Annotated in this window: 118 protein-coding genes, 3 pseudogenes and 4 other annotated features (2 of these 125 running past the window's edge); of the genes and pseudogenes, 24 read left to right on the top strand and 97 right to left on the bottom strand. The window is 37.0% G+C overall.

The window, feature by feature from the left end; translation table 11 throughout:
• From QUF93_RS22690 to gpr, 17 genes are all read right to left on the bottom strand, one after another.
• On the bottom strand, positions 1-950 hold the 5' portion of the coding sequence (locus QUF93_RS22690) for a PhoH family protein (protein ID WP_002015189.1). Its footprint begins 10 nt before the window's first position; 950 of the gene's 960 nt are visible here — the first part of the coding sequence; the start codon lies at positions 948-950; its stop codon lies beyond the left edge, outside the window.
• A 3-nt stretch (positions 951-953) separates the two neighbouring features.
• Positions 954-2,153 (bottom strand): sporulation protein YqfD, encoded by a 1,200-nt coding sequence (gene yqfD, locus QUF93_RS22695; protein ID WP_002122590.1) that lies wholly within the window; start codon positions 2,151-2,153, stop codon positions 954-956.
• Positions 2,154-2,402: 249 nt separating this feature from the next.
• The gene (gene yqfC, locus QUF93_RS22700; RefSeq protein WP_002088680.1) at positions 2,403-2,696 is read right to left on the bottom strand and encodes a sporulation protein YqfC; all 294 of its coding nucleotides are present in this window, start codon (positions 2,694-2,696) and stop codon (positions 2,403-2,405) included.
• A 107-nt stretch (positions 2,697-2,803) separates the two neighbouring features.
• Positions 2,804-3,247 (bottom strand): GatB/YqeY domain-containing protein, encoded by a 444-nt coding sequence (locus QUF93_RS22705; RefSeq protein WP_000054578.1) that lies wholly within the window; start codon positions 3,245-3,247, stop codon positions 2,804-2,806.
• Positions 3,248-3,262: 15 nt separating this feature from the next.
• Positions 3,263-3,436 (bottom strand): 30S ribosomal protein S21, encoded by a 174-nt coding sequence (gene rpsU / locus QUF93_RS22710; protein ID WP_000048061.1) that lies wholly within the window; start codon positions 3,434-3,436, stop codon positions 3,263-3,265.
• A gap of 219 nt (positions 3,437-3,655) precedes the next feature.
• The gene (gene mtaB / locus QUF93_RS22715) at positions 3,656-5,008 is read right to left on the bottom strand and encodes a tRNA (N(6)-L-threonylcarbamoyladenosine(37)-C(2))-methylthiotransferase MtaB (RefSeq protein WP_002122591.1); all 1,353 of its coding nucleotides are present in this window, start codon (positions 5,006-5,008) and stop codon (positions 3,656-3,658) included.
• 6 nt (positions 5,009-5,014) lie between these two features.
• On the bottom strand, positions 5,015-5,764 hold the full coding sequence (locus tag QUF93_RS22720) for a 16S rRNA (uracil(1498)-N(3))-methyltransferase (protein ID WP_002111902.1): 750 nt from the start codon (positions 5,762-5,764) through the stop codon (positions 5,015-5,017).
• Between the two features lie 146 nt (positions 5,765-5,910).
• Positions 5,911-6,849 carry a 50S ribosomal protein L11 methyltransferase gene (gene prmA / locus QUF93_RS22725; protein WP_144504826.1) on the bottom strand — a complete coding sequence of 313 codons (939 nt, stop codon included), beginning with the start codon at positions 6,847-6,849 and terminating at the stop codon, positions 5,911-5,913.
• Positions 6,850-6,877: 28 nt separating this feature from the next.
• Positions 6,878-7,984 carry a molecular chaperone DnaJ gene (dnaJ, locus tag QUF93_RS22730; RefSeq protein ID WP_088060032.1) on the bottom strand — a complete coding sequence of 369 codons (1,107 nt, stop codon included), beginning with the start codon at positions 7,982-7,984 and terminating at the stop codon, positions 6,878-6,880.
• Positions 7,985-8,186: 202 nt separating this feature from the next.
• Positions 8,187-10,022 carry a chaperone protein DnaK gene (dnaK, locus tag QUF93_RS22735; RefSeq protein WP_002122595.1) on the bottom strand — a complete coding sequence of 612 codons (1,836 nt, stop codon included), beginning with the start codon at positions 10,020-10,022 and terminating at the stop codon, positions 8,187-8,189.
• Between the two features lie 26 nt (positions 10,023-10,048).
• Positions 10,049-10,615, bottom strand: a complete 567-nt coding sequence (gene grpE, locus QUF93_RS22740) for a nucleotide exchange factor GrpE (RefSeq protein ID WP_002122597.1) — start codon at positions 10,613-10,615, stop codon at positions 10,049-10,051.
• A 114-nt stretch (positions 10,616-10,729) separates the two neighbouring features.
• Positions 10,730-11,746 carry a heat-inducible transcriptional repressor HrcA gene (gene hrcA / locus QUF93_RS22745; protein WP_289360264.1) on the bottom strand — a complete coding sequence of 339 codons (1,017 nt, stop codon included), beginning with the start codon at positions 11,744-11,746 and terminating at the stop codon, positions 10,730-10,732.
• Positions 11,747-11,879: 133 nt separating this feature from the next.
• Positions 11,880-13,019, bottom strand: a complete 1,140-nt coding sequence (gene hemW, locus QUF93_RS22750; protein WP_002122601.1) for a radical SAM family heme chaperone HemW — start codon at positions 13,017-13,019, stop codon at positions 11,880-11,882.
• A 57-nt stretch (positions 13,020-13,076) separates the two neighbouring features.
• Positions 13,077-13,445 (bottom strand): winged helix-turn-helix transcriptional regulator, encoded by a 369-nt coding sequence (locus QUF93_RS22755; RefSeq protein WP_002122602.1) that lies wholly within the window; start codon positions 13,443-13,445, stop codon positions 13,077-13,079.
• A 133-nt stretch (positions 13,446-13,578) separates the two neighbouring features.
• On the bottom strand, positions 13,579-15,402 hold the full coding sequence (lepA, locus tag QUF93_RS22760; RefSeq protein ID WP_289360265.1) for an elongation factor 4: 1,824 nt from the start codon (positions 15,400-15,402) through the stop codon (positions 13,579-13,581).
• Between the two features lie 208 nt (positions 15,403-15,610).
• Entirely contained in the window at positions 15,611-15,973 is a 363-nt protein-coding gene (locus QUF93_RS22765; RefSeq protein ID WP_033712016.1) for a YqxA family protein, read from the bottom strand.
• On the bottom strand, positions 15,973-17,076 hold the full coding sequence (gene gpr / locus QUF93_RS22770) for a GPR endopeptidase (protein ID WP_289360266.1): 1,104 nt from the start codon (positions 17,074-17,076) through the stop codon (positions 15,973-15,975). The genes QUF93_RS22765 and gpr overlap by 1 nt, the downstream gene beginning before the upstream one ends.
• A 180-nt stretch (positions 17,077-17,256) precedes the next feature.
• Here gpr and rpsT point away from each other — a divergent pair, with 180 nt between their 5' ends.
• Positions 17,257-17,514, top strand: coding sequence for a 30S ribosomal protein S20 (gene rpsT / locus QUF93_RS22775; protein WP_001274013.1), 258 nt, complete (start codon positions 17,257-17,259; stop codon positions 17,512-17,514).
• Positions 17,515-17,598: 84 nt separating this feature from the next.
• Here the strand turns inward: rpsT and holA are convergent, their stop codons facing one another.
• The gene (holA, locus tag QUF93_RS22780; protein ID WP_002122609.1) at positions 17,599-18,609 is read right to left on the bottom strand and encodes a DNA polymerase III subunit delta; all 1,011 of its coding nucleotides are present in this window, start codon (positions 18,607-18,609) and stop codon (positions 17,599-17,601) included.
• A 348-nt stretch (positions 18,610-18,957) separates the two neighbouring features.
• On the opposite strand from holA, the gene QUF93_RS22785 reads away from it, so the two are divergent.
• Positions 18,958-19,092, top strand: coding sequence for a YqzM family protein (locus tag QUF93_RS22785; protein ID WP_000997609.1), 135 nt, complete (start codon positions 18,958-18,960; stop codon positions 19,090-19,092).
• Between the two features lie 31 nt (positions 19,093-19,123).
• Here the strand turns inward: QUF93_RS22785 and QUF93_RS22790 are convergent, their stop codons facing one another.
• The 3 genes from QUF93_RS22790 to QUF93_RS22800 form a co-directional block, all read right to left on the bottom strand.
• Positions 19,124-21,445, bottom strand: coding sequence for a DNA internalization-related competence protein ComEC/Rec2 (locus tag QUF93_RS22790; protein ID WP_289360267.1), 2,322 nt, complete (start codon positions 21,443-21,445; stop codon positions 19,124-19,126).
• Between the two features lie 14 nt (positions 21,446-21,459).
• On the bottom strand, positions 21,460-22,017 hold the full coding sequence (locus tag QUF93_RS22795; RefSeq protein WP_002122612.1) for a ComE operon protein 2: 558 nt from the start codon (positions 22,015-22,017) through the stop codon (positions 21,460-21,462).
• Between the two features lie 63 nt (positions 22,018-22,080).
• A complete protein-coding gene (locus QUF93_RS22800; protein WP_289360268.1) occupies positions 22,081-22,680 on the bottom strand; it encodes a helix-hairpin-helix domain-containing protein in 600 nt (199 codons plus the stop codon).
• 77 nt (positions 22,681-22,757) lie between these two features.
• Here QUF93_RS22800 and comER point away from each other — a divergent pair, with 77 nt between their 5' ends.
• Positions 22,758-23,585, top strand: a complete 828-nt coding sequence (gene comER, locus QUF93_RS22805) for a late competence protein ComER (RefSeq protein ID WP_289360269.1) — start codon at positions 22,758-22,760, stop codon at positions 23,583-23,585.
• Between the two features lie 172 nt (positions 23,586-23,757).
• On the opposite strand, the gene QUF93_RS22810 is transcribed toward comER, so the two are convergent.
• The 8 genes from QUF93_RS22810 to QUF93_RS22845 all read right to left on the bottom strand — a co-directional run bounded on the left by QUF93_RS22810 (position 23,758) and on the right by QUF93_RS22845 (position 29,010).
• Complete coding sequence (locus QUF93_RS22810; RefSeq protein ID WP_002122620.1) at positions 23,758-24,507, bottom strand: class I SAM-dependent DNA methyltransferase; 750 nt, start codon at positions 24,505-24,507, stop codon at positions 23,758-23,760.
• Complete coding sequence (rsfS, locus tag QUF93_RS22815; protein ID WP_289360271.1) at positions 24,504-24,860, bottom strand: ribosome silencing factor; 357 nt, start codon at positions 24,858-24,860, stop codon at positions 24,504-24,506. Before rsfS ends, QUF93_RS22810 begins: the two co-directional genes overlap by 4 nt.
• Positions 24,857-25,426: a bis(5'-nucleosyl)-tetraphosphatase (symmetrical) YqeK gene (gene yqeK, locus QUF93_RS22820; protein WP_289360272.1), complete on the bottom strand. Its 570-nt coding sequence runs from the start codon at positions 25,424-25,426 to the stop codon at positions 24,857-24,859. Before yqeK ends, rsfS begins: the two co-directional genes overlap by 4 nt.
• Positions 25,416-25,985 carry a nicotinate-nucleotide adenylyltransferase gene (locus QUF93_RS22825; RefSeq protein WP_001226028.1) on the bottom strand — a complete coding sequence of 190 codons (570 nt, stop codon included), beginning with the start codon at positions 25,983-25,985 and terminating at the stop codon, positions 25,416-25,418. Before QUF93_RS22825 ends, yqeK begins: the two co-directional genes overlap by 11 nt.
• A gap of 255 nt (positions 25,986-26,240) precedes the next feature.
• Positions 26,241-26,534 carry a ribosome assembly RNA-binding protein YhbY gene (gene yhbY / locus QUF93_RS22830; protein WP_000955223.1) on the bottom strand — a complete coding sequence of 98 codons (294 nt, stop codon included), beginning with the start codon at positions 26,532-26,534 and terminating at the stop codon, positions 26,241-26,243.
• A gap of 4 nt (positions 26,535-26,538) precedes the next feature.
• Positions 26,539-27,372, bottom strand: coding sequence for a shikimate dehydrogenase (gene aroE, locus QUF93_RS22835; protein ID WP_289360273.1), 834 nt, complete (start codon positions 27,370-27,372; stop codon positions 26,539-26,541).
• 15 nt (positions 27,373-27,387) lie between these two features.
• On the bottom strand, positions 27,388-28,494 hold the full coding sequence (gene yqeH / locus QUF93_RS22840; protein ID WP_002122628.1) for a ribosome biogenesis GTPase YqeH: 1,107 nt from the start codon (positions 28,492-28,494) through the stop codon (positions 27,388-27,390).
• Positions 28,495-28,497: 3 nt separating this feature from the next.
• Positions 28,498-29,010, bottom strand: a complete 513-nt coding sequence (locus QUF93_RS22845) for a YqeG family HAD IIIA-type phosphatase (protein WP_002122630.1) — start codon at positions 29,008-29,010, stop codon at positions 28,498-28,500.
• Between the two features lie 246 nt (positions 29,011-29,256).
• On the opposite strand from QUF93_RS22845, the gene QUF93_RS22850 reads away from it, so the two are divergent.
• Complete coding sequence (locus QUF93_RS22850) at positions 29,257-29,412, top strand: sporulation histidine kinase inhibitor Sda (RefSeq protein WP_002015226.1); 156 nt, start codon at positions 29,257-29,259, stop codon at positions 29,410-29,412.
• 152 nt (positions 29,413-29,564) lie between these two features.
• Here the strand turns inward: QUF93_RS22850 and QUF93_RS22855 are convergent, their stop codons facing one another.
• Positions 29,565-30,353, bottom strand: a complete 789-nt coding sequence (locus QUF93_RS22855) for a phosphatidylserine decarboxylase (protein WP_002145683.1) — start codon at positions 30,351-30,353, stop codon at positions 29,565-29,567.
• 291 nt (positions 30,354-30,644) lie between these two features.
• Entirely contained in the window at positions 30,645-31,358 is a 714-nt protein-coding gene (sigK, locus tag QUF93_RS22860) for an RNA polymerase sporulation sigma factor SigK (RefSeq protein WP_000051382.1), read from the bottom strand.
• Positions 31,359-31,545: 187 nt separating this feature from the next.
• Here sigK and QUF93_RS22865 point away from each other — a divergent pair, with 187 nt between their 5' ends.
• Positions 31,546-32,340, top strand: a complete 795-nt coding sequence (locus QUF93_RS22865) for a hypothetical protein (protein ID WP_289360274.1) — start codon at positions 31,546-31,548, stop codon at positions 32,338-32,340.
• A gap of 55 nt (positions 32,341-32,395) precedes the next feature.
• On the opposite strand, the pseudogene QUF93_RS22870 reads toward QUF93_RS22865, so the two are convergent.
• Positions 32,396-32,746: pseudogene (locus QUF93_RS22870) on the bottom strand (YcdB/YcdC domain-containing protein); the annotation flags it as partial.
• Between the two features lie 242 nt (positions 32,747-32,988).
• On the opposite strand from QUF93_RS22870, the gene QUF93_RS22875 reads away from it, so the two are divergent.
• Entirely contained in the window at positions 32,989-33,639 is a 651-nt protein-coding gene (locus tag QUF93_RS22875; RefSeq protein WP_088060045.1) for a GTP pyrophosphokinase, read from the top strand.
• Positions 33,640-33,666: 27 nt separating this feature from the next.
• Here QUF93_RS22875 and QUF93_RS22880 read toward each other — a convergent pair whose 3' ends face one another.
• Together QUF93_RS22880 and QUF93_RS22885 are read right to left on the bottom strand one after the other, a co-directional pair.
• Positions 33,667-34,134: a hypothetical protein gene (locus QUF93_RS22880; RefSeq protein ID WP_289360276.1), complete on the bottom strand. Its 468-nt coding sequence runs from the start codon at positions 34,132-34,134 to the stop codon at positions 33,667-33,669.
• A 55-nt stretch (positions 34,135-34,189) separates the two neighbouring features.
• The gene (locus QUF93_RS22885; RefSeq protein WP_289360278.1) at positions 34,190-35,575 is read right to left on the bottom strand and encodes an alkaline phosphatase; all 1,386 of its coding nucleotides are present in this window, start codon (positions 35,573-35,575) and stop codon (positions 34,190-34,192) included.
• A 269-nt stretch (positions 35,576-35,844) separates the two neighbouring features.
• On the opposite strand from QUF93_RS22885, the gene QUF93_RS22890 reads away from it, so the two are divergent.
• On the top strand, positions 35,845-36,684 hold the full coding sequence (locus QUF93_RS22890) for a GNAT family N-acetyltransferase (protein ID WP_002122639.1): 840 nt from the start codon (positions 35,845-35,847) through the stop codon (positions 36,682-36,684).
• A 15-nt stretch (positions 36,685-36,699) separates the two neighbouring features.
• On the top strand, positions 36,700-37,584 hold the full coding sequence (locus tag QUF93_RS22895) for an alpha/beta fold hydrolase (RefSeq protein ID WP_088060049.1): 885 nt from the start codon (positions 36,700-36,702) through the stop codon (positions 37,582-37,584).
• A 36-nt stretch (positions 37,585-37,620) separates the two neighbouring features.
• On the opposite strand, the gene QUF93_RS22900 is transcribed toward QUF93_RS22895, so the two are convergent.
• From QUF93_RS22900 to QUF93_RS22910, 3 genes and pseudogenes are all read right to left on the bottom strand, one after another.
• Complete coding sequence (locus QUF93_RS22900) at positions 37,621-38,121, bottom strand: DoxX family protein (RefSeq protein ID WP_289360280.1); 501 nt, start codon at positions 38,119-38,121, stop codon at positions 37,621-37,623.
• A gap of 216 nt (positions 38,122-38,337) precedes the next feature.
• Positions 38,338-38,721 (bottom strand): annotated as a pseudogene (locus tag QUF93_RS22905) (hypothetical protein); the annotation flags it as partial.
• Positions 38,722-38,730: 9 nt separating this feature from the next.
• The gene (locus tag QUF93_RS22910) at positions 38,731-39,306 is read right to left on the bottom strand and encodes a histidine phosphatase family protein (protein WP_289360284.1); all 576 of its coding nucleotides are present in this window, start codon (positions 39,304-39,306) and stop codon (positions 38,731-38,733) included.
• Positions 39,307-39,474: 168 nt separating this feature from the next.
• Between QUF93_RS22910 and QUF93_RS22915 the strand changes: the two genes are divergently transcribed.
• A complete protein-coding gene (locus QUF93_RS22915) occupies positions 39,475-39,813 on the top strand; it encodes a hypothetical protein (RefSeq protein ID WP_000871134.1) in 339 nt (112 codons plus the stop codon).
• A 72-nt stretch (positions 39,814-39,885) separates the two neighbouring features.
• A complete protein-coding gene (locus QUF93_RS22920) occupies positions 39,886-40,008 on the top strand; it encodes a DUF4023 domain-containing protein (RefSeq protein ID WP_000071861.1) in 123 nt (40 codons plus the stop codon).
• Between the two features lie 42 nt (positions 40,009-40,050).
• On the opposite strand, the gene QUF93_RS22925 is transcribed toward QUF93_RS22920, so the two are convergent.
• Entirely contained in the window at positions 40,051-41,289 is a 1,239-nt protein-coding gene (locus QUF93_RS22925) for a TolB family protein (RefSeq protein WP_289360290.1), read from the bottom strand.
• Positions 41,290-41,486: 197 nt separating this feature from the next.
• Positions 41,487-41,715: a binding site (T-box leader), on the top strand.
• Positions 41,716-41,767: 52 nt separating this feature from the next.
• Positions 41,768-41,995 (top strand) — a binding site (T-box leader).
• Between the two features lie 162 nt (positions 41,996-42,157).
• Between QUF93_RS22925 and QUF93_RS22930 the strand changes: the two genes are divergently transcribed.
• Positions 42,158-43,912, top strand: a complete 1,755-nt coding sequence (locus QUF93_RS22930; RefSeq protein WP_289360292.1) for an aromatic amino acid hydroxylase — start codon at positions 42,158-42,160, stop codon at positions 43,910-43,912.
• Positions 43,893-44,207 (top strand): 4a-hydroxytetrahydrobiopterin dehydratase, encoded by a 315-nt coding sequence (locus tag QUF93_RS22935; RefSeq protein WP_016086202.1) that lies wholly within the window; start codon positions 43,893-43,895, stop codon positions 44,205-44,207. The genes QUF93_RS22930 and QUF93_RS22935 overlap by 20 nt, the downstream gene beginning before the upstream one ends.
• Before the next feature lie 16 nt (positions 44,208-44,223).
• On the opposite strand, the gene QUF93_RS22940 is transcribed toward QUF93_RS22935, so the two are convergent.
• Together QUF93_RS22940 and QUF93_RS22945 are read right to left on the bottom strand one after the other, a co-directional pair.
• Positions 44,224-45,081, bottom strand: a complete 858-nt coding sequence (locus QUF93_RS22940; RefSeq protein ID WP_289360297.1) for a VOC family protein — start codon at positions 45,079-45,081, stop codon at positions 44,224-44,226.
• A 21-nt stretch (positions 45,082-45,102) separates the two neighbouring features.
• Complete coding sequence (locus QUF93_RS22945) at positions 45,103-45,507, bottom strand: DoxX family protein (protein WP_001071557.1); 405 nt, start codon at positions 45,505-45,507, stop codon at positions 45,103-45,105.
• Positions 45,508-45,664: 157 nt separating this feature from the next.
• Here QUF93_RS22945 and QUF93_RS22950 point away from each other — a divergent pair, with 157 nt between their 5' ends.
• A complete protein-coding gene (locus tag QUF93_RS22950; RefSeq protein ID WP_289375820.1) occupies positions 45,665-46,210 on the top strand; it encodes a helix-turn-helix domain-containing protein in 546 nt (181 codons plus the stop codon).
• A 39-nt stretch (positions 46,211-46,249) separates the two neighbouring features.
• On the opposite strand, the gene QUF93_RS22955 is transcribed toward QUF93_RS22950, so the two are convergent.
• From QUF93_RS22955 to QUF93_RS23015, 13 genes are all read right to left on the bottom strand, one after another.
• A complete protein-coding gene (locus tag QUF93_RS22955; RefSeq protein ID WP_088060057.1) occupies positions 46,250-46,627 on the bottom strand; it encodes a hotdog family protein in 378 nt (125 codons plus the stop codon).
• Positions 46,628-46,738: 111 nt separating this feature from the next.
• On the bottom strand, positions 46,739-47,197 hold the full coding sequence (locus QUF93_RS22960) for a GNAT family N-acetyltransferase (protein ID WP_002111948.1): 459 nt from the start codon (positions 47,195-47,197) through the stop codon (positions 46,739-46,741).
• Positions 47,198-47,254: 57 nt separating this feature from the next.
• Positions 47,255-47,782, bottom strand: coding sequence for a GNAT family N-acetyltransferase (locus QUF93_RS22965; RefSeq protein WP_080018471.1), 528 nt, complete (start codon positions 47,780-47,782; stop codon positions 47,255-47,257).
• Between the two features lie 283 nt (positions 47,783-48,065).
• Positions 48,066-48,461 (bottom strand): ankyrin repeat domain-containing protein, encoded by a 396-nt coding sequence (locus tag QUF93_RS22970; RefSeq protein ID WP_289360299.1) that lies wholly within the window; start codon positions 48,459-48,461, stop codon positions 48,066-48,068.
• Positions 48,428-49,246: a petrobactin ABC transporter ATP-binding protein FpuC gene (locus QUF93_RS22975; protein ID WP_289360300.1), complete on the bottom strand. Its 819-nt coding sequence runs from the start codon at positions 49,244-49,246 to the stop codon at positions 48,428-48,430. Before QUF93_RS22975 ends, QUF93_RS22970 begins: the two co-directional genes overlap by 34 nt.
• Entirely contained in the window at positions 49,233-50,261 is a 1,029-nt protein-coding gene (locus tag QUF93_RS22980; protein WP_289360301.1) for a FecCD family ABC transporter permease, read from the bottom strand. The genes QUF93_RS22975 and QUF93_RS22980 overlap by 14 nt, the downstream gene beginning before the upstream one ends.
• A 5-nt stretch (positions 50,262-50,266) precedes the next feature.
• Complete coding sequence (locus QUF93_RS22985; RefSeq protein ID WP_289360302.1) at positions 50,267-51,214, bottom strand: helical backbone metal receptor; 948 nt, start codon at positions 51,212-51,214, stop codon at positions 50,267-50,269.
• A gap of 148 nt (positions 51,215-51,362) precedes the next feature.
• On the bottom strand, positions 51,363-51,599 hold the full coding sequence (locus QUF93_RS22990; protein ID WP_088060069.1) for a YrhC family protein: 237 nt from the start codon (positions 51,597-51,599) through the stop codon (positions 51,363-51,365).
• Between the two features lie 126 nt (positions 51,600-51,725).
• Positions 51,726-54,329, bottom strand: a complete 2,604-nt coding sequence (adhE, locus tag QUF93_RS22995) for a bifunctional acetaldehyde-CoA/alcohol dehydrogenase (RefSeq protein ID WP_289360303.1) — start codon at positions 54,327-54,329, stop codon at positions 51,726-51,728.
• Positions 54,330-54,568: 239 nt separating this feature from the next.
• The gene (locus QUF93_RS23000; protein ID WP_289360304.1) at positions 54,569-55,702 is read right to left on the bottom strand and encodes a bifunctional cystathionine gamma-lyase/homocysteine desulfhydrase; all 1,134 of its coding nucleotides are present in this window, start codon (positions 55,700-55,702) and stop codon (positions 54,569-54,571) included.
• A gap of 3 nt (positions 55,703-55,705) precedes the next feature.
• Entirely contained in the window at positions 55,706-56,629 is a 924-nt protein-coding gene (locus tag QUF93_RS23005) for an O-acetylserine dependent cystathionine beta-synthase (RefSeq protein ID WP_289360306.1), read from the bottom strand.
• Between the two features lie 82 nt (positions 56,630-56,711).
• Positions 56,712-57,407: a 5'-methylthioadenosine/S-adenosylhomocysteine nucleosidase gene (gene mtnN, locus QUF93_RS23010; protein WP_002015266.1), complete on the bottom strand. Its 696-nt coding sequence runs from the start codon at positions 57,405-57,407 to the stop codon at positions 56,712-56,714.
• 14 nt (positions 57,408-57,421) lie between these two features.
• Complete coding sequence (locus tag QUF93_RS23015) at positions 57,422-58,060, bottom strand: class I SAM-dependent methyltransferase (protein ID WP_289360307.1); 639 nt, start codon at positions 58,058-58,060, stop codon at positions 57,422-57,424.
• A gap of 136 nt (positions 58,061-58,196) precedes the next feature.
• Between QUF93_RS23015 and QUF93_RS23020 the strand changes: the two genes are divergently transcribed.
• A complete protein-coding gene (locus QUF93_RS23020) occupies positions 58,197-58,412 on the top strand; it encodes a YrzA family protein (RefSeq protein ID WP_002160402.1) in 216 nt (71 codons plus the stop codon).
• 35 nt (positions 58,413-58,447) lie between these two features.
• Here QUF93_RS23020 and QUF93_RS23025 read toward each other — a convergent pair whose 3' ends face one another.
• The 12 genes from QUF93_RS23025 to alaS all read right to left on the bottom strand — a co-directional run bounded on the left by QUF93_RS23025 (position 58,448) and on the right by alaS (position 70,569).
• Positions 58,448-59,098, bottom strand: coding sequence for a YrrS family protein (locus QUF93_RS23025; protein WP_289360308.1), 651 nt, complete (start codon positions 59,096-59,098; stop codon positions 58,448-58,450).
• Between the two features lie 116 nt (positions 59,099-59,214).
• Complete coding sequence (locus QUF93_RS23030; protein ID WP_289360310.1) at positions 59,215-60,966, bottom strand: peptidoglycan D,D-transpeptidase FtsI family protein; 1,752 nt, start codon at positions 60,964-60,966, stop codon at positions 59,215-59,217.
• 91 nt (positions 60,967-61,057) lie between these two features.
• Positions 61,058-61,534: a transcription elongation factor GreA gene (gene greA / locus QUF93_RS23035; protein ID WP_002173560.1), complete on the bottom strand. Its 477-nt coding sequence runs from the start codon at positions 61,532-61,534 to the stop codon at positions 61,058-61,060.
• A gap of 278 nt (positions 61,535-61,812) precedes the next feature.
• Positions 61,813-62,451, bottom strand: coding sequence for a uridine kinase (gene udk / locus QUF93_RS23040; protein ID WP_002015274.1), 639 nt, complete (start codon positions 62,449-62,451; stop codon positions 61,813-61,815).
• Between the two features lie 17 nt (positions 62,452-62,468).
• Complete coding sequence (locus QUF93_RS23045) at positions 62,469-63,749, bottom strand: peptidase U32 family protein (RefSeq protein WP_002111968.1); 1,281 nt, start codon at positions 63,747-63,749, stop codon at positions 62,469-62,471.
• Between the two features lie 18 nt (positions 63,750-63,767).
• Positions 63,768-64,697 carry a peptidase U32 family protein gene (locus tag QUF93_RS23050; RefSeq protein WP_002122685.1) on the bottom strand — a complete coding sequence of 310 codons (930 nt, stop codon included), beginning with the start codon at positions 64,695-64,697 and terminating at the stop codon, positions 63,768-63,770.
• A gap of 7 nt (positions 64,698-64,704) precedes the next feature.
• The gene (locus QUF93_RS23055) at positions 64,705-65,346 is read right to left on the bottom strand and encodes an O-methyltransferase (protein WP_002122686.1); all 642 of its coding nucleotides are present in this window, start codon (positions 65,344-65,346) and stop codon (positions 64,705-64,707) included.
• A gap of 215 nt (positions 65,347-65,561) precedes the next feature.
• Positions 65,562-66,632 carry an endolytic transglycosylase MltG gene (gene mltG, locus QUF93_RS23060; RefSeq protein WP_002122687.1) on the bottom strand — a complete coding sequence of 357 codons (1,071 nt, stop codon included), beginning with the start codon at positions 66,630-66,632 and terminating at the stop codon, positions 65,562-65,564.
• A gap of 241 nt (positions 66,633-66,873) precedes the next feature.
• Positions 66,874-67,152, bottom strand: a complete 279-nt coding sequence (locus QUF93_RS23065; RefSeq protein ID WP_002122689.1) for a DUF1292 domain-containing protein — start codon at positions 67,150-67,152, stop codon at positions 66,874-66,876.
• Positions 67,153-67,164: 12 nt separating this feature from the next.
• The gene (ruvX, locus tag QUF93_RS23070; RefSeq protein ID WP_289360311.1) at positions 67,165-67,578 is read right to left on the bottom strand and encodes a Holliday junction resolvase RuvX; all 414 of its coding nucleotides are present in this window, start codon (positions 67,576-67,578) and stop codon (positions 67,165-67,167) included.
• Between the two features lie 3 nt (positions 67,579-67,581).
• On the bottom strand, positions 67,582-67,848 hold the full coding sequence (locus tag QUF93_RS23075; protein WP_000348590.1) for an IreB family regulatory phosphoprotein: 267 nt from the start codon (positions 67,846-67,848) through the stop codon (positions 67,582-67,584).
• A 78-nt stretch (positions 67,849-67,926) separates the two neighbouring features.
• Positions 67,927-70,569, bottom strand: coding sequence for an alanine--tRNA ligase (gene alaS / locus QUF93_RS23080; protein WP_289360312.1), 2,643 nt, complete (start codon positions 70,567-70,569; stop codon positions 67,927-67,929).
• Between the two features lie 40 nt (positions 70,570-70,609).
• Positions 70,610-70,828, bottom strand: a binding site (T-box leader).
• 389 nt (positions 70,829-71,217) lie between these two features.
• Between alaS and QUF93_RS23085 the strand changes: the two genes are divergently transcribed.
• Positions 71,218-71,562, top strand: coding sequence for a PH domain-containing protein (locus tag QUF93_RS23085; protein ID WP_289360313.1), 345 nt, complete (start codon positions 71,218-71,220; stop codon positions 71,560-71,562).
• A 40-nt stretch (positions 71,563-71,602) separates the two neighbouring features.
• Here QUF93_RS23085 and QUF93_RS23090 read toward each other — a convergent pair whose 3' ends face one another.
• Complete coding sequence (locus QUF93_RS23090; RefSeq protein ID WP_289360314.1) at positions 71,603-72,670, bottom strand: AI-2E family transporter; 1,068 nt, start codon at positions 72,668-72,670, stop codon at positions 71,603-71,605.
• A 177-nt stretch (positions 72,671-72,847) separates the two neighbouring features.
• Between QUF93_RS23090 and QUF93_RS23095 the strand changes: the two genes are divergently transcribed.
• Positions 72,848-73,060, top strand: coding sequence for a hypothetical protein (locus QUF93_RS23095; RefSeq protein WP_070144955.1), 213 nt, complete (start codon positions 72,848-72,850; stop codon positions 73,058-73,060).
• A 47-nt stretch (positions 73,061-73,107) separates the two neighbouring features.
• On the opposite strand, the gene QUF93_RS23100 is transcribed toward QUF93_RS23095, so the two are convergent.
• The 7 genes from QUF93_RS23100 to cymR form a co-directional block, all read right to left on the bottom strand.
• A complete protein-coding gene (locus QUF93_RS23100) occupies positions 73,108-73,236 on the bottom strand; it encodes a YrzQ family protein (protein WP_002015286.1) in 129 nt (42 codons plus the stop codon).
• Between the two features lie 18 nt (positions 73,237-73,254).
• The gene (locus QUF93_RS23105) at positions 73,255-73,443 is read right to left on the bottom strand and encodes a YrzR-like zinc ribbon domain (protein WP_000490499.1); all 189 of its coding nucleotides are present in this window, start codon (positions 73,441-73,443) and stop codon (positions 73,255-73,257) included.
• Between the two features lie 127 nt (positions 73,444-73,570).
• Positions 73,571-75,907 carry an SF1B family DNA helicase RecD2 gene (gene recD2 / locus QUF93_RS23110; RefSeq protein WP_289360315.1) on the bottom strand — a complete coding sequence of 779 codons (2,337 nt, stop codon included), beginning with the start codon at positions 75,905-75,907 and terminating at the stop codon, positions 73,571-73,573.
• A 97-nt stretch (positions 75,908-76,004) separates the two neighbouring features.
• Positions 76,005-76,664 (bottom strand): tetratricopeptide repeat protein, encoded by a 660-nt coding sequence (locus QUF93_RS23115; RefSeq protein ID WP_289360316.1) that lies wholly within the window; start codon positions 76,662-76,664, stop codon positions 76,005-76,007.
• Between the two features lie 110 nt (positions 76,665-76,774).
• Complete coding sequence (gene mnmA, locus QUF93_RS23120; protein ID WP_193645223.1) at positions 76,775-77,890, bottom strand: tRNA 2-thiouridine(34) synthase MnmA; 1,116 nt, start codon at positions 77,888-77,890, stop codon at positions 76,775-76,777.
• A 16-nt stretch (positions 77,891-77,906) separates the two neighbouring features.
• Entirely contained in the window at positions 77,907-79,052 is a 1,146-nt protein-coding gene (locus tag QUF93_RS23125; RefSeq protein ID WP_289360317.1) for a cysteine desulfurase family protein, read from the bottom strand.
• Positions 79,053-79,087: 35 nt separating this feature from the next.
• Entirely contained in the window at positions 79,088-79,504 is a 417-nt protein-coding gene (gene cymR, locus QUF93_RS23130) for a cysteine metabolism transcriptional regulator CymR (protein ID WP_000704117.1), read from the bottom strand.
• A gap of 292 nt (positions 79,505-79,796) precedes the next feature.
• Here cymR and QUF93_RS23135 point away from each other — a divergent pair, with 292 nt between their 5' ends.
• Positions 79,797-81,083 (top strand): replication-associated recombination protein A, encoded by a 1,287-nt coding sequence (locus tag QUF93_RS23135; protein ID WP_289360318.1) that lies wholly within the window; start codon positions 79,797-79,799, stop codon positions 81,081-81,083.
• Positions 81,084-81,120: 37 nt separating this feature from the next.
• Positions 81,121-81,762, top strand: a complete 642-nt coding sequence (locus tag QUF93_RS23140) for an RsfA family transcriptional regulator (protein ID WP_289360319.1) — start codon at positions 81,121-81,123, stop codon at positions 81,760-81,762.
• Between the two features lie 425 nt (positions 81,763-82,187).
• On the opposite strand, the gene QUF93_RS23145 is transcribed toward QUF93_RS23140, so the two are convergent.
• The 11 genes from QUF93_RS23145 to QUF93_RS23195 form a co-directional block, all read right to left on the bottom strand.
• Positions 82,188-82,955 carry a tRNA threonylcarbamoyladenosine dehydratase gene (locus QUF93_RS23145; RefSeq protein WP_000903182.1) on the bottom strand — a complete coding sequence of 256 codons (768 nt, stop codon included), beginning with the start codon at positions 82,953-82,955 and terminating at the stop codon, positions 82,188-82,190.
• A gap of 656 nt (positions 82,956-83,611) precedes the next feature.
• A complete protein-coding gene (gene aspS / locus QUF93_RS23150) occupies positions 83,612-85,387 on the bottom strand; it encodes an aspartate--tRNA ligase (protein WP_289360320.1) in 1,776 nt (591 codons plus the stop codon).
• 12 nt (positions 85,388-85,399) lie between these two features.
• Complete coding sequence (gene hisS / locus QUF93_RS23155; protein ID WP_289360321.1) at positions 85,400-86,671, bottom strand: histidine--tRNA ligase; 1,272 nt, start codon at positions 86,669-86,671, stop codon at positions 85,400-85,402.
• Positions 86,672-86,740: 69 nt separating this feature from the next.
• Positions 86,741-86,972, bottom strand: a binding site (T-box leader).
• 54 nt (positions 86,973-87,026) lie between these two features.
• On the bottom strand, positions 87,027-87,203 hold the full coding sequence (locus QUF93_RS23160) for a hypothetical protein (RefSeq protein WP_048531368.1): 177 nt from the start codon (positions 87,201-87,203) through the stop codon (positions 87,027-87,029).
• A 221-nt stretch (positions 87,204-87,424) separates the two neighbouring features.
• Entirely contained in the window at positions 87,425-87,865 is a 441-nt protein-coding gene (locus tag QUF93_RS23165) for a D-tyrosyl-tRNA(Tyr) deacylase (protein ID WP_002122709.1), read from the bottom strand.
• Positions 87,866-87,882: 17 nt separating this feature from the next.
• Positions 87,883-90,066, bottom strand: coding sequence for a GTP diphosphokinase (relA, locus tag QUF93_RS23170; protein ID WP_128280864.1), 2,184 nt, complete (start codon positions 90,064-90,066; stop codon positions 87,883-87,885).
• A gap of 208 nt (positions 90,067-90,274) precedes the next feature.
• Entirely contained in the window at positions 90,275-90,787 is a 513-nt protein-coding gene (locus QUF93_RS23175; protein ID WP_000346222.1) for an adenine phosphoribosyltransferase, read from the bottom strand.
• Positions 90,788-90,834: 47 nt separating this feature from the next.
• Positions 90,835-93,174: a single-stranded-DNA-specific exonuclease RecJ gene (recJ, locus tag QUF93_RS23180; RefSeq protein ID WP_002122712.1), complete on the bottom strand. Its 2,340-nt coding sequence runs from the start codon at positions 93,172-93,174 to the stop codon at positions 90,835-90,837.
• 101 nt (positions 93,175-93,275) lie between these two features.
• On the bottom strand, positions 93,276-94,169 hold the full coding sequence (locus tag QUF93_RS23185) for a cation diffusion facilitator family transporter (RefSeq protein WP_289360322.1): 894 nt from the start codon (positions 94,167-94,169) through the stop codon (positions 93,276-93,278).
• Positions 94,170-94,324: 155 nt separating this feature from the next.
• Entirely contained in the window at positions 94,325-96,589 is a 2,265-nt protein-coding gene (gene secDF / locus QUF93_RS23190; RefSeq protein WP_289360323.1) for a protein translocase subunit SecDF, read from the bottom strand.
• A gap of 281 nt (positions 96,590-96,870) precedes the next feature.
• The gene (locus tag QUF93_RS23195) at positions 96,871-97,155 is read right to left on the bottom strand and encodes a post-transcriptional regulator (protein WP_002173586.1); all 285 of its coding nucleotides are present in this window, start codon (positions 97,153-97,155) and stop codon (positions 96,871-96,873) included.
• A 186-nt stretch (positions 97,156-97,341) separates the two neighbouring features.
• On the opposite strand from QUF93_RS23195, the gene spoVB reads away from it, so the two are divergent.
• A complete protein-coding gene (gene spoVB, locus QUF93_RS23200) occupies positions 97,342-98,901 on the top strand; it encodes a stage V sporulation protein B (protein ID WP_289360324.1) in 1,560 nt (519 codons plus the stop codon).
• 29 nt (positions 98,902-98,930) lie between these two features.
• On the opposite strand, the gene QUF93_RS23205 is transcribed toward spoVB, so the two are convergent.
• Positions 98,931-99,578: a DUF421 domain-containing protein gene (locus QUF93_RS23205; protein WP_289360325.1), complete on the bottom strand. Its 648-nt coding sequence runs from the start codon at positions 99,576-99,578 to the stop codon at positions 98,931-98,933.
• Positions 99,579-99,681: 103 nt separating this feature from the next.
• On the opposite strand from QUF93_RS23205, the gene QUF93_RS23210 reads away from it, so the two are divergent.
• On the top strand, positions 99,682-100,065 hold the full coding sequence (locus tag QUF93_RS23210; protein ID WP_289360326.1) for a TIGR04086 family membrane protein: 384 nt from the start codon (positions 99,682-99,684) through the stop codon (positions 100,063-100,065).
• A gap of 37 nt (positions 100,066-100,102) precedes the next feature.
• On the opposite strand, the gene yajC is transcribed toward QUF93_RS23210, so the two are convergent.
• The 6 genes from yajC to ruvA are packed head-to-tail and all read right to left on the bottom strand — an operon-like array spanning position 100,103 to position 104,436.
• Entirely contained in the window at positions 100,103-100,363 is a 261-nt protein-coding gene (gene yajC / locus QUF93_RS23215) for a preprotein translocase subunit YajC (RefSeq protein ID WP_002112007.1), read from the bottom strand.
• Positions 100,364-100,390: 27 nt separating this feature from the next.
• Positions 100,391-101,530, bottom strand: coding sequence for a tRNA guanosine(34) transglycosylase Tgt (gene tgt, locus QUF93_RS23220; RefSeq protein ID WP_000125359.1), 1,140 nt, complete (start codon positions 101,528-101,530; stop codon positions 100,391-100,393).
• A 12-nt stretch (positions 101,531-101,542) separates the two neighbouring features.
• Positions 101,543-102,595, bottom strand: a complete 1,053-nt coding sequence (gene queA / locus QUF93_RS23225; RefSeq protein ID WP_289360327.1) for a tRNA preQ1(34) S-adenosylmethionine ribosyltransferase-isomerase QueA — start codon at positions 102,593-102,595, stop codon at positions 101,543-101,545.
• A 19-nt stretch (positions 102,596-102,614) separates the two neighbouring features.
• Positions 102,615-102,815, bottom strand: a complete 201-nt coding sequence (locus QUF93_RS23230; RefSeq protein ID WP_000138161.1) for a DUF2905 domain-containing protein — start codon at positions 102,813-102,815, stop codon at positions 102,615-102,617.
• The gene (gene ruvB, locus QUF93_RS23235; protein WP_088060094.1) at positions 102,812-103,813 is read right to left on the bottom strand and encodes a Holliday junction branch migration DNA helicase RuvB; all 1,002 of its coding nucleotides are present in this window, start codon (positions 103,811-103,813) and stop codon (positions 102,812-102,814) included. The genes QUF93_RS23230 and ruvB overlap by 4 nt, the downstream gene beginning before the upstream one ends.
• Before the next feature lie 5 nt (positions 103,814-103,818).
• Positions 103,819-104,436, bottom strand: a complete 618-nt coding sequence (gene ruvA, locus QUF93_RS23240; RefSeq protein ID WP_002122732.1) for a Holliday junction DNA helicase RuvA — start codon at positions 104,434-104,436, stop codon at positions 103,819-103,821.
• Between the two features lie 189 nt (positions 104,437-104,625).
• Here ruvA and QUF93_RS23245 point away from each other — a divergent pair, with 189 nt between their 5' ends.
• The gene (locus QUF93_RS23245) at positions 104,626-105,570 is read left to right on the top strand and encodes an iron-hydroxamate ABC transporter substrate-binding protein (RefSeq protein ID WP_289361009.1); all 945 of its coding nucleotides are present in this window, start codon (positions 104,626-104,628) and stop codon (positions 105,568-105,570) included.
• 12 nt (positions 105,571-105,582) lie between these two features.
• On the opposite strand, the gene QUF93_RS23250 is transcribed toward QUF93_RS23245, so the two are convergent.
• Positions 105,583-106,113, bottom strand: a complete 531-nt coding sequence (locus tag QUF93_RS23250) for a BofC C-terminal domain-containing protein (protein ID WP_289360328.1) — start codon at positions 106,111-106,113, stop codon at positions 105,583-105,585.
• A 434-nt stretch (positions 106,114-106,547) separates the two neighbouring features.
• On the opposite strand from QUF93_RS23250, the gene QUF93_RS23255 reads away from it, so the two are divergent.
• Positions 106,548-106,982, top strand: a complete 435-nt coding sequence (locus QUF93_RS23255; RefSeq protein ID WP_289360329.1) for a branched-chain amino acid ABC transporter substrate-binding protein — start codon at positions 106,548-106,550, stop codon at positions 106,980-106,982.
• Between the two features lie 33 nt (positions 106,983-107,015).
• On the opposite strand, the gene QUF93_RS23260 is transcribed toward QUF93_RS23255, so the two are convergent.
• From QUF93_RS23260 to nadB, 5 genes and pseudogenes are all read right to left on the bottom strand, one after another.
• Positions 107,016-107,663, bottom strand: a complete 648-nt coding sequence (locus tag QUF93_RS23260) for a YhcN/YlaJ family sporulation lipoprotein (protein ID WP_289360330.1) — start codon at positions 107,661-107,663, stop codon at positions 107,016-107,018.
• Between the two features lie 2,152 nt (positions 107,664-109,815).
• Positions 109,816-109,978: pseudogene (gene safA, locus QUF93_RS29075) on the bottom strand (SafA/ExsA family spore coat assembly protein); the annotation flags it as partial.
• 340 nt (positions 109,979-110,318) lie between these two features.
• Entirely contained in the window at positions 110,319-111,425 is a 1,107-nt protein-coding gene (gene nadA / locus QUF93_RS23270) for a quinolinate synthase NadA (protein ID WP_289360332.1), read from the bottom strand.
• Between the two features lie 30 nt (positions 111,426-111,455).
• Positions 111,456-112,289: a carboxylating nicotinate-nucleotide diphosphorylase gene (gene nadC / locus QUF93_RS23275; RefSeq protein ID WP_289360333.1), complete on the bottom strand. Its 834-nt coding sequence runs from the start codon at positions 112,287-112,289 to the stop codon at positions 111,456-111,458.
• A gap of 19 nt (positions 112,290-112,308) precedes the next feature.
• Positions 112,309-113,838 carry an L-aspartate oxidase gene (gene nadB, locus QUF93_RS23280; protein ID WP_289360334.1) on the bottom strand — a complete coding sequence of 510 codons (1,530 nt, stop codon included), beginning with the start codon at positions 113,836-113,838 and terminating at the stop codon, positions 112,309-112,311.
• A 153-nt stretch (positions 113,839-113,991) separates the two neighbouring features.
• Between nadB and QUF93_RS23285 the strand changes: the two genes are divergently transcribed.
• Complete coding sequence (locus QUF93_RS23285; protein ID WP_289360335.1) at positions 113,992-115,134, top strand: IscS subfamily cysteine desulfurase; 1,143 nt, start codon at positions 113,992-113,994, stop codon at positions 115,132-115,134.
• A protein-coding gene (locus QUF93_RS23290) for a transcription repressor NadR (RefSeq protein ID WP_002122754.1) crosses the window boundary here: on the top strand, positions 115,134-115,343 show its 5' end (the start). 333 nt of this gene lie beyond the right edge of the window; 210 of the gene's 543 nt are visible here — the first part of the coding sequence; its start codon is at positions 115,134-115,136; the stop codon falls past the right edge of the window. Before QUF93_RS23285 ends, QUF93_RS23290 begins: the two co-directional genes overlap by 1 nt.

Consider the following 115,343-nt stretch of genomic DNA (forward strand, 5'->3'; position numbering starts at 1 on the left):
TTATCATATGCCTCAATAATACGTTGCACTAACGGGTGTCTCACAACGTCCGTTTGTTCCAATGTAATGAACGAAAGACCTGATACACCTGATAAAATATTAGCAGCAATAGAAAGACCTGACTTTACCCCTTTTGGCAAGTCTACCTGTGAGGGATCCCCCGTAATAACCATTTTAGAACTAAAACCTAATCGCGTTAAAAACATTTTTATTTGAACACCAGTTGTGTTTTGCGCCTCATCTAATATAACAAATGAATCATCAAGAGTACGCCCTCTCATGTAAGCAAGCGGTGCAATTTCAATTACACCACGTTCCATCATGCGTTGTGTATATTCTTGTCCAAGAATATCATGTAACGCATCATATAGTGGACGTAAATACGGATCTACTTTTTCTTTCAAATCACCTGGTAAAAACCCTAAGCTCTCTCCAGCTTCTACAGCAGGTCTTGTTAAAATAATTTTCTTTACATACCCTTGCTTTAAAGCTCTCACAGCCATTACTACGGCTAAGTATGTTTTCCCTGTCCCAGCAGGTCCTATCCCAAATACAATATCATTCTTTTTCATTGCATGAATATACCGTCTTTGCCCCATCGTTTTCACACGAATGGATTTACCTTTTGCCGTTTTAAAAATTTCCTCTTCATATAACTCTTCGAATTGAGCAATTTTCCCTTGTTGCCCAAGCTGAATCGCATACGCAACATCTCTTTCCGAAATTGATACACCTTTACGGATAACAACAAGTAACTGTTGTAAGATTTTTTCTACGAGCACCACAGTTTCATCTGCCCCAGATACACGAACAGATTCTCCCCTAGTCACAATCGATACACTAAGTTCTCGTTCAATTACTTTTAAATGAGCATCATTTACCCCAAAAAGAGCGATTGCTTCGTTGGGATTTTCCAATTGTTGGTTCATTTCTACTAATTGTTCTGCCATTACTCAGTCTCCTTGAATATCGGATTCAGATATTGGTTGTGGCTCTGCAATATTTTCAATCACTGTATAATGTAATGTGACCTTTAGGTGATCCGCCTCAACCTCTTTACTCAAAATGTTATCACTTACAATCATAGCATGTTCATCCAATTTTTTCTTCAGTTCTTTTTCTGCCATCTCTTTAGCTACTTTCATTGCTTGTTTTTCGGTATATTCTCGGTTCGCTTCTTCCTCTTCTCGTACAATATCTTTTTCATATGCAACTGGTAATGTGAATCCAAATAATTTCACATCATGTTTTACACTTTCAGTACGCGAGCGTTTATACTCATCCTGTTGAAATCCCCATATTTTTATTTTAGCACTCCCAAATTTAAGAAAATATTCATTGTATGAATTACCAGTATACACTTGAAATTGCGTCTTTAACGGAACATTCACCTCAGATTTGTACCACGTTTCTCCATATACAATCCCTTTAGCCGAAACAATTGTCGGATTCTCCTCATTACCATACATCCCCGAGACGAGAAGTTGCCCCTTTTCTACATGGTCATTTTTCATGACTACAGGCTTCCCAACTTCCACAAATGTTTTTGTAATAATCCCTTCTTTTTTTGCTACTAAGTTTTGTGGCTGTTGTTCACTTTCTTTTTTCGGTTCATTTTTTTCGACAATCTTAAAATGATATGTTGTCCCTCTTATTTCTAATCCCGCCCAAGTAATCGCATTAATATTGTCTGTCAAATGACGTTGAACATCTTCTACATTCGGCATTTGGAACTGTAATTTCCCTTTTTTTATACCCATTTTGTCCAATTCTTTCATCAAGATATATTCCGTTTCAGGTTTTGCTCCTGTAATTTCAATTTTCCACACCATATTTGACAATGCGATCATTCCGAAAAAAAATATTAAAAACCCAATTAAAAATCCACTATTTTTAATTAAACGCTTATTCCAAAACGGAAAACCGTAACGTCCAATAAAATATAATTTACATTCATTTTTTCTATAAATTGGTTTTATCTTTTTCACATCTCGTAATAATATACAAAAAACTAACGTTTCATCAGCTATCTTCTTTACATCCCAAACTAGTAATTTCCTCCGCACACACTCGTTAACAAAGCGTTCCGCTCCTCTACCTTCAATTCGCACCTTGACATACCCAAGCCATTTTATAAACCATTTATTTTTCATTGACTATCTCCACTACCTTTCTAAAAGTAGATACACTACTTTTCAATTCGATTATCAAACTAGCTCGTACTAAAATTTTAATTAGCAGATTCCTTGATCCTCACTAATTATTAACCTTCACGAGCCAGGTTTTTACGTGGGACTCACTTCCCACCTACCCTCTTTGTACGAACCGAATATTGAGGCCAGAACGTTATCACCTGTTAATACAAGGTAACGAAGAAAAACTTCACAAACGGAAGTTTCTCCTCACTCCTCTTTCTTTTCATTTTCTAAAAATGTCACTTGTTCAATAATCCCTTCAAGCAACAGTTCTTCTGGAAGGATTGTTTTAATAACAAAGGATTGACCTTTAATTAATAATTGACCATGTTTCAATAGCAATCTTACCTCTTTATCTGAAAACACTAATAATCCTCGATGATTTTCTATATAGATATGTACTTGCCCAACAAGCGTGATCCGAGGTAGATCCATTAGCACATCCACTGGTAGGTCTATTTGCTTCGTTAACCAATTCTTCATTTGTTCTAATTTTTTCATCTCAAAAGACCCCCTCTCATCCCATATGTATGAAAAAAGAGCTTGTAATATCACGTCCAAATTGAAAAAAGCATAAAAAAACGTCTCATACGAAATGAGACGCTTTTTTATGCTAATAGCTGTATAACCAGCTTATTCACTAGTGATCCGTCTGTTTTACCTTTGACTTTCGGCATAACAGCAGTCATCACTTTACCCATATCTGCTTTAGATGTAGCACCAACTTCAGAAATAACTTGCTTAATTATATCCGCTAGTTCTTCTTCTGTTAATTGCTCCGGCAAATATGCGCTTAAAATCTGAATTTCACTTTGCAGTTTATCAACAAGGTCTTCACGACCAGCTTTTTTAAATTCAAGGAGGGAGTCCTTATACTGTTTTACTTCACGAGCTAAAACTGTTAATTCCTCTTCTTCAGTAAGAGTATGTTGCAGTTTAATACCTTCATTTTGTAAAGCAGCCTTAACCATACGAATAACGGTTAATTTTTCTTTTTGTTTATTCTTCATCGCTTGTTTCATATCATCGTTTAAACGACCGAGAAGACTCATAACTTACACCCTCTCTTAGAACTTACGCTTTCTTGCCGCTTCAGATTTCTTCTTACGTTTTACACTTGGCTTTTCATAAAACTCGCGCTTTCTTGCTTCAGCAAGTGTACCAGTTTTAGAAACCGATCTTTTAAAACGGCGAAGTGCATCCTCCAAAGACTCGTTTTTACGAACGACTGTTTTTGACATTCTCTTTCCCTCCCTCCGAAACATCACACTTACATACTAACTTCAGCATGCAAAAAGAAACACTTCTTCAGCATGTCTTTTACGATTATAATACATTTTATCACTTCAGGTCAACTATTTGGCAGAATAAAAGAAGAATTGATGCTCTTCTTTTTTCAATACTTAACTTCTCCACGAACGAAAAAAGCATGCAAACCCTTGTCGTTTGCATGCTTTTTATTATGCGCTTGCTGATTCTTTTTTTACATCATCTTCAAGAACACGAACAAATTGCGCTTCGTTATATGGATAACCAGCTTTCGTAATTTTTACTTTCACTAGCTTACCAATTAATTCTTCTGATCCTTCAAATACAATTTTCAAGTAGTTATCTGTATAACCTACATATAACCCCTCACGGTCACCATCTTTAAATTGCTCTTCAGGAATAATTTCAAGCACTTCACCTTCAAACTGTGAAGCATACTCTTTCGCTAATTGATTAGATAGTTCAATTAAACGGTGAACACGATCGTTCTTCACATCTTCAGGAACTTGATCTTCCATACGTGCTGCTGGTGTACCTGTACGTTTTGAATAAGGGAAAACGTGTAATTCAGAGAAACGATTCTCTTTAATGAAATTGTACGTTTCCATGAATTCTTCTTCTGTTTCACCTGGGAATCCAACAATTACGTCTGATGTAATCGCAAGACCTGGTAACGCTTCTTTCAAACGATCTAAACGCTCTTGGAAAAATTCCATCGTATACTTACGGCGCATACGTTTCAATACAGTATTAGAGCCTGACTGTAATGGAATATGCAAGTGACGTACAACTACTTCTGATTTATCTAACACTTCAATTACTTCATCAGAAATTTGACTCGCCTCAATAGAAGAAATACGAAGACGTTTCAATCCGCCTACTTCCGCTTCCATATCGCGCAGTAATCCAGCTAAGTTATACTCTTTTATATCTTCACCGTACCCACCTGTATGAATACCTGTTAATACGATTTCTTTATAGCCCGCATCTACTAATTGCTGCGCTTGTTTAATAACTTCTTTTCCATCACGAGAACGCATTAAACCACGCGCCCAAGGAATGATGCAAAATGTACAGAAGTTATTGCAACCTTCTTGTATTTTTAAAGATGCACGTGTACGGTCCGTGAAATATGGTACATCCAGTTCTTCATATACACGTGTTTTCATAATATTGCGGACAGCATTAATTGGTTGACGCTCTTTACGGAATTCTTCGATGTATCCTAACATCTTCTCACGATCTTGCGTACCAACAACAATATCTACACCTGGAATTGCCATAATTTCTGCTGGAGATGTTTGTGCATAACATCCAGTTACACAAATTACCGCATCTGGATTTTGACGTACAGCACGTCTAATTACTTGACGGCTTTTTTTATCTCCAGTATTTGTTACTGTACATGTGTTAATAACATATACATCAGATTTTTTTTCATATTCAGTTCTTTCATAACCACCTTGTTTAAACAATTGCCAAATCGCTTCTGTTTCATAGTGGTTTACTTTACAACCTAACGTGTGGAACGCAACAGTTGCCATTGATTATCACCCCATCAATTCAAAATGATAAGAAGCGGCACTTAACGCATAAAGCGGAGCCGTTTCTGTTCTTAAAATTCTTGGTCCTAAACTACATGGTACAAATTTATGTTCACGAAGTGCGGTAATCTCTTCCTCCGCTAAACCACCTTCTGGTCCAAATACAATCAGCAGCTTTTGGCCTGGTTTAATCGTCGATAAAGCTTTCGCAAAATTAGATTTCTCACCTTGTTTCGCTTCTTCTTCATACGCAACAAGACAAACATCATACTCGCTACTCATCGACAGCAGTTGTTTAAATGATGAGGGAACGTGTACTTCTGGAATTTCACTTCTATGCGATTGTTCCGCAGCTTCTTTTACGATTTTTTTCAAACGCTCAACTTTTTTATCTGCTTTTTTCGCATCCCACTTTACAATAGATCGAGATGCTTGAAATGGTAAAAATGCAGCTGCCCCAAGCTCAGTTCCTTTTTGAAAAATTAACTCTAGCTTGTCTCCTTTCGGCAGTCCACTTGCAATCGTCACGAACACAGGAAGTTCGCTTGACGCCTCTACCCATTCTACAATAGTGGTATCCACAAATTCACTGGTAATTTCAGCAATTGAACACTCTGCTGTTTTACCATTTACACAGCAATAAATGTGGTCACCAGCTGACATACGCATCACTCTTGCGATGTGATGGACATCATCACCCATTATGCGAATACTTGTCTCATTTACATATTTCTCTTCTACAAAATAACGTTGCATATAATCACCTTAGTAGAGTTTCGTTCCTTTCGTAAGTCAACACTTACGAAAAGAACGAAACGTTATCATTTTCATATAACAAACGGCAAGTCCCTCACCTTATACGGTGAGAGACTCCCCCTGTTCTTTATAGACTAAAATCTATATTACGCATTTCGTGCAATAATTGCTACCCAATCTTCCATTCGAAGCACTTCTTCAATTGTAAATCCAGCTTTTTCTAACGCTTCAGAAATTACTTTTTCTTTCGCCCCAATAATACCAGATGTAATAAATAATCCACCTGGCTTCACAACTCTCGCTGCATCTTCAGGGAATAGAAGAATAATTTCCGCTAGTAAATTTGCTACGATTAAATCAACTGGACCTTCAATACCTTCTAATAGACTATTCTGTCCAACATTGACAATGTCATCTGTTTTATTTAAGCGCACATTCATTTCTGCACTTTCAACTGCAACTGGGTCTAAATCATACGCTTGAACAGAAGACGCACCTAATTTTGCTGCAGCAATACTAAGTACCCCCGAACCTGTCCCTACATCAATCACAGTATCACCTGGCTGAACCGTTTTTTCTAACGCACGAATACACATCGTTGTTGTTGGATGTGTCCCTGTACCAAACGCCATACCTGGATCTAACTCAATAATTTTTTCATCTGGAGAAGACGGTGTATACTCTTCCCACGTCGGCACAATTGTGAATGTATCAGAAATTTGAACTGGATGATAATACTTCTTCCAAGCAGTAGCCCAATCTTCCTCATCGACTTCATTAATTGTAATATTTCCTGTACCAATTTCGATGTCGAAAGATGGTAGTGCATCAATAGATGATTTTACACCTGCAACCGTTTCGTGTAAAGAATCCGTTTGTGGGAAATATGCTTTTACCAAAACGCCCTCACTTGGATATTCATCTGGGTTAAGTGCATAAATCTCACCGTATTGTTGCTCGCGCTCTTTCGTCAACTCCGCTGGGTCCTCAATCGCAACCCCACTAGCGCCTGCTTCATGCAAAATATGAGAGACAGCTTCTACTGCTTCTTCTGTTGTATGAATACTAATTTCTGACCATTTCACAATTTACCAACTCCATTTTTTATTTCCATTATTCCCCTTTGAAAGCACGTTTAAGCTTTCCAAATAAGCTATCATCCTGCTCTTCTTGCCCTGCAAATTCACGCAATAAATCTTTTTGATGTGAAGTTAATTTCGTCGGCACAACAACACGAACGACTACATATTGATCTCCTTGACCATATCCACGTACGTTCGGAGCACCTTTTCCTTTTAAGCGGAATTCTGTTCCTGTTTGTGTTCCTGCTGGAATTTTCAACTTCACTTTGCCATGAACGGTAGGAACTTCTACTTCCGCACCAAGTGCCATTTTCGCAAATGTTAATGGCATTTCGCAAATAATGTGATCCCCTTCGCGCTCAAAGAATTCATGATTTCTCACATGAATAACAACATATAAGTCACCTGCCGGCCCGCCATTTACGCCTGCTTCACCTTTTCCAGATACACGAATTTGTTGACCATTATCGATACCCGCTGGAATTTTAACATTGATTTTTTTGTTTTTACGAACTTTACCAGAACCATGGCATGTCGTACATTTCTCTTTAATCATTTGACCTGTTCCTGAACAATGCCCACAAGCTTGACGGTTTACAATACGCCCAAATGGTGTATTTTGTTCTACACTTACTTGCCCTGATCCTGAACAATGTTTACATGTTTCTTTTGAAGTTCCTGGTTTTGCTCCGCTACCTTTACAAGTATCACATGGATCTTCTACTGGAATCTCAATATTTAACTCTTTACCAAAAATAGCTTCTTCAAACTCTAAAGTAACTTGGTATTGTAAGTCAGCACCTTGGCGCGGAGCATTTGGATCACGGCGTCTGCCGCCACCGCCGCCAAAGAATGAACTAAAGATATCTTCAAAGCCGAATCCACCACCGAAGTCTCCTCCGCCGCCAAATCCTTGATTTGCACCAGCATGACCAAATTGATCATATTGCGCGCGCTTTTGATCGTCGCTTAATACTTCGTATGCTTCTTGTACTTCTTTAAACTTTTCAATTGCATTTTCTTCTTTACTTACGTCTGGATGGTACTTTTTAGCCAAACGACGATACGCTTTTTTTATTTCATCTTTAGAAGCGCCCTTGCTCAGTCCAAGAACCTCATAATAGTCTCGTTTACTCATAAATTTGCAACCCCCGAATCTTTCACATAAACGTAATTTTAACACCGAAAGAAAGTGCTTTGCAACAAAGTTTCCTCACTTACAGTATGCAAAACAAAAAACTTAAGATCCTCACACATTTCTTCTTATTCGTGAAAAAAGCCAAAGCCAAGGCACGCTTGACTTTGACTTTTTGTCATCTTACTTATTTTATTTCACTGTATTACTTGTCTTCTTTTACTTCTTCAAACTCAGCGTCAACTACATTGTCTTTTTTCGCGCCAGCGTCTTGTGCTCCTTGTGCACCTTCCGCTTGCCCTGCAGCCGCTTGAGCTTGCTCATATAATTTAACAGTTAATTGTTGTACGATTTCTTGAAGAGCATCTTTTTTCACACGGATTTCTTCAAGTTCGTTTTTCTCGATTGCCGCTTGTAATGCTTCTTTCGCTTCCGTTGCTTTTGCTACTTCAGCTGCATCTACTTTACCTTCTAAATCTTTTACAACTTTGTCTGTTTGGAATACAAGTTGGTCAGCTTCGTTACGAAGTTCAACTTCTTCCTTACGTTTTTGGTCAGCGTCAGCATTTGCTTCTGCTTCTTGTACCATACGATTTACTTCATCATCAGAAAGACCTGAAGAAGATTGGATTGTAATAGCTTGCTCTTTGCTTGTTCCTAAGTCTTTCGCACGTACGTTAACAATACCGTTCGCATCGATATCGAATGTTACTTCGATTTGTGGGATACCACGTGGTGCTGGCGGAAGGTCTGTTAATTGGAAACGACCTAGTGTTTTGTTATCAGCTGACATTGGACGCTCACCTTGTAGCACGTGAATGTCTACCGCTGGTTGGTTATCAGCAGCTGTTGAGAATACTTGTGATTTACTTGTTGGAATTGTAGTGTTACGCTCGATTAATTTCGTGAACACACCACCCATAGTTTCGATACCTAAAGAAAGTGGAGTTACGTCTAATAATAGTACGCCTTCTACATCACCAGTAAGTACGCCACCTTGAACTGCAGCACCTAATGCTACAACTTCATCAGGGTTTACGCCTTTGTATGGCTCTTTACCAGTTTCACGTTTAATAGCTTCTTGTACAGCTGGGATACGAGTAGATCCACCAACAAGGATAACTTTATCTAATTCGCTTGGAGCAAAACCAGCGTCTTTTAATGCACGACGAGTTGGCTCTAAAGTTCTTTCAACAAGACCTGCTGAAAGCTCTTCGAATTTCGCTCTTGTTAACGTTAATTCTAAGTGTAATGGACCAGCAGCTCCAGCACTAATGAATGGTAATGAAATTTGTGTTTGTGTTACACCTGAAAGATCTTTTTTCGCTTTTTCAGCTGCATCTTTCAAACGTTGAAGTGCCATTTTATCTTGGCTTAAATCAATGTTGTTTTCTTTTTTGAATTCAGCTACTAAGTGATCGATGATAACTTGGTCAAAGTCATCTCCACCAAGACGGTTGTCACCAGCAGTTGAAATAACTTCGAATGTGCCATCTGCTAACTCAAGGATAGATACGTCAAATGTACCGCCACCTAAGTCATATACTAAGATTTTTTGTTCTTCATCTTGTTTTTCTAAACCGTAAGCAAGCGCTGCTGCTGTTGGTTCGTTAATGATACGCTCAACTTCTAAACCAGCGATACGACCAGCATCTTTCGTTGCTTGGCGCTCTGCATCGTTGAAGTATGCAGGTACTGTAATAACAGCTTTCGTTACTGTTTCACCTAAGTATGCTTCAGCAGAAGCTTTTAAGTTTTGTAAAATGATTGCCGAAATTTCTTGAGGTGTATAATCTTTACCTTCAACTTCTACTTTATAGTCTGTACCCATATGACGTTTAACAGACATAATTGTATTTGGGTTTGTAATTGCTTGACGTTTCGCAACTTCCCCAACTTGACGCTCTTCATTTTTAAAAGCTACAACAGAAGGTGTTGTACGGTTTCCTTCTGGATTTGGGATAACCTTTGGTTCTCCACCTTCCATAACAGCTACACAAGAGTTTGTTGTACCTAAGTCAATACCGATAATTTTACTCATGGCGATTCCTCCTACTTTTATGTAAATTATTGATTTACTTTTACCATTGACGGGCGAATCACACGGTCTTTTAGTTTATAACCTTTTTGGAATTCCTCCACAACCGCGTTTGATTCAAATTCACTGTCTTCCACTTGCATAATAGCTTGGTGCTCATTAGGATCAAACTGTTTACCAACAGATTCAATCACTTCAACACCTTCTTTAGTCAACGCTTCTAGCAATTGACGATGCACCATTTCCATACCTTGTAACAAGGATTTCGTTTGCTCATCAGTTGCTTCCACTTGCATCGCTCTTTCAAAATTATCAAGAGCTGGCAAAATATCTGAAACTAAACTTTGTGCTCTATATTTTTCAGCAGCCTGCTTATCCATTTGGACACGGCGCTTATGATTTTCAAAATCAGCTTGTAGACGTAATGTGCGACCTTCCGTTTCCGTTAGTTTCGCTTGTAACTCATCTACTTTTTCTTGTAAAAGAGCAGCCTCACTTTTTTCTTCTACAGTTTTTTCACTGTTTTCTGGCGTGACAGCTTCTTCAACTTGCGCTTCTTTCACTTCTTCTACCACTTGTTCGTTACGCTCTTCCACAATTTTCACCTCCTTAAAAGGTATTAGGCATCAAGCTTAGCATGATTACCTAAGCATTATATATTACACACAGCAATGAAATTTTCATCACTTGAGCGAATGTATTACTCTCACTTATTTTTTAAGTCCATCAGTAAATTGCCTTGTAAATAACTGCAACAAACTAATTACACGAGAGTATTGCATTCTCGTTGGACCTAAAATCGCAATTGTTCCAAGTTGCTCTTCTCCAATCGAATACGTTGCAGAAATTAAACTACAATCTTCCATAGCTATCGAAGAATTTTCCCTGCCAATTTTCACTTGAATACCTACTTGTTTATGACGCAAAATATCATAAAACTCAGCTTCGTTATCAATCATCTTCAGCAAGGATCTTACTTTTTGAATGTCATGGAATTCTGGCTGCGAAAGCATATTTGCTTTTCCACCAAAGTATATCTTTTCCGATAAAGGAACTTGAAATGTACCATCTAACATTTTTATTGCGCTATCGTAATTATGAACATACCCACGCAAGACTGTAACAATCTCTTTAAAGATTTTATTATGAAGTTCTGCCATAGGTATACCAGATAGCTTTTCATTTAAAATATTAACCATTTTTTCTAAATCTGATAAATCAACAGATTCCGGAACGGTAATCGTTTTACTTTGTACATGCCCTGTATCTGTTACAATAATAGCGACTGCTGTTTGACGATCAAGCGGTACAATTTGTACGTTTTTAAGTTTATTTGTGCTTAACTTAGGCCCAAGAACAATGGCCGTATAATTCGTAAGCTCTGATAAAATTTGAGCTGATTGTTGTGCAATTTTTTCTGCTTCAAAAATTCTTTCAGCAAATAAATCTTTAATTTGTACAATTTCATCGGTCGGTAAGTTTTGTGGGGCTAAAAGATGGTCTACATAAAAACGATACCCTTTTTCAGAAGGAACACGCCCAGAAGAACTATGCGTTTTTTCAATAAATCCTAGTTCCTCTAGATCAGCCATTTCATTTCGAATAGTAGCTGAACTAAACGTAATTTCATCTTTCTTAGCCAACGTCCTCGATCCAACCGGTTGCGCTGATCCAATAAAGTCATCAATAATTGTTTGTAAAATTAAGAGCTGACGTTCCGTAAGCATCTCATCATCACCTCTGTTAGCACTCTTTGTCTTCGAGTGCTAAATCTATTAATAACTTACCAAAATTGACATTCAATTGTCAACGGAAACGTCACGAAATAATGAAAATTTTTCACGTTTATGGAACATTTAATTAGTCAATCAAAAATGACTGGAACACTTCATTACCCAATAATTTTCCTTTTCGTGTTAAACGCACATATCCATCTCTCTCTTCAAGCAATCCTTGTTCTTGATTGCTTTGTAACTGCTTCGCGAAAACTTGATCCATCTCCATATTGAATCTCTTTTGGAACGCTATTTTAGACACACCTTTTGTTTTTCGAAGTCCTAAGAACAACTCTTCTTCCATTCTTTCTTTCTCCGTCACTGCGTGAACATCTAAATACGGAAATCCTGTTTCATCAATTTTCGTGAAATATTGCTTGAGCGGCCCTACATTTTGGATACGTTCCCCATTTACATAACTATGCGCTCCAGCTCCAAATCCATAATACTCTTCATTATTCCAGTATGTGAGATTATGTCTACTTTCATTATCACCTTTTGAGAAGTTGCTAATTTCATACTGGCTATAACCATGTTTCTCCATTTCATCCATTACCATTTCATACATTTTCGCTTCATGGTCTTCACCCGGAAGTCTCAACTTCCCTTTATTCATTAAGTTATAAAATACAGTCTTCGGTTCCACAATTAATGAATATGCTGAGAAATGTTGTACACCAAGTGTGAAGGCAATATCTAATGTTTCTTTTACATCTTCTATCGTCTGTCCTGGCAAAGCATAGATAATATCTATATTAATATTTGTAAAGCCCACTTCCTGCGCTTCTCGAATTGCTACAAACGCATCTTCCCTCGTATGCTTGCGCCCAATTTTCTCAAGCAGTTCATCACGAAACGTTTGTACACCAAAACTAATTCTGTTCACGCCACCTTCTAACAATAAGTTCAACTTCTCTTTGGGTAAGTCGCCTGGATTCGCTTCAAAAGTTAATTCACAATTCGGAGCAAATGGTCGCAAACGACGATTAATGATATCGAGTAGTTTTTTTGTCTGTTCCATATTTAATGCTGTCGGCGTTCCTCCACCAACAAAAATCGTTTTCATACTTTCAAACGGTACTTTTTGAACCGTATTTATTATTTCTTTCTCTAAATATTGTAAGTATTGATCAACCGGTTGGCGTTCAATAAATACTTTATTAAAATCACAATAGTGACAAATATGCTGACAAAATGGAATATGAATATATGCAGCTTGTACCAAATATAACTCCTACCTTTCTAAAAAGAAAACCTCCGCGCTCCGGAGGGTCCTTTACTTTTATAACGTGTTACGAATTTGTTCCATTCGCATTTTTCCCCAATCATACATCATTTCAACGATCGGTAAAAGCGACATGCCTAGTTCCGTCATATAATACTCAACACGCGGAGGAATTTCTGGATATACTGTTCGATCAACAATCCCATCCTCCATTAACTCTTTTAATTGGTTCGACAAAACTTTATGAGAAATGCTCGGGAATAGTCGTTGCAATTCACTAAAACGATGTGGCCCTTCCACACCTAAGTGCCACAATATCACAACTTTCCACTTCCCACTAATAATAGAAAGCGTCAATTCCTTTTCACAATTAAAATTACCATTTTGTATTTTACCTTGAATATCTTTTCGAATATTTTCGGACATTAATAGTCTCCTAACTCTATATCAATCACTAAAAAGCTCTCTCATCATTGTAAATGAGAGAAGCTAAGATGTCTAAAAAGTAATTATACAGAAAAAAAGAAGCCGCATAAACGACTCCTTTTTATTTTAATTATTAGTTATCATCCATTTTCAGTACAGCCATGAATGCTTCTTGTGGCACTTCTACAGAACCAACAGACTTCATACGTTTTTTACCTTCTTTTTGCTTATCAAGAAGTTTACGCTTACGAGAAATGTCACCACCGTAACATTTTGCAAGTACGTTTTTACGCATCGCCTTAATTGTAGAACGCGCTACAACTTTGTTTCCGATAGTCGCCTGAATTGGCACTTCAAACTGTTGTCTTGGAATTAATTCTTTTAATTTCTCTACAATTACTTTACCACGGTCATACGCTGAATCACGGTGCACAATAAATGATAAAGCATCCACTTGTTCATTATTTAAAAGAATATCCATTTTCACAAGTTTAGATGGTTTATAACCAATTAACTCGTAGTCAAATGATGCATATCCTTTCGTATTTGATTTCAATTGATCGAAGAAATCATATACGATTTCTGATAACGGGATGTCATATGTCAATGTAACACGTGTTTCATCTAAATATTGCATATCAATAAACGTTCCACGTTTACCTTGGCAAATTTCCATTACAGCTCCAACATAGTCATTCGGAACCATAATTGAGGCCTTCACAAACGGCTCTTCTACACGATCGATAGACTGTGGATCTGGCATATTAGATGGATTATCAACAATAACATCTTCACCGTTTGTTAAATAAACTTTATAAATAACGCTTGGCGCTGTTGTAATTAAGTCAATCTTAAATTCACGTTCAATACGTTCTTGAATAATTTCCATGTGAAGCAGTCCTAAGAAACCACAGCGGAAACCAAAACCTAAAGCTTGAGATGTTTCAGGCTCAAATTCAAGAGCAGAATCATTCAATTCTAATTTTTCTAACGCATCACGTAAGTCGTTATAACGTGCAGAATCAATTGGATATAAACCACAGAATACCATCGGGTTTAATTTACGATATCCTTTTAACGGCTCTGCAGCCGGACGTTTCGCATGTGTAATCGTATCACCTACGCGTGTATCACCTACGTTTTTAATAGATGCTGCCAAGAAACCTACATCACCTACTGTTAACTCGTCACGTTGCGTTGTTTTCGGTGTAAACACACCTACTTCTGTTACTTCAAATTCTTTTCCAGTTGCCATCATACGTACTTTATCGCCAACTTTTACCGTTCCATTTACAACACGGATATATGCAATTACACCGCGGTACGGATCATATAAAGAATCGAAAATCATACATTGTAAAGGCCCTTCTGAATCACCTGTTGGAGCTGGTACCTTTTCAACGATTTGTTCTAAAATATCTTCAATACCAATGCCAGCTTTCGCTGAAGCAAGTACAGCTTCCGATGCATCTAAACCAATTACATCTTCTACCTCTTGACGTACACGTTCTGGGTCCGCACTTGGTAAGTCAATTTTATTAATAACTGGTAAGATTTCTAAATTATTATCAAGCGCTAAATATACGTTCGCTAATGTTTGCGCCTCAATCCCTTGCGCTGCATCCACAACAAGAATTGCACCTTCACAAGCCGCTAAACTACGAGATACTTCGTACGTAAAGTCGACATGTCCTGGAGTATCGATTAAGTGAAGAATATATTCTTCACCATCTTTTGCTGTATAGTTTAATTGTACTGCGTTTAATTTAATTGTAATACCGCGCTCACGCTCTAACTCCATAGAGTCAAGCAATTGCGCTTTCATTTCGCGCTGTGTCAACGCGTTTGTTTTCTCCAAAATACGGTCTGCCAACGTTGATTTCCCGTGGTCAATGTGAGCAATGATGGAGAAGTTACGAATTTTTGACTGTCTTTTTGCTCTTTCTTCTTTATTCATCTATGTTCTCAACTCCTAATAGTCTCGCCAATATACACTAGCACTGATTATATCAATAGAGCAGCAAAGATTCAATGAAAACTCGTGCTGCTTACAATACAAATCACTCTATCTATATCTTATGCGAACAAACCATAAGAGACAAACCTTTTTCAAATTAAAGGACGACCCTCTTACAAACATAAGACAATCGTCCTTCCCGCTATCCTTAACTAAAAATTCCTTTTATTGCCCCAACAACTATATCTGTTCCAAACTTTGTCATATCACGAGCAACACTTGCTATCGCTATACCGATACCTTCTACAACATTAAAACTTCTTAAGCTTTCCAACTGTTTTTGTTTTTCAATAGCCGAAAACGTTTCTCCCGAAATTTCCGATTCAGCCCCAGCGCCTTCTGTTCCTGTCATATGAGCAATTTGTTCATATGACAGCTGACGATACCCCTTCATACTTTTCAGACCATGATTAGCGAGGCCTACTCCAGCTATCATCATAAGCAAACATAAAACTGTACCGCATATACATAACAGCGTAAATCGACTCAAACTATTCCTGCCTCTTTCCATCAATGTGTATATGCCCCTGTATTATCTTGATCAATCTGATGATGCAGTGCTGCATTTAAACCACTCGCTATTACATTTGCCATATCCTCAATAAACGCATCTACTTCTTTTGGGGTTACCATTAAATTATGACCAAGAGGAGATAACACTTCATAAATCAACTTTCTCTTCTCTTCTTCTTCTAACGTACCAATAGCCCCTAAAAACATATTTCGACTCTTTTCATCCGGCATATCTTCTTCTGTTAATTTTTTCTTTTCTCCAAATGTAAAACCTGCTGGTAATAAAGAACGTGATGGTTTGTTTCCTTCTTTCAGTTCCCGGCCAAAATGTTTCAAAATAAAATCAATTGTATCACTCGTAATCGAAACAGCATCTACCACAGTTGGCACACCAATTGCGATAACAGGAATACCCAATGTTTCTTTACTTAGTTCCTTACGCTTATTCCCAACACCAGATCCTGGATGAATTCCTGTATCAGAAATTTGTATCGTGCTATTTACTCGTTCAATAGAACGCGCAGCTAATGCATCAATTGCGATGACAAAGTCTGGTTTTGTCTTTTCAATAATTCCGTAAATGACATCGCTCGTTTCGATTCCTGTAATCCCCATTACCCCTGGACGAATCGCACTAACAGGCCTGAAACCTTCTTCCACACTTTCAGGCTGTAATTTAAATAAATGTCTCGTCACCAGTACGTTTTCTACAACTATCGGTCCGAGTGCATCCGGCGTTACATTCCAATTCCCAAGCCCGACGATTAAACAACTTGCTTCTTTTGAAACACCAACCTCTTCTAAGAAATAAGAAAACTCTTTTGCGAAAACATGCTCTACTTTTTGCTGAAGTTCCGTATCTTGTTGTCGTATACCTTGCACCTCAAGAGTTAAATAATTTCCAGGTTTTTTCCCCATCGACTCAGATGCAATTTCATCAATAGTTACTTTTGTAATTGTAATCCCCTCTTCTTCCCTCTCTTTTACAATTACTCCTTGTATTCCTTTTTGTTCTTCTTGGCGCTCTTGCAGCATTTGGTGCGCCTCTACAGCAAGGTCAGTTCTAACACTATATTTACTTAAATCTAATGGTTCTTTCATCGTATCTCCTCCGTAATTCATAGTAAATATCGTTAGATTTCCCCAAGTTATATTAGGTCATTCTTTCCTTTACGTGAAATTTCATTGATATACTATTGCAATTCTCTTCACCGTTTGATAAAATATCACTTGTTCTATGTAAGAATCGAGTCATTCGATTGCACCAGGGAGGTGAAAAGTATGGCAAACATCAAATCTGCTATCAAACGCGCTAAACTTAGCGAAGAGCGTCGTGCACATAACGCTTCTATCAAGTCTGACATGCGTACTGCTGTTAAAACTGTAGAAGCTTTAGTTACTAATAACGATCTTGAAAATGCTAAAGAAGCTTTCAAAACCGCTTCTAAAAAACTTGACAAAGCAGCTCGTAAAGGTCTTATCCACCAAAACGCTGCAGCTCGTCAAAAATCTCGCTTAGCGAAACAAGTAAACGCGTAAGGCGTTTAAAAAACGATCCATTCGGATCGTTTTTTCTATACACAAAAAAGTTCACGTAACAAGTACGTGAACTTTTTTATATCATTACATATGATTTAACCGCATTAAGAAAAATTCAAGCACAAGTTTCTTATCCATCTTTCCAGTCTTCATACTATAATCAGCTTCCGCTAATTCTATAATAACTTTTTTTAATTCTTCAAAAGAGAAAAACTTCGTTTGATTCATCGCCAACTTTACCCGGTACGGATGTACACCAATATGTGACGCGATTTGATTTTGTCCGTAACCACGCTGTTGCAATTCTTTCACTTGATGGAGCAAGCGGAACTGACTTACTAATAACGCGAGCAGTTTAATTGGTTCTTCCTGCTGTGTAAATAATCCGTCTAAAATTTGCATCGCACCAGCGATATCCTTTTTCACCACTTTTTCTGTTAAAGCAAATACATTTTGCTCAACAGATTTCGGCACAAGTTCCGTGACAAGTTTTGGCGTGATTTCTCCGCCCATACCGACGTATAACGTTAACTTGTCCATTTCCTTCGCCAACATTGTTACATTACTTCCCACAAGCTCTAACAACAAACTAACAGCTGCATTATCGATATGCACATGCACCTCATCCGCACGAGAAACAATCCACTTCTGAACATCCTGCACTTGCATCGCATTTGCTTCTATTACATCCGCTGTTTTCTTTAATAGTTTTGTAATTTTTTTTCGTTCGTCTAATTTTTCATAAGGCGCAACAAAAACAAGAATAGAAAAAGGAGATGGCTCCCCAATATATTCTTCTAAAATTTTTATATTTTGTTCTAATTTTTCTTTTTGTGCCGTTAAAAATAATGGTGATTTTATTAATATAACTTTACGCTCTCCAAAAAAAGGAAGCGTACGCGCATCCTCAACTACATCTTCTAAATACGCTTCTTCCAAATCGTATGTCACAACATTAAACTCTCGATCTTCCTCTTCAAGCGCTTCCGTTGTAATAAGTTTTATCGTTTCATTTATAAAATAGGCTTCCGTTCCATACAGTACGTACAACGGAGCGAATTGTTTCTTTTTAATCTTCTTATGTATATCACTCATATTTTTTCCTACTCCCTAACTTGGCAATATATATTTATACTAATGCCCTAGCTTTTGTTTTACAAGTACAAAGGGACAGGCTTTATAACCCGCCCCTTTATTTATATAAAACGCCACGCAATAAGCCCCGGATTTCTTATTGGTGTGCGGTAATCACCTTCCCTTTATTATTTACAATAATAATCTTAGTATAAATGCCAACTGTTAACATGATTGGAAATGAAAAATTCACGCTACTTAACTAACTAGAAAAAGTGTACAAATACTCTATTTCGCTTCATATGGAAATTGTAGATTTTTTTCTGACAATATTTTATACTAAAATGGAATGTTGGGGAGGGATTCTAAATGAATGATTTTGAACAAAACGTTCAAAGTAAACGCAATGACGCTATTGATTCAGGGGTAGGATTTATCGTCTCATTTGGTTTTTTCGCAACACTTTTCATTATTGCAACTGTTATTAAATTCATCGGTTCTTAAAGGCTGCTGCTTAATGGCAGTCTTCTTTTTTTCATCTTCTATTTGTTTCATCATATGTGATTTTACTTTGAAAGGTTCCTTTTTCTCCATTAAAAACATAGGAAATAGCACCTTGCTTATCCGTACGCCATATATCAATACCCATCTTCTTAAAACGCTCTATAACTTCCTTATGCGGGTGCCCATACCTATTGCGCTCCCCCACAGAAATAATCGCTACACTAGGCTGTACAAGGCTTAAAAAAGGATCTGCAGACGATGTTTTACTCCCATGGTGGGCAACTTTTAAAATATTAGCCCGCAAATCAGGATATGTCGATACTATAAACTTTTCTCCTTCTTCTTCTAAATCACCCGTAAATAGCCATGTTAGTCCTCCTAGTCTGGCCCATATTACAATCGAAGAGTCATTTTCTCCCTTTTCTTTCCCCCTTGGAGCTAATACGAAAAATTCCGCTTCATTTACTCTCCAACCTTCCCCTTCTCCTACTATACTTATCTTCATGCTCTTTTCTAACGCCTTTTTCTTCACCACTTTTTCCAATACAGTATCTTGTTCCTTTCTCCCAAATACAACCTCTTTTACAATAATAGATGACAGCAAATCCAGCGCAGCACCTATATGATCCGCATCTCCATGCGTTACAATTAATTTATCAATCGTTTTTATACCTTCTTTTTGTAAAAAAGGAACAAGAATATCATGCCCAACAGAAAATTCATGCTTTTTCTGTTGCCACGCTTCCTTCTTGACAGGAAGGGCTCCACCTGTATCAATAAGATAAACCGCTTTATCGTACGGGAGACGAATTAATATTGCATCTCCCTGTCCAACATCAAGAAATGTAACACTCCCACTTTCGCGAAAATATGGATATACATAATGACAAGTACTAATAAAAAGAAACACACCCACAACTATGCACAAAATTTTTTTCGTTACTACTCTTTCCCAAATCACAAATATACTAACGATACTAAAACAATATATAGCCACAAGAAATAAAGGAGTTTGACCAAAAGTAAGTCGGATAAAAGGGAAACTTTCACAGTAACTTAGAAAATTATTAGAAATGGTTAGACATAATGAAAGTACATATGCAATTCCTTTTGCGAAAAATGGCATAACCGGCATACATATAAGAATAATAATGCTACACGGCAATACAATAATGGATAGAAAAGGAACATATATAAGATTGAGGAAAATGCTATAAGGAGAAAAATAACCAAAATGATATAACAAGATGGGGGTACTAGCGAGCTGTGAAATTATAGAAATGTAAATAGAATTTCGAACTACTCCATTACTACGTCCTAATAATATCGGCGCAGATAGTAGTAAAGCAAAACTACCTACAAATGAGAATTGAAATCCAACGTTGAAAATAAGATACGGATCGTATATAAGCATACATATAGCTGTTATACTTAAGGCGTCTAGACTAGATAAGCGAACAGAGCACATGAAAGCTACCAACAATAAAACCCCTGTTATAGAAGCCCTCACAACAGATGGCGACGCCCCAGCTATGATCATATACAGAGGAATGCAAACTATAAGGCATACTGTTGCTGTCTCTTTCGTCACACCACTTCTTAGTAAAACAAAATACATTATAACCATTAATAATACGATATGCGATCCTGAAATTGCTAACAAATGTATAAGACCGAATTGCTGATATTGCTCTTCTACTTCAAACGTCATTTGTTGTCGATCTCCAAATAATAATGCGTTCATAAATGCACCTGATTGTTCTGGGAACATTTCTGTAACTTTCGAGATTGTTTGTTGCCTGAGAAGGAAAATCCATTGCACGAATGACAACGATGTTTTTTGACATTCAGAAATGTATGTCACATCAAATATAAAATGTATTTTTTGCTGATATAAATAATTACGATAATCAAAAACGTGAAAATTCCGGGCAGTTTGTGGTTCTTTCACCTCCCCTTTAAATGTACACGATATACCTGCATGTAATTGTTGCAATCGCTTTTTTTCCGAAGCAGATTGCATTTTATAGTTTAACTGCACTAAGTTTTTATTCTGATCTTCAATTTGAAAAGAAAGACGATCCCCATTAATTAGAGGTGTATTTTGCACGACCCCTCGTGTAACTTCGTAGGAATCCCCTAGCGGCTCATTTCGACTCTGAACATACGTGGTGTACATAACGCCACTAAAACACGCTATAATACAAAAAATGAAGGTTTTACGCGAAGTACGATATAAACAAAATAAAACAAAACAAACGAAACAACAGGCAGTCAACAAATGCAATGCGGAAAAGGTAATTGCAATCCCCACTATAAACGAGATTGCAACATAGCCCCATTGTCCATTCAACTCATACTCACTCCTTATAGCATCATTTTCGCTTTAGTGAATACACGCTGTAATTCTTCCATTGATAAATTATCTTTTTCTAAAGATACGAATAGTTCCTTTAGCTGCAAATGACGCTCTTGTTCCTCTAGCGATGTAATATCATATTCTAGCGGAACGTGCTTCACTGTTACACTCGCTTGTTCAAATAACTCTACGGCATACGGATGATTTTTATAATCCTGTGCATAATAAACTGCTGTAACACCACTTTGAATAATCGCCTTACAACACTGTAAGCAAGGAAAATGTGTGACATAAATTTCCGCTTCCTCTGTTTTCGCACCAAACTTCGCACATTGTAATAAAGCATTCATTTCTGCATGAATTGTACGAACGCAATGATTATCAATGACATAGCAACCATCGTCTATACAATGTACACCACCTTTAATTGAACCGTTATATCCACCAGCAATAATTCGTTTATCACGGACGATTGTCGCTCCTACTGCAAGTCTTGTACATGTACTACGCAATGATAACAGATGGCTTTGTGTCATAAAATATTGATCCCATGAAATTCGCTCCATATTTTTCACCTACTTTTTTGTCTACTTGTAGTGTAGCGAAAGAAGAAAAACTTCGTCAATCTTTTATGGAATAATTATTTGATCTTTTATTTTTTCAAGTGACTTCGTTCCAATCCCATCAATCTCCAATAAATCATCTATTTTCTGAAACGGACCGTGTTCTTCTCGATATTTCAAAATACTTTCCGCTTTCCGAGAACCAATGCCTGTTATTTTTTCAAGTTGCTCTTTAGAAGCTGTATTTATTTGTACTTTACCCTCACTTTTTGAAGAAGTAGCCCCTTCTTGCACTGGCTCATTTTTGTTAGGAACATAAAGAAGCATTTGGTCTTGGACTATTTGCGCCAAATTCACTTTCTTCACATCTGCATCCGGCAACAAACCACCAGCTTTTTCAACCGCCTCCTTCACCCGGTCCCCTTCCTTCATTTCATACACACCCTCTTTAAAAACCGCCCCTTTCACATCAATTATAATTATTTTTTTCTGTTCCTTTGTATCCAATATTTTCGGTTTAATTTTTTTCTCCACATCTTTCGCTTGAACTTCCGTTGTAATGAGCGTTTGCTCTGTATGCTGATTCGTTTTCCAGAAAAAAAGAAAAATCAAAGTGCCAATAATAACCACTAATCCCAACCATTTTTTTGGAAAATCCCACATCATTTTACACCTCTAATCATAAATTTATAACATCATTCATATTGTTTATGAGAAAGCTGTTACGAAGGAGGGATGAAACATTGAACATAGGAATTATAGGGACAGGGAACATGGGGAATATACTAATCGATGCATTTTTAGAAACCCGTGCTGTCAAACCTTCGTGCCTTACTATTATTAATCGGACGCCTGCCAAAGCATATCATATAAAAGAAAAATACCCTTCTGTTCATATAGCCAAAACAATCCAAGAGGTAATCGAACAATCACAGCTTATTTTCATTTGTGTAAAACCAATAGATATATACCCTATTCTACAAAAATACGCCGACCATTTTTCTGATGAACATTGCTTAGTTTCTATCACAAGCCCCATATCTCCATCACAATTAGAAACACTTATACCTTGCCACGTCGCTCGTATCATTCCAAGCATCACAAACCGCGCCTTATCCGGCGCATCACTATTTACATTTGGAAATAACTGCTCTGAAGACTGGCAACAAAAACTACTTCGTCTATTCAAAAAAATTTCTACTCCCCTTGTTATAGAAGAAGATATAACGCGCGTTTCATCTGATATAGCAAGCTGCGGCCCTGCTTTTTTTAGTTATTTATTACAATGTTTCATTAACGCTGCTGTAGATAAAACAAATATTACACACGAAGAAGCCACTACTTTAGTAAGTGAAATGGTCATTGGAATGGGAAAATTACTTGAAAAAGAAATTTTCACATTACCTACTTTACAAGAAAAGGTATGTGTTAAAGGCGGTGTTACAGGAGAAGGTATTCGTATTTTAGAAGAGCACGTTGGGGATATGTTTCATAAATTAATCGAACGGACACATGAGAAATTTGATGAAGATTTAAAATGCGTTGAGCAGCAATTCAATAAACACACATAATAAATACGCCATCGTAATCCCAAATCCTTTTTATTAATACTTATCTTTTTCATGCTACATTTTCACTAAAACTAGCATTTTTACACTTTACACATATCATCTTTTTATTTTTCTAGAACTAAAACTACATCTTTTCTATAAAACAAAAGCAACCTTATCGGTTGCTTTTGTTTTATCCATTCTTCTTCGCCATAAAAAAGATGCGCTCTGTTTGTTCTGTCACTTCAATTCGTTCAAAGTCCCCTGTGACGCGAAGCACTGTAAACCCAGCTTCTTCAAGCCATTTTGTTAACACTTCAACCGAATATGCACGCTGCACGTGACATTCGTCAAAACGATGATACACATCTTCTTCTGAATCTTGTACAAAGAATGTCAAATCATGTTCCACACTATCTGATTCTTCTCCAGGGAAGCAGTTCCAAATAAGTGATATTTCTTCGCCGTTCACTGTATATGTTTCATTTTGAAATACGTGATGTATTTTATATAAAGAGTGTACATCGAATAAAAACAAACCATCCTGACGTAAATGGTGGAAAACTCTTCTAAATGTCTCTTGCACCCCATCTTCTTGCAATACATAATTTAATGAGTCACAAAATATTGTCACACAATCAAATTCACCAGGAACATCGAGCTCTCTCATGTCTTGTTGGTAAAAAGGAATAAAATAACCTTCTCCCGCCAATTTTTGCTGTGCGACAGTTAACATTTCTTCCGAAAGATCTACACCAATTAAATCATAACCTTTTCGCACAAGCGGAAGTGTTACGTTACCAGTTCCACATGCTACGTCAAGAATTTTTGCCTCTTTCATAGATGCCTGTTGCAAACTTTCCTCTGTGAATTCCACCCATTTATCATAAGGGACATCATTCATCAGTTCGTCATACAGCAAAGCAAATTGTTCGTATTTCATTGATCTAGCTCATCTGCAATATCTTCACGCGGCACATCGCCCCATAAACGCTCTAAATTATAGTGATTACGCTCTTCTTTATGGAATACATGAGCAACCACATCACCAAGGTCCACTAAAACCCAACGTGCTTCATCGAAGCCTTCCATACGTTGTACGTTAATTTCGAACTCATGTGCCTTCGCCTTAATTTCACGTGCAATTGCTTGCACTTGCTTGTCCGAATTTCCGTGACAAATAATAAAATAGTCTGCAATCGGTGAAATACCTTGCATATTTAGTACAACCATATCTTCTGCTCTCTTATCATCAGCTGCTTTTGCCGCTAATACTAATAACTCTTTATCTTTCATTTATTAATTTCCTCCTTGATAACTGTATTGTATGTTTGGAATGTTAATGGATAAATCGTTTGATCTTTTTCCATTAAAAATTGAATTGTTCGCTTTAAAGCAAACAGTAAAGCTTGATTTATATCTTTATATGCGAGTTCCCTCGCTTCTTCCACACCAGGAAACTTACGTCCTGGTTCAATGTAATCTGCTACATAAATAACTTTATCTAACATTGTCATTTTTTCATGACCACTTGTATGATATGTAATAGCTTGTAGAATTTCAGGATCAGTAATGCCTACTTCTTTTTCTACTAAGTATGCCCCAACAGGTGCATGCCATAACTCTTTGTTATAGTGCAGTAGATCCTTCGGCAAAGCTTCTCTCTTGATAATCTCTTCCATTTCTGGAATCGCTCTACATTTTGCATAATCGTGAAATATAGCAGCCGTCTCTGCCTTTTTCTCATCTACACCATATAACCGAGCAAGTTCAATCGCTGTTTCCATTACACCAACCGTGTGTATATAACGTTTTTCATGCATTTGTTGTTTGACAATACTAAGTGCGTCCTCACGATTCATACAACCCATTCCTCTCGATATATACCTGTACTTTTTCCGGGAGTAAATATTTGCACGTTTTCTTCGTCATATATCTCTCACGTAACAAAGAAGAAGAAACTGCAAACTCCGGAATTTCCACTTTTACGATATCATAAGGCGTATGTAATGTATAACCTGGTCTTGCAACTCCAACGAAAGTCACAAGCTTAAGTAACTTTTCAATGTTATACCACTTCGGCAAATACTCAACCATGTCGCCGCCAATAATAAAGTGAAACTGCACATCCGGATACTTCTCCGTTAATTGTACCATAGTGTCGTACGTATAAGATGGGCCTTCTCTGTCTAGCTCTTCTAAACAAATTGAAAAATATGCTTCTTCCTCAGTCGCTATTTGCAGCATGTTTAATCGACTTTTCACACTCGTAATGTTACGTCCTTGCTTGTGCGGTGGAATTTGATTCGGCAAAAACCATACCTCTTCCAACCCTAAAGCATGATACACTTCATTTGCAATTAACAAATGCCCATTATGAGGTGGATCAAACGTACCACCAATAATGCCAATTTTCCTCAAAAGAAACGCTCCTTCCTTTTACATACAGCAACTCTCCCCATAAATATTCGAAGAGAGTCTACTGTTAATAAAAGTTCAATTGATTTCACTCTCTATCTATCAAGCGTCAATTATGGAAATAATTTACGTGATTTTTTTATCTCACTATTTGCCAACACCTCAAAAACCACTGACAATAACTAGGCTAGACCGGAAATTAACTGCACACAAAAGCCCAATTGATGAAGGCTAAAAAACACAAATTAAAGTTTCAATTTATCGTGGAAGTTTAATCTGCTTATTTTCTCTTGATTCTTTGTATAAAACAATTGTGCTTCCGATTACTTGAACGATTTCAGCTCGTGCACCTTGTGCAAGCTCTTCTGCAACTTCACGACGATCAAATTCACAGTTTTGTAATACGCTCACTTTAAATAGTTCACGAACTTCTAATGCTTCTCCAATTTGTTTCACCATATTTTCATTTACGCCACCTTTTCCAACTTGAAAAATCGGTGTTAAATGATGTGCCTTTGCACGTAAAAATCTTTTTTGTTTTCCTGTTAACATATAATTAGCCTCCAAGCTCTCTCATTACTAATTGTTTCATTCTATCAATATTCGGCACACACCCTGTCCACATTTCAAATGCAAGTGCACCTTGATAAACGAACATATCGATTCCATTTTGAATTATTGCACCTTGTTCTTTCGCATCGCCTAAAATTTTCGTCTCAAATGGATTATAAATAATATCAGAAACAATCGTTCCTTGTTTCAATGAACGAATTTCCAGCGGCGTATACTCAACATGGGGATGCATACCTATCGTTGTTGTTTGGATGATAATATCATATTCCCCTTGATCTTCTGCTGCACATTCTAGCGATAGAGCATGCGAATTAACATTTGCCATGCACCCAGCGATAAGATTTTCCGCTTTATCTCTCGTACGATTAGCAATATCAATTTCTTTCACACCTACATCTGCAAGCGAGAAGTAAATAGCTCGACTAGCACCACCTGCACCAATTAATAAAATACGTTTCTCTTGAAGTGGATCTTCACTAATTGACTGCAGGGCACGAACAAAACCAATTCCATCTGTATTATACCCAATCAATTTTCCATCTCGATGAACTACTGTATTTACCGCACCGATTTGCTTTGCTAGCGGGGCAACCTCATCCAAGTACCCCATAATTGCAACTTTATGCGGAGTCGTTACATTAAATCCTGAAATACCTAATGCTTTCAAACCTTTTACTGCTTCCCCTAGCGCTTCTTCTTCTACAAGAAACGCATGATAATGGGCATCCATATTCAAGTGTTCAAATGCATCGTTATGCATAACGGGTGATAATGAATGTCCAATTGGATTTCCGACTACACCATATAATTGTTTCATAAATCCCTCTCCATATTAAATTAAAGATTTACGTAATGAAACACTTACTCCCTTTGGTACATGAGCAACAATTTTCGCTCCTGATTCATTTACAGTAACCCAGCCTAATCCAGAGAATACAACATCCGTTTTTGGCTCACGAATATTAAATTCATATTTCACAAACTCAGGCATATTTTCTAATTCTTCTGGTGTCGGTGGATTCAATAATTCTCCAGCGTGTCTTTCGTACAATTCATCAGCCTTTTCAAGTTTTGTACGATGGATTGTTAAACGGTTTGAGAAATGACAAGTAAATGCACGACGGCCTCCACTTACATAATCAAATCGTGCTAATCCACCAAAGAATAATGTTTGTTCTTCATTTAATTGGAATACCATTGGCTTAACTTCTGTAGTCGGTGTAATAAGCTTTAAGCTTTGTTTCCCAACATAATGCGCCATTTGATGATGATTAATAATACCTGGTGTATCGTATAAAGATGATGTTTCGTCTAATGGAATATCAATTAAATCAAGCGTTGTTCCTGGGAAATGTGATGTTGTAATTACATTCTCAGTCTCATCACTAAACTCTTTAATCATACGATTAATAAATGTTGATTTACCAACATTCGTACATCCAACAACATAAACATCTTTACCTTCGCGGTAATACTCAATTGCATCAGCAAGTTCAGTGATTCCTTGTCCTTTAGCTGCACTAATCAAAAAGACATCTTCTGGTTTTAAACCAAGTTGCTTTGCACTATAGCGCATCCAATGTTTTACTTTATCATGCTTAACTGACTTTGGAATTAAGTCAGCCTTATTCCCTACAAGTAACACTTTATTGTTCCCTACAAAACGATGTAAGCCCGGTAACCAGCTACCATTGAAATCGAAAATATCTACGATTTTAACCACTAGTGCGTCTGATTGTCCAATTCCGTTCAAAATACGAAGGAAATCATCATCTGTTAAAGATACATCTTGAATTTCGTTATAATGTTTCAAACGAAAACAACGTTGGCAAATTACTTGTTCTTTTTCTAAAGATGATGCAGGAGCGTATCCTACTTCATTTTTATTTTCTGTTTGAATTTCTACACCGCAACCAATACATTTAATTGTTTCAGTCAAACTTTATTCCTCCCAGTTAATTAAGCCTTTTTTCTTCATGTTTCTCATAATTCTTCGTTCAATTTTTCGATTAAAGCGTGTCACCAATCCGTCCGTTTGCGCTACCGGTACAACTAAAATTGTATGAAGTCCCACACGATTCCCACCGAGCACATCCGTTAGTAACTGATCTCCAATTACTACAACTTCATCTGGCTGCAGGTGCATCTCGTGTATCGCACGCTTAAATGCGCGAACAAACGGTTTGCGCGCACTATGAATAAACGGAATACCTAATGGGTCAGCGAAGTCTTTAACGCGTTGCTCGTTATTATTTGAAACGACCGTTACTTGAATATCATTTTCTTTCATTTTCAAAAACCAATCTTCAAGCTGTGGTGTTGCGTTTGGACGATCCCATTCAATTAAAGTGTTATCTAAATCAGTAATAACTCCTTTAATTCCACGTTTTTTCAAATCTTCTGGTTGAACATGATATACATTTTTCACATATTCATTTGGTAAAAATAACTTCAATTTCTTTCACCTCTTTGAGGATTTTTCATAAAATTTTTCGACAACATTTTTCGATAGATAACCTGTGGATAAACTTGTACACACTTTCCACATTAATTTTTCAGTTAATTCGGAATTTACCAACATTCTATACACACTTTATCCACTGAGTTATGTGGATAACCTCTTGTTTGTGACTGTCATATTTTTTTGGTACATTAAATGCAACAACGAATCAATCCTTATATTATTAGGAGGTGACTCACCTTGAAAACAAAACATATGGAACAGTTATCTACTGATTTACTCACTGAGTCTTATTATAAAGCAAAAGAACTAAAATTAAATCCCGACTTCATTTTACTTATAAAACAAGAAATTATTAGACGCTCGTTAGAGGACAAGCTCGTCAAATCTTCTTGAGTACATATAGATTGCTGATTGACCTGTAAAAAGAGCCATCCTGCGATGGCTCTCGAATAAACAAGTACTCCCATCTAGGGGATTTCTTCATTAAGCATCTTTGTCCACATTTCTTAATTAGAGCTTCATAAGTATACTATAAAATCTTTTCTTTACTTATGAGATACTCGGGTTGCAATTTTTTCACCAAGACGCAACTCTTGTCCACTTGTCAATTCCTGCACTGCTTCAATCATATCTTTTTCAAATAATAAAACAACTGTTGAGCCAAATGTAAAGTATGCCATCTCTTCACCTTTTTGAACAGTACTTCTTTCATGAAGGAGCTCGATACTATTAACAAACATAGCACCTACTTTTACAAGCGCCATATGTTCGCCTTCACTATTTACTTCTGTAACAGAGCGATAATTTTTTGACAATGGTTCTTTCCCATACTCCATACCCGCTGCATTTACCGGATATGATTTTCTGCCGAGTACAAATCTTTCAGTTACAGATCCAGAGAGCGGGCTATGAATACGATGATAATGACTTGGACTCAAATAAATTACCATATATGTACCGCCTGCATATCGCTTTGCGCGCTCTTCATTACCTAGCATATCCACAATTGAATAACGCTTTCCTTTTATATCGAATGTTTTTGTATCCTCAATAGGACCTTGATCAGCAAAAACACCATCAACAGGACTAACGATACTCGATGCATCAGTATCAATACTACGCTTTCCTTCTTTTAGCCTACGTGTAAATAAATCATGCAATGTTCGATATTCCTTCAAACCCTTTTCCATCTCATCTTGATTAATTTGAAAAACTTTCGCATACGATGGAATAATGATAGAGCTCAAACGAGATTGTGCAAATTTACGTAATATATAAGAAGTAAAACGACCATTTGTAAGTTCGATCATAAGTCGATATAATGTCCGTCTCAAATTACGAAACCTCCTAATCAGCCTATAACTTTAGTTTCCCCTTCTTTTCTCTCTATATCATATGTAAAATTGGTTCTTATTCCCACATATAGAATTGAGCTGTCTCGTTATACACGAAGAAAAACTAAGTATAATTTTTATTCTTAAATTGTTTAGCACCTTCTAATATTACAGATAGAACCCGCCATTTTCAACAGTGAACATGTATTTCTTCTTAGAGTAGCTCGTTTTCTTTCCGTTTTCCCGAAAGAAAAGCAGCCACTTTTAAAGTGTAGCTGCCTACAATATACATTATTCTTTTGCTTTTTTCTCTTTCTCAGCCCTTACAAATTCATGGAACATTTTCATTAAAGCACGCTTTTCAATTCGCGATACGTAGCTTCTTGAAATACCGAGTGCCTTCGCAATCTCCCTCTGTGTTTTCTCTTTATCAAGCCCCAGTCCAAAACGCTTCACAATTACTTCTTTCTCTCGTTCGTCTAGAATATCGATATACTCTTTAATTTTTTCTAACTCCATACTAAGCTGAATCATATCAATTACATCTTCAGATTCTGATTTTAATATATCAATAAGCGATATTTCATTCCCCTCTTTATCTTGCCCGATTGGATCATGAAGTGAAACATCTTTTTTCGTTTTCTTCAGCACACGTAAATGCATCAAAATTTCATTTTCGATACAGCGTGCTGCATATGTTGCAAGCTTAGTTCCTTTCCCTGCTGAATAGCTTTCAATCGCTTTAATAAGCCCAATCGTACCAATTGAAATTAAATCTTCCGCATCTTCACCGGTGTTTTCGAATTTCTTAACAATATGAGCTACAAGCCGTAAATTATGTTCAATTAAAAGATTTCTCGCTTGAGCATCACCTTGCTCCATTAACTCTAAGTACTTTCTCTCATCATCTGATGATAATGGCTGCGGGAACGCATTGTTCTTCACATAAGAAACAAATACAAACACTTCTCGAACCATATATCCAATTGCGGCGAATAGACTCAAACCCTTCACCTCCGCCAAAATAGTGGTCTTTACCATGTGTATGTGGGCATGAGGTTGTTTGTGTCTGTACGATATAAATATGGAATCCTTAGCTTTTTGTCGAACGAAATAAATCTTTCATACCTTGAATAATTTTTCCAATGTATTACAATATGTTAAGTTCCAAAATTTTGAAAGAGGTGTTTTCATGCGCTACTTTACTTCACAAATAAGAAACCTTACAGTACTCACACTATCTTTTTTCTTACTGTCAGCTTGTGGACAACAAACTTCGCCCACAAAAACTGAGACGACTAAACAGGATACTGCAGCATCCAAAGACATCACAAAAACAGAAGATAACCAAAAAGCTGAAGACAGTGTAAACACTGAGGAAAATGCAAAAAACGAGAATAACGTAAAAACTGAAAACAATACAAAGACTGAGAACAACGTAACTACTGAAAACAATGCAACACCTAAAAGTAATACAAAACCTGAAAACAACGTAACAGCTAAAAACAGCACAAAAGCTGAGAACAACACAACTACCGAAAACAACAAAAAAACTGAGAACAATGCAACACCTAAAAACAATACAAAAACTGAGAGCGACGCAACTACTGAAAACAACAAAAAAACTGAAAATAACGAAACAGCTAAAAATAATACAAAACCTGAAGCAGAATCTAAAAATACACAAAAAGAGCAACAACCAGCTAAACAACCGAATAAACAAACTGATACTATTACATTCACAAGTGAAGATGCTGTAAGAGTTCTAGAAAAAAGAATGGGAGCTCGATCAGCTGACATTCATTACGTCTCTGCGGAAGACCAACTAATCGGCACAGTAAATGGTATTAAGCTATATGACGTTTTATACACACGTGGTGACGGTGAACATCAACGTGCTTTCAATTTCGCAGTAGGATCAGATGGGAATTTATATGAGTGGTCAAAAGCTCAAGATGGTATTCTTCAACCACTTAACGGCAATTAATATATGATTCTAAGAACATAGTAAAAGCCAATCGATACGTATCGATTGGCTTTTACTAATAGTCACTCCAAATTTTCTCACCAGTATGCGCATCAATATAACGAATGTCTCGACTACACTCGAAGGTTTCTTTATGATTTTCATCCGTCGTTTGTTTATACAGTAATTGATATACCGTTTCCTTTGCATCATTATCTATATACCATTCTAATTTAACTCGGATGGCCTCTTTATATATTTGTAACGCTTCTTCATTAGTTACTTTTGGTGTTGTTTCATATGCAAGTAATTCTTTTATAAAGTTGCTAGATTCTCCTGAGTAGTGCATCACAGCACCATTTTCTGTATTGATATTAATCATAATATATTTTCCCTCTACATGAATGTCATTTACATATAGAGAAAAAAGACAAAAAACTGAAACAATTAGTTCATACGAATTTCACATGAATCTATTACTATAAGAATTGTACATAATGAAATTACTAACAATGACGTTTATTCATATATAATTTCATTTGAAAGGGGTTGAAAATATGAAAACTAAATATCGCTTTATGATCTCATCATTTGCTGCTTGTGCTTACATGATTTGGTGTTTAGTATAATAACAACTTCACTTGTAAATAAGAAAAGGTGTGTATATAAATGGAATATAACCAATCAACAGTTAACTACTGGAAAGCTTTTGTATTACCTTATACATTTGCTTTAGAAGAGTTAAAAACTAAATTTGAAATTATGAACCGGGAAGCTCAATTTTTAGAAGACTACAACCCGTTTGAACATATAAAAACAAGACTAAAACAGCCTGCTAGTATAATTAAAAAACTAGAGCGAAAAAACTTAGGTCCAACTGTCGAAAATGCCGAAACACATTTACAGGATATTATCGGTATCCGTATTACATGTTGCTTTGTGGAAGATATTTATCATTTAAAAGAAGTTATTGAAAATCGTGGAGACATGGAAATTGTAGAAGTAAAAGATTATATTGCTAATCCAAAAAGAAATGGCTATAAAAGTTTACACATGATTATTAAATATCCTTTGTTACTCAATTCTGGTACGAAAGATGTCTTTGCAGAAATTCAATTACGTACACTTGCGATGGACTTTTGGGCAAGTTTAGAACATAAACTTTACTACAAATATGAAGGAAACATACCTGATTATTTGAAGGATGAACTACATGATGCTGCAATGAAGGCTGAAGACCTTGATAATAAGATGGCAACAATCCGTCAAGATATTGATGACATTGAAGCTTGTTCAAATCAAATTTTATTACCGCTTTAAAAAGGTTCTCTTCTATGAGAACCTTTTTTATTTCTTCTCTATCGTACGAACCTCTTCAATTTTCCACTGCTCTTCTTCTTTTCCAAGTGCATACTGTGTTTTCTTCTGAAGGCTGACTTCCCCATCTACTTCTTTTTCCTCTGCTTCCACAATAACAAGCCCCTCTTTAAGAGCTTTCATATTCATATGTTCCAATTCAATCTTCTTATTTCCTTTTTGAAATGCTGCTTCCTTCCGTGTTTTCAGGTCTTCAGCACCAATCATTTTGCTTGAAAATAACGCCATATGCTCAGTGATATTTTTTTCATTTGTCGTTCGTACAAATGCTTCAATAACTCCTTGAACAGCTCTCTCTTCTTCGTTCGTTATCTGTACTCGTTCTTCCGTTTTCTTAGCAACTGTTTTCTTTTCTACATGCTCCTCTGTAGATTCACAGCCAACTAACAATAGTCCAATTAGCATAGCGCCTCCTAATTTCCTCGTAAAACCACTCATCTTTTCACCCTTCCTAAAAAGAAAAAATGAGGCAAAAATGCCTCACTTTCTTTAATTAACGTCTTCCTTTATTTGGGTCGCCGCCGCCAACAATATCAAAGACACGTTTCGCTATATTTGTATTCTCTTGAACGCCAGAGAATAAGTATTTACCTGGTCCGAATGCATATACGTTCACATCTTCACCTGTATGTCCACCCGTTGTCCAACCTGTAACCGAACGCTTATTGAAGATATCTTCAATCGCATTATCAATCTTTGTTACATCTTTCGATGGAGCTATATCATTTACAGCTTTAATTTCTTCTGGTGTTAATTGTAAATCGATATACTTTTTCATTGTTTCTTCTACATTTGCACCTTTTACAATTTCATTTGCCATAAAGTCTGGCGTACGTTTCGCAGCTTTAATCGGATCTACTTTAAAGTTATACTCACCATTCGCTCCTAAAGATAGTCCACCAGTTGCATGATCTGCAGTTGCAACAACTAATGTATTTTTATCTTTTTTCGCAAACTCAATCGCTGCTTTAAACGCTTTTTCGAAATCTTCCATTTCACTCATTGCGCCGACAATATCATTATCATGTCCAGCCCAATCAATTTGGCTGCCTTCAACCATTAAGAAGAAACCGTTTTTATTTTTATTCAAGCGCTCAATCGCTGCATTTGTCATCTCTTCTAATGAAGGTGTTTTATCATTACGGTCAATCATTTTATCTAAACCACCTGGTGCAAATAAACCAAGAACTTGATCGCTTTTATCATTTAGTAATTGGTTACGATCTGTTACATAACTATAACCAGACTTCTTGAACTCTTCTGTAAGATTACGGTCTTTTCTAACAAAGTTATTTGCGCCACCGCCAAGCATAACATCTATTTTATGCTTACCTTTTACTTTCTCATCAAAGTAATCATTTGCAATTGCATCCATGTTTTTACGACTAATATCGTGCGCACCAAAAGCCGCTGGTGTTGCATGCGTAATTTCAGAAGTTGCAACTAGTCCTGTTGATTTCCCTTTTTCTTTCGCTTGCTCAAGCACTGTTTTCACTTCAGCTTTATCATTATCAACTGCAATAGCTGCATTATATGTTTTTATACCTGCTGACATCGCAGTTGCTGCCGATGCAGAGTCTGTAATATTCTCATGTTCATCTTCTGGATATGTTTTTTGTGTCCCTACAAGATGTTTATCAAATTCTGTAGATTCCATCTCAAATGTTTTTGGATTGTCTTTCATATAGCGATGAGCTGTCATATATGAAGGTCCCATACCATCCCCAATTAATACAATGACATTTTTAATCTTTGCATTGCTTCCATTCTCATCTGCATTAACCTCACTAGAACGTGTAAAATTCCATGTCGCAACCGAAGTAACTGCTAATGACGCCACAACTGCAAATGGCCATGCTTTCTTTACAAACTTTTTCACTGTCTTGTCCCCCTAATTAGGTTATTCATTTCCCACTATCAAATTTAACCGAAGACTGTTAAGAGAAAATTAGTTATATGTAAATTTTTTGTTAACTTATGTAAATTTCAGTTATAATTTGTATAAGTTTGTCTTTTCATATCAAGCATACTCCCCTTTACAAAGATAAATATAAACATGTTGGATTTCTTTTAATACGAACCTATTATTTTACATTTCGTAATATTATTCTTATTTTTTCTAATTTAAATAGAAATATGGTGAACTTTATGAAAACAGTAAAACTAGACGAATCTTTCATTCCATCCTTACTCTCTCTTTGCGAATCAGTTGGGTGGTTACAGCATGCGAGTTTTATGAAAGAGCAATTCCATTTGTACCTTTCCATTGGCACAGTTTTTGGCTATGTATATGAGAATAAACTTATTGCAGCGGGCGGGGTCTTTTCATTTGCCCCTGGATTTTCTTCTATCGGTATGTTAATCGTGCATCCTGATTTTCAAAGAAAAGGAATTGGCCGTATTTTGTTAAACAATAGCTTAAAAGTAACTCATCCATCGCTCCCTATTACGCTCATTGCAACAAAAGCTGGCGAACCCTTATATGAATCTTATGGATTTCAATCAATAACAACCATTCATCGTTTCGAAAAACAAGCGGCTTACAAAAATACAAATTTTGTTCCCATAAAACAAATTCAGCAGACGGATGCTCAATCTCTAATTTCTCTTGATCAAACTGCGACTGGTGCAGATCGTTCTAAGCTTTATTTATCACTACTATCGAGAGCAACTTACTCCTTTAAAATAGAGCGGGATAATCAAATAGATGCTTTTGCTTTATGCATACAAAAAGGAGATGTACTATGTATCACTCCACTTATTTCAAAAAAAGAAAAAGACGCTATTCAGTTATTAGAAATGATTTGTAAATCCTGGAATGGGACGATACGCATTGATGTTCCCCATTCACAATTTATTTTCCGCCAATTTCTTCAAACAGCAAATTTCCAGGAAACGCTCCTATCACCGCTTATGATAAAGAATGGTAATCAACTTCCTGGAAATCGTAATATACTATTTGCTATGATAGATGCAGCGTTATGTTAGAAAGGGGACACCTAATTGAAGCGATTTAGCTATTTTATGGTAGGTTGTCTTACTCTTACACTATTAGTAGGATGTAGTGCAGCAGAAAAGCCAGTAGAACAAGTAAAACAAGTTAAAAATACACTTACAGCGAAACTAGCTACCGAGGAAAAAATGGTAGAGATAGATGGTCAAACGATTTACTTTAAAAAGATTGGTGATGAAAAACCACCTTTACTTATGATCCATGGATTTGGAGGATCATCCGATGGTTTTCAAAAGATTTACTCCGATTTAGCAAAAGATCATACGATTATTTCTGTTGATGCTTTAGGATTCGGACGTTCCTCTAAGCCGATGGATTTTTATTATTCTTTCCCAACTCATGCAAATTTGTATTATAAGCTAATGAAAAAACTAGGATATGAATCATTCGCAATACTGGGACATTCGATGGGGGGAGAAATTTCTCTTAATTTAACATATTTATACCCTGAAGCGGTTACCCACCTTATTTTAACTGATGCTACAGGCGGCCCTCATACGCTCGTTAATAAACAAGGTTCACCAAAACCAAAGTTGTCGACTGATTTAAGTACCGTTTCTTCTATTGCAGATTATGATGAGAGCAAAGTTAAATTCAAGCGTAATGATGAAGAGCACTATAATAAAATGAAATTATGGCCTAGACGTCTTCAAATCAATGCAAATGAAATTAAACAACCAACTTTAATTATATGGGGAAGAAATGATAGTAGCGTTTCTTGGAAAGAGGGAGAAACTTATCATCAATTCTTAAAAAATAGCACTTTCCATATTATCGAAAAAGGTTATCACGCACCATTTCGTCAAGAGCCACAAGAATTTGTAGGGTATGTAAAAGATTTCTTCGAGAAAAATCCTATAAGTGCTGAAAAATAAACGGGTATCTCATGTTGAGATACCCGTTTTCATATATTAAGCAGCTTGCTTTTGGCGTTTTTGAGTTTTTGATCCTAGTATTTTTGGAATAATGAAGCCATCAACTCCAATTTTCCCAGCATTCATACCAGAAACAAGAACGAACATCGATAAAATAACCATCTCAGGGTTCACACCAATTGACCCACTAAACATATAGGAAAAGTTCATTACAAGGCCGAAAAAGACCGCTGTTTTTGTTAAACAGCCTACAATTAAACCAATTCCGACTAAAATTTCTCCCCACGTCACAAGTGTATTAAATAAATCAACGTTTGGAATTGCAAAATCTTGTAAAAATGATGCCCACCAAGATTGAACAGCTGGTTGTGCTCCTTTAGATTTTTCAATTGCACCTTGTAAATAACCCGTTGCATCGAATCCTTTTCCTTGTAGTTTACCGATTCCAGCCATTACCCATGTGTAACCAAGATACACTCGAACTATCGCTAATACAAAAGAAACTGCTTTGTTTTCTCTTAAAAATTGAATAATCATATCTTCCTCCTAAAGTTGTAATTAAATCAGTTACAGATAATATAATAACATTAGTTACTTACCTTTGAAATGTTAATTATGAATAATTTGTGACATACATAAAAAACATTAAATACTAACGTTTATTTAGTAACTTTTATTACCTGTAAAAACTTGAACATATCATACCACAAGTGATAATCATTTTCATTGAAGAAAATGTAAAAAAAATGTGAGTTAAATGTGAAACGCATTCATTCGAATATAGAACAAACGCGTTTCATGTTGTTTATATACTCGAAATGTACATGTCTCCTCATCGATTAATCTCGCTTCTCGAACAGCTTCTCCTAACGTTTTGTTATGGTTAATAAGCCTGTAAAATAAGCGTATTGTAAACATAAGTGCTAAACTTCCACCTACATAATCTATCGATCTAACATATGATTTTGCATCATTATGCAAAATCGATTCTACTAGCTTCAGCTCCCCAAACTTACACCAATCATTTACAATATGTATAATATGCAATTTTGCATATTACTTAATTTTCGCTACGCCAAAGTATATCCTCTGCTCGTTTAAGTCGTATACATTCCCCCCTAACTCTTCCATTACAAATCCACTACCCTATAAGTCAATTTCATACATACCCGTTTCTTTCAAAAAATCTGCTCTAGTTAAAGCAACCTTCTGTAAATATTGCCTATACGCTGTAATTGTTCCATCATGTGAAACGATACAAATTTTTTCTGCTTTTAACTGATCGCACCAATGCAGAAATTCATCTACTATTTGCTGAAATTCCTTCTCTGAAATGATATTGATTCCCTCATTCCATAACAATTCATTTGTACTTTCTACTAATGAAAAATGTGGAAATAAATTTTTAATTATCTTTCGATCTAACAATTGATCGCATGGCAATGTTTTGGCGGATTCCCGATAAGGAAAAATACGCGGGGATATATATGGATGAACGATTTTTTGACAAGCAATTTCCGCACTCCATATTGTCGCAGTTTGTAAAGTTCGAAGTGTAGGACTAGCGATTAATATATCCTTTTCTTGCAATGGTACATCGTACTGAAGCAATTTTGCCTGCTTCTTTCCCACACCCGTCAATGACGGATTCACTGCTTGTAAACTTAATGGTAAATCTTTCGTATGCTCCCCTTCACCATGCCGCACAAAGACAAGTTTCATTCTCCTCTTCCTCTCACTAGAAAATGGTCTCACATATTTCTTCCCTATTTTTTCTTTACTCCTGCTATTTTAAAAAGCAGAATGTAAAAAGTGTTTGACATCAGTATTTGGAAAAAATTACAATTATATATGTAAAATACTTTTTACAATAAGGGGAGGAATACAAATATGAAATGGATTATCATCTTTATCGGAATAATCATATGGGGATACATAAATGGCTTTTTTATTAGTGATAAAACTGCTAATCCTTGGATTACAGATGATGAACGTAAAACGAAAATTAAGCAAAAAGCAATTATCGCAAGCTGGTCCGGTGTTTTCATATTTTGTATCATGAACCTCTTAAACAAATGGTTAGGTTTAGGAACGAGCGATACATCACCTTATTTACCAGATCCTGTCGCAACTATTTTTAAAGAAAATGTAGAGTTACAAATTTTACTTATGTTATTCATTACGTATGGACTATTTTACTTATACTACCGAAGAAAATTAAGCGCTTAACTTTTATCTCATGATTATCCTCCTAAATGGTTATAGTAATTAGGACGCAATGAAAAAAGGAGAGATATAAAAATGAGTAACTCAAATGACTTTTTAGATACATTACATGAAAAACAAGCAAAAGATGAACAAAATAGAAAGCGCCAAGGGAACGGAAACCCTGCGAAAAAAAAGCCAAATAAAACACATAAATAACATTAAAAAACCTGCCTAAAAATTATATTTTAGGCAGGTTTTTTACTCATCTTTAACCGAAAGGACATCTTCCCAATTCCATTTCTCATAATACCACTCTGGCACATCTATATTTTCAATCCACTTCTTTTCATATTTCCCATCACTATGAGCAAGCCATACATCAGCTTTCTTACGATTCGAACGGACCCACATTAATTGGTTACTCTTCTTAATAAAAATAGGATTATAATCACCTTGGCTATTAGGTGGCTTTGTAATTCGATGTTGTTCATCATTTATACTATTTATCTCATATAAAGATGGTAGTGGTCTTTTTTCTAGAGGTAAAGATAAATCTGCTTCCTTTGCCCTTGAAATGATAATTACATTATCGTTCTTCCATGTGAAATCCCAATCAACATATCCTTTTGGAGTAAATGTGTTCTGCTGTAATGCCGGCAGTTCTTTTACTTTTAAATGTTTATTCTCTAATGCAACTCTCCCGCTTCCTTCAATATAGGCCAATATATTTTTTGATGGCGCCCATTTGAACCATTGTGTGTTTAACAGCATTTGATCTATATTTTCAAAACGACTGCCATCTGCTCGTATTAAACAAAGTGTATTACTATCAGCTGACCACGAAGCTGTTGGCACCGCTAAAAATGAGATCCATTTTTGATCTGGTGACCACTTAAATCCACTTGCGACTAACGCTAAAAAATCATCGTGCTCATTTGGTAATGCATATATATGTTTCATTTTGTGCGGATTCATATTTGCATCCTTTTGTATTTCATATAACTGAGCACCTGTCCACCCTGTTGGAAGCAAGTACGCTTCAGAGGAAACAAAAAACCTCTTTCCGTCTGGGTACCAAACATAATCCCCTACACCATTGGCTACATTTTCAAAATCGGCAATCTTTTTTTCTGTATCAAATGTATTTAATGTACCTGTAAATATAAATGCAATTATATTCCCTGTTGGTGACCATTGATAATTCGATGCTTCTGATTGAGATGGTGTAACTTTCTTTCCATCTTTCAGCCGATACAGTTCAAAATGATTTCGCTTCTTTCCTTTTGCATATGCAAGCCATTCTCCATTATGTGACCATTTCGGCCCTGTTATGTACTCTCCTTTTGTAATTTGTTTTTCTTTCTCACCGACTTTAATCCATAGATTATGATTACGAATAAAGGCAACTTTTGCTCCATTATGTTCCGCACTAGCACTAGAAATTGAAGATAAAAAAATGAACAAAACCACACTACTGTTCACGATAAACCCTTTCATACGCCCCCTCCATTTCCCTTATAGCATTCCTCATATTCTGCTTACTATATGCAAATTTCATCCCGCATTAACAGGCAATAAGACTCCCACCTAACCGCTTTACTTTAAAGTCAATTTTTGGATAGGATAAAATTATTGTTGACAAGTTTTCAAATATAGTTTTATAATACAAAACATAGTTTAGTTGAACGAATTATATATTGGCTTTGAAGGAATACTAGTAGCGACTTATATCCCTGTCTCAGAGAACTGATGGTTGGTGCGAATCAGTACATATACAAGCGTGAATTACAATTCTGGAGCTTCTTTCCCGTAGTGCACATGATGCATGAAGAGAAAGACGGATCTTTCCGTTATCTTAAAGTGAGTGGTAAACAATTACTTGTTTACAAATAGGGTGGTACCGCGATTTTTATCGTCCCTATCGGATATTCCGATAGGGACTTTTTTGCGTCCTTCCCTTTTAAATAAATTCATATATTATGCGTTGAAAGAATCGCAGTAGTATCTTATATCCCTGTTTCAGAGAGCTAATGGTCGGTGGGAATTAGCACATATATAAGTACGAATTACAATTCTGGAGCTTCTTTTTCGTAGTGCTTTTATGCATGAAGGAAAAGACGGAATTTTTCCGTTATCATTAGTTGAGATGTAAGTATATTTCCACTTACAAATAGGGTGGTACCGCGATTCTTTCGCCCCTATCGGATGTTCCGATGGGGGCTTTTTCTATTTCTCACGGAAACAAATGTTAAATAATTCCGAATCTTATGATAAAATTTTATAAGCGCTTACATTTTTGAAAGGAGGTGGTACAGGCTATACGAAACCGGTATTCATTTTGATAAAGAAAAAGGAGGACGTCTAAATGACAAAGAAAACAGAAATTCCATCACATTTAAAACCATTCGTATCTACACAGCATTATGATCAATACACACCGGTGAATCACGCTGTTTGGCGTTACATTATGAGACAAAACCATAGCTTCTTAAAAGATGTTGCTCATCCATCCTATGTTAACGGACTACAATCATCTGGTATTAATATAGATGCAATCCCAAAAGTAGAAGAAATGAATGATTGTTTAGCACCAAGCGGCTGGGGAGCTGTAACGATTGACGGACTTATTCCTGGCGTAGCATTCTTCGATTTTCAAGGGCACGGATTACTACCAATCGCAACAGATATTCGTAAAGTAGAAAATATCGAGTATACCCCTGCTCCTGATATCGTTCATGAAGCAGCAGGACACGCACCGATTTTACTTGATTCTACATATGCAAAATATGTGAAGCGCTTTGGACAAATTGGAGCGAAAGCTTTCTCAACAAAAGAAGAACATGAGGCTTTTGAGGCTGTTCGTACATTAACGATTGTAAAAGAAAGCCCGACTTCTACACCTGAAGAAGTTGAAGTTGCTGAAAATACTGTAATCGAAAAACAAAACTTAGTTTCCGGTTTATCAGAAGCAGAACAAATTTCGCGCCTTTTCTGGTGGACAGTGGAATACGGATTGATCGGAAATATAGACGATCCGAAAATCTACGGTGCTGGTCTCCTTTCTTCTGTTGGTGAAAGCAAGCATTGCTTAACAGATGCTGTAGAAAAAGTTCCATTCTCAATTGAAGCTTGCACAGGGACAACTTATGACGTGACAAAAATGCAGCCACAGCTATTTGTTTGTGAATCATTTGAAGAGTTGACTGAGGCACTTGAGAAGTTCTCTGAAACGATGGCATTCAAAACAGGTGGCACAGAAGGATTAGAAAAAGCAATTCGCTCCGAAAATCATGCTACAGCTGAGCTAAGTAGCGGATTACAAATTACCGGTACATTTACAGAGACAATTAAAAATGATACTGGCGAAGTCATTTACATGAGAACAAATACACCAACTGCATTAGCAATTCATAATAAACAGTTAGCAAATCATTCTACATCTGTACACAACGATGGATTTGGCACACCGGTCGGATTACTAGAGGGTAATATCACATTAGAAGATTGTACAGAAGAAAAGTTACAGTCATTAGGTATTACAATTGGAAATAGTGTAGAACTTACTTTTGCAAGTGGCATTCATGTAAAAGGAACAGTAACAGACACTATAAAGAATAATGAAAAGATTGCTCTTATCTCCTTTATGGATTGCACAGTTACTCATAAAGATCGTTTATTATTCGATCCTTCATGGGGAGCATTTGATATGGCTGTTGGTTCAACAATTACTTCCGTATTCCCAGGAGCAGCAGATGCAGCCGCATTCTTCCCGATGGATGAAGAAATACAAAAAACTCCTGGTCCGCTTGTACTGACTGAGCTTGAACGTATGTATCAAACAGTTCGAGATATTCGTAACGAAAATATTGTACACGATGCTCACGCTGATCAATTAGTAGCAATCCAAGAAGTATTAAATAAATTTTATCCGAAAGAATGGTTGCTTCGTCTTGAAATTTTAGAATTACTTTTACAACATAACAAAGGGCATGAAACATCAGCAGCATTATTAAAGCAACTTTCTACTTTCACAACTGATGAAGCTGTAACACGCCTTATTAACAATGGTCTTGCGCTACTACAGGTAAAGGATGTGGAAAATGATGCTACGATTAACTGAAGAAGAAGTTCAAGAGGAATTATTGAAGGTAGATAAATGGATGGTAAAAGATGAAAAATGGATTGAACGAAAATATATGTTTTCCGACTACTTAAAAGGAGTCGAATTTGTCTCTGAAGCCGCCAAACTATCAGAAGAACATAATCACCATCCATTTATCCTTATCCAGTATAAAGCAGTCATTATTACTTTGTCATCTTGGAATGCAAAAGGTTTAACGAAACTAGATTTTGAACTTGCGAAGCAATTTGATGAACTATTTTTACAAAACGAAAAAGCAATTATAAGAAAGTAAAAAAGAGAAGCCTTTTTTAGGCTTCTCCTTTTATTTTTAAATGGATACAATGTCCAAATGGATCCTTGACCTGTAATATTCCATCTTTATACGTAGCAATCTTGCCAATATTTTTTAAGCTTTCACATAATTGCTCTTTTTGTTTTTCATCCGCTAGTACAATTGTGAAATATTTCAAGCCAACGGAATTTGGCATTTGTGCTGGTATCCCTTCACCTTGCCATGTATTTAAGCCAATATGGTGATGATAACCACCTGCGGATACGAACAGCGCTCCATTACGAGCTGGGATTGTTACATCAAAACCAAGACCATTAACATAGAAACGTTTCGCTTCTTCTAAGTCAGCTACATGTAAATGAATATGTCCCATCACAGTACCCGCCGGGAACCCATTCCATACACTTCCTTGCTGCAATAATTCTTCACCAGCTAACGGGTTACTAACAAATGGTAGCTCTCCATTCCCATCACGCCAAACTTCTTTTTGGCGATCATGATAAATTTCAATCCCATTTCCATCTGGATCAGCTAAATAAAGAGCTTCACTAAAGTAATGATCGGCTCCACCGTGCAGTGGATATACCATCTCTACAAGGTGACGAAGAATGTTCGCTAAGTCTTGTCTATTTGGTAATAAAATTGCGTAATGATATAACCCTGTTCTTCCTCTTTGTTTCGGAAAAGCTTCTTTCTTTTCTTCAATGATAAGGAGTGGTTCATCATTTTCATTCCCAAATGTAACGACTGCTTCCTCTTCTTTTAGCACTTTCATGCTTAGTACTTCCGTATAAAAATCTAGTGATTTCTTTATATTTGATACGTATAAATGAACAACACCAAGTGTTGTTTCGGGATGAAGTTGAAAGCTCATCTTGTTATACCCCCATTTAAATTAGTTCTTCTTTGACATTTTCTCTTTTAAGAAATTATCTACAAAACCATCAGCTTTCGCAACAAATAAGTATGCACCCATTGCTAATAATGCAAGTTCTAACTCAAATCCAGGATTTTTTCCGTCTCCTAACAAGCCAGCTGACCATTTTACTTTTACAATCGCTCCAACCATAACAAGTGCAAATAATAAGCCAATATATCTTACGCCTAAGCCTAGAATTAGCAATAGACCTCCAACTAATTCAACTGTTGCTACACCGTATGCAAGTCCTCCTGGTAAACCAATGCTTGTAAACCACCCTGCAATATTGTCAATTCCTGATTGGAATTTTGTTAAACCGTGCATAAAGAATGTTACCCCTAACACGATACGAATAATTAAGTTACCAATATGTTGATTCATTTCTTTCTCTCCTTTATAGTTTTCTTATACAAAACTTTTATTTACATTACAAAACATACACTAATTTTTTTTATTCGTCAATTCATTTTTCATGAGAAAAAATATATTTTTTTTGCTATGATACAAATAGTTGTTTACAAAAAGGAGCTTGATTTTTATGAACATTGGTTCTGCAATACGTGAAATTCGTCAACGTAGAGGCATAACAATAGCACAAATTTGTGAAGGAACAGGTCTTTCTAAAGGTTTTATGAGTCAGGTTGAAAATAATAAAACATCACCATCTATCTCAACTTTAGAAACGATCTCCAATTTTTTAAACGTTCCCCTTCCCTATTTATTATTAGAACAAAAAGATCGGTTGAAAATTGTAAAAAAAGAAGAACGTAAATACAGTGTATACGGAAAAGATGAACAAAGAATTGAACATGTTGCGGAGCAAGGTGGTCTTCGCCTATCTCTAGTAGAAATTCCTACCGGGTTTCCGAAAGAAAACTCACCAAATGCCCATGAAGGGGAAGAATGCCACCTTGTATTACGTGGAAAACTAGAAGTTCAACATGGTGAAGATATTGCGGTTGTAACAGAAGGTGATTCTTTCTCCTGGAATGCATGCGTTCCCCATATTGTTCGCAATATAGGTGAAGAATCTGCGTTATTACTTATCTCTAGTCATGCGGAAAATCGAAAACGTGTTTATTAAATGATAAAAAAGAAGCCTGTTTCATAACAGGCTTCTTTTTTATTCCCTTATAATTCCATAACTTGTCCCAACTAGTACGGTCTTTTCCTGTTGATTGCGATAAACTGACTCAATTGAAACTTTTTTATATCCTTCCATTTGTTCAATATTTGTTAAAGTTAATTCACAAGTAATCGTATCTCCTGTAAAAACTGGTCTAATAAACTCACTTACCAATTCCCTCGCTATGTAATGTAACTCTTCGCCTACTTTCGTCCCAATGCTAGCAGTCAATAAACCGTGAACCATTAATCGTCCATTCTCATCATATTCCATATGATGTCTACCCTTATCACCTGTAATATTTGCAAATTCAAAAACTTCTTCCTCGGTAAACTTTCTTTCGTATTTAAATACATCCCCAACTTTTACATTCATTTTTATCCCCCGTTTAATAAACTGAATTTTCTTTTATTTTATCACAAAATAAGTCTCAGTTCAGTTTATATTATTAAAATAGCAATCCTTTTTCTTCACTACCTTATAATTTTATCGATGCCCATCCTTTTTCGCCACTTGATACCCATAATACGCACATGTTCCATTTCTTGATAACTCTCTTACTTCAAAACCACAACTTCTATAAAAATCGAAATTGTTAGCCGATGTATGTGCAAACCAATCGCCATGCGGAAGCTTCTGCAAGCAAAGAGCTACAAGTTTCTTACCTAACCCTTTTCCCCTATACTCACACTTCACAACTAAATTTACTATGTTAGCAACCATGATTTGATCAGAAATCACTCTAACCATCGCGACCATTTCTTCTTCATCCCAAATTGTGAAAGCCCATGTTGAATTTTCAAATGCAATCGTAAACTTTTCAATTTGCCAAGAAGGGATATTGTCATTACTCCAACCAGCATCTTCAAATAATGTCTTAATCGCATATGCTGGTACACCGTTCGTTCCCTCACGAATAATAAGTCCATTATGGTAAATATACATGTAATCCCCCCTTTATTTTATATATATCATTCTCCAAAAGATGCAATTCACCTTTTTTCATCCAACCCGCTTAATGGAATAAACGAGAACATCCATCTCATGAAATGAAGTTGTTTTCTCATAACTAAGCCCTGTTTTTCTGGCGACAAATATTGAAGCTGGGTGGTTCGGGTTAATAAGAGAAATTAATTTATTCATTTGTAATGCTTGGAAACCGTAGTCTCGAAATGCTGCCGCTGATTCTTTCGCATATCCTTTCCCCCAATACTGAGGAAGTAACCAATAACCAATTTCAATTTCCTCTTTTCCATCTACCTTCTGCTTAACAAGTCCTGCATGACCAATTCGTATTCCAGTTTCCTTTTCAATCATTACAAATAAACCGAGACCATTTTTATAACTTGGAAGCACCCACTCCTCCAAACTTTTTTTACATTGCATATATGTTTTTAACGTCCCATTTCCAATATAGCGCATTACTTTCTCGTTCCCCCATAACGAAGCGTAGAACTGTAAATCATCCATTGTATATTTGCGGAATTGTAGGCGATCTGTATGGAACATTTTTAAACTCCTTCCCAGCATTCTGTTCTTGATTACATGATCATATTTTGTATGTATAGTACGTGTTACTCTCTATTATAAATGAACCAACATTAAAACATAGAATATTCACTCTTTACAAACGTAAAAAAAGAAGTAGACAAATATTGTCTACTTCATCCACATCATAACTAGCATAAGGAAAACTACAATTGAGGGGGTGTAGGATTTCCAAATATACTAGATACTTATCCCGTTCTAACGGGCGGTAAACCTTCCAATCTTTTGAGTGGAAAGTTTACCGCACATAAGAACTTTGCGGTCATTAAGAAAGCACTGTTAAGTACTCAAATACACGCTGAGCTTTTTCACCACCCATTCGTGCATGTTGAAGAAGAGAGATGCCATGCGGGCCAGGTGCAAATAATGCTTCTGGTTGTACTACTAAAATGGCTTGTACAACTTCAAGTTCACCAAGCATAGCCGCTGTGAAAATATCCATTCGAGCACCCTTTTCTAGTAAATAAAGAGCAATATCTTTACGGCCTACATGTGCCGATGCCCCTAAAGCACTTTCCCAATCTGATCCGCCCCAATTATAAGAAGCATGAAGTAAGCTAGGTGATTCGGCCAAAAGCTCCTGTACTTTTTCTAGATCACCGTGAGCTGCCATAACAAATTCTCTTACTAATTCAGTGGTAATACGCTCTTCTGTTTGCATCTCTCTTCTCCTTTTTTAAAAATTCGTTTCGGTGTAAAAAATGGCTTGTCGCTTCCGTGAAAAATATCTACTTCTATGCCAAATACATGTTGAAACATTTGATGACATAGTACTTCTTCTGGTACGCCGTCATACTGAATCTTCCCTCGCTTTAATACGAGTAAACGATCGCTATATTGAGCCGCTTGGTTAATGTCATGTAAAACCATTATAATTGTCATACCAAACTCTTCATTTAATCGTTCCACAAGTTCCATTACTTCCAACTGGTGAACGATATCCAAAAAGGTTGTTGGTTCATCTAACAATAAGACATTTGTACGTTGTGCTAGCGTCATTGCAATCCAAGCCCGTTGTCTTTCTCCTCCGGACAAAGACTGTAAAAGACGATATTCATACCCTTCAAGATTTGTAACAGACAATGCCCAATCAACAATTTCTTCATCTTCTTTATTTAAGCGACCGCTCCATGATTTATGGGGTCCTCTTCCAAATTCGATTAATTCTTTCACTGTTAAATCTAATTGATGGTCATGCATTTGTGGTAACATTGCTAATTGCTTCGCTACATCAGCACTCTTCATCATATGAATATTTTTCCCATCTAAAATGATGTCCCCTTCGCTTTGTTTAAGTAGCCTTGCTATTAAACGAAGCAAAGTAGATTTCCCCGATCCATTCGGACCGATTAAACTAACGATTTCTCCAGCTTTAATATGTATATTCATATTTTGCATTTGAAATCTTTCAGAATGTGCGTAAAACACTTTGTTAACGGAAATCACGTTGTTTTCCTCCTCTATGAATTAAATATAAGAAGAACGGACCACCTAAGAAGGACAATAAAATACCAACTGGTAATTCGATTGGATCAAACCAACTTCTAGCTATCGCATCTGCGAAAACAAGTAATATTCCGCCACCAAGGCATGATAATGGCAGCAAATATCTATAATCATTTCCGACTAATAAACGTAGCATATGTGGTACAACGAGACCGACAAATCCAATAAGACCAGAAACACTAACTGCTATTCCAGCTAACATTGTACTTACTACTATTAAATAAAACCGACTTCTTTCAACGTTATGCCCTAATAATTTGGCCATTTCATCCCCAAGCATTAATACTCGAATATGTTTAATACCGAAGAAAGCTAATACAATAGCGAATATCGCATAATAAATAATCATATTTAAATGTGCCCAACTCACACCACCAATACCACCAGCTAACCACGGTAGAACTGATTGTACTTTGTCGCTATGTAATAACATTAACGCTGAAGTCGCTGCACCAATTAAGGCGTTTATTGAAACACCTACTAATACAATTCGTGAAGGTGGCGCACCCTTTTGCCATGATAGTGCGTAAATGACCATTGCTGTAATAAAGGCTCCTAAAAAAGCTCCTAGTGGTAAGAATGCCATATGCTGAGGAAATAAAATCATAATTATAATTGCTACAAGACCTGCTCCTGATGAAACTCCGATAATGCCAGGATCTGCAAGAGGATTTCTCATAACCCCTTGCAATAACGCTCCTGATGCAGCTAAACATGTTCCTACAATAAAACCAACGAGCACTCTGGGTATGCGAAGATCCCATACAATTCGATGAACTGTCGAACCCTCATCTTGTATTCCCACTATAATGTCTCGTAAAGAAAAGGATAAACTTCCTGCAAAAAGGCCATAAAAAAGACCTAGAACAGTTAATACAACTAAAGTAACTGTTATCATCCATCTTTTCTTTGCAAAAGGATGCTTCTTTTCTCTTACTATTTCACTACTCTCCATGCCTATCATTTCCTTACATCTTGTATACTTTTATACATAAAGTCCATCGCTTCTGTCACTTTTGTTCCAGGATTTGAGCCAAATAAATCTGGTGGTAAAATAACGATGCGATTTTGTTTGACTGCCTCTAAATTTTTCCACGCTTCATTTTTCATCATTTCGCCTTCAAATGCTTTTTTCACGCTATTGGGATCTCCATGTGTAATTAAATAAATCACATCCGGGTTTGCTTCAATAATACGTTCTACACTTAACTGTGCATATTGCGGATATTCTTTCATTTCTGGAAAACCAGCTGCAATATTTTTCCCGCCTGTTTTTTCTAAAATATCACCTGATAGAGAAGTTGGTAATGCTGCTAAATAAGTGCCCGGTGCTCCATAAACTAGCAACGCTTTAACATCGCTCTTTTTCTCATATTTCTTCATTTGATCATTAATTTTCTGATTAAGCTCGTTTGCTTTATCTTCTTTTTTCATTACTGTTCCATACATTTCAATACTCTTTTGAATGTCTTTTACAGAGTTGGCTGAAGAAATGATTACTTTTGTTCCTTGCCCTTCAACCGTTGGAATATTTTTTTGGAACCCATTATTAGCAACAAGTACATCCGGCTTTAAGCTAGCAATTTGTTCAAAGTTTGGCTGATGTGCATTCCCAATTACTTGTGCTTTCTTTAACTCTTCCGGAAGAGTTAACTTTGTATCTGGACGACCTATTACTTTGCCACCCAAAGTATGAATAATATCCATGTCCCCCATACTTAATGTTGCAAAACTCTCTGGATTTTTATCAAATGTTACCTTTCTGTCTGAGAAGTCGGTAATTTCGATTTTGTCTGTTCCTTTTTCTGTTTTCGTTGCGGATGCTTTTTCGTTTCCCTTTGCACTGCAACCTATTAATAAGAAAAAAATAGATAAGATCGCTGTAAACAGCGTAATAGATTTCTTCATTTTTTCACCTCTAATTGATAATGATAATCATTGATTACTATTATACTTTAATTGATAAGGATTATCATTGTCAACATGAAACGCATACATTTTCTACAAAAAACGAAAAAACGCTACAAAAAGATTTCTTCTTTTCGTAGCGCCTTATTTAACAATTTTCTTCATATTCGCTCTCCTCTAATTGGTCACGCAGCATTCTAACACGCTTAAAGAAGAAAAAAGCAAGAACTAAAAATACAATAATACTCCCCATCATAACAAAAGACTGCACCATATCTTTGACTCCACTTGGAATTAATAAACCGATCATTAAAAATGTACTTATAGACAAAAGTACTTGTCCGAAACGGGTATAATCTGCTATTTTTTCTTGTAATTCTTTCATTTGCTTATCACTCCCATCCTCACTTTATCATATTCTATTAAGCTTAAAGACAAGTAAATAGAACCAAACTGGGAGATGTTTTCCAAAGTAAAAAAGAGCCGCTTACTTACGGCTCTTTTTTATCTATTATACGCCTTTATACGCTTCCATATAGACTTCTTTTAGCTCTGAAATGAGCGGTAATTTTGGATTAGCTGTTGTACATTGATCTTCAAAAGCTCTTTCTGCTAACATTTCCACAACAGCTTCAAATTGTTCTTTAGCAACTCCTTGTCCCGCAATACTCATATTGATATTTAAGCTTTTTCCAAGCGCAATAATCGCTTGGACGAGTGATTCCACACCTTCCGCTATTGAGCTTGCTGGAAGCCCGAGCATTCTCGCAATATGTGCATAGCGTTCATCTGCAACAAAGTGCTCATATTTTGGGAACAATGCATGTTTTCTTGGCTTAATGGCATTATAGCGGACTACATGAGGCATAAGAATCGCATTTGCGCGCCCATGTGGGATATGGAATTCCGGTCCAATTTTATGTGCTAAACTGTGATTAATACCTAGGAAAGCATTTGCAAATGCCATCCCTGCGATTGCGGAAGCATTATGCATTTTTTCTCGCGCTTCTTCATCATTTCCATCTTTATATGCTCTCGGTAAATATTTAAATACGAGATCAATTGCTTTTAATGCTAATCCATCTGTATAGTCATTTGCCATAACAGACACATACGCCTCAATTGCATGCGTTAATACGTCCATACCAGTGTCTGCTGTTACATGTGGTGGTACTGTCATTACAAACTGTGGATCAACAATTGCTACATCTGGTGTTAATTCATAATCTGCGAGCGGATACTTTATATTATTTTTCTTATCTGTAATAACCGCAAATGGTGTCACTTCTGATCCTGTTCCCGATGTTGTTGGAATTGCAACAAACTGTGCTTTATTTCCTAATTCCGGATATTTACATGTACGTTTTCTTATATCTAAAAACTTCTGTTTAATTCCATAGAATGTTGTTTCTGGGTGCTCATAGAAAAGCCACATCCCTTTTGCTGCATCCATAGCTGAACCGCCACCAAGTGCGATAATTACATCTGGTTTAAAGCTTCTCATCATTTCCGCACCTTTAAAAACAGTTTCATCTGATGGATCTGGCTCGACCTCAAAGAAAACTTCAACTTTTACATCATTTGCATGCTTACGTAAATAGTGCGCGACTGTATCTACATAGCCGTGCTCAACCATTCCTGGATCCGTTACAATAAATGCACGTGAAATGTTAGGCATATTTGCTAAATATGCTGTAGCATGTTTTTCAAAATAAATTTTTGGTGGCAGTTTGAACCACTGCATATTCTTTTTTCTATTTGCCAGCCTTTTTATATTTAATAAATGAGTCGCTGTTACGTTTTGGGAAACTGAGTTTTTCCCGTAAGAACCACAACCAAGCGTAAGTGATGGAATAAATCCATTATATATATCCCCTATTCCACCTTGTGATGAAGGTGCATTTACAATAAGACGGCAAGCTTTCATGCGTAATCCAAATTGCTTTTGCACTTCTTTGTTTGTAGAATGGATGACTGCTGAATGTCCTAAACCACCAAGGTTCAACATTTCTTCGCAATATGTAAATCCTTCTTCTAATGAATTTGCTTTTACACAAGCTAATACTGGACTCAATTTCTCACGAGATAATGGATATGCTGCTCCAATACCTTGTATTTCAGCTACAAGTATTTTTGTATGTTCAGGCACAGTAACCCCAACTAATTCAGCAATATACTGCGCGGATTTCCCTACAATATCACTATTTACTGCACATGTATTTTCATTTATAACTAGCTTTTCTAATTTTCTTCTCTCTTCCTCTGTTACAAAGTAACAATTGTTTGCAATCATTTCTGTTTTCATATCATCATAAATTTCCTTATCGACAATGATTGCCTGTTCCGATGCACAGATCATACCGTTATCAAATGTTTTCGATAAAATTAAATCATTAACAGCTCGTTTTACATGTGCTGATTTCTCTATATAACATGGTACATTACCAGGGCCGACGCCTAGCGCTGGTTTTCCAGTAGAATAAGCTGATTTCACCATACCAGCTCCTCCAGTTGCTAGAACGAGTGCCACACCGTCATGGTTCATTAATTGCTTCGTTGCTTCGACAGACGGTCTTTCAATCCATTGAATACAGTGCTTTGGTGCACCAGCTTTCAACGCTGCATCATATACTGTTTTCGCCGCTGCAACGGAACAATTTTGTGCAGAAGGATGAAAGGCGAAAATAATTGGATTTCTCGTTTTTATCGCGATTAACGCTTTAAACATTGTTGTCGACGTTGGATTCGTTACTGGCGTTACCCCAGCTACTACACCGACAGGTTCCGCAATTTCTATTATTTCTTCATGAGGATCTTCGTGAATAATTCCTACCGTTTTATCTCTCTTTATATTATGCCAAATATATTCAGTAGCAAAAATATTTTTAATGCATTTGTCTTCATATACACCACGGCCCGTTTCCTCAACAGCCAATTTTGCCAATGGCATATGTTGATCAACACCTGCTAGTGCCATTTCATGAACAATGTTGTCAATTTGCTCTTGTGTAAAACTTTCTAATGCTTGTAAAGCTTCTTGACCATTATTTACTAACGTATCAATCATCTCTTTTACCTCTTGCATTTCATTTACAACTTTCTCTTTGACTACCATGTAAATTTCCTCCTATTCTGTTATCACGGTCTTTATAAGTCCCGATTAGCGCAAAAAAATAGAGTTACCTTCCTACATGAATCTCATTGTTTGTGAAACATTTCACAAGTTTATTCGTGAATAATATTTCATGAATTCAATATACATGAAATCATTTCATTTGTGTATGTCTAATTTGTGAAATGTTTCACAAATTAATATAATAAAAATGCACTGCCCATATTAGCAGTGCATTTTTACTATGCTAGCGCTTGTGCTAAATCTTCCATTAAATCTTCACCATCTTCAATACCGACAGAGATACGAATTAATGTATCTGTAATTCCTAATTCTTTACGGCGATCTGCTGGGATTGATGCATGTGTCATTTGAGATGGGATCGAAATTAAACTTTCTACTGCTCCTAAGCTTTCAGCAAGTGTGAAGTATTGCAGTTTCTCAAGTACATTATTTAACGTTTCTTCACTATCTACATCAAATGAGATAATGGCACCAAATCCATTTGCTTGTTCTTTTGCTAATGCATGGTTTTGATGTGATTCAAGACCTGGATAATATACTTTATTTACTTTTGGATGGTTATTTAAAAACTCAGCAATTGCACGTGAATTCGTTTCATGTTCTTCCATACGAATTCCTAATGTTTTTAAACCGCGAAGTAATAAGAAGCTATCTTGCGGCCCTAGAATACCTCCTGTTGAGTTTTGTACAAAGTGAAGGTCTTCTGCTAATTGCGGGCTATTTACAACTACTAAACCTGCAACTACATCACTATGACCTCCTAAATATTTTGTAGCACTATGAAGTACAATATCTGCTCCTAAAGAAATCGGCGACTGCCAATATGGCGTCATGAATGTGTTATCAATAATTGTTAATACATCTTTCTCTTTAGCAAGAGTAGATATTTTCTTAATATCAGTAATTTTCAGTAATGGGTTCGTTGGTGTTTCCACATAAATCGCTTTCGTATTTGGACGAATAGCTTCTTCAACTTCCTCTAGGTTTGTTGTATCTACAAATGTATGCTCAATGCCGAAACGGTTTAATACTTTCGTAATAACGCGATACGTTCCGCCATAAACATCATCTGTTAAAATGACGTGGTCACCTTTTGAGAACAACATAATTGTCGCTGTAATAGCAGCCATTCCTGAACCAAATGCAAATCCAGCATGACCGTTTTCTAATACAGCAATCATTTCTTCTAAAGCTGCACGTGTTGGGTTGCCTGTACGTGAATATTCATATCCTTGGTGCTTCCCAACTGCTTCTTGTTTGTACGTACTTGTTTGATAAATCGGTACGTTTACAGCTCCAGTTGAAGGTTCTCCTATGCGAATACCATGAATTAACTTTGTCTTTGCTCTCATTTTTTATTCCCATCCTTTGTATATGTCTTTACTTAAATAGCGCTCACTACTATCAGGAAAAATCGTTACAATATTTGTGCCTGGCGCCGCTTTCTCTGCTTCAAGTAAACTTGCATGAAATGCTGCTCCTGACGAGCTCCCAACAAGCAGTCCTTCTTTTTGCGCCAATTCCTTCACTCGTAAAAATGCATTTCGATCAGAAATTGTATGAATTTCATCAAAATAAGATGTTTTTAAAAATGGCGGGATAAATTCAAGGCCAATCCCTTCTGTTTCATGCGAACCAGCTTTACCACCATTTAAAATTGATCCTTCTGGTTCCACAATAACCGTTTTTATATCTACATTTTTTTCTTTCAAATAAGATGCAGTCCCCATGAATGTACCACCAGTTCCTGCTCCTGCAACAAATATGTTAATCTCTCCGTTAAGCGCATCCCAAAGTTCAGGACCTAGTGTTTTGAAATAAGCACGAGGGTTTGCTTCATTCGCAAACTGACTTGGAGAGTATGAATTCGATATTTCATTTACTAATTCTTTTGCTTTTGCAATCGCGCCGGTCATTCCTTGTTCAGTCGGTGTATGCACGACCGTTGCACCTAGCGCTTTCATTAATTCTTGTTTTTCAATACTAAATTTCTCTGGTACACAAACAATAACGCGTAAATCATGTTCTAACGCTGCAAGTGCCAGTCCAATACCGGTATTTCCAGCCGTCGGTTCAATAATTGTTCCGCCCTCTGCGACGAGCCCTTTTTCTAGTGCATCTTCGATTAGTTCTCTTCCTAAACGATCCTTAACGCTTCCGCCTGGATTATAAAATTCAAGCTTTGCAAATAAACGGACTCCTTTCGGAAGTGAAAAACGAGTAATTTCTACAATTGGTGTATGACCAATTAACTCATGAACTCCACGATATACATTCATCGTGTTCTCCCCCTTATTTGCCAATAAAGAAAAGGCAACTGTATGTATTTTCTTTATATGAGACAGTTGCCTTTTTGTTACATTACTTTAACTCTTCTAATACTTTTACGATAAAGTTTGTAGAATGAAGAGCTGCTTGATCTAAAAATTGATCAAATGAAACATTCGATTCTTTACCAGCAATATCAGAAAGTGCACGAATGATTACAAACGGAACTTCATATTGGTGGCACACTTGTGCAACAGCCGCTGCTTCCATTTCTACTGCATAAAGATCTTCAAATTTATCACGAATTGCTGCAACGCGGTTCGGATCACTCATAAATGAATCACCTGTTGCAATCATACCTTTTACAACTTGAATATTTTCTTCTGCCTGCATACATTTTTCAGCTAATGCAACTAACGCCTCATCAGCTTTAAATCCAGGTGGCATTCCAGGAACTTGACCATATTCGTAATTAAATGCAGTTACATCTACGTCATGGTGACGAACTTCTGTTGAAATAACTACATCTCCAACATTTAGAGAATGATGGAATCCACCAGCTGAACCAGTGTTGATTACTTTTTCAGGCTTATATTTTTCTAATAAAATTGTCGTTGACATCGCTGCATTTACTTTACCAATACCAGACTTTAACAAGATTACTTCATGTCCTGCCAATAGCCCTTTCGTAAATTCACAGCCTGCAACCGTTTCTGTTTCTGCTTGTTCTAATTTGTCACGTAAAATACGTACTTCTTCTTCCATTGCTCCAATTACAGCAATTCTCAATCTAATCCCTCTTTCTATTGCTTAGTTGCCTCCATTACCCAAACGAAATGATTTAATCTCGTAAACGTTACATGGAAGCCATTGTTTTCAAAAATATATTGCATGATAGGAATACGTGTATAGTATTCTGTTTGCAAATCGTTTGCTAACTGATGGAAACCTCTTTGTTTTGCTGTTTCAACAGTTTTATCATATGCATCTTGATCTGCAAATATCGTATCAGCAAACACTATTTTACCACCTTTGTTTAGCAATTGACTATACTTCGCAATCGCTATGTCTTTTTCATCATCTGTTAAATGATGAAATGCATAAGTGCTCACGATAGTATCGATTGAATTCGGGACTTCAAATGATAGAAAATCACCTTCTGTAATTGAAAATTCTTTTGGTAATTTCTCTTTTGCAATAGTGCGCATTTCACGTGACGGCTCTATACCGTAAACTGTACGACCAGCAAGTAATAATTTATTTGTTAAGTTGCCAGTACCAACACCAAATTCTAATACGTTGCCAAATGACTTGTTAACTACATCCTCTAAAATGTCCTCATAATGGGCGAAAACTTCTTTATATTGTATATCTTCGCCTTGTACAAATGAGTCGTACGTATGAGCCCATTCATCAAATAAACCATTAAATTCTGTTCCCATAAAAATCCCCCTTTTTCTTATCGGTTTTATCAGTATAATATGCTCTCTTTCTAAAAATGTCAATTGAAATGTACGTAGTATTTCCTTCTTTTCTTTGTTACACTATATTTGATTACATAGGAGAGGAGTGGTCTTCGTGTCATTTACCTTTGAAATGTTAGAAGATAAAGTGGAGTTTTTTGAGGCTGCAAATTTAGTTTCTTTAGAGAAGAAAATTAGCGAACAAATTGATAATAATAAAGCACTTATGCTCGAAGTTCATCATATTTCTCACCAAATGGTTATGGACCCTGAAAGTAAAAGACCTTATTATAGCGCGGTTGTGCATTTTAAGTTAAAGAAATTACGCTAACTAAAAAAGAGAGGCTCATAAGAGCCTCTCTTTTTTTAGTTTAGAGTTTGAACGAGTACTGGTTTCCAGCCTTCATTGTCTACCCAATCAATATTTACATAATATTTTTTACCTGATTGCTTATCTTGTACGTTGCCGTAAGCTTTATTCTTACCGTTATTTCCGATTCTATGAATAACTAATTGCTCTACCGGAACGTCAATTGCAGCTGAAATCGCTTGGTTCATCTCATTCCAATCTGCTGTGCCTTTTTTAAACGTCATCGCAGGTGTTGCACCTTGCTCTGTACCTACTGGCTTCCAAGAAGATTTCGTATAAGCATCTGTTGCCTTTGGCTGTGTTTTTTCAGCTGATACTTTCTCGTTAGCTTTCGCTTCTTCTTCAGCTTTTTTCTTTTCTTCTTCAGCCTTTTGCTTCTCTTCTTCTTCCTTCTTCTTAGCCTCTGTTTTCTCTTGCTCGTTCTTCTTCGTCTCTTCTTTACCTTTAACTTTCTCAGCTTTATTTTCTTTTGTTGTTTGCTGAGCTACTTTTTTATCACTAGAAGACGCTTGCTCTTTTGTACCAGGAACAAACAATTGATATGCTACAATAGCTACTGCTACTAATACAATAGCAATCGCAATATTTAAAACACCGTTTTGACGACGTTTTTGTTGTTTCTGTTGAAATCTAGATCCTCCTGCCATTCTTCAAACCTCCATGCAGTTTTTCATACTTGCTATTGTAACATTAAATCTAGAAAGGTTGAACATTTACAATAATATTTTCACGAAATGAAAACATTTCATAAATAATTGCAAGATTACTTTTCAATTTCTAATTGATGAATTGCTTCTACCATTTCTGCAAAAGCTGGTGTAACTACATTTACGTTATCTGTTTCTATATCAACTACAACTAAAGCATATCTTGGGTTTTCATATGGAAAATAACCTGCAAACCAGCGATTCACTGTCTCTCCTTTTCCTGTTTGTGCCGTCCCAGATTTTCCAGCGACATTTAGTGGCAACGAACGGAATGCGGTTCCCGTTCCTTTCTCCATCGTTACAACGCCTCTTAACAACTGTTGTAATTTTTTCATCGTTTCATAAGAAAGCTGTTTCCCATTTAATTTATGATTTTCAAATGTAAAAAAGTCAGTTCCATTTTTATACACTATTTTTTTCACAGCTTTCACTTCCATCTTCTCTCCACCTCTAGCAATTGTCGCCATCATATTCGCTATAGCTAGAGGTGACACACGTACATCTTTTTGTCCGACCATCGTTTGAGCAATCGCTTTTCTACTATCTTTATTTTCTTCGCTTCTCCAAATAATAGCACTCTTTTCTTCTGGCAATTGCTCAAATTCCGGTGTATGAAATACCGAACCTTTCCACCCTACCTTCTTACTTGCTCCTAAGGCCTCTAAATACGTTTCTAATACTTCCCTATCCTTTTGCATTAGTTCATCGCCTAATACGGCAAACGTTCGATTACAGCTTCTAGCAAAGCTTTCCTTAAAGTTTAATGACCCCATCATAACTTGTGGAAGATTTTCACCGTATAAATCCGTATTACAGTTAAATGTACGATTAAACCGCACCAAATTCTCATCAATTACTGCTGCTGCAACTACTGTTTTAAAAACAGACCCTGGAAAATGAGGAGTTAACATTTGATTTTCAAGTGTAGCTTTATATATCCTCCTATCATTCATCTGTAAAGAAGGCTTACTTACCATTGCTAAAACTTCACTATTCTTTATGTCTAGTAATACTAACCCACCTTTTTTTATTCCGTTTTCATCTATAATCTCTTCTGCTCGTCGTTGCAACGTTTTATGCATTGTTGTTTGAATAGTAACTGGATAAAATGGATTTCCTGGTGAAGTGTATTTCGCCTGTTTCCCAAAAATCGGTTCTCCTTGCTGGTCCACTTGATACAACACTTTCGCCTCTCCATCAGTCAGTAAAAATTCATCAAATGATTGTTGCAATCCAGAAATACCAATTGGCGTTTGTTTCGAAGTTTTTTTCATTTCTCCATAACGCTTTTGAAATTCCTGTTCATTCTCTCCCACATCACCAATTAAATGATTTACCTCTCCCGTTTGCTTCAGTCGAACTTCTGCTACTACAATACCTAAAATATCTAATTGATTTACCTTCTCCATCTGCTCGAACGTTAATTGAAATGGGATATTCCCCCTTCGTAATATAAATGCTTGATTCTTATTTTTCATCTGCAGTCTTATCTCTTGTCTCGACACACCAATGATATGCGCAATTTTCTCTAACATGTCATTTTTTATTTGTAAAAATGGAAAAACAATTAAGACTGGATATTTCTCTTCACCAATTTCCTTACCATTTCGATCTGTAAAGTGCCCTCTTCCATTATCTACTGTAAGTGATTGTGTTCGTTGCGTAACACTTTTTTCAATCAAATTGATATTTCGATCGGTAAATGATTCCGTATCTATAATCTGTATTTGGATTAAACGACAAAGTAATAAAAAAATCACACCCATAAAACAAATTAAAACAATTATAATTCTCCGTTTCATTTTCATAAAAAACACCTCGTCTATTGTAGTTTAGACGAGGTGTTTCACCTTTTATACAAATAAAAAATCACTCGTTTTCACACGAGTGATTTTTACGTTATTTTACAGAGATAATCTCTACTTGCATTTCTCCGCCCGGTGTTTGGATTGCTACCTTCTCACCAATTTGCTTACCTAATAAGCTTTTTGCGATTGGAGAATCGTTAGAAATTCTTCCTTCAAATGGATCTGCTTCTGCGCTACCTACGATTGTGTACGCTTCTTCGTCTCCACCTGGTAACTCTTTAAATGTTACTGTTTTACCTAATGTTACAACTGTAGACTCTTCACCATTGTCTTCAATGATAACCGCATTACGGATCATGTTTTCAAGTTGTGTAATACGTCCTTCTACGAATGCTTGCTCATCTTTCGCTGCATCATACTCAGAGTTCTCAGAAAGATCTCCAAAGCTACGTGCGATTTTAATACGCTCTACAACTTCTTTACGTCTTACTGTTTTTAATTGTTCAACTTCGTTCTCTAGTTTTTGCTTACCCTCTTGCGTCATAGGGTATGTTTTTTCTGTTGCCATGTTTTCCACTCCTTTTATATACCAATCCCCCGAAAAAAAGAGGAGTTCCATATGAAAACTCCTCCGCTTATATATAGCGGAGGTTTCTAGTACACGTGGCACTAGTGGAGTTGTCACATACAACCCCTTATTCTCCAATTCTTCCTTATATAAAGAAGGTATGTATGGAAAGTTGATATAAATATGCCCTCACCTATTGGTAGGTGAGGTTTCATGTTTCATTGTATTCGATAAGAAGGGAAAAAATCCCTTCCTATCGTATATCTTTTACTATGCTATTACAAATTCACTTTTTGTTCAAGAATTGTTGCAATTTTTGTAACCATAATATCAATTGCAACATGATTTTGTCCACCTTCAGGGATAATAATATCCGCGAATTTCTTAGAAGGCTCAATAAATTGATTATGCATTGGGCGTACAACGTTTACGTATTGGTCAATAACTGAATCCATTGTACGACCGCGCTCTTCAATATCGCGCTGCATGCGGCGTAAAATACGAAGGTCTGCATCTGTATCAACGAACACCTTAATATCCATTAACTCACAAAGACGTGGGTCTTCTAAAATAAGAATTCCTTCTAAAATAATTACATCTTTCGGCTCAACTGGAATAATTTTTTCCGAACGCGTATGCAATGTATAGTCATATATAGGCTTTTCCACTTGCTCATATGCAAGCAACTGCTGCAAATGGTCAATTAACAAATCATTATCAAACGCTAACGGATGATCGTAATTTGTTTTTAAACGTTCTTCCATCGGTAAATGGCTTTGATCTTTGTAATAATAATCTTGCTCCAAGATTAAAATGGAGTGACCTTTAAAATGGTCAAAAATCGCTTTCGTTACACTTGTTTTTCCTGACCCTGAACCACCAGCGATTCCAATTACAACAGGCTTATTCGTCCCCATTCGACTACCACTCTTTCTTATTGAAGTATGTTTTTGCGCATCATATTATTCACATACACTGGTTGATCCACTTTGAATTTCACGATTTGCAACGGATGTCTCGCTGCATCTAATTCGTTTCCATCCTCATCCCAAATTTTCTCCACCGTCTGCGTAAAGTTTTCTATTTCTGGTCCAAAGAACTCCACTTCATGTCCTGGTTTGAAGTGATTACGTTGCTCAAGCGTTACGATGCCCGTTTCTTCATTATAATCTAACACTAAACCTGCAAAATCATACGTTGTTTTCTTACTATGATTTCCAAACATTTGCTCTTGATGTCCTGGAACCCCTTCAAAGAATGCAGGAGCTGTATCACGATTTGCACATTTATCAAGCTCATCTAACCATTCTTGTTTAAACTCAAAGTTATCCGGATCCGCACAATACGCATCAATTACTTTACGATATACAGTTGCTACAGTCGCTACGTAATGGATAGATTTCATACGTCCTTCGACTTTTAAGCTATCAATTCCAATTTCAATCATTTTCGGAATTGATAAGATTAAATTTAAATCTTTTGGGCTCATCGCAAAGTGAGCATCTTCTTCTTGGAATAGAGGAAGCTCTTTTGCATCTTTATGTTGTGATACCGTTTGAACTAAATCATAATCCCAGCGGCAAGATTGACAACAACCACCACGGTTAGAGTCACGCGCTGTCATATGGTTACTTAATGTACATCTCCCTGAATACGCGATACACATTGCACCATGGACGAATGCTTCAATTTCAATATCAACTTTTTCTTTAATTTCTTTCATTTCTTCATAGCTTGCTTCACGAGCTAATACAAGACGATGTAAACCTTCTTCTTTCCAATACTGTGCTGCTTTCCAGTTGGATAGTGATTGTTGTGTACTTAAATGCACCTCAACAGAAGGTGCTACACGTTTACATGTCTCAATAATAAGCGGATCGGCAACGATAATTCCCGTTACGCCAGCTTTTTCAATCCCTTTTAAATATTCCTCTAGCCCATCCATATTTTCATTATGTGCAAAAATATTTGTTGTTACGTATATTTTCGCTCCATATTTCTTTGCAAATTCAACGCCTTCCGCCATGTCTTCCAGCGTAAAGTTACCTGCATTAGAACGAAGACCAAATTCTTGTCCACCTAAATATACAGCATCTGCCCCATAATGGATAGCTACTTTTAATTTTTCTAAGTTACCCGCAGGGATTAACAGTTCAGGTTTTTTCACAATAACGCGTTTGCCATCGATCACTCGTGAAATTTCTTGTACAGTCATTTCCTACACCCTCCTCGTTTAGTAAACCGTTTCTTTAAAGAAGAATCCTGTATCTAACGGACGATTTACCGGTTGTATTTCTTCTATCTCTTTAAATAAATCATCTTTCACGTCATAATACGCATCACGATCTTCTACACATAAATCAATCGCCTTACGATATTTCTTCGTTACCTCAATAATGTATTCAGAACTTTTTAGGACACCATCAATTTTTAAACTATCGACTTCAGCATCGATTAGTTCCTCTAACTCATCGATGAAACAAATATCATTCGGACTCATAATATGAGTACCATTTTCATCTTCATAAATTGGATATTTATTATTACGTTCTGGATCGTATAAGAACATATTCTCTTCATACTTTTTCTTTTCGATGTCGAGATTACGCCCTTGATACTCAAAGTAGTTTCCTACTAGTGAACGCTTCGATTGGAACATGCAAGTCATACCGTGAATTTGCACTTCAAGTTCCACTTCAGCATTTTCTTTTAACTCAGCAATCTCATCTAAGCTAAGCTCACGAGCTAATACAGCGCGTTTCGCTCCTCTTTGCCCCCAATAGTTACAAGTAAACCAGTTTGTTGCTGTTGTTTCTGTATTCCAGTGCAACTTCATGTTTGGTGCAACTTCACGAACAGCCATTAATACCGCTGGATCTCCGAAAACAATCGCATCTACATTTACCTCATTTAAAAATGCAACGTAGTCCGTTAATTCTTCTACTTTATCATTGTGGAACATCGCATTCATTGCAACGTATACTTTCACACCATTTTCATGTGCAATGTTTACAGCTTGTTTCACATTTTCACGTGAAAACTCTCCTGCCAAACGTAAACCAAACTTTTGTTCACCAACCATTACTGCATCTGCCCCTGCTTTCACAAGAGGTTCAATATCCGCCACCGCTCTAGGCGTTACTAACAATTCAGGTTTCTTCATACTTTTGTCACCCTCTCTTTTTACTTACAGCCACTCCATCGCCAATTGGGAAAATTGTTGTATCATATCCTTCATGGTTCATAAGCCATTCATTGTACGTCTTAATACGACGAATCAAACCACGCGTACGTCTATTTTCAATTTTCTCTTTTGTCGTCACAAGACCATGGTACATAACGTTATCTGAAATAATAACGCCACCAGGGTTCAATAACGGTTCGTATAAGTCAAAAAAGCGACGATACTGTCCTTTCGCTGCATCAATAAAAATAACATCAAATGTTCCATGTTCTTTCACTTGTTCGCCCGTTTCTAAAGCATCACCGTAAATAACAGAAATACGGTCTGTTACCGGGGAACATTCTATATATTCAAGTGCCTTTTCATATCGTTCGCGATTGCGCTCTACTGTCACAATGCGAGAGTTCGGAATAGCTTGCATCATACGAATACTAGAATAACCGATTGCTGTTCCAAGTTCTAAAATACTTTCCGGTCCAATTAAACGTAAAAATTGCAGCATAAATTCCATTCCAAGTCGATCCATAATCGGCACATGGTTTTCAGTTGCATACTCTTCCATTTCAAGAATTAATTTATCTTTTGGATCAATAAATGATAATAGGTACTCGTTAACTGCATCCTCCATAATTGGTCCTCCTTATTTACATGGAGAAGTGCCTCTATGACGCGTCAATCTTTGTCTTTTCACACATAGAATGCAATAAAAATACAAGCCAGTTTCACCCTAAGCTTGTACGTCCCGTTTTGATATTAAAAACGATTCTTCTGCCAGTTTTTAACCCGATATATTTTACCACAAAAAAGAGGGATGTGCGACCTTTTTCGCTACCCCTCCCCATTTCACTGTTTTTTCGTAATGTATTTTTGCTTTAATGCATTATGTTCTTCTAATGTTTTCGCATAATACACTTCACCACTTGGTGCAGCTAAGAAATAATAATAATCTGTTTGCGCAGGATTTAACGCTGCTTCCACTGAATGTTTACCAGAGTTTGCAATCGGTCCAACTGGCAACCCCTTCACAACATACGTATTGTACGGTGAGTTTACTTTCAAGTCTTCGTATAACACACGTTGTTTATGCTTTCCAAGCGCGTATAATACCGTCGGATCCGTTTGAAGCGGCATACCTTTCGCTAAACGATTATAGAAAACACTAGAGATTTTCTGGCGATCTGTAAAGCCAGTGGCCTCTTCTTCAATAAGTGAAGACAACGTGAGAAGTTGATGAACATCCCAGTTCTTCGCTTTCATTTTCGCCTCATTTTGAACAATAATTGCATTTGTTTTCTCAAGCATCTGGATTACAATTTCTTCTAATTTCGTATCCTTTTTATAGAAAGAATACGTTGCTGGATATAAGTATCCTTCTAGCGGATATTTAATGTTGCTATCAAAAATTTTATCCGTTAATAGCTTCGGATACTTTTGCTGCATTTTTTGAATAAATGCTTTATCATTTAATTGACGCACAACATCATCTTTATTCCACTTTAATTCTGCCGCAATCACTTCAGCAATTTCAGTTACTTGCGCTCCTTCTTTAATCGTCACTTTATAAAGAGCCGGACGATGTACGTTGCCAGATGACATTTGTTCAATAACATCTTTAGCACTCATCGAAGGATTTAATAAATATGTACCTGCTTGTAAGCTTTTTGACTTAAATTTCGTATAAAAACTAAAAACTGTACCGCTTTTCACAGCACCTTTTTCTTCTAAAATCTCACCAATTTTGCTTGTAGATGACCCCTTTGGAATCTCTACCTCAATCTCTTTTTTATTTCCACTATCAACTGGTCCTAATGCAGATGAAATATACGCATAGACTGATCCACAAACTAAAAGCAGTGCGATAATCGAAATTAAAAAAATGCGTCTACGCTTCTTCTTCACTTGATTCTCTACCAAAATTCTTCCTCCTTATTCAATTGTAGACCATATACACTTCCTCTATACAATGCCCTACAAACATAAAGCAAAACCAATCATTTCTAAATAATTGGTGAAAGCTGCTCATTTAAAGCCTCATTTCATACAACCCGTCTTATTATACTATAAACAATTAAGTAGTTTCGACAAAAAATCTGTCATTTTGCATATGAATACAAAAAAGGCGAACTGTGTACACAGTTCGCCTTTTTATCCATTACTATTCTTCGTCTTGCTCTTCAGCAAGAGTGTTAAACATTTCTTGTACCATTTCCCACTCTTCTTCAGATTCGATTGAAAGTAATGTTCCACCCTCTTCTTCATTTTGCTCGTATGCCATTGCATCGAAGATTTGGTCTCCATCTTCGTCTACTTCACCGATTGGAGAGAAGACTACATATGATTTTTTGCCGAATTTTTCAGCATCAAAAGTGAAAATAATTTCACATAAATGTTCGTTTCCTTTTTCGTCTACAATTGTAATTTGATTTTCTTCCATTTTGGTCACCTCTTATTTACTATCTAAAAATCCTTGTAAGATTACGACTGCAGCCATCTTATCGATTACCTGTTTTCGCTTCTTACGGCTCACATCAGCTGAAATGAGCAGACGTTCCGCTGCCATCGTCGACAAGCGCTCGTCCCACATTACAACTTCTAATTGTAACAGATTCTGTAGGTTTTCTGCAAATTGTTGGCAAGCTTCACCACGCGGGCCAATTGTACCATTCATATTTTTAGGTAAACCTACTACTATTTTGTCCACATTGTACTGTTTTACTAACTCAGAAATACGGTCAAAACCAAAGTGACCTCGTTCTTCGTTAATCTTAATCGTTTCCAGTCCTTGTGCTGTCCAGCCCATTTCATCGCTCATTGCAACACCGACTGTTTTAGTACCAACATCTAAACCTAATATCCGCATAAACTACTCCTCACGATGATGTTTCAAGTAAGACTTCACAAGCTCTTCAATTAACTCATCACGTTCAAGCTTGCGAATGATGCTTCGTGCATCTTTATGGCGAGGTATGTATGCTGGATCTCCACTTAATAAATAACCGACGATTTGGTTAATCGGATTATAACCTTTTTCTTGAAGTGCATCATACACAGTTAAAAGTACATCATTTACATGGACACTCTGTTTTTCATCTTGAATGCTAAACTTCATTGTCTTATCAAAACCGTCCATTTCAAGCACCTCACTTGTAAGTAGTAAGTATAGGGAGAAGAACTTCTCCTCTCCCTACCATTGTACACTACTATCTCTTTATTTTGAAACAGATTTAACGTACTCTTGTACAAATGCTAAAGCTTCCTCTACTTGCGCTGGGTTTTTACCACCTGCTTGAGCCATGTCAGGACGGCCACCACCGCCACCTCCACAACGAGAAGCTACTTCTTTCACAAGTTTACCTGCATGGTAACCTTGACTAATTAAATCTTTCGTTACGCCAGCTAGAATATTTACTTTATCGTCATTTACAGACGTTAATACAACAACTGCAGACTCTAATTTATTTTTAAGGTCATCCATCATTGTACGTAAGTTGTTCATATCTGCAACATTTACTTTCGCCGCTAATACGTTCACGCCATCAACTGTCATTACTGAATCAGTTAAGTTTCCAGCCTCGATATTGCTTAATTTCGCAGCAAGAGATTCGTTTTCTTTTTGAAGTTGTTTTACTTCAGCAAATAAACCATCAACTCTTGTTAAAATATCTTTCGGATTTGTTTTCATTTTTCCTGCTGCTTCTTTTAATAAACCTACTTGATCGTTCATTAATTCGTATGCAGACTTACCAGTTACCGCCTCAATACGACGAGTTCCTGCACCGATACCAGACTCAGCAACGATTTTGAAAATACCGATAGAAGCTGTGTTATCAACGTGACAACCACCGCAAAGCTCTAAGCTGTAATCGCCTACTTGTACAACGCGTACAACATCACCGTATTTTTCACCGAATAATGCCATTGCGCCCATTTCTTTCGCTTCTTCGATTGCTTTTTGAGAAATCGCAACATCAATACTTTCCCAAATTTTTTCGTTTACGATACGCTCAATTTTTTCTAATTCGTCAGCTTGTACTTGACCGAAGTGAGAGAAGTCAAAACGTAAACGTTCAGATGTTACAAGAGAACCCGCTTGGTTAACATGCGTTCCAAGTACATCTTTTAATGCTTGGTGCAGTAAGTGAGTTGCTGTATGGTTTTTCACAACGCTACTACGATTTTTCGTATCGATAACAGCTTTTACAGCCGCTTCTTTCGTTAATGTCCCTTCTTCAACAACAACTTTGTGTAAGTTTTGACCATTTGGTGCTTTTTGTACGTCTTTTACAAGAACTTTCACGCCGTCAGTAAGAAGATAACCACGGTCTGCAATTTGCCCACCGCTCTCAGCGTAGAATGGCGTTACATCAAGCATTAATTGCCCTTCTTCACCTGCTTGTAGGCTATCTGTGTACTCACCATTTTTCACAAGTGCAACAACGTTACTTTCTGTTGCAACTGTACCGTAACCAACGAATTCGCTCGCTACTTTAACTTCACCAAGTACACCGCCTTGAACTTGCATAGAATCAACATCTTGACGAGCAGCACGTGCACGCTCACGTTGTTTCTCCATTTCATTTTCAAAGCCTGCTTGATCAACTGTCATACCAGCTTCTTCTGCATATTCTTCTGTTAATTCAATTGGGAAACCGTACGTGTCGTATAGGCGGAACGCATCTACGCCAGAAATAACAGTTGTTTTTTCTTCTTTCGCTTTTGCAATTACTTCAGCTAAAATTGATTCACCATCATGAAGTGTTTCATGGAAACGCTCTTCTTCATTCTTCACAACTTTTGCGATGAAATCTTTCTTTTCAAGTACTTCTGGATAGAAGTCTTTCATTACTTCTCCAACAACCGGTACTAATTCAAACATGAATGGACGGTTGATGTTTAATTTCTTAGAATAACGAACAGCACGGCGTAATAAACGACGTAACACATAACCACGGCCTTCGTTAGAAGGAAGTGCTCCATCACCAACCGCAAATGTTACTGTACGAATGTGGTCAGCAATTACTTTAAATGCCATATCTTTTTCTAAGTCACCATTACGATACTTTTCACCAGAAATTGATTCTGTCGCGCCAATCATCGGCATGAATAGGTCTGTGTCAAAGTTCGTAGGTACATCTTGAACGATAGATGTCATACGCTCTAGACCCATCCCTGTATCGATGTTTTTCTTAGGAAGCGGCGTATATGAACCGTCTGGATTATGGTTAAATTGAGAGAATACAAGGTTCCATACTTCTAAGTAACGCTCGTTTTCTCCGCCCGGATATAATTCTGGGTCACTAAAGTCATTACCGTAAGCCTCACCGCGGTCATAGAAAATTTCTGTATTCGGTCCACTTGGTCCTTCACCGATATCCCAGAAGTTTTCTTCTAAACGGATGATGCGTTCTTTTGGAACACCCATTTTCTCATTCCAAATTGTGAATGCTTCTTCGTCTTCCGGATGAATTGTAACAGATAATAATTCTTTATCGAACCCGATCCATTTGTCGCTCGTTAAGAATTCCCAAGCCCAAGTAATTGCTTCTTCTTTGAAGTAATCACCAATTGAGAAGTTCCCTAACATTTCAAAGAATGTATGGTGACGAGCTGTTTTCCCAACGTTTTCAATATCGTTTGTACGAATTGATTTTTGTGCATTTGTAATACGTGGATTTTGCGGGATTACGCGTCCATCAAAATATTTTTTTAATGTTGCTACACCACTGTTAATCCATAGAAGAGATGGATCTTCATGCGGAACTAGTGATGCACTAGGTTCTACTGCATGTCCTTTTTCTTGGAAAAAGTCTAAAAACATTTGACGAATTTGTGCGCCTGTTAGTTGTTTCATTGTATTTTCCTCCTTAAATATAAAAAACTCCCGTCCCTATAAAAGGGACGAGAGTTAACTCGCGATACCACCCTAATTATGAATTGATTATAATAACAATCAATTCATCACCTCATGGTGCCGTAACGTGGCAAGACGGCAGTGATTAGCTGCTCTCAGGATTAGCTTTCTGTTACCCTTCATTTAAAGCTTCTTTCAGCCATTGGAAGCTTCTCTCTATAAATGGACTGTAACATACTTGTTCCGTCATTGATTTAATGTATTATATGACTAAATATAATAGAATTCTCTTAAGTTTGTCAATGTAGATAATCATTTATATTGTATCAATTACTTGTTAACCATAATTATTCTACTATTCATTTTTAACAGCCTTTTAATATATTATGCATTTATTAATAAAGTGAAACTTTAATCATTGGGGGGTTGTCCATCCCCCAATGATTATTAGCCCTCACCAATCGGGCTTTTACGGGCAGCCCGGCTCCCACCTAACTCCCTCGCATTCGCCGAATTTTGAGGTGGGAGTCTTACTGCCCGCAAATAGCGGGATAAATCGTACTATCCTCATGAAAATGTCTATATTAACTTTTCTGAATATTTTATTTTTGTTACAATTAAATTATTAACACTAAAGGAGCGATTACAATGACAACCTTATTGAACAAGGCTAAAAACATATTAACGGCTGACGAAACAATATTGTTTTACGCAGCATGCTCATTAGATATATTTATATATCGTTCCATCGCAAGGCCAGGACTGTTAATCTTAACGAACAAAAGGCTCTTCTTTTACGGACCAGATTTAAGCAAAAACCCAATATTTGAAGAGTACTCTTTCGCAAAAATTTCTAATCTAAAAGAACAGAAGCGACTTTTCAGTAATCAAATTGTATTTATGTATGATGATGAATGGAAAAGAATAAAACATATTCAAACAAATGATGTGAGCGGGATTGTTCGGCAAATAAAAGAACAACTCCCTAAATAACCATATTATTAGCCCTCTATCATAAATAGAGGGCTTCATATTAAACATCTTCTCTTTTCCAAAGAGGCCTTACATGAACAATCACTGTACGAATAACTGCTAAAATTGGAACCGATATTAGCAATCCTACAATCCCGGCTATCTCTCCCCCAACTAGTAATGCGAGCATAATAATAACAGGATGCATACGAAGCGACTTACCAACGATGTAAGGCGATAAAATGTTACTTTCCAAAAATTGCAAAATAGCAATCGTAATCCCCGCTTTAATGAGTAAACTCGTTGATACCGTTGCCGCAATCATCAACGTCGGAATCGCCCCTAAAATAGGACCAAAGTACGGGATTATATCCGTTACCCCAATAATAATGCCGAGTAATAACGGATATTTCATACCGATAAACCAAAAGGAAAGAACAGATACTCCCCCTAATACTAAGCAAACAAATAACTGTCCTCGAATATAACTTCCGAGTGACTTATCAATTTCTTTCGCAAGCATTTGACCCGTACTACGCCACTTACTCGGAACTAGTTTCCAAAAAATATGATAAAACTCACCGTAATCTTTTAATATGTAAAATACAATGAACGGAATTAAGAAAATAATGAGCAATGAATCCAATACACCACGGGCTGTGCTCATAACCTTATTTAAAAGCGTTTGTATCTTCATTTCTACACCAACGAAAATTTGCTTTACCTTTTCATGAATAAATGATGGGAAATTCGCTGTTTGTTCTGTAACTCCATCCATCCAAGAATCGTACATTTTTGTAAACTGCGGAAATTGTTCATTAATTTCTTGTAACTGTTTAATAACAACTGGCGTCCCTTTATAAATCCCATAACCAATCCCACCAAAGAAAAGAATGTAAATGAGTAAAATCGCAAGTGTGCGAGGCATCCCTTCTTTATGGATCTTCTCAATTAAAGGGTGTAATAAATACGCAATAAAACAAGCGATAAGAAACGGTGTGATCGCCACTTTAAACACGAAAATAATCGGCGCCCATAGCGGCTTAATTTTTAAAAAGACGAGCAAGCAAAGAAAAACGAGTAACAATAATCCTAAACGATATATCCAAATGATTTTAAGATTCTTCACACGAAAAACCTCCTCCACCTTTATTTTGAAAATAAATAGGTTAGGTTATGTGCAAAAGTTTTAAAATCTTTTTATACAGACCATACTGTTTTTTAAAGACGTACATATATTTAACATAATAAGGACAACCACCCCTTTGGAATACAAAACGTCAAAATATTATTAGGAGGGCTAATTATGGTTTTATTTATGCTCGTATTATCAGCACTTTTTATGATTCTTGAATGGATTTGTATCGGGTTTGGTATTTGGAAAGGTTTCTTTATTCGTTCCTCGCGAAAAGAAAGAGCGAAGCAATTATGGCGTTACGGAATACTTGGAGTTGGATGTTATGGACTATCTTATGTTTTCTCGGAAATTGGACTTTTATATTTGCATATGAACGTGTAAAAAAACTCCCTCATCAATAAGGGAGTTTTTCACTTTAATCGAAATTATTATAAATAAGACTTAATCATCTTACGTGCTTTTTTCACATTGCGTTTTGAAAATACATCTTGCTTACGAGCATATTGATATGCTGCAGCGCCAACACCTAATGCGATTAATGAATTGCGTAGATTCAAAGTAAATCCCCCTTTTCGTTATCCGATCGTTCTTTCATTTTCATCAAATAAATCATCAAGAGAGCTTAATGAACCATCTTCCTCTACTTGATGTGTATGGATTTTCCCCTTTGAAACCGATAATTCGATATAACAATTCCAGCAATAAAATTGGTTGACACCTATTTTTCCGATGTCTTTCCCTTTGCAATTTGGACAACTGAACATATGGCTTTCATCTCCTTACAGTCTCCCAGATTCTATTCGCCATTATGTCCAAACTGCATTCATTTATACATTGCTAGAGCCTTTCAACGTTATACGTTTGAAAGTTTCACTATATAATTTCACCTTGTTACATGAAATCATACGGTGAAATGTTTTCCACGTCCATTTCTTCACCATTAACCGTCACCATCTGTACTTCACCTTGTGATTCTTGCAATCGACCAGCTAAAGTCGTTTGACGCATTGCATCATCAAGGCGATTTACACCGGATTGAAAAGCTGCTTCCTCCCCACAAATAATAAGGAATTTCTTACTCCTTGTAATACCCGTGTAAATTAAATTACGACGTAACATACGGTTATAACTTTTTACAATCGGCATAATAACAATCGGAAATTCACTACCTTGTGATTTATGAATCGAGCAGCAATATGCATGTGTAATTTGATTTAAATCTGGCTTTGTATACGTTACTTCAATCCCATCAAATGAAACGATAATCATATCTTGTTGCTCAACGTTTTCTTTCGCATAAAACACCGAAACGATTTCTCCGATATCACCATTAAACACTTGGCTCTCTGGCTGATTGACGAGTTGCAGTACTTTATCACCTCTGCGGTATACAACATCACCGTAAGCAATTTCTTTACTCTTTTCTTTTTTCGGATTAAATACTTCTTGCAATGCTTCATTCAACACATTAATACCAGCAGGCCCACGGTACATCGGCGCTAATACTTGTACATCTCTTGCACTAAATCCTTTTGTCTTGGCATTTTCACATACTTTTTTTACAACTTCAACGATTTGAGCTCCTGTACAAGAAATAAAGGAACGATCTTTTTTATTTTCGGCTAAATCTGGCGGAAGCGCCCCATCTTTTATCGCATGGGCAAGTTGGATAACAGATGATCCTTCCGCTTGACGATAAATTTCTGTGAGCTTGACTGTTGGAACTGCACCTGCATTCAATAAGTCTTTTAACACTTGTCCAGGTCCTACAGATGGCAACTGATCTTCATCACCTACAACGATAACTTGAATATTTGTCGGAAGTGACTTGAATAGCTGATTTGCAAGCCAAATGTCAACCATTGAAAACTCATCAATAATGAGTAACTTTCCTTGTACTGGATCGGTTTCATTACGCTGGAAAGACCCTTCTGGCGTCCAACCGAGCAGACGATGAATTGTGCACGCCGGAAGCCCCGTTGATTCACTCATTCGCTTCGCTGCTCTTCCAGTTGGAGCTGTTAATAAAATCGGAAATGGATTATCATCACTATATTCATTCGGATTTAATGATACTCCGTGAAGTGATGCATACATTTCAACAATCCCTTTAATAACTGTTGTTTTCCCCGTTCCTGGTCCACCTGTTAATAACATCATCGGCTTATGAAGTGCAGTTTGAACTGCTTCTTGCTGAAGCGGCGCATACTGTACCTTTAGCTGTTCTTCAATTTCCCCTAATGTCTTTAACACTTCGGCTTCAGGGAATGAAGGAGTTTCTTCTTGATTCATAAGACGACGAATTGACTTTACAACGCCTTTCTCAGAATAGAATAAAGAAGCTAAATACACTCGCTCTTCTTCTATAATAACTTTCCCTTCGCTTTGCATCATCTCAACGCAACCTACAATATCTTCCTCAGTCACTCTGCCTTCTTGATTATTTAAAAGTGACATCGTTTCCCTCACAAGTTGCCCTTTTTCCATATAAACGTGACCGAGTTGTAATGAAATATTCTCTAACGTATAAAAACACCCTGCACGTACACGGTCGTCGTGATTGCCCGTTATTCCTATTGCACGCCCTATATCATCTGCTCTTCCAAATCCAATTCCGTCCACTTCTTCAATAAGCTTATATGGATTATTACGAATCACTTCTAATGTCATCTCTTTATATTGCTGATAAATTTTAATAGAAAGTTTTGTTCCAAAACCGTAGCCATTTAAAAAGCTCATCACTTTTTCGAGTCCTTGATGCTCAATAATCGTCTCATATATTTCCTGCGCTTTTTGCTTGTTTACAACACCATTTAACGCATCAGGATCATCCATAATTTTAGAAATCGCATGCTCACCGAGATGATCAACGATTTTTTCGGCTGTACGCTTTCCAATCCCTTTAAATAAATCGCTCGCTAAATATTGCACCATACCCGCTTTTGTTTGCGGCAATTCTTTCTTAAACGTTTCAACTAAATATTGTTTCCCATACTTTGGGTGATCTTTAAAATGACCTGTTAATGTAAACACTTCATCTTCATGCATACGGGGAAAATGACCGTTTATCATTACTTTTTTTTCGTCGTATGTTTCATTCGTTTCAATGACTTTCATACTGACAACGGAATAGAGGTTTTCTTCGTTGTGGAAAATGGTATGAAGAACTTGCGCTTTTATAAATTTTTTCTCTTCCTCAAACAAATCCATGGCATGTTGATTTCCCATCTTTCCTCTCCTTCCCGAGTTCTTTTCACTTTAATGAGCAGTACATCCCCCACCTCTTTAGATGAGGGATAACTACCCATTAAACTATATGTTCATCTTATTCAGCTTCTTGCTCTAATAAACGAATGCCATTACCAGCTAAAAAGTGATCTGGCTGTATTTCAGTTGCTTTCTTAAAGAAAGCAAGAGCTTTCTCGTTATTTTCTTCAAATACATACGCAACACCTAAATTATAATAAGCATCTGCATGCTCTTCATCCATTTCTAATACCTTTTCAAAATAAGGTTTTGCCTCTTGAATATGTTCTAGTCGCGCGAAGCAAAGTCCACATTGGAATACAGCTTCTACATCGCCTTCATCTAACTCAGTTGCTCTTTGTAAAAACGGCAATGCAAGACGATCATTTCCAAGTTGTACATGTGTGATACCTAGCATAAATGTTACATCAGCTGATTGTAATCCAGCTTGAATTGCTTGTTCAAATACCGCCTTTGCCTCTGCAAATTGCTCTTGACCGTAATATACGTTTCCTAATCCATAATAAGCAGCCGCAGATTTATCATCTAATTCTAATGCACGTTTATAAAATAAAATTGCTCGTTCACTATCACCTAATACATCTAATAAATTCGCAAAGTTAATGTATCCAAGCGCATCTTTCGGATTTTCTTCGATTGCTTCTGTAAAATTTTTAGCTGCTTCTTCCCAGTTTCCTTCTTGCATATATTGAATACCTGTTTCAAGTTTGTTTGACATATCCTTCACCTCTACAACAAATTATAACAAAGAATGTATTTTCCAAGCGAACGAAAATTCGCTTTATGTAAAAGAAACCTCTAACCGCTAATCGGCAGAGGCTTCTCGTTTTATCCTAAATAATCTAATTTCTTACCACTATGATACACTTCATCAATTGTAGCGCCGCCTAAGCACTCATCTCCATCATAGAAAACAACTGCTTGGCCTGGCGTAATCGCACGAATTGGCTCATCGCAAAGAATACGAACTGTATTTTCATCAACGATTTGAACCGTTACTTTATTGTCTGCTTGACGATAACGGAATTTCGCTGTGCACGTAAATTCTTTTTCTTTCGCTTTATTACTTACCCACCCTACATTCGTAGCGATAACTTCATCACCATATAAAAGTTCGTTATGGAATCCTTGATCAACATATAAAATATTTTCTTTTAAGTTTTTTCCAACAGCAAACCACGGATCACCATTACCACCAATACCAAGGCCATGACGTTGTCCAATTGTATAGTACATTAAACCATCATGTTTCCCTTTCACTTCACCAGATAATGTTTGCATCACACCTGGTTGCGCCGGTAAATAGTTACTTAAGAAATCTTTAAAGTTACGCTCACCGATGAAGCAAATACCAGTACTATCTTTCTTCGCCGCTGTCGCTAAACCAGCTTCTGTCGCCATTTCACGAATTTGCGGTTTCTTTAATTCACCTAATGGGAACATTGTTTTTGATAATTGCTCTTGGCTTAATTGATTCAAGAAATATGTTTGGTCTTTATTGTCATCAACGCCGCGAAGCATTTTATATTCGCCGTCCATATATGCAACGCGTGCATAATGGCCTGTTGCTACATAATCAGCACCAAGTGCAATTGCATGCTCTAAAAATGCTTTAAATTTAATTTCTTTGTTACACATTACATCTGGGTTTGGTGTACGACCAGCTCGGTACTCATCTAAGAAGTACGTAAATACTTTATCCCAGTATTGTTTTTCAAAGTTTACTGCATAATAGGGAATACCGATTTGGTTACACACTTCAATTACATCATTGTAATCTTCAGTCGCTGTGCAGACACCATTCTCATCTGTATCATCCCAGTTTTTCATAAAAATTCCGATTACATCATAACCTTGCTCTTTTAATAAAAGAGCTGCTACAGATGAATCGACGCCACCGGACATCCCGATGACAACGCGTGTTTCGTGAGGTAGTTTGTTCATCATGTCACCTCCCATGCTAATTTTGTGTTAATCGCTTCACGATTTTCACTGTTTCGTACGCCGCTTTTTCAATTTGCTCTTTCGTATTTCCAAGACCGAAACTAAAGCGTACGGATGAACGTATTTGATCGGAGTCTTTTCCGAACATCGCCACTAATACATGTGATGGATCAATCGAACCAGCTGTACAAGCAGAACCACTTGATACTGCAATACCAGCTAAGTCTAAGTTTACAAGAAACGGTTCAATGTTCGTTCCTGTAAAACTTATATTCAACACATGTGGTAAGCGATATTCCAAATTTCCGTTTACCTCGAAAGTAATGCCTTCATTTTCGAAGACAGATACCATTATATCTTTAAACTCTTCATATTGGGCATTTTTTTGCTCACGAGTTTTTTCAGCTAGCAAAATCGCTTGCTGCAACCCAACGATACTAGGTACATTTTCAGTACCAGCACGGCGTTTTCTTTCTTGCTCTCCGCCAATTAACAATGGTTCAAACTTCACATTTGCACCAGCGTATAGAAACCCTACACCTTTTGGTCCGTTAATTTTGTGAGCTGAAATTGATAGTAAATCAATGCCGAACTCTTTCACATCTATTTCTATTAAACCGTAAGCTTGTACTGCATCTGTATGGAAATAAGCTTGATGCTCTTTTAACAGCTTACCAATTTCCGCGATTGGTTGCATTGTCCCTACTTCATTATTTCCAAACATAATAGATACAAGAATCGTCTCTTCTGTTAATGCCTTTTGTATGTCAGAAACTTGAACACGTCCTGTTTCATCGACAGGTAAATACGTCACTTCAAATCCTTCACGCTCTAGCAATTCACACGTATGCAAAATCGCATGATGTTCAATTTGCGTTGTAATAATGTGGTTGCCTTTATGACGGTTCGCACGCGCTACACCTATAAGTGCTAAATTATCAGCTTCTGTACCACCGCTCGTGAATATAATTTCATTTGGACTCGCGTGAATACTACGTGCACAAACACGTCTCGCCTCATCTACCGCATGGCGCGTTTGACGTCCATAAAAATGAATACTAGACGGGTTTCCAAATGCTTCTGTCATATATGGAATCATCTTTTCGACCACTTCTGGGTGAGTCGGAGATGTCGCAGCATGATCTAAGTAAATGCGTTCCATTAAATCTCCTTCTTTCCAAATCGTTTCACAAGGAATTAAATGTAAAACATATAGCCCCCGTGATTTTCTTCCTCATAACGTACTAAATCTTCTAAAGTTGTACTATCTAATACTTCTTGCACCGCATCACGAACACGCATCCATAATTGGCGTTGTGCTGGTTCTTCTTCTTCTATCATTTCTACAACACTAATTGGACCCTCTAGTACACGGATTACATCTCCAGCTGTAATGTTGACTGGCTGATCAGATAATACATATCCGCCATATGCACCACGCGTACTCTTTACAAGACGAGCGTTACGAAGTGGTGAAATTAATTGCTCTAAATAATGCTCAGATAGGTCATGTGCCTGCGCAATTGACTTTAATGAAATTGGACCTTCACCAAACTTTTTTGCAAGATCGATCATAATTGTTAAGCCGTAGCGGCCTTTCGTTGAAATCTTCATCTATTTTGCACCTCTTTTCAAATTTTCACTTCTATTGGTTATATCTTATTTATAAAAGAACACAATTTAAAATCCTATGAAATTATAGCATAATATAGTATTATAAGAAATTTCAACTTGTGTATCAAAATGATAACATAAAATCACATTGAAAAACTCGGAAATTATTACAATTGAAAGAAAAATGAAAATATTTATATTCATTTTTCCCACAAAACAGCATCTTATTTCAAATTCCATTAAAAAAAATGATACGATAGAATGAGATTATATATTAAGGGAGAAGGTCAAAATGAAACAACCACTCGCACATCGAATGCGCCCTACGAATATTCAAGAAATTATCGGACAACAGCATTTAGTTGGTGAAGGAAAGATTTTATGGCGAATGGTCCAAGCAAATCATTTTCAATCGATGATTTTATACGGTCCTCCAGGCACAGGAAAAACATCGATTGCTAGCGCAATTGCAGGAAGTACAGGAACCCCGTTTCGCCTATTAAACGCTGTTACGCATAATAAAAAAGATATGGAAGTTGTCGTACAAGAAGCGAAGATGCATCGACACCTCGTTTTAATTTTGGATGAAGTTCACAGGCTAGATAAGGCGAAACAGGACTTTCTATTACCTCATTTAGAAAGTGGACTCCTTACTTTAATCGGTGCAACGACGAGTAATCCGTTCCATGCTATTAATTCTGCTATTCGAAGTCGTTGTCAAATTTTCGAATTACACGCATTAACAGAAGATGATATTTTGATTGGCTTAAAACGAGCACTTGAAGATAAAGAAAAAGGGCTTGAGGAATATGATGTAACTGTTACTGATGAAGCATTACATCACTTTGCAAATGCTTCAGGCGGAGATATGCGTTCAGCTTATAATGCACTTGAACTAGCCGTTTTATCTAGCTTTACAACTGACGACAAAGCCGCGGAAATAACGCTAGAAATCGCCGAAGAATGCTTACAAAAAAAGAGCTTCGTTCACGACAAAGGTGGAGATGCTCATTATGACGTATTATCAGCATTTCAAAAATCAGTGCGCGGAAGTGATGTAAATGCAGCACTTCATTATTTAGCACGCCTTATTGAAGCTGGTGATTTACAAAGCATTGGTAGACGCCTTCTTATTATGGCATATGAAGATATCGGACTTGCTAGCCCGCAAGCTGGACCACGTACACTAGCAGCGATTGAATCAGCTGAACGTGTTGGCTTCCCAGAGGCACGTATACCACTTGCAAATGCCGTTATCGAGCTTTGCCTATCACCAAAATCAAATTCAGCTTATAAAGCACTTGATGCCGCAATACATGATTTACGTAACGGCCAAACGGGTGACATTCCAAGTCATTTAAAAGATAGTCATTACAAAGGCGCAGAATCACTTGGAAGAGGCATTGGATACTTATACCCACACGACCATCCAAATGGCTGGGTACAACAACAATACTTACCTGATAAAATAAAAAACAAACAATATTATAAACCGAAAACGACAGGGAAATTTGAGCAAGCACTTTCTACTGTATATGAAAGATTACAAAGTTCGAATAAAACGAAAAATAAAGGGTAACATAAGCGAAAACGTCACCATTATGGAGGCTTCGCTTATGAAAACACGTCAAGATGCATGGACAAAAGAAGACGATCTCCTTTTAGCAGAAACTGTTTTACGACATATTCGCAGCGGTAGTACACAAATAAAAGCATTCGATGAAGTTGGCGATACGTTAAACCGAACTTCAGCAGCTTGTGGATTTAGATGGAATGCTGAAGTAAGACCAAATTATGAAAATGCAGTGCAACTTGCAAAAAAACAACGTAAAGAATTAAAGCGTTCGGAAGCTAAGATAGAAAAAGAGCAGTTCACACAAACTCGGCAACTCGTAATCGATGCCGAGTTTTCAGAAGATATTGCCCCAAATAAACAAGATTTTACAATGCAAAATGTCATCTCATTTTTGCAAAACTTGGAGTACAATAACCCTTCACTCGCAAAGTTACAAACTGAAAATGACGTATTACAAGATCAGCTCACTTCCCTGCAAAATACGAACAATGAACTTGAAGCAAAATTAGCTGTTCTCACAAAAAAACAACAAGCAATCGAAGAAGATTACGCAATGCTTGTTAGAATTATGGACCGCGCTCGAAAACTTGTTTCAGTTGAAGAGCAAGAGGAACAAATTGCTCCAATCTTCAAGACTGATCAAAACGGAAACTTAGATATTATATATTCCGCAGAGAATTAAAAAAGGGATGTCACTTTTTCACCTAAGTGACATCCCTTTTTATTCTCCCTTATAAAAATAACACCACAGTAAATAAAATATCATTAACGATTTGCCAACAAAAATTCACAATACTCCCCTCCCATCATTGAGAAGAAACTTCAAAAATTGGATATTTTTAACTTAAATATTACTATAAACATATACTTTTGAAGGGAGATGGTTGTCGTTTCATTAATAGTCTTCAAAATAACACTCGGTATCCTCGTCTTAACGTTAGGTTTTTTTACAATTCATAGTTTAAAAAAGACCTCTGCCTACAAATCAGACAAATACGATTATTCTTTATTAGGATTACTTACATTTGAATTATTAGTATTGCAAATATCAACAACTCTTTAAAACATAGAAAAAGCATATATCCGAAATGGATATATGCTTTCCTTTTATTCTTGTCCTACACGCTTCACTTCTACGTTTTTAATGCGCTCACGTACAACGTGACTTGCCATAATTAAGCCTGCCACAGATGGTACGAATGCATTTGAAGAAGGTGGTAATTTCGCCTTACGAATTTTTGCATTTTCGTCTGGTACGATTTCTTTACGTACTTCTTCACGAATTACAATTGGGTTTTCGTCAGAGAAGACAACTTTTACACCTTTTTTAATACCCTCTTTACGAAGCTTCGTACGAATTACTTTCGCAATCGGATCTGTATGTGTTTTAGAAATGTCCGCAATACGGAAACGAGTTGGGTCCATTTTATTTGCTGCACCCATACATGAGATAATTTTAATTTTACGACGTAAACATTGTTTAATTAAATGGATTTTGAACGTAATCGTATCAGATGCATCCACTACGAAATCTAAACCGTGTTTAAAGAACTCTTCATATGTTTCATCTGTATAAAACATTTCTAGTCCAATTACTTCACATTCCGGATTAATGTCTGCAATACGCTCTTTCATTAATTCTACTTTTGAACGTCCTACAGTAGATACTAATGCGTGAATTTGACGGTTTACGTTTGTGATATCTACAACGTCTTTATCAACTAATACGAGACGTCCTACGCCAGAACGCGCTAACGCTTCTGCCGAAAAAGAACCTACGCCGCCAATTCCTAAAATACCGACTGTACTATTTTTTAATATTTCAAGTCCTTCTTTACCGAAGGCTAATTCATTACGTGAAAATTGATGTAACATTCAGCTCTACACTCCTATTACAAAAATGGTCTACCATGTATTCTAGCGTTTTTCCGACTATTTGTATAGAAAAAGTTATAGAATTCCTAAAAATACATATTTCAAAATGAAAACATAGTGTAAACCGGACTTTTTAAACTTCCCCTTCAATTAAAAAGGAGGATTTAGAGAACTGAGCAGATCGAGGCACTTATGCTAGGAGGAGCACAGTGTAGGGGTACTATTCGAGCACCGGACTAGCATATGTAACGATGAGATGCGACGGTTATCTAAACCGGACTTTTTAAACTTCCTCTATAATATACGTTTAAAAAGGAGGATTCAGAGGGCCGAGCAGATCGAGGCGCTGAAGCCAGGAGGAGCGCAGTGTAGCTTTACTACTCGAGCACCGGACTGGCTAAGCAACGATGAGATGCGACTGCCATCTGAACCGGACTTTTTAAACAACCTCTATAATATACGTTTAAAAAGGAGAATTTAGAGAACCGAGCAGATCGAGGCACGTATGCTAGGAGGAGCACAGTGTAGGGGTACTACTCGAGCACCGGACTAGCATACGTAACGATGAGATGCGACGGTTATCTAAACCGGACTTTTTAAACAACCTCTATAAAAAAAGCCTAGATGGGGTTAGTATAACCATCTAGACTCTATTCTTACTTCTCTTCTTTCACGCTCAATTTTAAGCTTAGCTCTTCAAGCTGCGCTTCTGCAACTGGGCTTGGAGCTTCTGTTAATAAGCAGCTTGCGCTTGCTGTTTTCGGGAATGCAATTGTATCACGAAGGTTCGTACGGCCTGCAAGTAACATAACAAGACGGTCTAAACCTAATGCGATTCCACCGTGTGGTGGTGTACCGTATTCGAATGCTTCTAATAAGAATCCGAATTGCTCTTGCGCCTCTTCTTGTGAGAATCCAAGTGCTTTGAACATTTTTTCTTGTACGTCACGCTCGTAAATACGAAGTGATCCGCCACCAAGCTCATAACCGTTTAATACAAGGTCATACGCTTGTGCACGTGCTTTTTCTGGTGCTGTTTCTAATAGCTCAACGTCTTCACGGAATGGCATTGTGAATGGGTGGTGAGCTGCGAAGTAACGATCTGCATCTTCATCGTACTCAAGAAGTGGCCAATCAGTTACCCATAGGAAGTTAAATTTACTTTCATCGATTAACTCAAGCTCTTTACCTAAACGTAAACGAAGTGCACCTAAGCTATCTGCAACAACGCTTTTCTTATCTGCTACGAATAGTAATAAATCGCCAGCAGTAGCTTCTAATGTACTCATTAACGCTTTTGCATCTTCTTCACCGAAGAATTTTGCAATTGGTCCTTTTAAGCCGTCTTCTTCAACTTTAAGCCAAGCTAGACCTTTTGCACCGTATACTTTTACGAATTCAGTTAATGCATCGATGTCTTTACGAGAGTATTTGCTTGCAGCACCTTTTGCATTAATTGCTTTTACTTGTCCGCCGCTTTCTACAGCACTTGTAAATACTTTAAATCCACAATCTGCTGCAAATTCAGATAGGTCTGTTAGTTCCATTTCAAAGCGTGTATCCGGCTTATCAGAACCGTAGCGAGCCATTGCATCAGCATATTTCATACGAGGGAATGGTGCACTAACTTCTACACCTTTTGCATCCTTCATGACTTTCGTCATCATACGCTCCATCATTTCTAAAATTTCATCTTGTGTTAAGAATGATGCCTCGATATCGATTTGCGTAAATTCCGGTTGACGGTCCGCACGTAAATCTTCGTCACGGAAACAACGTGCTACTTGATAGTAACGCTCAAATCCGCCGACCATAAGAAGCTGTTTAAATAACTGCGGAGACTGTGGTAATGCATAGAATTCACCGTCATGCACACGACTTGGTACTAAATAGTCACGAGCTCCTTCTGGCGTGCTCTTCGTTAAAATTGGTGTTTCAACTTCTAAGAAATCTTCTGTATCTAAGAAGTTACGAATTGTTTTTGTTACGTCGTGACGCATTTTGAATGTGTTGAACATTACAGGACGACGTAAATCTAAGTAACGATATTTTAAACGCACATCTTCTGATGCATCTGTATCATCAGCAATAATGATTGGCGTTGTTTTCGCTGCGTTTAATACGTCTACTTTCGTTGCTTGTACTTCAATACGGCCAGTTGCCATATTCTCATTAATCGCACCTTCACCACGCTCAACAACTGTACCTTCTACGTGTAATACGTATTCGCTACGAATTGTTTCTGCTATTTCTAGCGCTTCTTTTGATGTTTCTGGGTTAAATACAACTTGCACGATACCTGTACGGTCACGTAAGTCGATAAAGATTAATCCACCTAAATCACGGCGTTTTTGTACCCAACCTTTTAATTGAACTGTTTGTCCAACCGCTTCTACTGTTACTTTTCCGCATGCATGTGTTCTTTCAGCCACTTTAAGTTCCCCCTATATTAATTTCTCTGCTACATATGAAGCAAATACATCTAATGCTACTTCTTCTTGTCCGCCTGTCGCCATATCTTTTAAGTTAATGATGCCTTTATCTAGCTCATCTTCCCCTAATACAGCTACGTATTTCGCATTTAAACGATCTGCAGATTTAAATTGTGCTTTCATTTTGCGATCTAAATAATCTTTTTCAACTGATAATCCAGCTTTACGAAGATCAAACGCAATTTTCGCAGCATGGTCTTTCGCTTTTTCACCAAGTGCTACAACGTAACAATCAATACTATGTTCAATTGGTAACTCAATATTTTCAGCCTTCAGCGCCATAATTAAACGCTCAATACTCATCGCAAAACCGATACCTGGCATTTCCGGTCCACCGATTTCTTGCACAAGTCCGTTATAACGGCCACCGCCACTTAATGTTGTGATAGCACCGAAACCTTCTGCCTCACTCATAATTTCAAAAACAGTGTGTTGGTAGTAGTCTAAACCACGTACTAAATTCGGATCTTTCTCAAATGGAACATCCATCATCGTTAGTAGTTCTTGTACTTTGTCGTAGTATACTGCTGAATCTTCGTTTAAGTATTCTGTAATAGATGGTGCTGTGCTCATTAATTCATGATTACGGTCCTTCTTACAGTCTAAAATACGAAGAGGGTTCTTTTCTAAGCGAGATTGGCAATCAGAACAGAACTCACCGATACGTGGCTCAAAGTGTGCGATTAATGCATCACGGTGCGCTTGACGGCTCGCTGCATCACCTAAGCTGTTTAATACAACTTTAATATTTTTTAAGCCCATGCCGCGGTAAAACTCTACAGCAAGTGCAATTACTTCTGCATCAATTGCAGGATCGTTACTACCGATTGCTTCAATACCGAATTGTACGAATTGACGATAGCGACCTGCTTGTGGTCTTTCGTAACGGAACATTTGACCGATATAGTATAATTTCGTTGGTTGTGTTGCGTCACCGAACATTTTATTTTCAACGTAAGAACGTACAACAGGTGCAGTACCTTCTGGACGTAATGTTAAACTACGCTCTCCACGATCTTGAAATGAGTACATTTCTTTTTGTACGATATCTGTCGTATCACCAACACCGCGTAAAAATAACTCAGTGTGTTCAAAAATTGGTGTACGAATTTCTTTATAATTGTAACGACGGCAAATTTCGCGTGCTTGCCCTTCGATATACTGCCATAACTCAACAGTGCCTGGAAGAATATCTTGCGTTCCGCGTGGGATTTGAATAGACATATTCAGTTCCTCCTCAAATTGTTTTAATCTTAATAAAAATAAAAAAACTCCCGCCTCTACTGTTTGAACAGTAGGGACGAGAGTATTATACCCGTGGTGCCACCCTAATTGAAGCACGTATGCTTCCACTTTTTTTAATAACGCTTAAATTTGCGTTCATCTCTACTAAGCGTATAAGCCTTTCAAGTTGAAACCTACAGAGTGTCATTCAATCAGTCATCATGTAGAAATGTTTTCAGCCTAGGACATTTCTTCTCTTTCCATGTGTATCTCATTTACTCTCCTCTATCAACGGCTATATTCATATGTAAATATAAAATTACTATACGTTTGTTGAGTAGGATTGTCAAGTGCTCTAAGAGCGCTCAATTTGCTTCTTTAGGCGCTTTACATCTTGCAGTGAAATCCCGAACTCTGAAGCAAGCTCCATTGAAGTATTGTTTTGCTCTTTTGAAATAAAATCATGAAAACTCACGTTAAATAGTTGATTTGCACCATTTGTAACAGAATGCCCTTTTTCATTCATACGCATACGTATATCCCTCACATTCAATATGGATGTTTTACTTTTTATTGTTCCATATTGATTAAAAAGTTATACATAATTGAAACAGCTATTGATTCCAAATAAAGCGAAACTTTAATCAGGCTTTTACGGGTAGCCCGACTCCCACACATAACGGGATAAATGAACAAAACATACAACAATGTATAAAAAGAGAGGATCCTATAATCCTCTCTTCTTAGGCAACACTATTTACTTTCTACAACTAAGGTCACCGGACCATCATTGATTAAAGAAACGTCCATCATTGCTCCGAACTGTCCTGTCTCCACATGTAGTCCTTGTTTACGAACTTCTTCATTAAAGAAATCATATAAACGCTCTGCGTATTCAGGTTTCGCAGCATCCATAAAGTTTGGACGTCTTCCTTTACGACAATCTCCGTATAATGTAAATTGCGAAATAGATAGAACTTGTCCCTTCATATCAAGTACAGAGTGGTTCATCTTTCCACTCTCATCTTCAAAAATACGTAGGTTTGCAATTTTTTCTGCGATGTAAGTTGCATCTTTTTCTGTATCTTCATGCGTAATGCCAACTAGTAATGTTACACCGAATGGAATTTGTCCTACAATCTCACCATCTACTGTGACAGACGCTTCCTTTGATCGTTGTAAAACAACTCTCATCTTTTCTACACTCCCTATTAATGCATCATGCGTCGTACGGCATAAATTTCCGGAACACGTTTAATGCGCTCTACTACTTTTTTCAAGTGTTGTAGGTTTCGAATAGAAATCGACATGTTAATCGTTGCCATCTTATTACGATCACTTCTACCAGAAACAGCTGAGATATACGTCTTCGTTTCTGTAACAGCTTGTAATACTTCATTCAATAAACCACGACGATCATAGCCTGAAATTTCAATATCAACATTGTATTCAATTTCTTTTTCAGGACTACCTTCCCAATCTACTTCTAGTAAACGCTCTACCGCTTCTTCTGTATGCACATTGACGCAATCGCAACGGTGAATTGATACGCCTCGACCTTTCGTAATATATCCAACGATATCATCGCCTGGAACTGGGTTACAGCATTTTGATAAACGAATTAACAAATTATCTGCACCACTTACCTTTACACCAGAATCCCATTTTCGAATTTTCATCGGTTTACGAACTTCTTTAACTTCAACGATTTCTTCTTCTTCACGTTGCTTACGGAACTTGTCCGTTAGTCGCGTAACAATTTGCGACGCTGTAATTCCGCTATATCCAACTGCTGCAAACATATCTTCTTCATTTGCAAAGTTAAACTTCTCAGCAACACGTTTTAAATTATCAAGCGCTAATACTTCTTTCATCTCATACTCTAAGCCACGCACTTCTTTTTCAACAAGCTCACGGCCTTTTTCAATATTTTCATCTCTACGTTGCTTCTTAAAGAATTGACGTATTTTATTTTTCGCATGAGATGTTTGAGCAAGTTTTACCCAATCTTGACTCGGGCCATACGAATGTTTCGATGTTAAAATTTCAATGATGTCACCCGTTTTTAATTTATAATCAAGTGTCACCATTTTCCCATTTACTTTTGCACCAATTGTTTTGTTTCCAATTTCCGAATGGACACGATACGCAAAATCAATTGGAACAGAGCCAAGTGGTAACTCCATTACATCGCCTTTCGGTGTAAAGACAAATACCATATCAGAGAACAAATCAATTTTTAATGACTCCATAAATTCTTCTGCATTAGAAGCTTCATTTTGCCATTCTAATATTTGACGGAACCATGTTAGTTTCTTCTCTAACGTACCCGTTGTTTCTGCTGCTTTTCCTTCTTTATACGCCCAGTGTGCTGCAATCCCGAATTCTGCAATTTCATGCATTTCTTTCGTACGAATCTGCACTTCAAGTGGATCACCTTTTGGCCCAATTACAGTTGTATGAAGAGATTGATATAAATTCGCTTTCGGCATTGCAATATAATCTTTAAAACGCCCCGGCATCGGCTTCCAGCACGTATGAATAATCCCAAGTACCGCATAACAATCTTTAATACTATTTACAACGACACGTACAGCTAATAAATCATAAATTTCATTAAACTGTTTATTTTGCAGTGCCATCTTACGATAAATACTGTAAATATGCTTTGGTCTTCCAGAAATCTCAGGTTGAATTGCAACTTCTTTTAATTTCTCGCGAATGCCAGTCATTACTTCATCTAAATATTCTTCACGCTCTGCACGTTTACGCTTCATTAAATTCACAATACGATAATATTGCTGCGGATTTAAATAACGAAGTGACGTATCCTCTAGCTCCCATTTAATAGTACTAATTCCGAGTCTATGTGCTAAAGGTGCAAAGATTTCTAACGTTTCGTTTGCAATGCGACGCTGCTTCTCTTGAGGCAAATGTTTCAATGTACGCATGTTATGAAGACGATCAGCTAGTTTAATTAAAATAACTCGAATATCTTGAGCCATTGCAATAAACATTTTGCGATGGTTTTCTGCTTGTTGCTGCTCATGAGATTTATATTTAATCTTTCCAAGCTTTGTAACACCATCAACAAGCATAGCGATCTCTTTATTAAATTCCCGTTCAATATCTTCTAATGTAATTTCTGTATCTTCCACTACATCATGCAAGAACCCTGCAGATACTGTCGCTGGATCCATGTGTAAATCGACTAAAATACCTGCAACTTGAATTGGATGAATAATATATGGTTCACCCGATTTTCTATATTGTTCGCTATGTGCATCACGCGCATATTCATAAGCACGTGCCACTAGCTCAATATCATCAACCGCTAAATATTGACTTGCTTTCTCGAGTACCTGTTCAGCTGTTAGTACTTGCTCATTTGCCATCGAATCACCTTTTATTGAAAATTGACTTTATCTTTATTAAACAGAATAAATTATATTCTATCATTATAACCCAATGATTGTGAATTGTGAAAAGGAAAAGATTTTACTGACATTTCACCATGATTTTTTGTTCAATTATACAAAAGTACCCGATCCTCTCCAAGAGATTCACGGGTACTTTTTATCACCGTAGTTTTTTATATAGTGATTAGTATTTTTCTAATACTAATACATCGTAACCATCTAACATTTTACGACCATCTAAGTAAGTAAGCTCTACTAAGAATGCAATTCCTGCTACAACTCCGCCAAGCTCTTCAACTAGCTTAATTGTCGCTTCGATTGTTCCACCTGTAGCTAATAGGTCATCTGTAATTAATACACGTTGCCCTGGCTTAATTGCATCTTTATGGATTGTTAAAACATCTGTTCCATATTCTTTACCGTAGTCAACTGTAATTACTTCACGTGGTAATTTTCCTAATTTACGAACTGGTGCAAACCCTACTTCTAATGCATAAGAAACAGGACAACCGATAATAAAGCCACGTGCTTCTGGCCCTACTACAACGTCGATATCTCTTTTTTTTGCATACTCAACGATTGCATCTGTTGCTGCTTTGTATGCTTTACCGTCGTTCATTAAAGGTGTAATGTCTTTAAACACAATACCTTCTTTCGGATAATCCGGTACAATTGCGATATGTTGCTTGAAATCCATATTTCTGAATCCTCCTCAGATCTAAAAGGTTTGTAAATACAAAACCTTTACCCTAACTGTTCTACTTCTTTATGACTACGAATCGTTTCAAACCATGTATATAGTTGCTGATATGTGCTATAAACCAATTCTTTTTCTAATTGTAAGTGGTTCATTTTTTCACGATATGTGTTCGATTCAATTAAATCACGCTTTTGTTTTTTGTCTGCCATAAAAATGACACCGTCTTTTATTGTAACAAATTCTAACTCAAAAAACACCTGTGTCATGAAATTTACTGTATCTTTTGACCATCCTTTATGACGACATAGTTGTTCCCCATATTGCCTTAACGAAAATGGCGCTTTTTGGCTCAAGAAAGAATAGTACCATTTAAAGTGTTCCCTCGTTGGAACTGTACTAAATAAGTGATTATTTTCTTGGTAAAATAGCGTATAAATTCGAGCAGGGAATCCTACTTTAAATAAATTACCTAATTCATCTGTTCCTTTCGGCAAATCAAGTAGCACAATGTATTGATCATCCAAATGAGCTACCTCTGATGCATGTACGAGCTGTTCTTTATAGTCTTCTAAAGAAAACTTATTCAATACCTCTTCAGAAAAATACACCATGGTTATTTTTTCTTTCGGAAGTTCTGCTAAATTTGCTTCTACATTACGCATACTACGCCAGTCAAATAGTTGCCATGCCTCTACAGCAATATCTTGTACCATTAATTGCGGCTTTTTAAAGTTATTCCATTCATTAATGGACGCTTCTCCTACTACAGAAACCTTCGCAACTGGAGAGATTTCTTTCGCATAAGCACCAAATCCAAATCCAATTGTATCAAGTGTTGCTTGTCCGTTACGAAGGGCCATTTTCAAATGCGATCCATCTGACCCGATTGCACGAATACTTTCTAATTCCGCATCCCTAACTGCGATGCGCGGTTTTGGATTTCCAACACCAAATGGTGCTAACTTTTGCATTTCTTCGATTGAAGCAAGCGTTACATCTTCTACTTTACAAACCGCATCTACAGCTGTAATCGGAATAAAATCTTCCGGCGTTAAAATTACATTTGCCTGTTCATTTAAACGGCGGCGTAGCTCGTCCACATCATTCATATGAAGTGTCATTCCTGCCGCCATTGGATGTCCACCAAAATGAGGAAGTAATTCACGGCAGTCTGATAAATTTGCAAATAAATCAAAGCCTGCAATACTACGCGCAGACCCTTTTGCTGTTTGCTTATCAGGGTCGATACTTAGCACAATTGTTGGACGGTAATAACGCTCTACCAACTTAGAAGCGACAATTCCAATTACCCCTGGATTCCAACCTTCTTTTGCAAGGACTAATACTTTATTTTCTTCCGGCGGGAATTTATTTTCGACTTCAGCGATAGCTTCTTCAGTAATTTGCTTTACAATATCTTTTCGAAGTTTGTTCAGCTCATCAATTTCTTCAGCTAGCTCTTTCGCTTCCTCTGGATCTTCTGATAATAAAAGGTGTACAGCAGGAGCTGCATCTTCCAAACGACCAACTGCATTAATACGAGGTGCGAGTGAGAATCCAATGCTTTCTTCAGTAATCTCACTTTGCGAAACGTTAGCAACTTTAAATAACGCCTTTAAACCGATATTTCGAGTCATTCGCATATGCTTCAGTCCACGCTGTACTAACAATCTATTTTCACCGTGAAGCGATACTAAATCGGCTACCGTACCGATTACTGCAATTTCCAATAAATGCTCTGGCACACGACCTAAAAGTGCATGCGCAACTTTAAATGCAACACCAACACCCGCTAAATAATGAAACGGATAAACACCGCCTTCTAATTTCGGATGAATAATCGCAAGTGCCTCTGGTAATTCTGGTGGTGGCTCATGATGATCTGTAATAATAAGATCTATTCCAAGTTCCTTCGCTACCTTCGCTTCATGTACCGCTGCGATACCAGTATCGACAGTAATAATTAGCGAGAACCCTGCACTATGCGCCCAACGAAACGCTTCTTCATTTGGTCCATAGCCTTCAGTAAAACGATTTGGAATATAAAACTCTACTTCTGCACCTAATTCTTGGAGAGCGAGATATAACACAGTCGTACTACTTACTCCGTCCGCATCATAATCGCCAAATATTAATATTTGTTCTCCATTTTCAATGGCTTTTTTCACACGTTCTACAGTCCGATCCATCCCTTCAAGTAAAAATGGATCATGAAATTCTTGATCTGCTGTATTTAAAAAGTCTACAATCTTATCTTCTGTATTTAAGCCTCTGCCGAGAAATAATGAAGTCACAAGAGGCGATAGTTGCAATTTATTTGCTAATTCACTCACTAGTTCCTCATTATATTCTTTTTCTTTCCAACGCGTCTTCGGTTGTAACACGAAATCACCCCTTAACCTATCCATTATACAAGACAGATTAAGGGGTGACAATATAATGCAAACTACGATTCGATATCTATATAATTAAATATCCGTTATGTTTAATTTGGAGAATACGGATTAATATGTACAAAAACATTTTGTACGTTATCTTGTTTCATAAGTGTTTCTTTTACATGTTTTCCGATGCGGTGGCCTTCTTCTACAGTGATATATGGATCTACAGAAACCTTAATATCAACAATTACATAGTGACCATGTTCTCTTGCATATAAAGAACCTATTTTTTTTACACCATTTACTTGAAGGACTGCTTCTCTAAATGGAATAACATCTTCCTCATGAAGAACGTGATCAAGCGTTGCATGAATCGCATCCGCTCCAATGCTCCACGCCATCTTTGCAACAAGAAGTGAAACAAATAACCCTGCAATCGGATCGGCATATACAAGCCAATCTAACCCTAGCTTACCACCGATAATAGCTGCACAAATACCGATTAAAGCTGCAATTGAAGAAAATACATCCGAACGGTGCTCATATGCATTTGCAATAATTGCATCACTATTTATCCTCTTCCCTAATCGGAATTTATATTGAAACATTCCTTCTTTCACGACAATAGAAAAAATAACAGCAAAAATCGTAATTCCTTTCGGTGGTTCTAGTTCTTGCGAAAAAGCTTTTATAGACGAAATCGCGATTTCCAATCCAACAATAAATAATAATACCGCAACAATAATTGCTGAAATCGATTCCGCTTTACCATGACCATACGGATGATCCTCATCAGGCGGCTGCTTTGCTGCTCGCAATCCAAAAAGTACAGCTAGTGAACCAATTACATCTGATCCAGAATGCACCGCATCCGCTAATAGCGCTTTACTGTTCCCAATATAACCAATTACCGCTTTTATAATCGCTAATATAATATTACCAACGATCCCGACGATAGCACCAAACTCGGCCTGTTTAAAACGTTCATCTTTTTCCATAATTAAAATCCCTTCTTTTCTTAACCTCTCTTTTTTATTGTAACAAAAATGACGATAACACCACCACTTTCTTCCATTTTATTCTTTCAAAAGTCGCTATCTTATTGTATCCACAAACGAAAAAAGAGATGCCTCATAATGAGGCATCACCCTTTTTATACTTGCGGTTCAGATACTTCTTTCTCAACCTTCTTCTTGTTTTTACCCTTTTTCAAACGACGGTTTTCAAGCATTAACCAAATTTGAGAAGCAACAAAAATAGAAGAGTACGTACCTACAACTAATCCAATTAATAATGCAAGTGAGAAGTTACGCAGTGATTCACTACCGAAAATAAGTAGTGCAATTACTGGGAACAACACTGTTAAAACTGTATTAATTGAACGACCGATTGTTTGACGAATACTTGAGTTTACGATTTCTTCTAAGTCTTTTATATCGCGAACTCGTTTTTTCTGTTTGTATAACTCACGGTTTCTATCAAACGTAACGATTGAATCATTGATAGAGTAACCAATAATTGTTAATACCGCAGCGATAAACGTTAAGTCTACCTCTATCTGGAAAAGACTAAACATAACAATCATAACGAATGCATCATGTAATAATGCGATTACTGCAGATACTGCGTACGTAAGACGGAAACGAATACTTACGTATAAAATAATTACTACAGAAGCAATTAATACTGCGATAAATGCATTTCGCGCAATTTCTTTCCCAATTGTCGGTGAAACTGTACTTACGTTTGGATCTGTACCATATTTATCGTGGAAGAATGTTTTTGTTTTCGCAATTTCATCTTTTGATAGAACACCCAATGTACGAACTGCGAAACCTTTATTGTCATCTCCAGTCGGTACAATATTTTCTTCCTTCACATCAATGTTCAATTCTTTAAAATCTTTATGAACATCAGACACAGTCACTGCTTGTTTTGATTGCAAGTCGATACGTGTACCACTTGCAAAGTCAATACCAAGATTCATTTTGAAAATCGGTAATATAATTGCCCCAGCAATTACGACTACAATTGAGAATAAGAAGAATTTATGACCGATATTTACGAAATTAATACGATCAAATCTCGTCGGTGGATGTACTACACCTTTTGTTAATGGAATAATATCCTTTTCCTTAACACCAAAGTAAGATAGTTTCTTATCAAAGTAACGGCTCTTTACAAGTAATCCAAGTAGGAAACGAGTACCGAATACGTTCGTAACGAAACCAACTAAAATACTTACGATCAAACTTGTTGCGAAACCTTTTACAGAACTATTACCGTAAGCGAATAAAACACCTGCTGCTGCAATTGTCGTAACGTTCGCATCTAAAATTGTCGCTAACGAGCGATGGTTACCAGCACGAAATGCCGACATCAGCGACTTACCAATTTTCAGCTCTTCCTTCAACCTCTCGTATGTAATGATATTCGCATCAACTGCGATACCAACCCCGAGCACTAATGCCGCAATACCTGGTAACGTAAGAACTGCATGCATCCAGTTAAAGACAAGCAGTGTAACGAAAATGTATAACCCTAACATTATAACCGCTACTAGTCCTGGTAGACGGTAGAATACAAGCATAAATAAGAAGATAATAGCAATACCGATCGCACTAGCGAAAATCGTTTGCTCTAATGCTTGTTGGCCAAATTTTGCTCCAACAGATGTTGAATACATTTCTTTTAAATCAACAGGAAGTGCACCTGCATTTAATAAAGATGAAAGTTCTTTCGCACTTTCCACTGTAAAGTTTCCACCTACGATAGATACTTCAGCCTGGTTAAATACTTGGTTTACTGTTGCTGCTGATAAAAACTTCGGATTCGGTTTTGCAGATTCTGCTTTATATGAATCTTTTCCTTCTTCAAAATCAAGCCAAATTACCATTAAATTCGTTGGTGGTGGCATTTTTGAAATCTTTTCAGTTACTTCACGGAATTTATCAGCACTTTTTAGTGTAAGACCTACGCTCGCACGGCCTTGCTCATCAAATGTTTGCTTCGCTCCGCCGCCTTTTAAATCCGTTCCGTCCATAAGAAGATTGTCATTCACATCACGGAATGTTAGTTTCGCTTGTGTTGATAACATTTCACGTGCCTTTTGCTGATCTTGTACACCAGCAAGCTGTACACGAATTCGATCTTCCCCTTCGATTTGAATGTTCGGCTCACTTACACCAAGAACATTGACACGATTTTCAAGGGCACCTACTGTACTTACAAGTGCATCACGATCGATTTTATCACCTTTTTTGGCTGGTTTTACTTCATACAGAACTTCAAAACCACCGCGAAGGTCTAGTCCTAGACTAATTCCTTTTGCTATGTCTTTTCCTGCCGCACCAATTACTCCACCAATTAATAAAACGATGAGGAAAAAGGCGGCAATTCTTGTACCACGCTTTGCCATATGTACCCTCTTTCTGCTACTAACACTTTCAATAAATCTCTTACGATTCACTTTTGCACGTGTGCATACGCCTAGTTAGTAGACTTACTTTCTATAAAATACATGTATTTTTGCTAGTTCATCACTAGCTGTGTCGGTAAGCTTTTCACAATACCTACACTTTCATTATTTATTTTTTCTCTTCACTACCTCCTTTATATATAATCTTAGACATAATTAATTCCTCTTTATCAATACCTATCATTATACTGCAAAAGGAAGAACAAACCAATTGCAGTCGGTTATTTATTTTCATATTCATCAAACGACCAAAGTGGCGCTTGATATGCTTCGACAGTTAAATAATTCATATATTCATTAGTACTTACTCTTAATACATCATTTACTAATTCATATAACCTAACATCACTGTCTATCTTTTTCCACTTTTTCACCTTGAGAAACTTCCAGATATCATTATCTGTCACTCGGTCATAACCAAACATTTGAAACTCTTCTACTTTACTTTCTAAAACGACTTGTAACTGTCCGCGGTATGATTCTACCAAAGCCTCTTTATCCAACATATATAACATCTCCTTCTTATTTCAGCACGAAAAGTCGCTTTTAATCCCGCTCTAATGGACAGCAATAACCACTTTCAAGAGTACCACCAATACTTCACTCTCTTAAATGCTTGTCATTCTTGTCTCATACGTGCATATAAATTATTGTAAATCATTCCACTGATTTTGAGAAGGTAGGAGAAGACCATGACGAGACAAAGCTTTTTAAAAGGTGCATTTATTTTAATGATAGCTGGCTTTATTACAAAAATCCTTGGATTTATTAACCGCATTGTAATGGCACGTATTTTAGGAGAAGAAGGCGTCGGCCTTTATATGATGGCTGTTCCCACCTTCATTTTAGCAATTACATTAACACAAATCGGCCTTCCTGTTGCGATTGCAAAATTTGTAGCAGAAGCAGAAGCGGTGAACGATAAACAAAGAGTAAAAAAAATATTAACTGTCTCGCTAGCCGTTACATCCATTATTAGTATCATTTTAACAATTGGAATTATGCTACTCACACCTATTTTAGCAAAAACATTATTAACAGATGAAAGAACTTACTATCCTTTAATGGCTATTTTACCTGTCGTCCCTGTTATTGCAGTTTCTTCTGTTTTACGTGGTTATTTCCAAGGGAAACAAAATATGAAACCAAGCGCTTATGCCCAAGTTCTAGAGCAAGTGGTCCGCATTACAATTATCGCTGTATGCATTCGTTTATTTTTACCTTATGGAGTAGAATATGCTGCAGCCGGTGCCATGCTATCCGCTGTTCTTGGCGAAGTTGCATCTTTATTATTTTTACTTACTTTATTCCAACGCGAAAAACATTTATCTATACGCTCTGGATTTTTCACTACTGTAAAGGAGAGCAAAAATACATTTCATTCCCTTATGGACATTGCTTTACCAACTACAGGAAGCCGTTTAATTGGTTCCGTTTCTTATTTCTTTGAACCTATCGTCGTTATGCAAAGCTTAGCGGTCGCCGGCGTTGCTGCTTCTGTCGCAACTCAGCAATACGGTATATTAAACGGATATGCGTTCCCGCTTCTATCACTGCCAGCCTTTATTACATATGCTCTTTCTACAGCACTCGTCCCATCAATTAGCGAGGCAATGGCAAAGAGACAACACAAATTAGTGGAACACCGATTACAACAAGCACTTCGAATTTCCTTAATAACCGGCGGATGGTCAGTCGTTATATTATATGTATTTGCTTCTCCAGTTTTAACTCTCATGTACGGATCAGACAACGCGACGGCGTTCATCCAGCTTCTTGCACCTTGCTTTTTATTTCATTATTTCCAAAGTCCCCTTACATCTGTGTTGCAAGCTTTAAACTTAGCACGCGCTGCTATGATGAACACCTTTATTGGCGCTATCGTAAAATTAATCGTTATTTTTGCACTCGCTTCACGCCCAGAGTTCCAAATGATGGGGGTTGCCCTCGCCATCGCAGCAAATATAGTAACCGTAACATTCCTTCACTACGCCACTGTTTTAAAGAAAATTGCATTTACCATTTACGCAAAAGACTATATTTTCGGTGGAATTACTATCGGGATTGCTGGTACCTTCGGTTTTTATCTTCATAAGCATATCGTTTTTTCTCATTCACTTGGCGTACAAACATTGTGGGAAATCACCTTAACAACAATCGTTTATATCGTTCTCCTCTTCGTTTTCAAACTCATTCGAAAAGAAGAATTAAGTCGTCTCCCTATCATTCGGAAACTTTCATTTCTGAAGTAAACTGGCTTGCCATTCAAAATGGTAAGCCTCTAATTTTCTTTCAAATCAACAAAAAATTGTCCATTTTGAAAACTACAATATAAAATCTGTTTCACATCTTTATAACCTAAGTTATTCAGTTTCTCAACGAGCCATTCATCTGTATGTTCGATCATTTGTAAATGACTAGATTGAATTTCTCCATCAATAATAAGAGGAAGAGTAAACTGCAATGTATCTTGTTTATTTTTTTGTTTTTGAAAGACAGATAACTTTCCAGATGGTTCTAAAATAGCGTATTCTACATCACGTACATCTCCGATTCCTTGCTCACGTAGTTGCATCAATAAATCATCTATGTTATATCGCTGCTTCCGCATCTTTTTTTCATCAATTTTACCTGCATTCACAAGAATAGCAGGCTCCCCTTCTATTAAATGCCGAAAACGCTGAAACTTTAAAGAAATGACCGACAAAACAATTTGTATACACATAAGAAAAGTCATTGGAACTAATTGATGCCAAAGTGATTTATCTGTATTTTCAATTGCCACTACAGCCATTTCACCGAGCATAATGAATACAACCAAATCTAATACGCTCAATTCTCCAATTTCACGTTTACCCATAAGACGAAAAATAATTAAAATGATTGTATACAAAAGCATTGTTCGTCCGATTATTGATACCCATTCCATTTCTACATCCCCTTTTTTTACTTATAGGGTCTCCTACAAAAAAGAAACTAGTCTAACTTAAACAAAATGAAAATATGCTTGTATTAAAAAGGGGGAATGCATAATGGATGGAACGAAAAAATTATCGAGCGCAATCGGCTTCGGTATTATTACCCTATTAATCCTCGCATCTATTACAAGTATGATCATGGCTCTTTTATTAAAATTCACGAATATTAATGAAGGGACATTAGTAATTACTATTTTTATACTAGCCCTTCTATCTATGCTTATGTCTGGATTTATTGCTGGTAAAAAAGCACAAGGAAAAGGGTGGTTAGTAGGTTTCACTACAGGACTCACATTCACTCTTCTCGTCTTTCTCGTTAACTATTTAGGCTTCTCTCAAACTTTATCGAACTCACAGGTACTCTACCAATTAGCATTAATGGGTGCGAGTACACTCGGAGGCATTTTCGGTGTAAATATGTCAAAACAAAATAAGTAAAAAAAGGCCCTGCACATTTCATGCAGGGCCTTCATCATTAGTTTTTCACAACTTCACGAATCGCATTGCGATCGAAAGTTAAGTGTGAACCACCAGATTTAACAACAATTTTCGTTTCATCCACTGATTCGATTGTACCGTGTAAACCACCGATTGTTACGATAGCATCACCTTTTTTGATTTCATTTTGCATTTGAGCAACTGCTTTTTGACGCTTTTGTTGCGGGCGAATTAATAAGAAATAGAAAATCGCAAACATCGCAACAATCATAACGATATTCATCATACCTGCATTCATCTTGTGTTCCTCCTTTTAAATTATGTATTAGAAGTTTTTAGCATTCGGTTTATTAAAGCCATACTGTTCAAAGAACTCTTCGCGGAAATCGCCAAGACGGTCTTCACGAATAGCTTGTCTCACCTGCTCCATTAAGTTTAACAGAAAATGAAGGTTGTGATAAGACGTTAAACGAATTCCGAACGTTTCATCACATTTCATTAAGTGACGAATGTACGCACGAGAATAGTTTTTACATGTGTAGCAATCACAGTTCGGATCAAGCGGACCGAAGTCTCTAGCGAATTTCGCGTTTTTCACAACTAGACGGCCTTCACTTGTCATACATGTACCATTTCGAGCGATACGAGTTGGAAGCACGCAGTCAAACATATCAACACCGCGAATCGCACCATCAATTAACGAGTCAGGAGAACCTACTCCCATTAAGTAACGTGGCTTATTATCTGGAAGAAGTGGTGTTGTAAATTCAAGTACACGGTTCATAATATCTTTCGGCTCCCCAACAGATAAACCACCTATAGCGTAACCAGGGAAATCCATTGAAACAAGATCTTTCGCACTTTGACGACGAAGCTCTTCAAACTCTCCGCCCTGTACAATACCGAATAAACCTTGATCTTGTGGACGTTCATGCGCCTTTAGACAACGCTCTGCCCAGCGGCTTGTACGCTCTACAGACTTCTTCATGTATTCAAAAGTAGCAGGGAACGGTGGACACTCATCAAATGCCATCATAATATCTGAACCTAATGCATTTTGGATTTCCATCGCTTTTTCTGGTGATAAGAATAATTTATCTCCATTTAAGTGGTTACGGAAATGAACACCTTCCTCTTCAATACGGCGGAAGTCACTTAAACTGAATACTTGGAAACCACCAGAATCCGTTAAAATTGCACGATCCCAGTTCATAAATTTATGCAAACCGCCTGCTTCACGAATAATTTCGTGACCTGGACGTAGCCATAAATGATACGTATTACTTAAAATAATACCAGAATCCATTGCTTTTAATTCTTCTGGTGACATCGTTTTAACTGTTGCAAGTGTACCAACTGGCATAAATGTCGGTGTATCAAATGAACCGTGCGGCGTGTGCACACGTCCTAAACGGGCACCCGTTTGTTTACATGTCTTAATAAATTCATAACGAATTGCTGTCATAATTTACTCCTTTTATTTGTTTCTCGTTTTAGCGTGAGATGCAACGAACATTGCGTCACCGAAGCTAAAGAAACGATATTTTTCTTTTACTGCTTCATTATAAGCATGAAGTACATTATCTCTATTTGAAAATGCACTTACAAGCATAATTAATGTTGATTTCGGCAAATGGAAGTTTGTAATTAAACCATCAATTGCTTTAAATTCATATCCTGGGTACATAAAAATATCTGTCCAGCCAGAAGCTGCGCAAAGCTTACCACTATGGTCTGTCGCAATCGTTTCTAACGTACGAGTTGATGTCGTACCTACAGTAATAATACGTCCGCCATTCTCTTTCACACGGTTTAATAACGCAGCAGTCTCTTCAGACATATGGTAATATTCTGCGTGCATATGGTGCTCTTCAATTGTATCTGCAGAAACTGGTCTAAATGTTCCAAGCCCTACATGGAGTGTAATGAATGCTAACCCGACGCCTTTTTGCTTCAATTTCTCGAGTAACTCTTCTGTAAAGTGAAGTCCAGCCGTCGGTGCTGCTGCTGAACCGATTTCTTTCGCATATACTGTTTGATAGCGATCGCGATCTTCCAGTGTCTCTTTAATATATGGAGGAAGTGGCATTTCCCCAAGTTCATCTAAAATTTCATAGAAGATGCCGTCATATGAAAATTCAAGCTGACGTCCACCTTGATCTGCAGTTCCTGTGCAAATTGCTTTTAATTTCCCTTCGCCAAAAGAAATTACAGTTCCTTCTTTTACACGTTTCGCTGGCTTAACAAGCGTTTCCCACTTATCGCCATCCTCTTGTTTCAAAAGAAGCACTTCAATGTGCGCACCTGTATCTTCTTTCACACCGTGCAAGCGAGCAGGCATAACTTTCGTTTCATTTAAAACTAAGCAATCCCCCTCATGTAAGTAAGAAAGAATGTCCGTAAAATGTTTATGCTCAATATCGCCTGTTTCACGGTCTAACACCATTAATCTTGATGTTTCACGCTCCTCTAGCGGGACTTGTGCAATAAGTTCTTCTGGTAAATGAAAATCAAACAGATTAATATCCATAACTGTATCCACCTATTTCTTATTTGAATCGATTTATTATATACATAATAAAAGATAATGCAATACTTAACACAATACATGTAATGATAGGAAAATAAAAGGTAACGTTACCTTTTTTCACAAAAATATCTCCTGGAAGCCTTCCTATGAACTTCCAAGCTAATCCAACAACAATGAGCAAAATACCAGCTGTAATAAGCAGCTTTGGCATCTCCGTCATACTTTTGGCATCTCCATTCCGAAATGCTCATATGCGAGCGGTGTTACAATCCGGCCTCTTGGCGTTCTTTGTAAAAAGCCAATTTGTAATAAATACGGCTCATACACATCTTCAATCGTATGCGATTCTTCCCCAATCGTTGCTGAAACAGTTTCTAATCCAACTGGACCACCGCGGAACTTTTCAATAATACCAAGCAGTAATTTATGATCGATATGATCAAGTCCTAATTTATCTACTTGCAATAGTTCTAACGCCATTTGTGTAATTTCCATCGCAATCGTTCCGTCACTGCGAACTTGTGCGAAGTCACGTACACGTCGTAATAGACGATTCGCAATACGAGGTGTACCACGGGCACGTCTTGCAATTTCTAATGCAGCTAACGAATCTATTTCAACTTCAAACACTTCTGCTGTACGTTCTACAATCGCAGAAAGCTGATCTACTGTATAGTACTCTAATCGTGAAAGTACACCAAAACGGTCACGAAGTGGTGCTGATAATGCACCTGCACGCGTCGTTGCCCCAACTAGCGTAAATGGAGGTAAGTCTAGACGTACAGAGCGAGCTGACGGTCCTTTCCCAATAACGATATCAAGGCAAAAGTCTTCCATCGCTGGGTATAACACTTCTTCAATAGATCTATGCAAACGATGAATTTCATCAATAAATAATACATCCCCAGGCTGAAGTGCTGTTAATACAGCCGCTAAATCTCCTGGTCTTTCAATTGCGGGACCTGACGTTGTTCGAATGTTAACACCCATTTCATTGGCAATAATATTCGCAAGCGTCGTTTTACCAAGTCCAGGTGGTCCATATAAAAGCACGTGATCTAACGTTTCTTCACGCATTTTCGCCGCTTCAATAAACACTTCTAAATTATGTTTCGCTTTATCTTGGCCAATATACTGACGGAGCGTCTGTGGCCGTAATGAATACTCTAAATCCGAATCTTCATATGCAGATTCCCCTGAAAGGAGACGTTCGTCCATTATACTCACCTCTTACCATTTAGTAAAAGACTAAGTGCCTTTTTGATATACTGATCCGTTGTAAGTGATTCTTTTAATAATTCTGGTACAACGCGAGAAACTTCTCTCTCCGCGTAACCAAGTGCTCTTAGTGCTTCAAGCGCCTCATCAAGCTCAGTTGATGAGCCTTTCTTCTGATCAAAGCTTTCAACATCTGAGAACAGATCAACAAATGCATCTGGCACGACATCTGCTAGTTTTCCTTTTAAATCTAAAATCATTTGGCGCGCTGTTTTCTTTCCGACGCCCGGGAATTTCACTAAAAACTTCTCATCTTCATGTTCAATCGCTTGAACGACCTGTCCTGTTTGACCAGAAGCTAAAATTGCAAGAGCGCCTTTTGGCCCAATGCCAGACACACCTAACAACTTTGTAAATAATAAACGCTCTTCACGTGTTTTAAACCCGTAAAGTGCCATAATATCTTCTCTCACATAATGATATGTATAGACACGGATTTCTTGCTTACTTCTTTGAAATACATACGGATTCGGTGTGAAAATTTGATAACCAATTCCATTATGGTCAATTACGACATATTCCGGTCCTACATACTCCACGTAACCTGTAACATATTCAAACAAAATACGATCTCTCCCTCTTAAATCATGTATTCCATTTTAACATATTTAACAATAGAAAAGCGAGACTACCCCAACAAATGTTCCCTGTTTACAATTTCCGTTTTTTTCTATTGACATAAAGACAAAAAGAACATTACTATACAGGAGTCAATAATGATTATCAATATTAATTAAAGGGGTTACATCATGATGAAACAAAGGCTATTTATTTTATTTACTATTATGCTAGTTGTTCTTTCTATTGTTGGCTGTTCTTCTCAAAAAGAAGAATCAAAAGCAAAAGAACAACCGAAAACAAAAGTTGTAAAACACGCTAAAGGGGAAGCAACAATTCCAGTAAATCCAAAGAGAATTGTTGACTTATCTGGATCAACAGAAGAGTTATTACTTCTTGGTCATAAACCTGTTGGTACAGCAAACACATATAAAGATAAAATCCAAAATCATTTAACAGAAAAGCTAGACGGAGTAAAAGCAGTAGGTTGGTACTGGGCACCTAAAGTTGATTTAGAAGCTGTTACTGCTCTAAAACCAGACTTAATTATTTTAAATAACCGTCAATTAAAAATTTATGATCAATTAGAAAAGGTTGCACCGACAGTTGTTCTAGAAACAAACTTAGAAGACTGGCGCGGTAAGTTTAAAGAAGTAGGTAAGCTATTTGACGAAGAGAAGAAAGCTGACAAATGGATTGCAGACTACGATAAAAAGGCTGACTCTTTATCTAAGAAAATTAAAGAAAAAACTAAAGATGAGAACTTTATGTTCGTTGCAGTAACACCACAAAACTTCCGTGTATACGGTAGCTTCGGATATGGTGACATACTCTTTAACGATTTAAAACTTCCAGCAACAAAAGGTACAGATTTAAAACAAACGATGGCACAAGTATCACTAGAAGGCCTTGTTGCATTCCAGCCTGACCAAATGTTCGTTGTAAACTTCGGCGGAGAAGCTGATAAAGTATACGAAGACTATAAAAACAGCGCCGTTTGGAAAGATAATAAAGCAGTAAAAAATAATCACGTATATGAAGTATCGAACGAAGCCTTCAATACGAAAGCATTCAACCCAATCGGAAAAGATATGCTAATTGATGAAATCGCAAAAGAAATTTTAGCTAAAAATAAATAAGAAAAAAGCAGCTCACCCTGAGCTGCTTTTTTTCTTATTTTGCACTGCATACTGCTTCATTTTTTCGATTGTCTTTACAAAACCTTCTTTTGATTTTATGCGAATACCACGTTTCAATTCCGCACGCTCATAACTTTCAAGCTTTTTCATATCAATTTGAAAGAAGGAATGGATCGCGTTATCACTTTTCGGTACCCCTTTGAAAATTTGCAATATCCCTTCCTCTGAAACACCAAAATAACCGCTCGTTTTCAGTAAAGGAGAAATATCATCAACTTTCTTTTGTAATACGATTTGCACATCATCACGATCAACAAGTTGCCATTCTTTATATTGCTGTAAAAACTTTTCTAAATCCGCTACTTTTTCTGTAAATATTTCTTCACTTACTTCTCCATCAACATACATACGCTCTAATAAAATTGTAACTTGAGGTTCTTTCTCTGTTACTTCTGGTACTGGCCCTTCTGCCCTCACATTCGTTTCACAAACTAAACAAAACATCATCACGAAAGCTTGTACTGCAATCAGTATCCATTTCATTTCCGTTCACCTCTTTTAGGCAAGATCAAACTTTCATTTGTAGTTTTTCCGGAAATGGGGGTTTTATCCATATAAACAATAGCATTAAATTTCTAAGAAAAATAAAAAATGCAGATAAGGGTTAATCCTCATCTGCATATATCATTTACTTTTATATAAAATGAAAGACGCCTGCAAAGCAGGCGTCTTGATGCGTTTACGGCGAGAGACCAGGCGACCACATTCGCGTGTTTAGCACTTAAGCATATCTCTCGTCTTACGTAAATTAGCTCATCGCTTTGCTAATATAACATTAATAAGATAGAAGCGCAACATGTTTCTAAATATATTTTTCTTCCTCTTTCACCCAATTGAAATTTATGTAAATTATAAATTGATTAATGTAACATATATGCTACGATTAATTTTATAAATATAAACAGGGGATGAATGCTTTGAAAAAAATTAAAGATGAGCGCCTCATACTTCAAATGTTAAAAAACATACGTGTTGCCTTTATATTTCAATCGATTGGTATAATTGGAATTCTAGGTTATATCGGACTCACTGAAGGAATTAATCAAATTACAAAATCTCCATTATGGTTATTGTTTATGTTTACTGGTATTTTAATTAACTATTTACAACTAAGTGTTTCAATCGATGTAGAAGTAAGCGAAAAAGAAATGAAGCTGATACCTTATTATAAAATCGTTTTACGCTCCCTTATTTTAGGGATAATTATGGCTCTTATTTATTTTATTTTCAGTCCAGAAAGACCTCTATTTGAAGCTATCCTTACAGGTAGTATTCTCTTCGTATGTTTTTTAACTTCTTATTCTGTTAGTTATCTCATTAAAAAACGTCGTTTACAAGACGAAGATGAATAAAGAGGAAGGGCTATCCCCTTCCTCTTTGATTTGTTATCGTACTGTACCAGTCAGACCGTAACGAATATCTCGGAACATATTTGTTATGTCACGATTAAAATCGTTTGTAACTGTACCGTTACGTAGACGTGTACTCATTGCATCAACACGAGTAAACATGTCATTTCTTACAGAAACATATACGTTTCTATTTCCAACTTCATCCGCAACAGCTTGACGAATTTCGTTCGCCATCGTTGTTTCATTCGTCGCTGGATTACGTGGTTTTACCGCAATCGCTACATCGTTTCCATATACAACTGTAGAAACTCGATCTACGTTATTCATACGTTTTACACGATTCGTAATTTTCTCCGCAGTTTTACCATCATTGTTAATGTATGAATTGTTCATTGTAATATTACGAGTTGGGTGCGGATTAGCAATTTGCCCATTGTAATTTACATCACGGTAATAATTATTATATCCTGTATCGTTACGACCGTTTCTATATGTTACATAATCTGTAGAACGATCGTTACGCGTTACATTATCACGATATGGCTGTGTATCATTATAAGATGTACGCTCGTAATTATAGTTACGTCCATCCATCGCATTATTATCTTTTGGTGTACCACATGCAGCTAATGCACTGGTAACTAACAAAGAAGCAGCAATAATTTTCACTTTCGTATTCAATACAAAAACCCCCCTTGTTAGAATGAACTTCTCTTTCGAAAAGCTCCCCCTTATGATGAGTAACCGAGAGGGTTTTTACACTGTTAATATTTCACTAGGAATTTTCTAGCACTTAATGTAAATTCACCATATTCCTGACTATCACGAATACAAAAAAGGTGGGAATAACCCCACCTTTTTTAAACTTCCTCTTCGTCCTCTTCTTCTGAAACTGGTTCTCCAAATACATTTGGTGGGTCCGGTTGATAATACATCGTTCCTGGCTGCGGTGCATATGCTGGCTGAGTCGGTTGATAATACAAAGGATTGGCGTATTGTGGTCCACCCGGTTGCGGACTATATAACCTACTCTCTCCTCCGCATCCACAATCTTCTTCCCCTTGCACGAGTGGTGGTATATTATTATCCATTGGCATCATATTTGGATTTGGCATAGAAGTATATTGCGGCGGCATTTGATTGTATGGATTTTGTTGCTGATAATGCGGATATGGCGGCATCATTGGCTGTTGATACGGCATTTGATATGGCATCATATTTGGCGGTTGATTGTTATCCATTATCGGCATCATATTTGGCATTTGGTTGTTATCCATTATCGGCATCATATTTGGCATTTGGTTGTTATCCATTATCGGCATCATATTTGGCATTTGATTGTTATCCATTATTGGCATCATGTTTGGCATTTGGTTGTTATCCATTATCGGCATCATATTTGGCATTTGATTGTTATCCATTATTGGCATCATGTTTGGCATTTGGTTGTTATCCATTATTGGCATCATGTTTGGCATTTGGTTGTTATCCATTATCGGCATCATATTTGGCATTTGGTTGTTATCCATTATCGGCATCATATTTGGCATTTGGTTGTTATCCATTATCGGCATCATATTTGGCATTTGGTTGTTATCCATTATTGGCATCATGTTTGGCATTTGGTTGTTATCCATTATCGGCATCATATTTGGCATTTGGTTATTATCCATTATTGGCATTATATTTGGCATTTGGTTGTTATCCATTATCGGCATTATATTTGGTGGTTGATTGTTATCCATTATTGGCATTATATTTGGCATTTGGTTGTTATCCATTATCGGCATTATATTTGGTGGTTGATTGTTATCCATTATTGGCATTATATTTGGTGGTTGATTGTTATCCATTATTGGCATTATGTTTGGCACTTGAATATTAGGCGGTATTACTTGCGGGATAATAACACTTTCTTTTGATACGTTTGGTGAGACTATGTTCCCTACATTCTCTTTCTTCACTTGCGGTAACACTATATTCCCTACATTCTCTTTCTTCACTTGCGGTGACACTATATTCCCTACATTCTCTTTCTTCACTTGCGGTGACACTATATTCCCTACATTCTCTTTCTTCACTTGCGGCGACACTATATTCCCTACATTCTCTTTCTTCACTTGCGGCGACACTATATTCCCTACATTTTCTTTTTTCACTTGCGGTGACACTATATTCCCTACATTTTCTTTCTTCACCTGCGGTGACACTATATTCCCTACATTTTCTTTCTTCACCTGCGGTGACACTATATTCCCTACATTTTCTTTCTTCACCTGCGGTGAGACATTTCCTATATTTTCTTTTTTCGTTTGCGGAGAAATGACGTTGTTAGGTTTCATTTTATTAATTTGAGGAGCAATTAACTCGCTTCCCTTTTTTATTACATCTGAAATTTTATATTCTTTTTTCGGTTTAATCGGCGGTTGTGGCGGCTGTGGTAATACATTAATGGAAAACTTAGTATTTTCTTTCGTAGTCGGTTTTGGTTTTTCTACTTTCTCTACAACAGGTGGCTTTTGAGTGACTGACGGTTTTTCAACTGGTTTCTCTTTTTGTACTTCTTTTTGTGGCTGTGGCTGCACCTGTACTTCTTTTTGTGGTTTCACTTGCATTTCTTTTTGCGGCTTCACCTGCATTTCTTTTTGCGGTTTTACCTGCATTTCTTTTTGCGTTTGTTGCATAGCTGGTTGCTGTGTAATAGGTGCTGATTGATACGTAATTTCATCTTCATCTTCTATTCCAAGTGGAGTTGGTGTTGATGCAAACTCTTTTTGTTGCACCTCTTTTACATATTGTTTTGGAGGCGTAGAACCTGCTCCAGCCTGTTGTTTCACATGAACGCCGTTTGATGGTACTTTAATTTTCATTCCTGGCATAATAAGGTCTGGATTACTAAGCTGTGTATTTGTTTTTTTTAGCGTCTCAAAATCCACTCCGTACTTTTTGGCAATTTTCCAAAGGGTATCCCCTTTTTGCACGATATGAATTTTCAAATTTTCCCCCTCCTGTATAACTTATCTATAAGTAAAAACACTTCGAAGTAACACTTTCTAAAAGAATTTAATTTCATTTTACTTTTATCACTTCATACAATATGGTTTGAAGTGGAATAAGCATAAAGTGAAACTTTAATCAGCCCTCACCAATCGGGCGTTTACGGGCAGTTGATCTCCCACCTAACTTCTTTGCTCCAGCCGAATTTTGAGGCCGGAGTTTCACTGCCCACAAATAGCGGGATAAAAAAATCACAATGATTTCCTCAACACAATGTATGCCTATTTCATTCTTGTTATGATTATATGTACGAAAAAAAGCAACGGAAATCCCGCTGCTTTAAACGCGCTCTAACATACGATTTAATGCAAGAACTGCCTCTTCTGTTACTTGTTTCTCCACACGAATAACGTTAATTTGTTCTCCTCTTTCTATGTTCTCAAGTGCCCATAACAGGTGAGGTAAATCAATTCGGTTCATTGTTAAACAAGGACACATAAACGGATTTAGTGAAATAATTTCTTTATCAGGATGTTGCTGAATAATTCGGTTCACTAAATTCATCTCTGTACCAATCGCCCACTTACTTCCCGCTGGAGCAGCTTCAATCATATCAATGATATATTTCGTTGATCCTGCATAATCGGAAGCAGCAACAACTTCATAACAACATTCAGGGTGAACAATAATATTCATATCCGGATGATTTTTTCGCACATTTTCAATATTTTTCACAGTGAAATTTTGATGAACAGAACAATGGCCTTTCCATAAAATCACTTGAATTTCTTCTATATCTCCATCGTACTCTAATGAATCTGTATGCGGGTTCCACACTGCCATTTTTTCTAACGGAATACCTAAATCATACGCTGTATTTCTTCCTAAATGTTGGTCTGGTAAAAAGACGAGACGCTCTTTTTGTGTAAACGCCCAAGACACCATTTGTTTTGCATTAGAAGAGGTTACTGTTGCTCCTCCGTTACGACCACAAAACGCTTTGATCGCAGCTGTAGAGTTTACATACGTTAACGGAATCATCGTATCTCCAAATAACTTCGTGAGCTCTTTCCATGCTCTTTCTGTTTGTTCAATATCTGCCATATCTGCCATTGAACAACCTGCGCGCATATCTGGTAAGATGACAACTTGTTCATCTGTCGTTAACATATCTGCCGTTTCTGCCATAAAGTGCACACCACAAAACACAATATATTTCGCTTCTTTGTTACTCGCTGCAACTTGTGCAAGCTGAAGCGAGTCCCCTGCTGAATCTGAAAATTGTACAACTTCATCTTTTTGATAATGATGTCCTGGAATAAATAGTAATGCCCCCATTTTTTCTTTAATTTCACGGACACGCTCTTCCATCTCTAATGTAGACATCGTTTGATAGCGCTTTGGTAACATCACTTCGATTGGCTGAACTTTCTCTAAAATACCCATTTATGATTCTCCCCCTCTAAACCACTCTCATTAGGCCTCAATATTAAAACTAATATCAAGTGCTTTCACTGAATGTGTTAACGCTCCAAGTGAAATATAATCTACCCCTGTTTTTCCATATTTTGATAATTCTTCAATTGTAATACCACCTGAAGCCTCCGTAACGATGGCACTTGGTACAATTTTTGAAAACTCACGAACCTCTTCTGGCGTACGATTATCGAACATAATAACATCTGCGCCGGCCTCTATCGCTTCTCTCACTTGCGCCTCTGTCTCTGTTTCGACTTCTACTTTCACCATATGTCCCAATCTTTCTTTCACCGATGTAACAGCTTTTGTAATCGAGCCAGCAAAAGCAATATGATTGTCTTTAATCATGACACCATCATATAAACCGAATCTGTGGTTAAATCCGCCCCCGCATACTACCGCATATTTATCAAACATACGTAGTCCCGGCATCGTTTTTCTCGTATCACAAATGCGTGTATGACTGCTATCTAAAGCAAAAACCGCCTTACGTGTCATCGTCGCTATCCCGCTCATACGCTGGATAACGTTTAATATAACGCGCTCTGCCGTTAATAATGATGCGATTGGGCCTTGCACGGTTGCAATTTTTTCGCCTTTTTCTACAAGATCCCCATCTTTTTTATGAAGTTCAACTTCAATTCTCTGATCAATTAATTTAAATCCTTCTTCAATTACTAAGCGCCCTGCAAAGACCCCTGTATCCTTTACAAGAAAAGTTCCTTTCGCAAGTGCATTATCGGGAAAGATAAGCTGTGATGTTACATCCCTTTCTCCTATATCTTCTAGAAAAAATCGATTTAATGCTTCCTTAACTTTTAACGTATTCATAAAACCCCTCTTCCCCTTATTAAACAAGTTGTAATTTTCTTCTCACTCGAATAATCTCTTTTTTCACGCTATTTTTTTCTGGATAATCAATGCGATAATGACCACCAATACTGTCTTCTCTTTGCAAAGCTGATACTGTTATAAGCTCACAAACTGTTAACATATTAATTAGCGTTATCTCTTCATTTGTAAGTGCATCATATTGTAATATCATATTTCGCACACCGTACCTACTAAACCATCTCTGAGCATATAATAAATTTTTCTCAGTTCGCACAATCCCAACATGCTTCATCATGTATTCTTGTATTTCTTCTTTCAACGGTAAATCATTAAGAGATATAAAACTTTTCCCTCTCTCTTCCAGCACATTTTTTCTTTCCTCTGCTGGTCTAGCTAAAATGTGTTTTCCTATTCGTCCTCCAAACACAAGACCTTCTAATAATGAATTACTCGCCAATCTGTTCGCACCATGAACCCCATTACACGCCACTTCACCGACTGCATATAAGTTTGAAATGGACGTCTCTCCGTTACAATTCGTCTTCACGCCGCCCATATGAAAATGAGCACCAGGCACGACCGGAATAAGGTTCCCTTTTAAATCAACGCCATTCTTTTTACATAATGATGAGACGGTCGGAAAACGTTGTTCAAAGTTTTGAATAGTTTCGATGTTTAAATACACTGTTTCACCCGCAAGAAGTTGTTCATGAATAGCCCTTGCCACTACATCACGCGGTGCGAGATCTTTCCCAGGATGTATACCCACCATAAAACGCTGTCCTTTTGCATTTATAAGGACAGCTCCTTCACCACGGACTGCTTCAGAAACGAGACCACAACATCGCCCGTCCACATATAACATTGTCGGATGAAATTGTACAAATTCTAAATCAACAAGTTCTCCTCCAGCTCGATATATCATCGCAAGTCCATCGCCTGTAATTGTCTCATCATTCGACGTAAAGGCGTACAAACCACCAATTCCTCCTGATGCTAACACCGTATTATCAGCATAGTAACGCTTCAGCTTCCCTTCACTATTTCGCGTTAAAGCTCCTATGCATTTATTATTTTCTATAATAAAATCGAGCACCATTTCATGCTCAACGACAGTAACGTTCGGAACTACTTCTTGTATTAAATGCTCTAATAAATTTTTACCAGTTGCATCTCCTCCCGCATGTAAAATACGCCGTTTTCGATGCGCTCCTTCTTTACCAAGGTGGAGCCCTTTTTCATCTCCATCAAATTTCATTCCATTTGTAATAAGCTTACTTATTTCTTTCGGCCCCTCTTCAACTAAATAACGAACTGCTTCTTCGTTGTTATAATGGCAACCTGCCACTAATGTATCTTCAAAATGCCCACTCGGATCGTCATATGTAGCAACAGCTGCTGCAATTCCTCCTTGAGCTAAATGTGTATTGTTATTACGTCCTGTTTTTTTTGTGATAATTATCACATTCTTTTCGTGACAAAGCTCTTTCGCAACACGAAGCGCCGCAACGCCACTTCCAATAATCAAGACATCTGCACTTGGCATAATTGTTGCCTCCTACTTTACACTTTTCAACTGTCTTGACACCTATATTTACATAGTTTTAAAATAATGACAAGAGTTTTTTTACAATTCTTATTTTCACTACCATTCTAAAAACGAAAACAAATGTCACTCTTACTGAAGAGAGGAAATTACATGATGATATATCTAGATTATGCAGCGACAACACCTATGAGCGAAGAAGCTTTAGAAACATATATACAAGCGACAAAAACATATTTCGGAAATGAACAAAGTTTACACGATATCGGCGGAAGCGCATCATCTTTATTACAAGTTTGTAGAGAAACATTTGCAGAAATGATTGGGGGTAAGGAACAAGGTGTATTCTTTACAAGCGGCGGTTCAGAATCTAACTACCTTGCGATTCAATCCCTTCTAAATGCTAGAAATGGAAAGCACATTATTACGACACCTATGGAACACGCATCGATTCGAAGTTATTTTCACTCCTTACAATTGCAAGGCTATACTATTACTGAGATTCCTGTTGATAAAAGCGGGATAATTCATTTAGTAGATTTAGAAGCAGCTATTACGGAAAATACTGTTCTAGCAAGTATACAGCATGGAAACTCTGAAATCGGGACCGTTCAAAATATTGCAGAGATCGGAGCACTTTTAAAAAAATATAATGTTTTATTTCATTCGGATTGTGTTCAAACGTTTGGTAAACTTCCAATAGACGTTACAGCGATGGAGATTGATAGTCTCTCTGTTTCAGCCCATAAAATATACGGACCAAAAGGAGTTGGAGCTTGCTATATAAATCCGCAAGTTCGCTGGGAACAAATATTCCCTGGAACTTCTCATGAAAAAGGCTTTCGCCCTGGTACAGTGAACGTTCCTGGAATCGCTGCTTTTTTAACAGCCGCAGAGCATATATTAAAGAATCAAAAGGAAGAGAGCTTTCGTTTTAAACAATTACGATCTTATTTTTTAGAGCAATTACAAACACTTCCTCTAGAAATTGAAGTGAAAGGACATTCTACTTCTTGTTTACCACATATTATTGGGGTTACAATAAAAGGAATAGAAGGTCAGTACACAATGTTAGAATGTAACCGTCGTGGTATAGCCATTTCAACTGGAAGTGCTTGCCAAGTCGGTAAACAAGACCCTTCAAAAACAATGCTTGCAATTGGAAAAACGTATGAAGAAGCAAAACAATATGTCCGCTTTTCTTTCGGACATCACACAACGAAAGAACAAATTGATACAACTATTCATGCACTACACACAATTGGAAATCAATTTTATAGAGGTGTTAAATCATAATGAAACAAAATGATCAAAAAAAGATTTTAGGCGAAGAAAGACGACAACTCATCCTCGAGTGGCTTCTTGCTGCAAATGAACCGTTATCAGGAAATGAGCTATCTAAAAAGACAAACGTAAGTAGGCAAGTTATCGTTCAAGACATTTCCTTACTAAAAGCACGAAATGAACCAATTATTGCGACTGCACAAGGGTATTTATATTTAAAA

This window comes from Bacillus hominis (assembly GCF_030348325.1).
Lineage (GTDB): Bacteria > Bacillota > Bacilli > Bacillales > Bacillaceae_G > Bacillus_A > Bacillus_A hominis.

Bases quoted from the DNA above. Each gene is read 5' to 3' on its own strand.
- QUF93_RS22980 (WP_289360301.1), bottom strand. From the start codon at position 50,261: ATGGAGAGTAGTGAAATAGTAAGAGAAAAGAAGCATCCTTTTGCAAAG.
- QUF93_RS22865 (WP_289360274.1), top strand. From the start codon at position 31,546: ATGCGCTACTTTACTTCACAAATAAGAAACCTTACAGTACTCACACTA.
- tgt (WP_000125359.1), bottom strand. From the start codon at position 101,530: ATGACAGCAATTCGTTATGAATTTATTAAGACATGTAAACAAACGGGT.
- hisS (WP_289360321.1), bottom strand. From the start codon at position 86,671: ATGTCTATTCAAATCCCACGCGGAACGCAAGATATTCTTCCAGGCACT.
- QUF93_RS23145 (WP_000903182.1), bottom strand. From the start codon at position 82,955: ATGTTACATCAATTTTCACGTAATGAATTAGCCTTCGGTAAAGAAGGA.
- QUF93_RS22925 (WP_289360290.1), bottom strand. From the start codon at position 41,289: ATGAAAGGGTTTATCGTGAACAGTAGTGTGGTTTTGTTCATTTTTTTA.
- QUF93_RS22940 (WP_289360297.1), bottom strand. From the start codon at position 45,081: ATGAGCTTTCAACTTCATCCCGAAACAACACTTGGTGTTGTTCATTTA.
- QUF93_RS22890 (WP_002122639.1), top strand. From the start codon at position 35,845: ATGAAAACAGTAAAACTAGACGAATCTTTCATTCCATCCTTACTCTCT.
- QUF93_RS23245 (WP_289361009.1), top strand. From the start codon at position 104,626: ATGAAACAAAGGCTATTTATTTTATTTACTATTATGCTAGTTGTTCTT.
- QUF93_RS22935 (WP_016086202.1), top strand. From the start codon at position 43,893: ATGATGCTACGATTAACTGAAGAAGAAGTTCAAGAGGAATTATTGAAG.
- QUF93_RS23140 (WP_289360319.1), top strand. From the start codon at position 81,121: ATGAAAACACGTCAAGATGCATGGACAAAAGAAGACGATCTCCTTTTA.
- adhE (WP_289360303.1), bottom strand. From the start codon at position 54,329: ATGGTAGTCAAAGAGAAAGTTGTAAATGAAATGCAAGAGGTAAAAGAG.
- recD2 (WP_289360315.1), bottom strand. From the start codon at position 75,907: ATGGGAAATCAACATGCCATGGATTTGTTTGAGGAAGAGAAAAAATTT.
- QUF93_RS23175 (WP_000346222.1), bottom strand. From the start codon at position 90,787: ATGGATTTCAAGCAACATATCGCAATTGTACCGGATTATCCGAAAGAA.
- QUF93_RS22900 (WP_289360280.1), bottom strand. From the start codon at position 38,121: ATGATTATTCAATTTTTAAGAGAAAACAAAGCAGTTTCTTTTGTATTA.
- spoVB (WP_289360324.1), top strand. From the start codon at position 97,342: ATGACGAGACAAAGCTTTTTAAAAGGTGCATTTATTTTAATGATAGCT.
- QUF93_RS23095 (WP_070144955.1), top strand. From the start codon at position 72,848: ATGGTTTTATTTATGCTCGTATTATCAGCACTTTTTATGATTCTTGAA.
- QUF93_RS23250 (WP_289360328.1), bottom strand. From the start codon at position 106,113: ATGAAATGGATACTGATTGCAGTACAAGCTTTCGTGATGATGTTTTGT.
- QUF93_RS22720 (WP_002111902.1), bottom strand. From the start codon at position 5,764: ATGCAACGTTATTTTGTAGAAGAGAAATATGTAAATGAGACAAGTATT.
- QUF93_RS22915 (WP_000871134.1), top strand. From the start codon at position 39,475: ATGAAATGGATTATCATCTTTATCGGAATAATCATATGGGGATACATA.
- dnaK (WP_002122595.1), bottom strand. From the start codon at position 10,022: ATGAGTAAAATTATCGGTATTGACTTAGGTACAACAAACTCTTGTGTA.
- dnaJ (WP_088060032.1), bottom strand. From the start codon at position 7,984: ATGAGTAAACGAGACTATTATGAGGTTCTTGGACTGAGCAAGGGCGCT.
- QUF93_RS23065 (WP_002122689.1), bottom strand. From the start codon at position 67,152: ATGGAAGAAAATCAAATTACAATTGTAGACGAAAAAGGAAACGAACAT.
- relA (WP_128280864.1), bottom strand. From the start codon at position 90,066: ATGGCAAATGAGCAAGTACTAACAGCTGAACAGGTACTCGAGAAAGCA.
- alaS (WP_289360312.1), bottom strand. From the start codon at position 70,569: ATGAAACAACTAACAGGCGCACAAATTCGTCAAATGTTTTTAGACTTT.
- ruvB (WP_088060094.1), bottom strand. From the start codon at position 103,813: ATGGACGAACGTCTCCTTTCAGGGGAATCTGCATATGAAGATTCGGAT.
- rpsT (WP_001274013.1), top strand. From the start codon at position 17,257: ATGGCAAACATCAAATCTGCTATCAAACGCGCTAAACTTAGCGAAGAG.
- QUF93_RS23115 (WP_289360316.1), bottom strand. From the start codon at position 76,664: ATGTCAAACAAACTTGAAACAGGTATTCAATATATGCAAGAAGGAAAC.
- QUF93_RS23205 (WP_289360325.1), bottom strand. From the start codon at position 99,578: ATGGAATGGGTATCAATAATCGGACGAACAATGCTTTTGTATACAATC.
- QUF93_RS23000 (WP_289360304.1), bottom strand. From the start codon at position 55,702: ATGAGAGCAAAGACAAAGTTAATTCATGGTATTCGCATAGGAGAACCT.
- QUF93_RS23285 (WP_289360335.1), top strand. From the start codon at position 113,992: ATGATGATATATCTAGATTATGCAGCGACAACACCTATGAGCGAAGAA.
- queA (WP_289360327.1), bottom strand. From the start codon at position 102,595: ATGGATATTAATCTGTTTGATTTTCATTTACCAGAAGAACTTATTGCA.
- QUF93_RS22950 (WP_289375820.1), top strand. From the start codon at position 45,665: ATGAACATTGGTTCTGCAATACGTGAAATTCGTCAACGTAGAGGCATA.
- QUF93_RS22970 (WP_289360299.1), bottom strand. From the start codon at position 48,461: ATGCAAACAGAAGAGCGTATTACCACTGAATTAGTAAGAGAATTTGTT.
- QUF93_RS23210 (WP_289360326.1), top strand. From the start codon at position 99,682: ATGGATGGAACGAAAAAATTATCGAGCGCAATCGGCTTCGGTATTATT.
- QUF93_RS23185 (WP_289360322.1), bottom strand. From the start codon at position 94,169: ATGGAAAAAGATGAACGTTTTAAACAGGCCGAGTTTGGTGCTATCGTC.
- QUF93_RS23230 (WP_000138161.1), bottom strand. From the start codon at position 102,815: ATGACGGAGATGCCAAAGCTGCTTATTACAGCTGGTATTTTGCTCATT.
- QUF93_RS22755 (WP_002122602.1), bottom strand. From the start codon at position 13,445: ATGTCCGAAAATATTCGAAAAGATATTCAAGGTAAAATACAAAATGGT.
- QUF93_RS22960 (WP_002111948.1), bottom strand. From the start codon at position 47,197: ATGTATATTTACCATAATGGACTTATTATTCGTGAGGGAACGAACGGT.
- nadB (WP_289360334.1), bottom strand. From the start codon at position 113,838: ATGCCAAGTGCAGATGTCTTGATTATTGGAAGTGGCGTTGCGGCGCTT.
- nadC (WP_289360333.1), bottom strand. From the start codon at position 112,289: ATGAATACGTTAAAAGTTAAGGAAGCATTAAATCGATTTTTTCTAGAA.
- yqfD (WP_002122590.1), bottom strand. From the start codon at position 2,153: ATGAAAAATAAATGGTTTATAAAATGGCTTGGGTATGTCAAGGTGCGA.
- QUF93_RS22930 (WP_289360292.1), top strand. From the start codon at position 42,158: ATGACAAAGAAAACAGAAATTCCATCACATTTAAAACCATTCGTATCT.
- QUF93_RS22875 (WP_088060045.1), top strand. From the start codon at position 32,989: ATGGAATATAACCAATCAACAGTTAACTACTGGAAAGCTTTTGTATTA.
- QUF93_RS23105 (WP_000490499.1), bottom strand. From the start codon at position 73,443: ATGTTCAGTTGTCCAAATTGCAAAGGGAAAGACATCGGAAAAATAGGT.
- QUF93_RS22705 (WP_000054578.1), bottom strand. From the start codon at position 3,247: ATGAGTCTTCTCGGTCGTTTAAACGATGATATGAAACAAGCGATGAAG.
- QUF93_RS23075 (WP_000348590.1), bottom strand. From the start codon at position 67,848: ATGGACGGTTTTGATAAGACAATGAAGTTTAGCATTCAAGATGAAAAA.
- secDF (WP_289360323.1), bottom strand. From the start codon at position 96,589: ATGGCAAAGCGTGGTACAAGAATTGCCGCCTTTTTCCTCATCGTTTTA.
- QUF93_RS23045 (WP_002111968.1), bottom strand. From the start codon at position 63,749: ATGACTGTACAAGAAATTTCACGAGTGATCGATGGCAAACGCGTTATT.
- QUF93_RS22785 (WP_000997609.1), top strand. From the start codon at position 18,958: ATGAATGATTTTGAACAAAACGTTCAAAGTAAACGCAATGACGCTATT.
- ruvX (WP_289360311.1), bottom strand. From the start codon at position 67,578: ATGCGGATATTAGGTTTAGATGTTGGTACTAAAACAGTCGGTGTTGCA.
- QUF93_RS23160 (WP_048531368.1), bottom strand. From the start codon at position 87,203: ATGCGTATGAATGAAAAAGGGCATTCTGTTACAAATGGTGCAAATCAA.
- yqeK (WP_289360272.1), bottom strand. From the start codon at position 25,426: ATGAATCGTGAGGACGCACTTAGTATTGTCAAACAACAAATGCATGAA.
- yqfC (WP_002088680.1), bottom strand. From the start codon at position 2,696: ATGAAAAAATTAGAACAAATGAAGAATTGGTTAACGAAGCAAATAGAC.
- gpr (WP_289360266.1), bottom strand. From the start codon at position 17,076: ATGAAAGAACCATTAGATTTAAGTAAATATAGTGTTAGAACTGACCTT.
- QUF93_RS23165 (WP_002122709.1), bottom strand. From the start codon at position 87,865: ATGAGAGTTGTTTTACAACGATCAAAGGAAGCGTCTGTCACAGTAGAT.
- QUF93_RS22810 (WP_002122620.1), bottom strand. From the start codon at position 24,507: ATGAAATACGAACAATTTGCTTTGCTGTATGACGAACTGATGAATGAT.
- nadA (WP_289360332.1), bottom strand. From the start codon at position 111,425: ATGGGTATTTTAGAGAAAGTTCAGCCAATCGAAGTGATGTTACCAAAG.
- QUF93_RS22800 (WP_289360268.1), bottom strand. From the start codon at position 22,680: ATGATGTGGGATTTTCCAAAAAAATGGTTGGGATTAGTGGTTATTATT.
- greA (WP_002173560.1), bottom strand. From the start codon at position 61,534: ATGGCAACAGAAAAAACATACCCTATGACGCAAGAGGGTAAGCAAAAA.
- QUF93_RS23055 (WP_002122686.1), bottom strand. From the start codon at position 65,346: ATGGAGGATGCAGTTAACGAGTACCTATTATCATTTATTGATCCAAAA.
- QUF93_RS22795 (WP_002122612.1), bottom strand. From the start codon at position 22,017: ATGGAGCGAATTTCATGGGATCAATATTTTATGACACAAAGCCATCTG.
- yhbY (WP_000955223.1), bottom strand. From the start codon at position 26,534: ATGTTAACAGGAAAACAAAAAAGATTTTTACGTGCAAAGGCACATCAT.
- QUF93_RS23195 (WP_002173586.1), bottom strand. From the start codon at position 97,155: ATGTTGGATAAAGAGGCTTTGGTAGAATCATACCGCGGACAGTTACAA.
- QUF93_RS23015 (WP_289360307.1), bottom strand. From the start codon at position 58,060: ATGGGAACAGAATTTAATGGTTTATTTGATGAATGGGCTCATACGTAC.
- QUF93_RS22965 (WP_080018471.1), bottom strand. From the start codon at position 47,782: ATGCTGGGAAGGAGTTTAAAAATGTTCCATACAGATCGCCTACAATTC.
- QUF93_RS22920 (WP_000071861.1), top strand. From the start codon at position 39,886: ATGAGTAACTCAAATGACTTTTTAGATACATTACATGAAAAACAAGCA.
- QUF93_RS23030 (WP_289360310.1), bottom strand. From the start codon at position 60,966: ATGAAAATGAAACGGAGAATTATAATTGTTTTAATTTGTTTTATGGGT.
- QUF93_RS22880 (WP_289360276.1), bottom strand. From the start codon at position 34,134: ATGAGTGGTTTTACGAGGAAATTAGGAGGCGCTATGCTAATTGGACTA.
- rsfS (WP_289360271.1), bottom strand. From the start codon at position 24,860: ATGAAAGATAAAGAGTTATTAGTATTAGCGGCAAAAGCAGCTGATGAT.
- QUF93_RS23050 (WP_002122685.1), bottom strand. From the start codon at position 64,697: ATGAAGAAACCTGAATTGTTAGTAACGCCTAGAGCGGTGGCGGATATT.
- udk (WP_002015274.1), bottom strand. From the start codon at position 62,451: ATGGGGACGAATAAGCCTGTTGTAATTGGAATCGCTGGTGGTTCAGGG.
- QUF93_RS22765 (WP_033712016.1), bottom strand. From the start codon at position 15,973: ATGGAAAGAGGCAGGAATAGTTTGAGTCGATTTACGCTGTTATGTATA.
- QUF93_RS23125 (WP_289360317.1), bottom strand. From the start codon at position 79,052: ATGGAACGCATTTACTTAGATCATGCTGCGACATCTCCGACTCACCCA.
- cymR (WP_000704117.1), bottom strand. From the start codon at position 79,504: ATGAAGATTTCAACGAAAGGCCGCTACGGCTTAACAATTATGATCGAT.
- mtaB (WP_002122591.1), bottom strand. From the start codon at position 5,008: ATGGCAACTGTTGCGTTCCACACGTTAGGTTGTAAAGTAAACCACTAT.
- QUF93_RS23025 (WP_289360308.1), bottom strand. From the start codon at position 59,098: ATGGCAGGAGGATCTAGATTTCAACAGAAACAACAAAAACGTCGTCAA.
- QUF93_RS22990 (WP_088060069.1), bottom strand. From the start codon at position 51,599: ATGAAAGAATTACAAGAAAAAATAGCAGATTATACCCGTTTCGGACAA.
- aroE (WP_289360273.1), bottom strand. From the start codon at position 27,372: ATGAAACAATTATATGGTGTAGTCGGAAATCCAATTGGACATTCATTA.
- QUF93_RS22955 (WP_088060057.1), bottom strand. From the start codon at position 46,627: ATGAATGTAAAAGTTGGGGATGTATTTAAATACGAAAGAAAGTTTACC.
- QUF93_RS23085 (WP_289360313.1), top strand. From the start codon at position 71,218: ATGACAACCTTATTGAACAAGGCTAAAAACATATTAACGGCTGACGAA.
- QUF93_RS23005 (WP_289360306.1), bottom strand. From the start codon at position 56,629: ATGAATGTATATCGTGGAGTTCATGAGTTAATTGGTCATACACCAATT.
- mnmA (WP_193645223.1), bottom strand. From the start codon at position 77,890: ATGAACAAACTACCTCACGAAACACGCGTTGTCATCGGGATGTCCGGT.
- rpsU (WP_000048061.1), bottom strand. From the start codon at position 3,436: ATGTCAAAAACAGTCGTTCGTAAAAACGAGTCTTTGGAGGATGCACTT.
- yajC (WP_002112007.1), bottom strand. From the start codon at position 100,363: ATGAATGCAGGTATGATGAATATCGTTATGATTGTTGCGATGTTTGCG.
- lepA (WP_289360265.1), bottom strand. From the start codon at position 15,402: ATGAATAAAGAAGAAAGAGCAAAAAGACAGTCAAAAATTCGTAACTTC.
- hrcA (WP_289360264.1), bottom strand. From the start codon at position 11,746: ATGCTTACGGAACGTCAGCTCTTAATTTTACAAACAATTATTGATGAC.
- QUF93_RS22985 (WP_289360302.1), bottom strand. From the start codon at position 51,214: ATGAAGAAATCTATTACGCTGTTTACAGCGATCTTATCTATTTTTTTC.
- holA (WP_002122609.1), bottom strand. From the start codon at position 18,609: ATGAGTGATATACATAAGAAGATTAAAAAGAAACAATTCGCTCCGTTG.
- QUF93_RS23135 (WP_289360318.1), top strand. From the start codon at position 79,797: ATGAAACAACCACTCGCACATCGAATGCGCCCTACGAATATTCAAGAA.
- QUF93_RS22910 (WP_289360284.1), bottom strand. From the start codon at position 39,306: ATGAAACTTGTCTTTGTGCGGCATGGTGAAGGGGAGCATACGAAAGAT.
- QUF93_RS22945 (WP_001071557.1), bottom strand. From the start codon at position 45,507: ATGAATCAACATATTGGTAACTTAATTATTCGTATCGTGTTAGGGGTA.